103 protein-coding genes and 2 pseudogenes (1 of these 105 only partly in view) are annotated in these 112821 nt (G+C 71.7%); 52 read left to right on the forward strand and 53 right to left on the reverse strand.

All coding sequences use genetic code 11. The features are described 5' to 3' along the window. Nucleotides 1–94 precede the first annotated feature (94 nt). Together AC3EUV_RS23900 and AC3EUV_RS23905 are read right to left on the reverse strand one after the other, a co-directional pair. Nucleotides 95–595, reverse strand: a complete 501-nt coding sequence (locus AC3EUV_RS23900) for a hypothetical protein (RefSeq protein WP_042160224.1) — start codon at nt 593–595, stop codon at nt 95–97. Between the two features lie 98 nt (nt 596–693). Beyond that, on the reverse strand, nt 694–1089 hold the full coding sequence (locus AC3EUV_RS23905) for an ACT domain-containing protein (RefSeq protein WP_432143366.1): 396 nt from the start codon (nt 1087–1089) through the stop codon (nt 694–696). Nucleotides 1090–1237: 148 nt separating this feature from the next. On the opposite strand from AC3EUV_RS23905, the gene AC3EUV_RS23910 reads away from it, so the two are divergent. Beyond that, entirely contained in the window at nt 1238–1459 is a 222-nt protein-coding gene (locus AC3EUV_RS23910) for a DUF7489 domain-containing protein (protein ID WP_432143365.1), read from the forward strand. Nucleotides 1460–1683: 224 nt separating this feature from the next. On the opposite strand, the gene AC3EUV_RS23915 is transcribed toward AC3EUV_RS23910, so the two are convergent. After that, entirely contained in the window at nt 1684–2292 is a 609-nt protein-coding gene (locus AC3EUV_RS23915) for a CGNR zinc finger domain-containing protein (RefSeq protein ID WP_432143364.1), read from the reverse strand. Nucleotides 2293–2518: 226 nt separating this feature from the next. On the opposite strand from AC3EUV_RS23915, the gene AC3EUV_RS23920 reads away from it, so the two are divergent. Both AC3EUV_RS23920 and AC3EUV_RS23925 read left to right on the forward strand, forming a co-directional pair. Continuing rightward, on the forward strand, nt 2519–3247 hold the full coding sequence (locus tag AC3EUV_RS23920) for a maleylpyruvate isomerase family mycothiol-dependent enzyme (RefSeq protein ID WP_435603865.1): 729 nt from the start codon (nt 2519–2521) through the stop codon (nt 3245–3247). Nucleotides 3248–3272: 25 nt separating this feature from the next. Then, the gene (locus AC3EUV_RS23925; RefSeq protein WP_435603866.1) at nt 3273–4013 is read left to right on the forward strand and encodes a leucine-rich repeat domain-containing protein; all 741 of its coding nucleotides are present in this window, start codon (nt 3273–3275) and stop codon (nt 4011–4013) included. A gap of 58 nt (nt 4014–4071) precedes the next feature. On the opposite strand, the gene AC3EUV_RS23930 is transcribed toward AC3EUV_RS23925, so the two are convergent. From AC3EUV_RS23930 to AC3EUV_RS23950, 5 genes are all read right to left on the reverse strand, one after another. Next, on the reverse strand, nt 4072–4311 hold the full coding sequence (locus AC3EUV_RS23930; RefSeq protein WP_432143361.1) for a DUF397 domain-containing protein: 240 nt from the start codon (nt 4309–4311) through the stop codon (nt 4072–4074). 138 nt (nt 4312–4449) lie between these two features. After that, nucleotides 4450–5625 carry a thiolase domain-containing protein gene (locus tag AC3EUV_RS23935; RefSeq protein WP_435603867.1) on the reverse strand — a complete coding sequence of 392 codons (1176 nt, stop codon included), beginning with the start codon at nt 5623–5625 and terminating at the stop codon, nt 4450–4452. Then, nucleotides 5622–6710: a thiolase domain-containing protein gene (locus AC3EUV_RS23940; protein WP_432143359.1), complete on the reverse strand. Its 1089-nt coding sequence runs from the start codon at nt 6708–6710 to the stop codon at nt 5622–5624. The genes AC3EUV_RS23935 and AC3EUV_RS23940 overlap by 4 nt, the downstream gene beginning before the upstream one ends. Beyond that, nucleotides 6710–7657, reverse strand: coding sequence for a Zn-ribbon domain-containing OB-fold protein (locus tag AC3EUV_RS23945; RefSeq protein ID WP_435603868.1), 948 nt, complete (start codon nt 7655–7657; stop codon nt 6710–6712). Before AC3EUV_RS23945 ends, AC3EUV_RS23940 begins: the two co-directional genes overlap by 1 nt. A gap of 15 nt (nt 7658–7672) precedes the next feature. Then, nucleotides 7673–8473 carry a crotonase/enoyl-CoA hydratase family protein gene (locus AC3EUV_RS23950; RefSeq protein ID WP_435603869.1) on the reverse strand — a complete coding sequence of 267 codons (801 nt, stop codon included), beginning with the start codon at nt 8471–8473 and terminating at the stop codon, nt 7673–7675. Between the two features lie 207 nt (nt 8474–8680). Here AC3EUV_RS23950 and AC3EUV_RS23955 point away from each other — a divergent pair, with 207 nt between their 5' ends. Next, nucleotides 8681–10309 (forward strand): acyl-CoA synthetase, encoded by a 1629-nt coding sequence (locus AC3EUV_RS23955; RefSeq protein WP_432143356.1) that lies wholly within the window; start codon nt 8681–8683, stop codon nt 10307–10309. A gap of 49 nt (nt 10310–10358) precedes the next feature. Here the strand turns inward: AC3EUV_RS23955 and AC3EUV_RS23960 are convergent, their stop codons facing one another. The 3 genes from AC3EUV_RS23960 to AC3EUV_RS23970 all read right to left on the reverse strand — a co-directional run bounded on the left by AC3EUV_RS23960 (nt 10359) and on the right by AC3EUV_RS23970 (nt 13696). Then, nucleotides 10359–11039, reverse strand: a complete 681-nt coding sequence (locus AC3EUV_RS23960) for a chorismate mutase (RefSeq protein ID WP_435603870.1) — start codon at nt 11037–11039, stop codon at nt 10359–10361. 189 nt (nt 11040–11228) lie between these two features. Further along, nucleotides 11229–12272, reverse strand: a complete 1044-nt coding sequence (locus AC3EUV_RS23965; RefSeq protein ID WP_435603871.1) for a helix-turn-helix domain-containing protein — start codon at nt 12270–12272, stop codon at nt 11229–11231. Nucleotides 12273–12502: 230 nt separating this feature from the next. Next, a complete protein-coding gene (locus tag AC3EUV_RS23970) occupies nt 12503–13696 on the reverse strand; it encodes a metalloprotease (RefSeq protein WP_435603872.1) in 1194 nt (397 codons plus the stop codon). Nucleotides 13697–14332: 636 nt separating this feature from the next. Here AC3EUV_RS23970 and AC3EUV_RS23975 point away from each other — a divergent pair. Genes AC3EUV_RS23975 through AC3EUV_RS24000 form a run of 6 tightly spaced genes read left to right on the forward strand, consistent with a single transcriptional unit; the run spans nt 14333 to nt 22507 of the window. Next, nucleotides 14333–15700, forward strand: a complete 1368-nt coding sequence (locus tag AC3EUV_RS23975; RefSeq protein ID WP_432143352.1) for an ABC transporter substrate-binding protein — start codon at nt 14333–14335, stop codon at nt 15698–15700. Nucleotides 15701–15702: 2 nt separating this feature from the next. Beyond that, nucleotides 15703–16644 carry a carbohydrate ABC transporter permease gene (locus AC3EUV_RS23980; RefSeq protein WP_432143351.1) on the forward strand — a complete coding sequence of 314 codons (942 nt, stop codon included), beginning with the start codon at nt 15703–15705 and terminating at the stop codon, nt 16642–16644. Further along, entirely contained in the window at nt 16644–17486 is an 843-nt protein-coding gene (locus tag AC3EUV_RS23985) for a carbohydrate ABC transporter permease (protein ID WP_432143350.1), read from the forward strand. The genes AC3EUV_RS23980 and AC3EUV_RS23985 overlap by 1 nt, the downstream gene beginning before the upstream one ends. A gap of 29 nt (nt 17487–17515) precedes the next feature. Continuing rightward, a complete protein-coding gene (locus AC3EUV_RS23990) occupies nt 17516–19333 on the forward strand; it encodes a glycoside hydrolase family 36 protein (RefSeq protein ID WP_435603873.1) in 1818 nt (605 codons plus the stop codon). A gap of 48 nt (nt 19334–19381) precedes the next feature. After that, entirely contained in the window at nt 19382–20392 is a 1011-nt protein-coding gene (locus AC3EUV_RS23995) for a LacI family DNA-binding transcriptional regulator (protein ID WP_432143348.1), read from the forward strand. A 48-nt stretch (nt 20393–20440) separates the two neighbouring features. After that, nucleotides 20441–22507, forward strand: coding sequence for a carbohydrate-binding protein (locus AC3EUV_RS24000; protein WP_435603874.1), 2067 nt, complete (start codon nt 20441–20443; stop codon nt 22505–22507). 131 nt (nt 22508–22638) lie between these two features. On the opposite strand, the gene AC3EUV_RS24005 is transcribed toward AC3EUV_RS24000, so the two are convergent. Continuing rightward, nucleotides 22639–23337 carry an alpha/beta fold hydrolase gene (locus AC3EUV_RS24005; RefSeq protein WP_432143346.1) on the reverse strand — a complete coding sequence of 233 codons (699 nt, stop codon included), beginning with the start codon at nt 23335–23337 and terminating at the stop codon, nt 22639–22641. 122 nt (nt 23338–23459) lie between these two features. Here AC3EUV_RS24005 and paaK point away from each other — a divergent pair, with 122 nt between their 5' ends. Beyond that, nucleotides 23460–24776 carry a phenylacetate--CoA ligase PaaK gene (paaK, locus tag AC3EUV_RS24010; protein ID WP_435603925.1) on the forward strand — a complete coding sequence of 439 codons (1317 nt, stop codon included), beginning with the start codon at nt 23460–23462 and terminating at the stop codon, nt 24774–24776. Between the two features lie 39 nt (nt 24777–24815). Here paaK and AC3EUV_RS24015 read toward each other — a convergent pair whose 3' ends face one another. The 5 genes from AC3EUV_RS24015 to AC3EUV_RS24035 all read right to left on the reverse strand — a co-directional run bounded on the left by AC3EUV_RS24015 (nt 24816) and on the right by AC3EUV_RS24035 (nt 31754). Next, nucleotides 24816–25616 carry a VOC family protein gene (locus tag AC3EUV_RS24015; RefSeq protein ID WP_435603875.1) on the reverse strand — a complete coding sequence of 267 codons (801 nt, stop codon included), beginning with the start codon at nt 25614–25616 and terminating at the stop codon, nt 24816–24818. A gap of 112 nt (nt 25617–25728) precedes the next feature. Next, on the reverse strand, nt 25729–27282 hold the full coding sequence (locus tag AC3EUV_RS24020; RefSeq protein ID WP_435603876.1) for an acyl-CoA synthetase: 1554 nt from the start codon (nt 27280–27282) through the stop codon (nt 25729–25731). Between the two features lie 116 nt (nt 27283–27398). Next, nucleotides 27399–28958, reverse strand: a complete 1560-nt coding sequence (locus tag AC3EUV_RS24025) for an acyl-CoA synthetase (RefSeq protein WP_432143343.1) — start codon at nt 28956–28958, stop codon at nt 27399–27401. 19 nt (nt 28959–28977) lie between these two features. Next, nucleotides 28978–30081 carry an NAD(P)H-dependent flavin oxidoreductase gene (locus AC3EUV_RS24030; RefSeq protein WP_432143342.1) on the reverse strand — a complete coding sequence of 368 codons (1104 nt, stop codon included), beginning with the start codon at nt 30079–30081 and terminating at the stop codon, nt 28978–28980. A 98-nt stretch (nt 30082–30179) separates the two neighbouring features. Continuing rightward, entirely contained in the window at nt 30180–31754 is a 1575-nt protein-coding gene (locus tag AC3EUV_RS24035; protein ID WP_432143341.1) for a phytoene desaturase family protein, read from the reverse strand. A 180-nt stretch (nt 31755–31934) separates the two neighbouring features. Between AC3EUV_RS24035 and AC3EUV_RS24040 the strand changes: the two genes are divergently transcribed. Then, entirely contained in the window at nt 31935–33242 is a 1308-nt protein-coding gene (locus AC3EUV_RS24040; protein ID WP_435603877.1) for a glycoside hydrolase family 27 protein, read from the forward strand. On the opposite strand, the gene AC3EUV_RS24045 is transcribed toward AC3EUV_RS24040, so the two are convergent. The 6 genes from AC3EUV_RS24045 to AC3EUV_RS24070 all read right to left on the reverse strand — a co-directional run bounded on the left by AC3EUV_RS24045 (nt 33229) and on the right by AC3EUV_RS24070 (nt 40465). After that, nucleotides 33229–35394, reverse strand: a complete 2166-nt coding sequence (locus AC3EUV_RS24045) for a serine/threonine-protein kinase (protein WP_435603926.1) — start codon at nt 35392–35394, stop codon at nt 33229–33231. The genes AC3EUV_RS24040 and AC3EUV_RS24045 overlap by 14 nt on opposite strands. Nucleotides 35395–35428: 34 nt before the next feature. Next, complete coding sequence (locus tag AC3EUV_RS24050; protein ID WP_432143339.1) at nt 35429–36346, reverse strand: oxygenase MpaB family protein; 918 nt, start codon at nt 36344–36346, stop codon at nt 35429–35431. A 19-nt stretch (nt 36347–36365) separates the two neighbouring features. After that, nucleotides 36366–37580: an acyl-CoA dehydrogenase family protein gene (locus AC3EUV_RS24055; RefSeq protein ID WP_435603878.1), complete on the reverse strand. Its 1215-nt coding sequence runs from the start codon at nt 37578–37580 to the stop codon at nt 36366–36368. A gap of 217 nt (nt 37581–37797) precedes the next feature. Further along, nucleotides 37798–38217, reverse strand: coding sequence for an SH3 domain-containing protein (locus AC3EUV_RS24060; RefSeq protein WP_432143337.1), 420 nt, complete (start codon nt 38215–38217; stop codon nt 37798–37800). 176 nt (nt 38218–38393) lie between these two features. Then, nucleotides 38394–39158, reverse strand: coding sequence for a VOC family protein (locus tag AC3EUV_RS24065; protein ID WP_435603879.1), 765 nt, complete (start codon nt 39156–39158; stop codon nt 38394–38396). A 158-nt stretch (nt 39159–39316) separates the two neighbouring features. Next, the gene (locus AC3EUV_RS24070) at nt 39317–40465 is read right to left on the reverse strand and encodes an FAD-dependent oxidoreductase (RefSeq protein WP_432143335.1); all 1149 of its coding nucleotides are present in this window, start codon (nt 40463–40465) and stop codon (nt 39317–39319) included. Between the two features lie 329 nt (nt 40466–40794). Here AC3EUV_RS24070 and AC3EUV_RS24075 point away from each other — a divergent pair, with 329 nt between their 5' ends. From AC3EUV_RS24075 to AC3EUV_RS24135, 13 genes and pseudogenes are all read left to right on the forward strand, one after another. Continuing rightward, entirely contained in the window at nt 40795–41805 is a 1011-nt protein-coding gene (locus tag AC3EUV_RS24075; protein ID WP_432143334.1) for a FecCD family ABC transporter permease, read from the forward strand. Beyond that, on the forward strand, nt 41802–42872 hold the full coding sequence (locus AC3EUV_RS24080) for a FecCD family ABC transporter permease (RefSeq protein ID WP_432143333.1): 1071 nt from the start codon (nt 41802–41804) through the stop codon (nt 42870–42872). Before AC3EUV_RS24075 ends, AC3EUV_RS24080 begins: the two co-directional genes overlap by 4 nt. Further along, the gene (locus tag AC3EUV_RS24085; RefSeq protein WP_432143332.1) at nt 42869–43681 is read left to right on the forward strand and encodes an ABC transporter ATP-binding protein; all 813 of its coding nucleotides are present in this window, start codon (nt 42869–42871) and stop codon (nt 43679–43681) included. The genes AC3EUV_RS24080 and AC3EUV_RS24085 overlap by 4 nt, the downstream gene beginning before the upstream one ends. Nucleotides 43682–43751: 70 nt before the next feature. Continuing rightward, nucleotides 43752–44756 carry an ABC transporter substrate-binding protein gene (locus AC3EUV_RS24090; RefSeq protein WP_435603880.1) on the forward strand — a complete coding sequence of 335 codons (1005 nt, stop codon included), beginning with the start codon at nt 43752–43754 and terminating at the stop codon, nt 44754–44756. A gap of 91 nt (nt 44757–44847) precedes the next feature. Beyond that, nucleotides 44848–46038, forward strand: coding sequence for an ATP-grasp domain-containing protein (locus AC3EUV_RS24095; RefSeq protein ID WP_435603881.1), 1191 nt, complete (start codon nt 44848–44850; stop codon nt 46036–46038). Further along, the gene (locus AC3EUV_RS24100) at nt 46035–47837 is read left to right on the forward strand and encodes an IucA/IucC family protein (protein ID WP_435603882.1); all 1803 of its coding nucleotides are present in this window, start codon (nt 46035–46037) and stop codon (nt 47835–47837) included. Before AC3EUV_RS24095 ends, AC3EUV_RS24100 begins: the two co-directional genes overlap by 4 nt. Then, complete coding sequence (locus AC3EUV_RS24105; protein WP_435603883.1) at nt 47834–49144, forward strand: MFS transporter; 1311 nt, start codon at nt 47834–47836, stop codon at nt 49142–49144. Before AC3EUV_RS24100 ends, AC3EUV_RS24105 begins: the two co-directional genes overlap by 4 nt. Next, complete coding sequence (locus tag AC3EUV_RS24110; RefSeq protein WP_435603884.1) at nt 49132–50913, forward strand: IucA/IucC family protein; 1782 nt, start codon at nt 49132–49134, stop codon at nt 50911–50913. The genes AC3EUV_RS24105 and AC3EUV_RS24110 overlap by 13 nt, the downstream gene beginning before the upstream one ends. Then, complete coding sequence (locus AC3EUV_RS24115) at nt 50910–52157, forward strand: type III PLP-dependent enzyme (protein WP_435603885.1); 1248 nt, start codon at nt 50910–50912, stop codon at nt 52155–52157. Before AC3EUV_RS24110 ends, AC3EUV_RS24115 begins: the two co-directional genes overlap by 4 nt. A 163-nt stretch (nt 52158–52320) precedes the next feature. After that, on the forward strand, nt 52321–53553 hold the full coding sequence (locus AC3EUV_RS24120; protein WP_432143325.1) for an NAD(P)/FAD-dependent oxidoreductase: 1233 nt from the start codon (nt 52321–52323) through the stop codon (nt 53551–53553). Nucleotides 53554–53697: 144 nt separating this feature from the next. After that, complete coding sequence (locus AC3EUV_RS24125; protein ID WP_435603886.1) at nt 53698–57990, forward strand: bifunctional nitrate reductase/sulfite reductase flavoprotein subunit alpha; 4293 nt, start codon at nt 53698–53700, stop codon at nt 57988–57990. Between the two features lie 167 nt (nt 57991–58157). Beyond that, entirely contained in the window at nt 58158–58367 is a 210-nt protein-coding gene (locus tag AC3EUV_RS24130; RefSeq protein ID WP_432143323.1) for a hypothetical protein, read from the forward strand. 244 nt (nt 58368–58611) lie between these two features. Next, a pseudogene (locus AC3EUV_RS24135) lies at nt 58612–59372 on the forward strand (phosphoketolase family protein); the annotation flags it as partial. Between the two features lies 1 nt (nt 59373). Here the strand turns inward: AC3EUV_RS24135 and ligD are convergent. After that, a pseudogene (gene ligD / locus AC3EUV_RS24140) lies at nt 59374–59502 on the reverse strand (non-homologous end-joining DNA ligase LigD); the annotation flags it as partial. Between the two features lie 605 nt (nt 59503–60107). On the opposite strand from ligD, the gene AC3EUV_RS24145 reads away from it, so the two are divergent. The 5 genes from AC3EUV_RS24145 (at nt 60108) to AC3EUV_RS24165 (ending at nt 64315) form a co-directional block, all read left to right on the forward strand. Next, nucleotides 60108–60944 (forward strand): hypothetical protein, encoded by an 837-nt coding sequence (locus AC3EUV_RS24145; protein ID WP_432143322.1) that lies wholly within the window; start codon nt 60108–60110, stop codon nt 60942–60944. Nucleotides 60945–61041: 97 nt separating this feature from the next. After that, on the forward strand, nt 61042–61440 hold the full coding sequence (locus AC3EUV_RS24150; protein ID WP_435603887.1) for a DUF7144 family membrane protein: 399 nt from the start codon (nt 61042–61044) through the stop codon (nt 61438–61440). 22 nt (nt 61441–61462) lie between these two features. After that, the gene (locus tag AC3EUV_RS24155) at nt 61463–62854 is read left to right on the forward strand and encodes a DUF2252 domain-containing protein (RefSeq protein ID WP_435603888.1); all 1392 of its coding nucleotides are present in this window, start codon (nt 61463–61465) and stop codon (nt 62852–62854) included. A 138-nt stretch (nt 62855–62992) separates the two neighbouring features. Beyond that, the gene (gene ku, locus AC3EUV_RS24160) at nt 62993–63964 is read left to right on the forward strand and encodes a non-homologous end joining protein Ku (RefSeq protein ID WP_435603927.1); all 972 of its coding nucleotides are present in this window, start codon (nt 62993–62995) and stop codon (nt 63962–63964) included. A gap of 123 nt (nt 63965–64087) precedes the next feature. Beyond that, nucleotides 64088–64315 (forward strand): DUF6458 family protein, encoded by a 228-nt coding sequence (locus AC3EUV_RS24165; RefSeq protein ID WP_042160310.1) that lies wholly within the window; start codon nt 64088–64090, stop codon nt 64313–64315. Between the two features lie 42 nt (nt 64316–64357). Here the strand turns inward: AC3EUV_RS24165 and AC3EUV_RS24170 are convergent, their stop codons facing one another. Beyond that, complete coding sequence (locus AC3EUV_RS24170) at nt 64358–65854, reverse strand: alpha/beta hydrolase (protein ID WP_432143319.1); 1497 nt, start codon at nt 65852–65854, stop codon at nt 64358–64360. A gap of 385 nt (nt 65855–66239) precedes the next feature. Between AC3EUV_RS24170 and AC3EUV_RS24175 the strand changes: the two genes are divergently transcribed. The 4 genes from AC3EUV_RS24175 to AC3EUV_RS24190 all read left to right on the forward strand — a co-directional run bounded on the left by AC3EUV_RS24175 (nt 66240) and on the right by AC3EUV_RS24190 (nt 70048). Further along, a complete protein-coding gene (locus AC3EUV_RS24175; protein ID WP_432143318.1) occupies nt 66240–67079 on the forward strand; it encodes a histone protein in 840 nt (279 codons plus the stop codon). 6 nt (nt 67080–67085) lie between these two features. Next, nucleotides 67086–68072: an SRPBCC family protein gene (locus AC3EUV_RS24180; RefSeq protein WP_432143317.1), complete on the forward strand. Its 987-nt coding sequence runs from the start codon at nt 67086–67088 to the stop codon at nt 68070–68072. Further along, complete coding sequence (locus AC3EUV_RS24185; RefSeq protein WP_432143316.1) at nt 68069–68932, forward strand: Rieske (2Fe-2S) protein; 864 nt, start codon at nt 68069–68071, stop codon at nt 68930–68932. The genes AC3EUV_RS24180 and AC3EUV_RS24185 overlap by 4 nt, the downstream gene beginning before the upstream one ends. 147 nt (nt 68933–69079) lie before the next feature. Further along, entirely contained in the window at nt 69080–70048 is a 969-nt protein-coding gene (locus AC3EUV_RS24190; RefSeq protein ID WP_432143315.1) for an SDR family NAD(P)-dependent oxidoreductase, read from the forward strand. Between the two features lie 198 nt (nt 70049–70246). On the opposite strand, the gene AC3EUV_RS24195 is transcribed toward AC3EUV_RS24190, so the two are convergent. The 9 genes from AC3EUV_RS24195 to AC3EUV_RS24235 form a co-directional block, all read right to left on the reverse strand. Continuing rightward, on the reverse strand, nt 70247–70420 hold the full coding sequence (locus tag AC3EUV_RS24195; RefSeq protein WP_432143314.1) for a CsbD family protein: 174 nt from the start codon (nt 70418–70420) through the stop codon (nt 70247–70249). Between the two features lie 12 nt (nt 70421–70432). Further along, nucleotides 70433–70846 carry a gas vesicle protein K gene (locus tag AC3EUV_RS24200; RefSeq protein WP_432143313.1) on the reverse strand — a complete coding sequence of 138 codons (414 nt, stop codon included), beginning with the start codon at nt 70844–70846 and terminating at the stop codon, nt 70433–70435. Further along, a complete protein-coding gene (locus AC3EUV_RS24205; protein ID WP_432143312.1) occupies nt 70836–71084 on the reverse strand; it encodes a gas vesicle protein in 249 nt (82 codons plus the stop codon). Before AC3EUV_RS24205 ends, AC3EUV_RS24200 begins: the two co-directional genes overlap by 11 nt. Next, nucleotides 71081–71902 carry a GvpL/GvpF family gas vesicle protein gene (locus AC3EUV_RS24210; RefSeq protein WP_432143311.1) on the reverse strand — a complete coding sequence of 274 codons (822 nt, stop codon included), beginning with the start codon at nt 71900–71902 and terminating at the stop codon, nt 71081–71083. The genes AC3EUV_RS24205 and AC3EUV_RS24210 overlap by 4 nt, the downstream gene beginning before the upstream one ends. Beyond that, on the reverse strand, nt 71899–72414 hold the full coding sequence (locus AC3EUV_RS24215; RefSeq protein ID WP_432143370.1) for a gas vesicle protein: 516 nt from the start codon (nt 72412–72414) through the stop codon (nt 71899–71901). Before AC3EUV_RS24215 ends, AC3EUV_RS24210 begins: the two co-directional genes overlap by 4 nt. Before the next feature lie 99 nt (nt 72415–72513). After that, a complete protein-coding gene (locus AC3EUV_RS24220) occupies nt 72514–72765 on the reverse strand; it encodes a gas vesicle protein GvpG (protein ID WP_387249115.1) in 252 nt (83 codons plus the stop codon). A 9-nt stretch (nt 72766–72774) separates the two neighbouring features. Then, nucleotides 72775–73488 carry a GvpL/GvpF family gas vesicle protein gene (locus tag AC3EUV_RS24225; protein WP_432143310.1) on the reverse strand — a complete coding sequence of 238 codons (714 nt, stop codon included), beginning with the start codon at nt 73486–73488 and terminating at the stop codon, nt 72775–72777. Between the two features lie 3 nt (nt 73489–73491). Then, nucleotides 73492–73947: a gas vesicle structural protein GvpA gene (locus AC3EUV_RS24230; protein ID WP_432143309.1), complete on the reverse strand. Its 456-nt coding sequence runs from the start codon at nt 73945–73947 to the stop codon at nt 73492–73494. A gap of 86 nt (nt 73948–74033) precedes the next feature. After that, nucleotides 74034–74459, reverse strand: a complete 426-nt coding sequence (locus AC3EUV_RS24235) for a gas vesicle protein GvpO (RefSeq protein ID WP_432143308.1) — start codon at nt 74457–74459, stop codon at nt 74034–74036. Between the two features lie 268 nt (nt 74460–74727). Between AC3EUV_RS24235 and AC3EUV_RS24240 the strand changes: the two genes are divergently transcribed. After that, nucleotides 74728–76863, forward strand: coding sequence for a SpoIIE family protein phosphatase (locus tag AC3EUV_RS24240; RefSeq protein ID WP_435603889.1), 2136 nt, complete (start codon nt 74728–74730; stop codon nt 76861–76863). Nucleotides 76864–76968: 105 nt separating this feature from the next. Here the strand turns inward: AC3EUV_RS24240 and AC3EUV_RS24245 are convergent, their stop codons facing one another. The 4 genes from AC3EUV_RS24245 to AC3EUV_RS24260 form a co-directional block, all read right to left on the reverse strand. Then, nucleotides 76969–78597, reverse strand: coding sequence for a phytoene desaturase family protein (locus tag AC3EUV_RS24245; RefSeq protein WP_435603890.1), 1629 nt, complete (start codon nt 78595–78597; stop codon nt 76969–76971). A gap of 48 nt (nt 78598–78645) precedes the next feature. Then, entirely contained in the window at nt 78646–79101 is a 456-nt protein-coding gene (locus AC3EUV_RS24250; protein ID WP_432143305.1) for an SRPBCC family protein, read from the reverse strand. A gap of 113 nt (nt 79102–79214) precedes the next feature. Beyond that, nucleotides 79215–79364, reverse strand: a complete 150-nt coding sequence (locus tag AC3EUV_RS24255) for a hypothetical protein (RefSeq protein WP_435603891.1) — start codon at nt 79362–79364, stop codon at nt 79215–79217. A 32-nt stretch (nt 79365–79396) separates the two neighbouring features. Beyond that, nucleotides 79397–81682 carry a bifunctional glycosyltransferase/CDP-glycerol:glycerophosphate glycerophosphotransferase gene (locus AC3EUV_RS24260; protein ID WP_435603892.1) on the reverse strand — a complete coding sequence of 762 codons (2286 nt, stop codon included), beginning with the start codon at nt 81680–81682 and terminating at the stop codon, nt 79397–79399. A 514-nt stretch (nt 81683–82196) separates the two neighbouring features. Between AC3EUV_RS24260 and dhaK the strand changes: the two genes are divergently transcribed. The 3 genes from dhaK to dhaM all read left to right on the forward strand — a co-directional run bounded on the left by dhaK (nt 82197) and on the right by dhaM (nt 84302). Beyond that, complete coding sequence (dhaK, locus tag AC3EUV_RS24265) at nt 82197–83189, forward strand: dihydroxyacetone kinase subunit DhaK (RefSeq protein WP_432143302.1); 993 nt, start codon at nt 82197–82199, stop codon at nt 83187–83189. Between the two features lie 79 nt (nt 83190–83268). Then, nucleotides 83269–83865, forward strand: coding sequence for a dihydroxyacetone kinase subunit DhaL (gene dhaL, locus AC3EUV_RS24270; RefSeq protein ID WP_432143369.1), 597 nt, complete (start codon nt 83269–83271; stop codon nt 83863–83865). Next, entirely contained in the window at nt 83862–84302 is a 441-nt protein-coding gene (gene dhaM / locus AC3EUV_RS24275; protein WP_042160350.1) for a dihydroxyacetone kinase phosphoryl donor subunit DhaM, read from the forward strand. The genes dhaL and dhaM overlap by 4 nt, the downstream gene beginning before the upstream one ends. A gap of 32 nt (nt 84303–84334) precedes the next feature. On the opposite strand, the gene AC3EUV_RS24280 is transcribed toward dhaM, so the two are convergent. Continuing rightward, complete coding sequence (locus tag AC3EUV_RS24280) at nt 84335–85153, reverse strand: SAM-dependent methyltransferase (RefSeq protein ID WP_432143301.1); 819 nt, start codon at nt 85151–85153, stop codon at nt 84335–84337. Between the two features lie 380 nt (nt 85154–85533). Between AC3EUV_RS24280 and AC3EUV_RS24285 the strand changes: the two genes are divergently transcribed. Together AC3EUV_RS24285 and AC3EUV_RS24290 are read left to right on the forward strand one after the other, a co-directional pair. Next, nucleotides 85534–86178: an RNA polymerase sigma factor gene (locus tag AC3EUV_RS24285; RefSeq protein WP_432143300.1), complete on the forward strand. Its 645-nt coding sequence runs from the start codon at nt 85534–85536 to the stop codon at nt 86176–86178. Between the two features lie 2 nt (nt 86179–86180). Next, nucleotides 86181–86933 carry a hypothetical protein gene (locus tag AC3EUV_RS24290; RefSeq protein ID WP_432143299.1) on the forward strand — a complete coding sequence of 251 codons (753 nt, stop codon included), beginning with the start codon at nt 86181–86183 and terminating at the stop codon, nt 86931–86933. A 61-nt stretch (nt 86934–86994) separates the two neighbouring features. Here AC3EUV_RS24290 and AC3EUV_RS24295 read toward each other — a convergent pair whose 3' ends face one another. Continuing rightward, nucleotides 86995–87417 carry an STAS domain-containing protein gene (locus AC3EUV_RS24295; RefSeq protein ID WP_432143298.1) on the reverse strand — a complete coding sequence of 141 codons (423 nt, stop codon included), beginning with the start codon at nt 87415–87417 and terminating at the stop codon, nt 86995–86997. A gap of 308 nt (nt 87418–87725) precedes the next feature. Here AC3EUV_RS24295 and AC3EUV_RS24300 point away from each other — a divergent pair, with 308 nt between their 5' ends. The 6 genes from AC3EUV_RS24300 (at nt 87726) to AC3EUV_RS24325 (ending at nt 94506) form a co-directional block, all read left to right on the forward strand. After that, nucleotides 87726–88487 carry a DeoR/GlpR family DNA-binding transcription regulator gene (locus AC3EUV_RS24300; protein WP_432143297.1) on the forward strand — a complete coding sequence of 254 codons (762 nt, stop codon included), beginning with the start codon at nt 87726–87728 and terminating at the stop codon, nt 88485–88487. Nucleotides 88488–88689: 202 nt separating this feature from the next. Then, nucleotides 88690–90069, forward strand: coding sequence for an ABC transporter substrate-binding protein (locus tag AC3EUV_RS24305; RefSeq protein ID WP_432143296.1), 1380 nt, complete (start codon nt 88690–88692; stop codon nt 90067–90069). After that, nucleotides 90050–91033, forward strand: coding sequence for a carbohydrate ABC transporter permease (locus AC3EUV_RS24310; protein WP_432143295.1), 984 nt, complete (start codon nt 90050–90052; stop codon nt 91031–91033). Before AC3EUV_RS24305 ends, AC3EUV_RS24310 begins: the two co-directional genes overlap by 20 nt. Continuing rightward, nucleotides 91030–91905 (forward strand): carbohydrate ABC transporter permease, encoded by an 876-nt coding sequence (locus tag AC3EUV_RS24315; RefSeq protein WP_387248160.1) that lies wholly within the window; start codon nt 91030–91032, stop codon nt 91903–91905. The genes AC3EUV_RS24310 and AC3EUV_RS24315 overlap by 4 nt, the downstream gene beginning before the upstream one ends. Then, nucleotides 91902–92894: a zinc-dependent alcohol dehydrogenase family protein gene (locus AC3EUV_RS24320; protein WP_432143293.1), complete on the forward strand. Its 993-nt coding sequence runs from the start codon at nt 91902–91904 to the stop codon at nt 92892–92894. Before AC3EUV_RS24315 ends, AC3EUV_RS24320 begins: the two co-directional genes overlap by 4 nt. A gap of 136 nt (nt 92895–93030) precedes the next feature. Beyond that, nucleotides 93031–94506: a membrane-associated oxidoreductase gene (locus AC3EUV_RS24325; protein WP_435603893.1), complete on the forward strand. Its 1476-nt coding sequence runs from the start codon at nt 93031–93033 to the stop codon at nt 94504–94506. A 52-nt stretch (nt 94507–94558) separates the two neighbouring features. Here the strand turns inward: AC3EUV_RS24325 and AC3EUV_RS24330 are convergent, their stop codons facing one another. Continuing rightward, complete coding sequence (locus AC3EUV_RS24330; RefSeq protein ID WP_435603894.1) at nt 94559–96007, reverse strand: MFS transporter; 1449 nt, start codon at nt 96005–96007, stop codon at nt 94559–94561. Nucleotides 96008–96030: 23 nt separating this feature from the next. Here AC3EUV_RS24330 and AC3EUV_RS24335 point away from each other — a divergent pair, with 23 nt between their 5' ends. Beyond that, nucleotides 96031–96507, forward strand: coding sequence for a MerR family transcriptional regulator (locus AC3EUV_RS24335; protein ID WP_435603895.1), 477 nt, complete (start codon nt 96031–96033; stop codon nt 96505–96507). Between the two features lie 51 nt (nt 96508–96558). Here AC3EUV_RS24335 and AC3EUV_RS24340 read toward each other — a convergent pair whose 3' ends face one another. From AC3EUV_RS24340 to AC3EUV_RS24360, 5 genes are all read right to left on the reverse strand, one after another. Further along, entirely contained in the window at nt 96559–97572 is a 1014-nt protein-coding gene (locus AC3EUV_RS24340) for a winged helix-turn-helix domain-containing protein (RefSeq protein ID WP_432143289.1), read from the reverse strand. A gap of 167 nt (nt 97573–97739) precedes the next feature. Then, a complete protein-coding gene (locus tag AC3EUV_RS24345; protein ID WP_435603896.1) occupies nt 97740–98213 on the reverse strand; it encodes an NUDIX hydrolase in 474 nt (157 codons plus the stop codon). Nucleotides 98214–98217: 4 nt separating this feature from the next. After that, entirely contained in the window at nt 98218–99765 is a 1548-nt protein-coding gene (locus AC3EUV_RS24350) for an ATP-dependent DNA ligase (RefSeq protein WP_435603897.1), read from the reverse strand. A gap of 73 nt (nt 99766–99838) precedes the next feature. Beyond that, a complete protein-coding gene (locus tag AC3EUV_RS24355) occupies nt 99839–101236 on the reverse strand; it encodes an FAD-binding oxidoreductase (RefSeq protein WP_435603898.1) in 1398 nt (465 codons plus the stop codon). Between the two features lie 10 nt (nt 101237–101246). After that, nucleotides 101247–102233 (reverse strand): antibiotic biosynthesis monooxygenase, encoded by a 987-nt coding sequence (locus AC3EUV_RS24360; RefSeq protein WP_432143285.1) that lies wholly within the window; start codon nt 102231–102233, stop codon nt 101247–101249. Between the two features lie 104 nt (nt 102234–102337). Here AC3EUV_RS24360 and AC3EUV_RS24365 point away from each other — a divergent pair, with 104 nt between their 5' ends. Further along, nucleotides 102338–102904, forward strand: a complete 567-nt coding sequence (locus AC3EUV_RS24365) for a nucleoside deaminase (RefSeq protein WP_432143368.1) — start codon at nt 102338–102340, stop codon at nt 102902–102904. A gap of 102 nt (nt 102905–103006) precedes the next feature. On the opposite strand, the gene AC3EUV_RS24370 is transcribed toward AC3EUV_RS24365, so the two are convergent. Beyond that, nucleotides 103007–104086: a hypothetical protein gene (locus AC3EUV_RS24370; RefSeq protein ID WP_435603899.1), complete on the reverse strand. Its 1080-nt coding sequence runs from the start codon at nt 104084–104086 to the stop codon at nt 103007–103009. Between the two features lie 198 nt (nt 104087–104284). On the opposite strand from AC3EUV_RS24370, the gene AC3EUV_RS24375 reads away from it, so the two are divergent. Continuing rightward, entirely contained in the window at nt 104285–104998 is a 714-nt protein-coding gene (locus AC3EUV_RS24375; RefSeq protein WP_435603900.1) for a histone deacetylase, read from the forward strand. 121 nt (nt 104999–105119) lie between these two features. Next, the gene (locus AC3EUV_RS24380) at nt 105120–105704 is read left to right on the forward strand and encodes a dihydrofolate reductase family protein (RefSeq protein ID WP_432143282.1); all 585 of its coding nucleotides are present in this window, start codon (nt 105120–105122) and stop codon (nt 105702–105704) included. Between the two features lie 39 nt (nt 105705–105743). On the opposite strand, the gene AC3EUV_RS24385 is transcribed toward AC3EUV_RS24380, so the two are convergent. After that, entirely contained in the window at nt 105744–106568 is an 825-nt protein-coding gene (locus tag AC3EUV_RS24385; protein WP_432143281.1) for a TIGR01458 family HAD-type hydrolase, read from the reverse strand. Nucleotides 106569–106714: 146 nt separating this feature from the next. Between AC3EUV_RS24385 and AC3EUV_RS24390 the strand changes: the two genes are divergently transcribed. After that, nucleotides 106715–108046 carry a phosphoribosyltransferase family protein gene (locus AC3EUV_RS24390; protein ID WP_432143280.1) on the forward strand — a complete coding sequence of 444 codons (1332 nt, stop codon included), beginning with the start codon at nt 106715–106717 and terminating at the stop codon, nt 108044–108046. A 139-nt stretch (nt 108047–108185) separates the two neighbouring features. On the opposite strand, the gene AC3EUV_RS24395 is transcribed toward AC3EUV_RS24390, so the two are convergent. Both AC3EUV_RS24395 and AC3EUV_RS24400 read right to left on the reverse strand, forming a co-directional pair. Next, entirely contained in the window at nt 108186–108509 is a 324-nt protein-coding gene (locus tag AC3EUV_RS24395; protein ID WP_432143279.1) for a putative quinol monooxygenase, read from the reverse strand. A gap of 42 nt (nt 108510–108551) precedes the next feature. Further along, nucleotides 108552–109376: a hypothetical protein gene (locus AC3EUV_RS24400; protein WP_435603901.1), complete on the reverse strand. Its 825-nt coding sequence runs from the start codon at nt 109374–109376 to the stop codon at nt 108552–108554. A 300-nt stretch (nt 109377–109676) separates the two neighbouring features. Between AC3EUV_RS24400 and AC3EUV_RS24405 the strand changes: the two genes are divergently transcribed. After that, on the forward strand, nt 109677–110906 hold the full coding sequence (locus tag AC3EUV_RS24405) for a serine hydrolase domain-containing protein (RefSeq protein ID WP_435603902.1): 1230 nt from the start codon (nt 109677–109679) through the stop codon (nt 110904–110906). 100 nt (nt 110907–111006) lie between these two features. Here the strand turns inward: AC3EUV_RS24405 and AC3EUV_RS24410 are convergent, their stop codons facing one another. The 3 genes from AC3EUV_RS24410 to AC3EUV_RS24420 all read right to left on the reverse strand — a co-directional run. Next, a complete protein-coding gene (locus AC3EUV_RS24410; RefSeq protein WP_370454205.1) occupies nt 111007–111084 on the reverse strand; it encodes a 50S ribosomal protein bL37 in 78 nt (25 codons plus the stop codon). A 170-nt stretch (nt 111085–111254) separates the two neighbouring features. Next, nucleotides 111255–112463 (reverse strand): 4-hydroxybenzoate 3-monooxygenase, encoded by a 1209-nt coding sequence (locus tag AC3EUV_RS24415; protein WP_432143276.1) that lies wholly within the window; start codon nt 112461–112463, stop codon nt 111255–111257. Nucleotides 112464–112623: 160 nt separating this feature from the next. Continuing rightward, on the reverse strand, nt 112624–112821 hold the final stretch of the coding sequence (locus AC3EUV_RS24420) for a class F sortase (RefSeq protein ID WP_432143275.1). Its footprint extends 489 nt past the window's final position; 198 of the gene's 687 nt are visible here — the last part of the coding sequence; its start codon lies beyond the right edge, outside the window — the gene reads right to left on this strand; it ends in the stop codon at nt 112624–112626.

Genomic DNA, 112821 nt, shown 5'->3' on the forward strand with positions numbered 1-112821 from the left:
CCCCCCCCCCCCCCCCCCCCCCCCCCCCCCCCCCCCCCCCCCCCCCCCCCCCCCCCCCCCCCCCGACACTGTCCGCTCCGGGGCTGCGCCGGGCTCAGCCCTGCTGGAAGAGTTCCGCCGGCAGTGGCTTGAGCAGCGCGTAGAGGTCGTCGGTGATCGGCCGGTCCCAGCTGGCGATGGTGACCAGCACACCGTCGCTGCGGTCGAACTGGGCGCAGGAGATCCGGCTCTCGGAGCACTTGATGCGCTTGACGATCAGCAGGTTGTCGTCGTGCATCACGGGGGTGTCCTCGCTCTCGACGACCGTCACCGGTTCGTCGTTGCCCAGCGCGGCCAGCAGCTGAGCCACCTCGAAGGGCACCTGGTCGTCCTCCAGCTCGCGGGCCGGGGAGCCTTCCGGCAGATTGCCGATGATCATCGCGGGGCCGCGGCCGCCGAACAGGTCGTAGCGGAGGAAGACGCCCTGGCAGCTCCCGTCGGGCGCGGGCAGCAGCCCGGCTCCGAGATTGCCCGGCCAGTCCCCGGGGTCCATGGCGAGGACGTCGAAGTCAGGCCCGGCGGGCGTGGCTGCGCTGCGGCGGCGGAGGAAGGACATGCCGCCATCGTACGTGGCCCGGCCGGGCGCGCCGCGCGGACGTCGGGGTCGGCGACACCCCATGCGCGGCGCCGCCATCCGCTCCGTGGCCGGTGGTCTCAGGCCTGGTCGGCCAGGGCGCGCAGCCCGCGCAGCGCCTCGTCGGCCGCGGTATACGGCACGAAGAGGTGATCGTGGTGGAAGCCCGCGACGACATTGCAGCTGAGGCCGGCCTGGGCGAGTGCGGTGGCGACGGCGGCGGTCAGTCCGACGGCGTCCAGCGCGGAGTGCACCCGCAGGGTGATCCAGGCGGCGACATAGTCGTATGCCAGGCCCGCGCGGTCGGCCTCTTCCTGGTGGACGACGAGGGTGCGGCCTTCGGGTTCGGAGACGGTGACCACCGGGGTCAGCCCCTCGGGGACCGCGCCCGGGACGCTGACAAAGACGTAACGGCCCTCGTTCCGCTCGGGACGCATCCCGCTCAGCAGGGCCCGGAGGTCGCGTTCACCTGTCATGCGTCCACCCTAGGGCGGACACGCCCCAGGTGGCCGGTCTGCCCGCCGGGCACCGAAGCCGTTCCACGCCCCGGCAGGACATATGTCATCCCCAGGTGATGACTCACGGCTCTGCTGGGTTGGCTGCCGGATTCGTAGGCTCGACGTCATGTTCACCTCTCACAAAGCCGGACGAGACGACTCCTGGGAAGGCATCGTCATTGATAAGTCCCGGGGCATGCTCGATGGCTCGAACATGTACCACTTCGTTGAGGTCCGCCTCGCCGACGGCGCATCCGTGAAGGTCCGCATCAGCCGCCGGCTCTGGAAGTCGGTCGAGGCCGGCGATCGGATCGTCAAGCGACCGGGCGCCGACCCGGCCAGGGAGTAGCCCTTGGAGGTGGTGACCGCACCCGAGCAGGCAGCAAAAAGAGGCCCTTCCCCGTACAGGGAAGGGCCTCTTCACAGAGCGCCCGGCAGGCCTTGCACCTGCATCTCCCACCGGCTGGTGGACGTCTTTCCTTGGACCACAGACGCGCGACTCCGGCCCGCGGACCGAAGCTTCACCATGATCATACTGCATCGGCGCGCGGGCGGAAATTCGCCGGGCACGCCCTATGGGGCGCCGTCCCGGCCTTCCCGGCGCCGCTCGTGGTGGCGGGCGACCCGGGCGCGGTTGCCGCAGGAGGGGGCGCACCACTCCTGGCGGGCATGGTCCTTGACGAAGTAGCGCACACAGCGCGGGGCGGGGCAGGCCCGCAGCCGGTCGCGGTCCGGTCCGTCGAGGAAGGTGAGGGCGGCGCGGGCCAGCGCGGCGAGGATCCGGTCGGCGGCCGGCGGGGAGCCGGCCGGCCGCAGCCGCAGCGCGGGCCGGGCGTCCGGCTCCCAGCTGAGCCGGGGCACCGTGGGGACCAGGGCCGCGGCGGCGTTCAGCCGGCGGATCGCCTCGGCTTCCGGGAGGAGCCGGTGGGCGTCGGCGGAGCTGGGCGGTCCCGGCCGGACGGCGCGGGCGAACAGCGACCGCACCGCGGCCCGCAGCTCCAATACGGCGGTGTACAGCGTCTCGTCCACGGTGACCGGCTGCCCGTCGCAGTCCAGCAGTGCGGCCCGTTCGCGCACCCAGACCCCGAGCCCTTCGGGATCGGCCAGGTCATCGGCGACGCCACCGTGCCCGTCGTGGCGGATGGTGACGGCGAGGTCGAGGGCGAGTTGCGTTGCGGCCATGGGGCTAATGGTAACGTCACCCGCAACCATTAGCTGGCGGAGGGGGCGGTGTGGCCGACATACGTCAACTGCTGTGCGTTTTACGGAGCTTGGCTGGTGCGCTGCCCGTATGCGGTGCGCCGACGGCGCCCGGCGGACGGGCGGGGCTGTGCATCGCATGACTCCCCGGTGCCGGGCGGGCGCGGACCCCCGAGCCGTACGCCAGGACAAAGGAGCTGCTGTGGCCATGACGACGGAGCACACGATGCCGGCCGAGGCGATACGGGCCGCGATCGAGGCGGGTCAGGAGCGGCTGCGCGCCCTGCTGCCCGCCCTGACCGACGAAGAGGTGCGGGAGCCCAGCGAGTTGCCCGACTGGTCCCGTGCGCATGTCCTCTCCCACATCGAGGGCGTCGGGCTGGCGCTGGCCCGGCAGGCCCGTTATGCGCTGCGCGGGGAGCTGATCGAGCCGTATGACGGCGGCCGTCCGGCGCGCGCCGCCGCGATCGAGGCCGGCGCGCTGCGGGACGCGGCGGCGCTGCGGGAGGCCGTACGGGCCGCGCTGGCCGAGGCGTCGGCGGCCTGGGCGGCGGTCGGCCCGGCCGACTGGTCACGGCCGGTGCGGCACCGCGACGGCGATCTGCGCTCCGCGTTGCTGGCCTGGTGGCGGGAGTTGGAGATCCATACGGCGGACGCCCGGATCGGCTACGGCCCGCGGGACTGGCCGCGGGAACTGTGTCTGCATCTGCTGGACCATATGGCGCCCCGCGTACCCGGGGGCCTGCACCTCGTTCTGACGGCCACGGACGGCGCGCCGTCGCAGCGGTACGGTTCCGGGGACGCGCCGACGGTGACCGTGAGCGGCCCGCTCGGTGATCTCGCGGCCTGGATGACCGGCCGCAGGCCGCACCATCCGCTCGACTGCCGCCGGTCGGGGGACGTGGCCCCGCTGCCCGAACTGCTCGGCTGGCCGTAGCGGTCCGCCTCCCGGAAGGAGCCTTATGCCGCGGCCCGAGTCCGGCAGCCCGCCCGTGCTGAACCTCTGGAAGGCGGGCCTGCGCGCCGTACCGCCCGAGGTCTGGCGGCGCGCGGACTGGGAGGTACTGATCCTGGCGGACAACGGCCTGACCGAGATCCCGGCGGGGCTGGGCCGGCTGTGTGCGCTGCACACCCTCGATCTCGGTCACAACTCCCTGACCGCGGTCCCCGACGAGATCGGCGAGCTGGCCGGGCTGACCCGTTTCCTCTATCTGCACGACAACCGGCTCACCGCACTGCCGGACACCCTCGGCGGACTGGACCGGCTCGGCTATCTCAACGTCGGCGGGAATCCGCTCGGCCGGCTGCCGGCCACGCTCGGCGGGATGGCCGGGCTGGTCGAACTCCGCGCGCAGCAGGCGGAGTTGACCGACCTCCCGGAGTCGCTGGGACGGCTCGGCCGGCTCCGGGAGCTGTGGCTGGGCGGCAATGCGCTGACGGCACTGCCGGGGAGCCTGGCGGCGCTGCGCGAACTGCGGGTGCTGGAGCTACGGGACAACGCGCTCCGCCACGTCCCCGAGGCGCTGCGCACTCTGCCGCTGCTGCGCCGGATCGATCTGCGCGGCAACCGGATCGCGGAGTTGCCGCCCTGGATCGCCCGGCTGCCGTCGCTGGAGAAGCTCGATCTGCGCTGGAACACCGTGGCGGACGGGGCGGAGCCGGTCCGGGCGCTCCGGGAGCGCGGGTGCGTGGTGCTCACCTGACCGCTGCCGCTCCTCGTGTCCCGTGCCACGGCGTGTCCTGCGCTCCGGGCGACACGCCCTACGTGAGGTCGAATTCGCCCCCGCGCGCGTCGAGGACGAAGGCGCGCCACTCGGCGGGGGTGAAGATCACCGCCGGGATCTCGGGGCTGCGGCGGTTGCGCATCGCGATATAGCCCTCGACGAAGGCGATCTGGACGCCGCCCACGCCCTGGGTGCTCGACTGCCACTCGGCCTGCGTCAGGTCGAGATCGGGCCTGGGCCCGCCCACGAGCCGCTGCTCCGTGATGCTGTCGGTCACGTGTCCCGCACCTCCCGGTTCGTTGTCCGCGGTCAGCCTAACCACTGCGTCCGGGGACGGACAGGGGACGTGGCGAGGCGGTGGAGTGGTGATCCGCGGGCGGGCGCACCGGCCGGGCGCGCCCGCCCCCGAGGGCTGTCAGCCGCCCGGCGTGTCGGCACCCACCAGCCACATCGCGAAGAACTGGGAGCCACCGCCGTAGGCGTGTCCCAACGCCGTGCGGGCGCCGTCGACTTGGTGGTCGCCGGCCATGCCCCGTACCTGGAGGGCGGCCTCCGCGAAACGGATCATGCCGGAGGCGCCGATCGGGTTGGTGGACAGCACCCCGCCGGAGGGGTTGACGGGGAGTGCGCCGTCGAGTTCGGTGACGCCGGACTCGGTGAGTTTCCAGCCCTCGCCCTCCTCGGCGAAGCCCAGGTTCTCCAGCCACATCGGCTCGTACCAGCTGAAGGGGACGTACATCTCCACCGCGTCGATCTGCCGGCGGGGGTCGGTGATGCCGGCCTGCCGGTAGACATCGGCGGCGCAGTCCTTGCCGGCCTGCGGGGAGACGAAGTCCTTGCCGGCGAAGAGGGTGGGTTCGCTGCGCATCGCCCCGCCGTGCACCCAGGCCGCCGGGTGCGGGGCGCGGGCGGCCCCGGTGCGGTCGGTGAGGATCATGGCGCAGGCCCCGTCGGAGGACGGACAGGTCTCGGAGTAGCGGATCGGGTCCCAGAGCATCGGGGAGGCCTGGACCTTTTCGAGGGTGAGGTCCTTCTCGTGGAGATGGGCGTAGGGGTTCTTGAGCGCGTTGCGGCGGTCCTTGTAGGCGACGAGGGAGCCGATGGTGTCCGGGGCGCCGGTGCGCCGCATGTACGCGCGGACGTGCGGGGCGAAGAAGCCGCCGGCGCCGGCGAGCAGCGGCTGCTGGAAGGGGATCGGCAGGGACAGGCCCCACATGGCGTTGGACTCGGACTGTTTCTCGAAGGCGAGGGTGAGGACGGTGCGGTGGACCCGGGCGGCGACGAGGTTGGTGGCGACCAGGGCGGTGGAGCCGCCGACCGAGCCGGCGGTGTGCACCCGCAGCATCGGTTTGCCGACGGCGCCCAGGGCGTCGGCGAGGTACAGCTCGGGCATCATCACGCCCTCGAAGAAGTCGGGGGCCTTGCCGATCACCACGGCGTCGATGTCCGCCCAGGTCAACTCGGCGTCGTCCAGGGCGCGCCGGGCGGCCTCGCGGACGAGCCCGGCGAGCGAGACGTCCCGGCGGGCGGCGACGTGCCGGGTCTGGCCGATGCCGACGACAGCCACCGGCTCCTTGTTCGCCTCACTCATCGGGTCTCCCCTTCCAGGACGGCGACCAGGTTCTGCTGGAGGCACGGCCCCGAGGTCGCATGGGCGAGTGCGCGGTCGGACTCGTTCCGGTGGATGCGGGCGGCGGCCTCGCCCAGGCGGATCAGCCCGGCGGCCATGACCGGGTTGGCGGCGAGCGCGCCGCCGGACGGGTTGATCCGGACCGTGCTGTCCGGCGCGTCGAGCTTCAGGGCGCGGCGCAGCACGACTTCCTGGGAGGTGAAGGGGGCGTGCAACTCGGCGGTGTCCACGATGGGGGCACCTCCCATGCCCTTAAGGCCATGGGGGAGTTCGAAGGCTCCGGCGCGCTCGGCGGCGAGCCGGGTGGACGGTGAGTCGGTGAGGTCGCGGACGCCCAGGGAGTGCGCCTCGATGCGGTGGTCGAGGCCGCGTATCCAGGCGGGGCGGCCGGTCAGCCGGCGGGCGGTGTCACCGGCGGCGAGGACGACGGCGGCCGCGCCGTCGCCGATGGGCGGGCAGTCGCCGGTGCGCAGCGGGGCGACGAGGTGCTCGCCGGCGGGCACGGCGCCGCGCAGCTGGGTGTGCGGATGGGCCTCGGCGGCCGTGCGGCTGCGGGCCGCGATACCGGCCAGCGCCCGCTCGTCGGTCAGTCCCGCGTCGATCAGGGCCTGGGCCTGGAGGGCGGCGAGGGCGACCGAGTCGGGCCACAGCGGGGCCACGTAGTAGGGGTCGAGCTGGCGGGTGAGGACCTCGCGGACGTCACCGGGCGAGGACTTGCCGTACGCGTAGACCAGCGCGGTTTCCGCCTCGCCGGTGAGGAGCTTCACCCAGGCCTCGTACAGTGCCCAGGCGCCGTCCATCTCGACATGGGATTCGGAGATCGGCGGCCAGGCGCCGACGCCGTCCAGGGCCATGGTGAAGGAGAAGGCGCGGCCGGCGAGGTAGTCGGAGGAGCCGGAGCAGGTGAAGTCGATGTCCCGGGCCCTCAGGCCGGTCTGTGCCAGGACGTCGTGCAGCACCGGCATCAGCATCTCGACCTCGGAGGTCTCCGCGCTGTCGCGGACATGATCGCTCTGCCCGAAGGCGACGATGGCGACCTCGCGCATCAGATCAGCTCCTTGTAGCTGTCGTAGTCGGCATCGGGTTCGCCGGTGGGGCGGTAGTGGTCGGGGAAGCGGCCGTCCTCGGTCCATACGGGTTCCACCCGCAGCCCCATGCGGACCCGGTCGTACGGGATGCCGCCGATCCGGGCGTGCAGGGCCAGGTCGGCGCCGTCCAGGGCGATATGGGCGTAGACGTAGGGGACCTCGATGTCGAGGTTCTTGGCCTTGATGTTGACGATGCAGAAGGTGGTGACGGTGCCGCGGGGGCCGACCTCGACCTGGGTGTCGGTGGCGACGCCGCAGGTGGGACAGGCGCCACGGGGCGGGACATAGACCTTGCGGCAGGAGGGGCAGCGTTCGCCGATGGTCTTGTGGTCCGCGAGGGCCCGGAGGTAGCGGGACTGGGCGCGGCCGGGGGCGTAGGTGTAGTCGAGCCGGGCGGGGGCGGTGATGCCGGTGACGGGGTCGGCAAACTCCCCGGTGTGCGGGGCGGGTTCGGCGTCGCCTATGGGGCCGTCGTCCGGCTCGAAGCAGGCGATGTCGGTGATCGCGCCGGTGCGCTGCGCGGCCCAGCGGATCCGGACCCGCATTCCGGTGCGCACCGTGTCGGGGCCGGGTGCGTCCAGCGCGTGCAGCAGCGCGGTGTCGGCGCCGTCGAGCCGGACCAGGACCCAGGCGAAGGGGGTGGCGAGCGGCTGGCCGCGGCGGGGGGACCGGTTCCAGGCCCAGGTGGTGACGGTGCCGGCGCTCCCCACCTCGACCAGCTCGCGGAGCTCCTCGGCGGTGACCGGGTCGTACTCGGTGGGCGGTACGACCACCCGGCCGTCGCTCGCCGTGACACCGAGGACGGTGCGTTCGCGCAGCCCGGTGAGAAAGGCGCTCTGGACGGGGCCGAGCGAGCGGGTGAAGGGGAACTCCACGACGAGGGGCGCCGTGAGGACCTCGGGCATACGGGACTCCTTGGGTCAGGCCCGCCGGTAGACGGGCGGGCGCTTCTCCGCGAAGGCTCGGGAGCCCTCTTTGGCGTCGGCGGTGTCGAAGACCGGCCAGCCGCGGGCGAGTTCGGCCGCCAGCCCGTCGGTCTCGGTCATGTCTGCGGTCTCGTAGACGGAGGCTTTGACGGCCTCGACGGCCAGCGGGCCACAGGCGTTGATCAGGTCGGCGATCTCCAGGGCCTTGTCCCGGGCGGTCCCGTCCGGCACGACATGGCCGATCAGACCGATGCGTTCGGCCTCGCGCGCGGGGTAGGGCCGGCCGGTGAGCAGCATCTCCAGGGCGTGGGTGCGGGGGATCTGGCGGGCGAGGCGGACGGTGGAGCCGCCGATCGGGAACAGTCCGCGCCGGACCTCGAAGAGCCCGAAGGTGGCGCCCTCACCGGCGACCCGGATGTCGGTGCCCTGGAGGATCTCCGTGCCGCCCGCGACGCAGTACCCCTCGACGGCGGCGATCACCGGCTTGCGGGGGCGGTGGTGCCGCAGCATCGCCTTCCAGTGCAGGTCCGGGTCGGCGCGCAGCCGGTCGCGGTACTGCTCGCCGGCCATCCCGTCGCCCGCGAGGGCCTTGAGGTCCATTCCGGCACAGAAGGTGCCGCCGGCGCCGGTGAGGACGATGGAGCGGATCCCGTCGTCCTCGTCGGCGGCGAGCCAGCCGTCGTACAGGCCCACCAGCATCGGCAGCGAGAGCGCGTTCTTCGCCTCCGGCCGGTTGAGGGTGAGCACCAGTGTCGCGCCGACGCGCTCCACCGACAGATGTTCCGTACCACCCATGTTCCGTCCTCCCGTCTCACGACGAGAACAGGTTGCAGTAGCCGCACAGCGACTTCAAGGCTTTTCTGACAGGCAGTCAGATTTCTTGGCCGCGGCCCTTCCCAGCTCCTCGCGGCGGCGCTCTAATGACCGCCTACGGGGCGTCTCTTCGATCTCCGTGGATCGAAAGACACCCCCAAGCCGACGCCCGCCCGGTCTGGAGGAGACGTGGAGTACAACCTTGCCGACCTCTTCGAGTCGATCGTCGACACGGTCCCGGACCGCGAGGCGCTGGTGTACGTCGACCACCCCGGGACGGGTGCGGAGCGGCGGCTGACGTACGCGGAGCTGGACCGCGCGGCCAACCGCCTGGCCCACCACCTCGCCGATCAGGGCATAGGTCCGGGCCGGCACGTCGGGCTGCACCTCTACAACGGCATCGAATACCTCCAGGCCGCCTACGCCTGCCTGAAGATCCGCGCCGTCCCGGTGAACGTCAACTACCGGTACGTGGAAGAGGAGTTGGCCTACCTCTACCGGGACGCCGACCTGGCGGCGCTGGTCTTCGACGCGGAGTTCACCGCGCGGGTGGCCGCCGCCCTCCCCCAGGCCCCCGGGTTACGGCATCTCGTCCGGGTCGGGACCCCGCCGGCCGGCGCCCCCGAACCACGGATCGCGCCCGTCGCCCTCGCGGACGCCGAGGCCGCCGCCTCCCCCGCCCGCGGCTTCGGCCCGCGCTCCGCCGACGACCGGATCATCATCTACACCGGCGGGACCACCGGGCTGCCCAAGGGCGTGATGTGGCGCCACGAGGACATCTTCTTCTCCGGGATGGGCGGCGGGGCACCGACCGGTGAACCGGTCAAACGGCCGCAGGAGCTGGCCGAGCGGGTCGCGGCCGGGGGCGACGGCCTGACCTTCTTCCCCACTCCCCCGCTGATGCACGGCACCTCCACCCTCACCGCGTTCATCGCCTTCCACTTCGGCCAGAAGGTCGTCATCCACCGCAAGTACGTGCCCGAGGAGGTGCTGCGGACCATCGAGCGGGAGCGGGTCACCAGCGTTTCCCTGGTCGGCGATGCGATGCTGCGCCCGCTCGTCGATGCGCTCGGCGGGCCGCTCAAGGGCACCGACTGCTCCTCGCTGTTCAGCGTCAGCAGCTCCGGGGCGATCCTCTCGGAGACCGTCCGCGCCCAGTTCAGCGCGCTGGTCCCGGGCGCCCTGCTGCTCAACAACTTCGGCTCCTCGGAATCCGGCTTCAACGGCACCGCCACCGCCGACTCCGGCCCCGACAAGGGCTTCCGGCTCCAGGTCAACTCCCGTACGGCGGTGGTGGATCCGGAGACGTACGAGCCGGTCCCGGCCGGCGAGGTGGGCCGGCTCGCCCAGCGCGGACACGTACCACTCGGCTACTACAACGACCCGAAGAAGACCGCCGAGACCTTCTTCGAGGCGCAGGGGGAGCGCTGGGTGCTGCTCGGCGACATGGCCACCGTCGACGAGGCGGGCATCGTCACCGTGCTCGGCCGGGGCTCGCAGTGCATCAACTCCGGTGGGGAGAAGATCTATCCGGAGGAGGTCGAGCAGGCCCTGAAGGCCCACCCGGACGTCTATGACGCGCTGGTGGCGGGCGTGCCGGACGAGCGGTGGGGCAATCGGGTCGCGGCCGTGGTGCAACTGCGGCCAGGAGCGGGGCCGTTGGACCTCGCGGGCATACAGCGGCACTGCCGGGCACGGCTGGCAGGCTACAAGATTCCGCGCACCGTCGTCTTCACCGACCACATCCGGCGCTCCCCCAGCGGCAAGGCGGACTACCGCTGGGCGAAGGCGGTGGCGGCGGGCGAACGGACCGTCTGAGCCGAGCGGTCCGTCCGCCCGCCGCCGGACGCGAGGGCTGCCGCGGGGCTCAGGCTCCGGTGCAGACCGACCGCAGCGAACGGGCCAGCGCCACGGCGTGCAGCCCGTCCAGCTTCCGCTCCGCGCTCACCCGCGCGGCGGCGGTGGTCAGCAGCGGGGTGCAGGACGGCGCCGAGCGGGCGCGCGGGGAGGCGGCGATGGCCCGCACCAGCTCACCGTTGACGCGGTTGATCTCCTTGCGCACCTCCTGGAGGTCGGGCCGCTCGGTCGGCACCTGCGCCGGGTTCGCCTCCCACTGGCGGAACAGCCCGCGCTGTACGACCTTGTTGGCCTCGATCTGGTCCCGGAAGATCCGCGTGGTCGCCGCGGGATCGGCACCCAGCTGCCGGGCCTGATCCGCCACGGACTTCAGCACCTCCTGCTCGCGCGCCGGGTCGTCGATCGGACTGTCGGTACCCCATTTCGCCGCGGCCACCAGATCAGCGGTGGCCAGCCGCTCCGCCGAGAAGGTGGCGAGCGGCCGGAGCTGGGCGTACGGGGAGTGCGCGGCGGCGGGCGCGGTCGGCTGGGCCGGCGGGGCGGTTGCCGGGGCCGGCGGGGCAGTCGGCTGGGCCGACGGGGCGGCTGCCGGGCCAAACGGGGCCGCGGCGGCCGCGCCGGCTCCGGCGAACAGGACGGCCACGGCGGCGCCGGCTGCCAGGGCGCTCCGTATCGAGGGGGTCAGCTGCACGAGGGGGCCTTTCTCGCGATTCCCGGGACTCCGCGAATCCGGGTCTCCGGGACTCCAGGGGGAAGTCCCGGTCAGCGTACGACCACACTCCCGACAAGACCTGACAATTGTCGCGTGGAGGAGCATTTCCGTGCAGCACGGCCGGTATGAGTCGGAGCGCGCCCGCCGTCCAACCGGCGGGGCCTCGCGTCAGGCGCGGCCGGACGGCCGGCGGGCGTCCGGCCGCGGGCGGGCGGCCCGTTCCGCACCGGTCCCGTCGCGGTGCTCCCAGTCCCACCGCACACCCACATCGGAGGGCGAGAGGTCCAGACCGACGCTGTGCACATGACGGCCCTGCGCGAGCTTCAGCGAGCGCACCCGCATTCCGGTGTACGGACGCGGGGTGTGGAAGGCATAGCAGCGCGCGGGCGGCGCCGAGGGGTCGAACCACACCTCGATGACGCAGTCGCGCACCGGTCCCTGGAGGTGCAGGACGACCTTCTCGGCCGCAGGGCGTGCCGTGGTGTGCTCCAGCGTGTAATCGACGATCACCGTCTCCCCGCGGTACAGCGGCCGGTCGAACAGGAGCTCCGCCACCAGGGCGCCGTCCTCCGGGACGCCGTGGACCACGCCCAGGCGATGGAGGCCCACGGGCCGCACCACAGGCGGTGGGCCGGGATGGTCCGGGCGGTAGCCGACGATGTACCGGTCGGGCCCGTCCGTGTCCGCCCGCAGGACCATGCGGTGCGATATCAGGTGCACGCGGCGCTGGCCGTCGACGTCCAGGCGGTAGTGGAGGTTCAGGCAGGTGAGGTGGCTGTTCCAGCGGGCGTCGACCGCCGACAGTGCCCGATCCAGCTGACCGGACCAGGACTCGGCCATGCTCGGGCGGCCGGGCCCGCTGTTCAGCCAGCGCCCCCGGGGCTTCGGCGGGGTGAGAAGAGCGGCCAGCGCCCCGGGGGTCAGGCCGAGGATTCCCTCCAGCTCCGCCAGCGCCGCGAGGGCGTGCGGCCGTTCGGGCTGGTATTTGCCCGACTGCCAGGCACTGATCGTCGCGGCGGTGACCGCCGTCCCCCGCTGCCGCAGCCGGTCCTCCAGACGGCTGAGGCTCAGACCCCGCGCGACCACCGCCGCACGGAGCGCCTCGCAGAACGAATCGGAGCGCGGGAGAGGGGGCAGCTGCTGGGGCGCGAGCGTGAGACCGCCATCGGCGTCCGGGCGGGCGGGGTGGGAACGGAAGGGACGGGAGTCCACGGTGAAACGCCTCCCCGTGTCGGCGCCGGTGAAAGACCCCCGGACCGCTGAGTCCGGCAAGTCAGCGGAATAGTAAGCGGAACGGAACACTCCACTCAATGCTCAGGAACCCCCGAAATGACGGCACATGGTTCGTCGCCCCGGTGGCAACCGGGGCGACGAACCGGAGGCAGGCTCCACTGTTCCGTGATGGTCCCGGGCGGTCGGCCCGGGCTCATCCGGTGAGTGGATCAGTAGTTGATGGTGTGCTTGACGAGGAAGTCCTTGGCGGCTCCGGTGGTGCTGAGACCGCCATTGGGACGGTCGTTGACGAAGTAGTCATGGAAGTCATCGCTCTGGTAATCGGTCATCACCGAGATGGTCTTGTTCCAGTTGCCGCCGTCGCCAGCGGATGCCCAGAGATCAAGCAGAGAGCTTGAGACTCGCCCTTGGACCTGGTCACCCTGGTCCCAGCCCACCGTGTTCTGGTCGTTGGTGAAATCGAATGACGAGCCACCCTTGAACACGTAGCGGTAGTCGCCCAACGTGTAAGCGGCGACAGCGTCGGCGAATCCCTCGCTCCACGCGCAGGTGGCGGAGGAGATCTTGTTGAAGGTGTGACCGTCGCAGCCGGTCACGGGCACATCATGCTTGTCGAAGAGCTGCCACTGCAGCCAGTGGCCGGCCTCGTGGAGGATGAGGTGCTTGGAGTCCGGTTCGTTGGAGTTCAGCAGCACCTTCCTCGTCCTGATGTCGAAGATGCTGCCTTCCGCGTTGTTTGCGCCCCAGGCGACGGTGAGCGTGTCACAGTCGTTGTAGGTGGCCTGGTTCCCGGTCCAGCAGACAGAGCTGGTGCCACGCTTCCAGTACAGCAAGTTGAGAACGTCGACGATCTTGAAGGCATAGACCTTTTCAGAGGGGACGGTGACGTCGCCCAGACCGATGGTGCCAGAGGTGTTGTATTGGGTGTTGCTGTTGAACGTGTATTCGGTCGCCGTGTCGCTCTTGTCCGTCACCACCCGCCACATCTTGGTCGAGGAGGAGTTGAACTTGACGTATGCCGAGGGCAGCGCGGAGGCGCCGTTGTAGCAGGCGTTGAAGTTCCCGTTCGCGTCGGTGATCCCGGTGGCCAGCTGCGTCTCCGCGCCGCCGGCCGTGGTCTGGCCCCGCAGCTCCCAGTTCACGTTCCGCGCGACCGACGTGGGCCGGGTGCCGGTCTCGGCGTCCGTGGCGGTGTACTTCAGCGTTCCGGTGAGGCACGTCTGGACCGACGCGAAGGCGGATCCGGTCGTGAGGGGAACCGTTGATACGGCCAGCCCCAGCGCGACTGCCGCCAGTGTCAGTACGCGGCCACGCCGCAGGCGACGGCCGGCCGATCCCCGTACCGGGGCGGGCTCGGAGTGGGTGTTGAGGGTTGTGTGCCGTCTTCGGCTGAAGAGTCTCATGGTGTCTCCACGCGATGAGGGAGGCGCATCCCGCCACACGGGCCGGCCTGCGCGTTGACATGGTGGTCGAACCCGCAGCGCTGCCTGCGCCGGTTCGAAGCCTCCGCGAGCCCGGACCGGGTCAGGACGACCGACCGGTCAGGGCGAGTGCCTACCAGTTGCGCGCTTTCGACAGCCGATGCGGGCCTTGAGTGCGGGCACGCATCGGTTGCGTTCCGGAAGCGCAGGTTTGCCTCTCAGGAGTTACCTGGCGAGACGCGAGTCACTGTGGCAAAGGGACAACAGACTGGTGAAGAGCACCGCCCACATCATGCGTTAAGGGTTTACGGAAATCGCGCACGGCAGGCACGCGACAGCAGGGCGACGGCACGTCGTGCCGGTCTCGCGATCACGCCTTTCATCAGGCATTACTTCCTTTTCGAAGATCCACCACCGGACAGATTCGCCGAGCTGGCCCAGAAACCGCGCCAATAATTTTCCTCGTCAGTTACGAAAATCTTGCGTAAACGCTTGTTGCCTCCGCGCGTCGAAGTTACTTTTCTGCGCATTCGCAGCCAACGCTGCGGCGCCCTTTGGCGGGTGCGGTGGGCCGCCTGGGTTCGGCACTGCGCGGTCATGTGAAAGGTGGAGACGGGCATGGGTATGGGTGCGGAGGGTGAGCTGAGACGCCGGCGGTTCCTTCAGGGGCTGGGCGCTGCGGCGGTGGCGGTCGGTGGCGGGTCGGCGCTGACCGCGTGCGGTGGTTCGGGAGGCTCCAGCGGTGGTTCGGGTGGCTCGGGTGCGCCGTCCGGATCGATCACGGTGTGGAGCTGGGCGAATCCGGCGGCCGAGCTGCGGGCCCTGGTTCCTGCCTTCAATGCGGTATATCCGAAGGTGAAGGTGAAGGTGGAGGACATCGGCAATCCCGCTATCTGGGACAAGATCACGATTGCCATGGAGGCCGGCGGTTCGGGGCTGGCGGATGTGCTGCACATCGGCGTCGACTACCTGCCGGGTTACATCGAGAAGTTCCCGGGGGGTCTGGCCGACATATCGAAGCTCGGGGCGGACAAGTACAAGGGGGCGTTCGCTGCGGGGCTGTGGGAGACCGTCTCACGCGGTTCAAAGGTCTATGCGCTGCCCTGGGAGGCCAATGCCAGCGGCTTCTACTACCGGGAGGACCTGTTCAAGAAGGCCGGGGTGAAGGCGAGTTCCCTGGATTCCTGGGATGACGTCATCGCCGCCGGCAAGAAGATCAAGAAATCGACCGGCAAGGCCCTGTTCGCACTGGACCGGTCGGCCTCCCAGGCCGACTCCGCCAACCTCTTCCAGATGCTGTTGCAGTTGCAGGGCGCGTTCTACTTCGACCTCGCCGGAAAGATCACGATCAATTCTCCGATGGCCGTGCGTGCCCTCACCCTGATCAAGGAACTGAACGACGCCGGGCTCGTCTATGACGCACAGGGCTCGCCGGGCTCTCCCGGCTATGACGCCGCGGTCAAGAACGGCAAGGTCGCGGTGTGCCCCAACCCCGCCTGGTACGGCGGCTACATGGCTTCCTTCAACGCCGGTCAGAAGGGCGACTGGCGGCTGATGGCGCCGCCGCCGGTCACCCGCGGAGGCTCGCGTTCGGCCATCGTGAACTCGACACACCTGGCGGTCTCAGGGACCAGCGAGAACCAGCGAGCGGCGTTCGCCTTCGCCGAGTTCGCGCTGACCCGCCCGTCCTCCCAGGTGAAGATCTTCAAGGCCAAGGGCATCTTCCCCGCTCTGCTCAAGGCGTACGACGACCCGGTCTTCCACGCCCCCAACCCCTACTTCGGCGGACAGAAGTACGCCGAGGTGTTCATCGACCAGCTGTCGAAGCCATCGGTTGCCACGAACTACACCTCGGACTACGCCCGCGCCCTCAAGCTCATCGACGATGCGCAGACCAAGGTCCTGCTGCGCGGCGCGAACCCCGCCACGGTCCTGAAGTCGGCAGCAAGCCAACTGGCCAGCCAGACCAGACGCTCCCAGGGCTGACCATGGCGATGGAAACCCGTGTCCCCGGTCGGGCGGCCGCCCTGACCGCTCCCGCCCTTGCGCGTACGATGCGGCCGCCTCACCGGCGGCCGGCCGTTCGGATCGCGCCCTACCTGTTCGTGCTGCCGGCGCTGGCCTTGTTCGTCACGTTCCGGTTGTACCCGGTCGCCTGGTCGTTCGTGCTGAGCCTGTATCACACCGACGGAATGACCCAGACCTGGACGGGGCTGGGCAATTATCAGCGTCTGCTGCACGACCCGCTGTTCTGGACGGCGCTGCGCAACACCATGCTGCTGCTGGTGGTGCAGGTCCCCGTCATGCTGGTGCTGGCGCTGGGGCTGTCGGTGGCGCTGAACTCCGCGCTGCTGCGGTGGAAGCCCCTGTTCCGACTGGGCTTCTTCCTTCCGGTGGTGACCGGCCTGGTCACCTACGGCCTGCTGATGGGAGCCCTGCTCAACAAGAACTCCGGTGCGGTGAACTGGCTGTTGCAGCTCGTCGGCCTGCCCGCCGTGCACTGGCTCACCGACCCGTTCTGGGCCCGGGTGTCGATCATGCTGGCGCTGACGTGGCACTACACCGGCTACAACGCGGTGATCTACCTGGCCAGGTTGCAAAGCATTCCGGACGAGCACTATGAGGCGGCCGCCGTCGACGGTGCGGGGCCATGGCGCCGCTTCTGGCATGTCACGCTGCCCGGGCTGCGGCCGGCCCTGGTGCTGACGGTGGTGCTGTCGACGATCGGCACCTTGCAGCTGTTCGACGAGCCCTTCGTCATGACGGGCGGGGGGCCGGACAACGCGACCACCACCATCGGTGTGTACCTGTATCAAACCGGCTTCAGGTACTTCGACTTCGGCTATGCGTCGGCGATCGGTTACGCGCTGGTGCTGATCATCTCCGTCTTCGGGTTCATCCAGGTCAAGCTCTCGAAGGAGGAGGACTGATGCTCACCGGACCGGCCTTCCGGGTCTCCTCGCGCGGTCAGGTGCTCCTGACCGGATCACTGCTGGTGGCGGTGGCGTTCACCGTCGCACCGCTGTACTGGCTGGTGATAGCCGCAACCCACACCTCGCATGACATCTTCACGGGCGCGCCCAAGGTCGTGCCGGGAGGGGCGCTGGGCACCAATCTCAGCAATCTTGAGGCCTCGGTCGGCTTCAGCCGGGTCGTCCTGAACTCGGTGCTGCTGTCGCTGGCCTACACCCTCCTCGGCGGCATCGTGTGCACGCTGGCCGGCTACGGCTTCGCCAAGTACCGCTTCCGCGGCCGGGGCCTGCTCTTCGGCGTGCTGCTGCTGGCTCTGGTGGTTCCCACGCAGCTGACCATCGTGCCGCTGTTCAAGATGATGGTGGACCTGAACTGGCTCAACACCTATCAGGCGGTCCTGCTGCCCAATCTGGCCCTGCCGTTCGGGATCTTCCTGATGCGTCAGGCCATGCGCGGCCTGCCGGACGAACTGCTCCAGGCCGGACGGATCGACGGCTGCGGTGAACTGCGGCTGTTCCTGAGGATCGTGCTGCCCACGATGCGGCCGTCGCTCGCCGCGCTGGCCCTGTTCTTGTTCCTGTTCCAGTGGAACGACTTCCTGTGGCCACTGGTCGCCCTGCGCGACAAGACCTCCTTCACCATCCCGGTCGCGTTGACGTCCCTGAAGGGCACCTTCGACGTCGACTACGGACAGCTGCTGACCGGAACGGCAGTGGCCGCCGTTCCCATGGCCGTGTTGTTCCTGTTCCTGCAGAAGCAGTTCGTCTCCGGGATGCTCGCGGGGGCGGTCAAGCAATGACCCACTACACCGTCAGGGAAAGGCAACCCGTGGCAACCACCTCGATCACCATCGGCGCCCCCTCCACCTTCGCACCCGACCTGTGGAGCGACCACGGCCTGCAGACGGCGAGCACACACGGCACGGTCGTCACCGCCCTGGCACCACAGGGAACCGTGCGCCTTGTCCTTGCCGACGAAGCGCTCGGCACCTGCGCGGCCGTGACCGCCAGAATCGATACCGTGGTGACCGTCCGGCTGGATGTCCCACTCGGCGACGCCGTCGGCTACTGGCACCCCAACGCGGGCTCGGACCGCACGCTGCCGGCCGACTGGTCCCCCTGGCGCCACGTCTCCCTGGTGGAATCCGCACCGGCCGGCTGTCTGTACGACACCGCCGGGCGGGCTCTGCTGGCCTTCGCCACCGACCGGACCGTCGCGCTGACAGGGGTCAGATTCGGGGTGTCGGAGGAACACAAGCGCTTCGGCGTCTGGCTGCGGCTCCCGCTCACCGCCGGCGAGACCTACCGGATCCGGCTCCTGCCTCCGGGGGGCACCGTCGCCGGCACGCTGCGCGCGCTGCGCCGGTGGTTCGCGGCCCTCCCGGGAGGTGAGCCGATGCCGACCCCGGAATTCGGCCGCACTCCGGTCTACTCCACCTGGTACTCCTTCACCCAGGACGTCTGCGCCGCCGACGTCGAACGCGAGGCCGCCCTCGCCGCCGAACTGGGCTTCGGCCAGCTCTTCCTCGACGACGGCTGGCAGCGGTACGGCAGCGGGCGCGGCTACTCCGGCTGCGGTGACTGGCGCCCTGACCCGGACAAGTTCCCCGACCTCCGCACCCATGTCGAGACCGTCCACGCGCTCGGGCTGCGCCAGGTTCTGTGGATCGCCCCGCTGCTGCTCGGTGAACGCTCCGATGTGTTCCCCTGGCTGTCCCGCTTCGCCACCCACTGGTCTCCCACCCTGGAGTGCTGGATCCTGGATCCACGCCACGTCGAAGTGCGCGACCACGTGCTACGGACCTGCCTCCAACTGGTCGACGAGTTCGGTCTGGACGGACTCAAGGCCGACTTCCTCGACGAGGCCATGGTCTACGCCGGTACGAGGGGGACGCAGGACTCGGCGCGGGACGGTTATCTGCCGGACGTGGGAGCGGCGCTGGCCGCGATGCTCACCGATCTGCGCGAGGGATTGCGGGACCGGCGCGGCGACGAATTCGTGATCGAACTGCGCCAGCGCTACACCGGTCCCGCGATGACCGCCTTCGGCAACCTCCTGCGCGCCAATGACTGCCCGGCCGACGCCGTCGCCAACCGGGTCCGCACCCTCGACATCGCCCTGCTCGCCCCGGGCGGCACGGTCCACTCCGACATGCTGATGTGGGATCCGCAGGCCGACGCCGATGTCGTGGCACGCCAGTTCCACGGCGCGCTGCACGCCGTCCCGCAGATCTCCGCCCGCCTGGCAGAGCTCCCCGACGCTCACCGCGACGCCCTCGCGTTCTGGCTCAGCACCTGGCGCGCGCTGCGGCCCACGCTGCTCAGTGGCCACTACGAGCCCGGCCGGCCCGACCAGCTCTACCCACAGGTCATCGCGACCGGCGACGACAGATGCGTGATCACCTGCTTCGTCGACCGGATCGTGCCACTGTGCCCCGATCTCCGACAGGTTTCGCTGATCAACGCCACCAGCGCCCACCAGCTCTTCCTCGACCTGGACGCCCCCTGGACGGTGCACCTGTCACCGCACGACGCCCAGGGCAGGGCGCAAGCGCCGCTGATCCGCGAACTGACGCCCGGACTGAACACCGTGGACGTGCCGCCCGGCGGACTGTGCCACCTCCGGGAGGCCGCGGAGCTGACATAGTCCGGCCGGTATCCAGGACAACAGCTACTGATCGCAAAGGGGATTGTGGTGGAGCAGGACAAGGTCAAGATCACCGAAGTGGCCGGGATCGCCGGAGTCAGCATCGCCACGGTCAGCAGAGTGCTCAACCGCAAGGGCGGCGTCTCCCAGAAGACCCGGCAGCAGGTCGAGCGCGTCATGGCCGAACTCGGTTACGACCGGGGCAGCACCCAGGGCATCGTCGGCGTCATCACACCCGGCCTGACCATCCCGATCTTCGGCGTGATGGCCGAGAAGATCGGGCTGGCACTGGCCCCGCACGGCCTGCGCGCCGTCATCTGCCCGGCCATCCCGGGCGGCGTGCAGGAGCGCGACTTCCTCAAGTCCCTGATCGACCTCGGCGCCACCGCCGTGGTCTTCTGCTCCGCGAGCAACACCCTCGACACCTTCGACCCCGAAGTCCTGCACCTCCTCAAAACCCGCGGCATGCCGTACGTCTGCCTCAACGGCGCCTTCGACGGAGCATCCGCCTTCTCCAGCGACGACGCCTACGCGGCCGAACTGTCCGTCCATCACCTGCACCAGCTCGGCCACCGCAGGATCGGCATGGCCGCCGGACCCGTCGGAAACCGCCCCGCGGACCGGCGCGTCGAAGGCTTCTGCGCGGTCATGGGCAAACTCGGCATCCCCCGGGCCGAGGACCTGGTGGTCCGGCAGACCTACTCCGTCGAAGGCGGCCAGTTCGCCGCCGAGCGACTGCTCGCCGAAGGCGTCACCGCCATCATCGCGTGCAGTGACCAGATGGCCCTCGGCGGCATCCGCGCCATCCGCCGCCGTGGCCTTGACGTACCCGGCGACGTATCGGTGATCGGCTACGACGACGGCCCGCTCATGGAATTCACCGACCCGCCGCTGACCACCGTCCGCCAACCCGTCGACCGGCTGGCCACCGAAGTCGCCCGCCACCTCACCAGCCAGCTCTCCGGACGCCAGGTCCCCACCGGTGAACTCCTCTTCCAACCCGAGGTCGTCGTGCGCGGTACGACAGGCCCCCACCCCCGTCCGGCAGCCGCCCGCTGAGGCGGCCGCCGGCCGAACCCCCCTCACACCACGCCATGGGAGGATCCAATGCGAAGACACAGACCACTTGGCAGAACCCCCGCCCACCTGGGGGTGCTCTCCCTGCTCGTAGGCTCGCTGTCGCTCATACCCGTCAGCACCGCACAAGCGGACAGCCCGCTGGCGTTCGCCAACCCCAGCTTCGAAGATGGCGCCACTGACGACTGGACCTTCACCTCGGGCCATTCGGGAGTAGCCTCGAACAACCCGCACTCCGGCTCGAAGTTGGTCTATCTCGACCAAGGCTCGGACTACAGCGTCAGCCAAACGGTGACCGCACCCAAAGGCGGCACGTACGACTTCAGTGGCTGGTTCGCCGCCGGCGGCGACGGCGGTCGTCTCGTGATCAAGGTGAACGGGACCGCCAAGGGGTCAGCGGCGAAAATTCCCTCACAGGGGCTGTACAACAAGCAGACGGTCAGCCGGATCTCCGTGAAGAAGGGCGACGAGGTCACCTTCGAGGTCAACTCGTCACCCAACGGATGGGTCAACTTCGACGACGTCGAGATCTCCCCGTCGGCCCCCAACGACCCCCGGATCAGTGACAGCGACTGCGAGGGCAACGACTGCGCCACTCTCCAGGAGATGTTCGGCTGGGCCAAGGCAAAGGCCAACTCGTGGGTGCGGATGCCCGGTTCCACCGGACCGATCAACGCCGACGAGCAGAACACCGGGGGCACCTCGACCGGCACCTACAGCACCACTTACTGGGCCGGATACCCCTTCCGCTCCGACTTCTACCTCCGCGACGTCGCCCACCAGGTCGTCGGCGCCCACCTGCTGGGCCTCGACAAGGAGAACAAGACCATGCTCAAGGCGTTCGCCAAATCGGCGACGCCGTCCAACACCTACGACCCCTACTGGGCCATCAACTTCGACGCGAAGACTCCCGCGTCCATCGACTACCACAGCTCCAGCGAGTTCGTCCGCGAACTCCCGGCCCCCTTCGAGCTCGTCCAGAAGATCAACGACGCTTACACCTGGACCGGAAACAGCGCCTACGTGAACGACTCCACGCTGTCCGGCTACGTGTCCAACACCGTCGGCTCCGCCGGCGACACCACCGGCCCCTTCATCAAGACGCACACCCCTGCCGGCCCCGTGGTCGACAACGGGGGTGTCCCCATCCCCGAGGCCACCAGCGGCTGGATCTTTGCCGGCACCGCCACGTACAACGAAGGGTCCGGTGCGACCCTCGCCCAGGCAGGCGACGCCGTCGGATCCCAGTACCAGGCGTACCTGGCCGCCAAGAATCTCGCCAAGGCCGGGGGCGACAGCACCAACGCCGGCCAGTACAGCAAGAGCGCGACCAGCCTCTACAAGCGCTTCAACGACTCCTGGAGCGGAGACGCCGACGACACCACCGCCGGCAATGTGGTCCGGGCCTACGACACCAGCGGAAAGCCGGTCACCGGCTGGGGCAACGAAAACTCCTGGTTCATGCCGCTGAAGAGCATCATGAAGCCGGGGACGCGCGCGGACAACTACCTCAGCTACATCGACACCCAGGCTGCCTCGGACTCCGGCCCCAGCAATCTGGAGGCCGTCACCTACCTGCCCGACGTCTTCCAGCAACACCCCGACGTCACGGTCAACGGCTCGACGGGCCGCGATACCGCGTGGAAGTGGATGAAGCACATCTACAGCAAGATCGGCGACACCCACTCCACCGGACGGCTGCTCAACGGCGACTACCCCGAGGTCTCCTTCACCCTGGTCGGCCAGATCGTCCAGGGTCTCATGGGCATCCAGCCGGACGCCGGCAACAACGCCCTGTCCACCCTCTCCCAGCTGCCCGGCGACATCAGCTCTCTCCAGGTGTCCTCGATCCCCGTGGGTTCAGGGACCGTGACCCTGAAGCACGGCAGCGCGACCGACTCCACCCTCAGCAACACCTCGTCCTCCGGCAGCTACCGCTGGACCGCCAAGTTCCTCGGGAAGCACAAGAGCATCAGCGTGTGCGGCGACTCGCAAAAACCGAGCTACGGCAAGACCACCGACGGTTCCGCCTACACCTACGCCACCGTCACCGTCCGCGCCGGGAAGAGCTGCCACGTCTCCGTCGGGAACAAGTGAGGAGTACCAGGATCGGAGGGATCAACGGCACTTCGCTCCGGCACCGGAGGAAGTGCCGTTGATCCTCGTCTCGGGCACGGCGCGGACGCCGCGCGCGCCGTGCCCCCGCTCCGGCCTGCTGAGACGGCCTGTTAAGACTGCGACGCGAGGAAGGAGTTGACCGCGGCGAGGAATTCCCCGGGGCGCTCCTCGTGGACGAGCGGGCCGGCGCCCTCCACCGTCACCAGGCGGGCATCGGGGAGCCTCGCGACCAGTTCGTCGAGGTGTCCCTGCGGGATATCGCTGGTCGCACCGCCGCCGATGACCAAGGTCGGGGCGGTGACCTTCGCCGGCGCGTCCCACCACCCCGGGTCGGGCGCATTGCGCTCCGCCGCCACCGCGCGGGCGGCCTGCCAGTCGAACGGCTGCGGGCCGGCCGGCTGCTCCGGCACCTCCTGCGGCGGGTCGGCGGGCAGCGGCGGGGGCACCTCTTCCAGGATCAGCCGGTCCACCAGATCCGGGCGCTCCGCGGCCACCAGCAGGGCGGCCAGCGCGCCCAGCGAGTGCCCGATGAGGGCCACCCGCTCCAGACCGAGCGCCTGGAGGAAGCCGATGACATCGTCCCGCCACCGTGCGGCGCCGTACTCCCCCGGCCAGTCGCTGTGGCCGTGGCCGCGCTGGTCGAGGGCGAAGACACGGTGGGTGCCGGCGAGCCGGCCGACCACTCCGCGCCAGTCCTCGCCGTCCTCACCGAGGCAGTGCAGCAGCACGGCCGGGGGCGCATCCTCCTCTCCCCACACCCGGTATGCCAGCTGGACCTCACCGACCTGCACTTTCTGGACGTCACTCATGCGCGGGACGCTACCCGTGAGCCGGCTGCGGCACGCCCCTTGACGTGTTCGCCGCGCGCTGATTACTTGGATCAGCATGCAGCTACCGAATGATCGGTAGGGAAATCGAGGCGGTGAACTCCATGCCGGAAGCGGCTACGGGCAGTGAGACGTTCGACGAGGTGGAACGGCTCTCCGGGGACGCGTTGCGCGCACTGCAACTGACCCGGCTGCGCGCCTCGTTGCAGCATGCCTATGACCACGTCCCGTTCTACCGGGAGTCCTTCGACCGGGCCGGGGTGCATCCGCGGGACTGCCGCTCGCTCGGCGATCTCGCCCATTTCCCGTTCACCGTCAAGGACGATCTGCGCGCCCAGTACCCCTTCGGGATGTTCGCCGTCCCCAGGGCGGAGGTGCGCCGCATCCATGCCTCCAGCGGCACCACGGGCCGCCCGACGGTCGTCGGCTACACCGAGCGCGATCTGTCGCACTGGGCGGATGTGGTCGCCCGCTCGCTGCACGCGGCCGGCGCCCGACCCGGTCACACCGTCCATATCGCCTACGGATACGGGCTGTTCACCGGCGGACTGGGCGCGCACTACGGCGCGGAACGGCTCGGCTGCACGGTCGTCCCGGCGTCCGGCGGGATGACCGCCCGCCAGGTGCAGATCATCCAGGACTTCCGCCCCGAGATCATCATGGTCACCCCGTCGTACATGCTCACTCTGCTGGACGAGTTCGAACGGCAGGGCATCGATCCCCGTGCGACCTCGCTCAAGGTCGGCGTCTTCGGCGCCGAGCCCTGGACCCAGGCGATGCGCCGCGAGATCGAGGAACGGTTCGCGATCGACGCCGTGGACATATACGGCCTGTCGGAGGTCATGGGCCCGGGCGTCGCCCAGGAGTGTGTGGAGACCAAGGACGGGCTGCACATCTGGGAGGACCACTTCTACCCGGAGGTGGTCGACCCGATCACCGGCGAGGTGCTGCCGGACGGGGCGCACGGCGAGCTGGTGTTCACCTCGCTCACCAAGGAGGCGATGCCGGTCATCCGCTACCGCACCCGGGATCTGACCCGGCTGCTGCCCGGCACCGCCCGCCCCGCCTTCCGCCGGATGGAGAAGGTCACCGGACGCAGCGACGACATGATCATTCTGCGGGGGGTCAATCTCTTCCCCGCACAGATCGAGGAGATCGTGCTGCGCACCCCCGGCATCGCCCCGCACTTCCAGCTCAGGCTGACCCGGGAGGGCCGGATGGACCGGCTGACCGTGCGGGCCGAGGCCCGTCCGGACGCGAGCTCCGACGAGCGGACGGCGGCCGTCGGGCTGATCGCGCACAGCGTCAAGGAGGGCATCGGGGTCTCGGTCGCGGTCGAGATCGTCGACCCGGAGACCCTGGAACGCTCGGTCGGCAAGATCAAGCGCATCGTGGACGCCCGGCCGCGGGACACCGCCTGACGGCTGACGGCTGACGGCAACGAGTTCGCGGCGGCCCGCTCAGGTCATCGTCGGGTCCCCCTTGATCAGCGCGAACGGGGCACCGGCCGGGTCCTTGACCATGGCCAGCCGGCCGACGCCGGGGGCATCGGTGGGCGGGATCAGGACCGTGGCGCCCTGGCCGGTGGCCGCGGCGAAGGTGGCGTCACAGTCGGTCACGCCGAAATACGGGTGCCACTCCGGGGTCGAACCGGCCTTCAGGTTCTCCTCGGGCAGCTGCATGATGCCGCCCTGCCCGCTGTCGTCGCCCTGGCCGCCGCCCGGGGCGGACACGACGGAGTAGATGAGGTCGCCGCCCATCGGCATGTCCTGGTGGTCCCAGGAGAAGACGGTGCGGTAGAAGTCCTTCGCCGCGGCCGCGTCGGTGGTGTACAGCTCCGTCCAGCAGAGCGTGTTCGGCTCCATCACCCGTTCCAGGCCCTGCACATCGCCCGGCTGCCATACGGCGAAGTCGGCGCCCGCCGGGTCGGTGAAGGCGGCCAGCCGGCCGGCGGTGAAGACGTCCATCGGCGGGACGCGCACCGCGCCGCCGGCCTGCTCCACCGCCTTGACGGTGGCGTCCGCGTCGGGGGTCTGGAAATACACCGTCCAAGCGGAGCGGGCGCCCTCCTCCATCAGCGGGCCGATGGCAGCGACGGTCTTGCCGCCGAGCTGGAAGAAGCCGTACCCGCCGGCATCCGGGCCGGCCGACTGGAAGCTCCAGCCGAACACGGCGGAGTAGAAGGAGACGGCAGCGTCGATGTCGGGGGCTCCCAGGTCGAGCCAGTTCGGGGTGCCCGGGACGAAGTTGGTGGTCAGCATGGCGGGACCTCCGTTGCACGGATCGTGACGTGCACGGCGGTGTGCGCGTCGTTTCTCAGCATGGCAGGGGGCACTGACAGCCGCCCTTCACGCACACCGTGCCCGGCCCGGCTCAGGTCGCGCCGAACCGGGCCCGCAGCTCCCGCTTGAGGACCTTGCCGCTGGCGTTGCGCGGCAGCGCGTCCACGAACATCACCCGTTTGGGTGCCTTGAACGGTGCCAGCCGGGCGCGGGCCGCCTCGATCAGCTCCTGCTCCCCCACCGCGGCACCGCCGTCCGAGCGCCGTACGACCACCGCGGTCACCGCCTCGATCCAGCGCTCGTCCGGCAGCCCGATCACCGCGACCTCGGCCACCTGCGGATGCTCGTAGAGCACATCCTCCACCTGGCGCGAGGCGACCAGGACGCCACCGGAGTTGATGACGTCCTTGACCCGGTCGACCACCGTGAAATAGCCCTCCGCGTCGCGGACGGCGAGGTCCCCGGAGTGGAACCAGCCGCCCCGGAACGCCTCGGTGGTCTCCTCCGGCTTGTCCCAGTAGCCGGTGCACAGCTGGGGCGACCGGTAGACGATCTCGCCCCGGGTGCCGTCGGGCACCTCCCGGCCCTCCTCGTCCACCACCCGCGCCTCGACGAACAGCACCGGGCGCCCGCAGGAGTCCATCCGGCCCTCGTGCTCTTCGGGGCCGAGCACGGTGGCCAGTGGCCCGATCTCGCTCTGTCCGAAGCAGTTGTAGAAGGCGAGGCCGGGCAGCCGGGCGCGGAGCCGCTCCAGGACCGGCACCGGCATGATCGAGGCTCCGTAGTAGGCCTTGCGCAGCCCGCTCAGCTCCCGGACGGCGAAGTCAGGATGGTTCGCCAGCGCGATCCACACGGTCGGCGGCGCGAACAGGCTGTCCGCCAGGCCCGCTTCCACCAGCTCGAAGATCCGCCCGGGGTCGGGCCCGTCCAGGATGGTGTTCTCCGCGCCGACCGCCAGATACGGCAGCAGGAACACATGCAGCTGCGCGGAGTGGCAAAGCGGCAGTGAGTGCACCGGCCGGTCCGTCTCCTTCAGGTCGAGGGCGACGACGGCACTGGTGTACTCGTGCACCAGGGCGCGGTGCGTCATCATCGCGCCCTTGGGCAGCGCGGTGGTTCCCGAGGTGTAGAGGAGCTGGACGAGGGCGTCGTCGGGCACTTCGGCCACCGGGTCCGCGGCAGCATCACCCGTCGCCTCCGGCCCGGCGCCCGCGGGCGTCTCCGGGGCCGCGAGCCGCTCCAGCAGCCCGCCGGGCGCCCCGTGCAGGGGCAGGGTGCGGACGGAATCCGGCAGCCGGGGCGCGAGCGCGGCGTCGGTGAGCACCAGCACGCTGCCCGACTGCTCCAGGAGGTAGCGCAGATCCTCGCCGGTCAGGCTGTGGTTGACCGGTACGTGCACCAGTCCGGCGCGGGCGCAGGCCAGAAACCCGATCAGATAGGCGTCGGAGTTGTGCCCGTAGGAGGCGACCCGGTCGCCGGGCTCCAGGCCGTCCGCCAGCAGCATCCGGGCCGCGGCGGTCACCGCGTCGTCCAGTTCGCGATAGGTCCAGGACCGGTCCGCGTACCGCACCGCGGTCCGTCCGGGCACCCGGCGGGCGCTGCGTCGCAGGACTCCGTCGACCGTATTGCTCCGCGCTTGCGTCATGGCGCGATCCTGGGCCGCGCTCCCCGCCGGGTCAAGGCACCCGGCGGACGGCGACCGCGGACGGCCCGGAGGGTGGACCGGCCGCGGTTCGGCCGCGCGGCTCGCGGGGTGCCCGGTTACAGGGCGCGCTCCCGGCCCTCCCAGTACGGGTCACGCAGCCGGCGCTTGTAGAGCTTGCCGTTGGGGTCGCGGGGCAGGACGGCGATGAAGTCGAGCGACTTGGGCCGCTTGTAGCCGGCCAGGTGCCGGGCACAGTGGTCCAGGATCTCCGCGGCCAGTTCAGGCGACGGCGGGTGGCCCTCGGCGGGTTCCACGACGGCCTTGACCTCCTCGCCCCAGTCGTCGTGCGGGATGCCGAAGGCGGCCGCGTCGGCGACCGCGGGGTGGCTGAGCAACGCGGATTCGATCTCGGCGGGGTAGATGTTCACCCCGCCCGAGATGATCATGTCGATCTTGCGGTCGCGGAGGAAGAGATAGCCGTCCTCGTCGAGATAGCCGAGGTCGCCGACGGTGAAGAAGTCCCCGATCCGGTTCTTCCGGGTCTTGCCCTCGTCCTTGTGGTAGCGGAAGCCGCCGGTGTTCATCTTCAGGTAGACGGTGCCGAGTTCGCCCGCGGGCAGCCGGTTGCCGTCGTCGTCGAAGACGGCCAGTTCGCTGATCGGCCAGGCCCTGCCGACCGTCCCGGGCTTCTTCAGCCAGTCCTCGGCGGTCGCGAAGGCGCCGCCGCCCTCGCTCGCCGCGTAGTACTCCTCGACGCAGTCGCCCCACCACTCGATCATCGCGCGTTTGACGTGGTCGGGGCAGGGCGCGGCGCCATGGATCGCATGCCGCATCGAGCTCACGTCGTAGGCCGCACGGGTCTCCGGTGGCAGCGCGAGCAGCCGGTGGAACTGGGTGGGCACCATATGGGTGTGGGTGCAGCGGTGGGTGTCGATCAGGGCCAGCATGCGCTGCGGAGTCCACTTGTCCATCAGGACGAGGCGATGGCCGATGTGGAGCGAGGCACCGGCGAATTGCAGTACGGCCGTGTGGTAGAGCGGTGAGCAGACCAGATGGACGTTGTCGTCGAACGGCTTGATGCCGAAGATGCCCAGGAAGCCGCCGAGGTAGGAGTCCTCGGGCGGGGTGCCGGGCAGCGGGCGGCGGATCCCGCGCGGGCGTCCGGTGGTGCCCGAGGTGTAGTTCATGACCCAGCCCAGGGTGCGGTCGGCGGGCGCGGATTCCGGCTGTCCGCCGAGGAGTTGGCCGTACGGCCGGAAGCCGTCGACCACCCCCACGGCGTAGCGCCGGTCGGCGGGCAGCTCCGCCTCGTCCGCGGCGACCCGGGCCGGCCGCGCGAACCGCTCGTGCGCGATCAGCACCTTCGCCCCGGAGTCGGCCACGATCCAGGCGATCTCCGGGCCGACCAAGTGGTGGTTGACCGGGACGAGATAGAACCCGGCCTGGGACGCGGCGAGGTAGGCGGTGAGGAGTTCGACGCCGTTGGGGAGGACGACGGCGAAGGCATCGCCGCGCTCCAGGCCCGCCGCGCGCAGCCCGTGGACCAGCTGGTTGCTCGCGGTGTGCAGCCGGCCGGCGGTCCACTCCTCGCCGTCCGGGGCGATCAGGACCGTACGGTCCGGGTCGGCGGCGGCCTGCGCCCAGAAGCCGTTGGGCGGTGGGGAGTCCTTGCTCATTCCGCTGTCCTCCTCGGGTTCACGCGCGTCCGGCGATGCGGTTGATCCGGTCGATGGCCCGCTCGAAGCCGCGGGTCAGCTCGTCGAAGACGGCCTGTACGCTGCGCTCGCTGTTCATCCGGCCGACGATCTGGCCGACCGGGGTACCCAGCAGCGGCTCGACCTCGTGCCGCTGGATACGGGAGTTGGCCTCGGCGACCAGCAGGCCCTGGAGCGGCATGGGGAGCGGGCCGGGGCCGCTGGGGTCGTCCCAGGCGTCGGTCCATGCGGTGCGCAGCTGGCGGGCGGGCTTGCCGGTCAGGGCGCGGGAGCGGACGGTGTCCCCGGGGCCCGCGGCGAGCAGTTTCGCGGTCAGCCGCCGGGAGTGCAGCTCGGCCTCCTCGGTGGTCAGCCAGAGGGAGCCCAGCCAGACGCCCTGCGCGCCGAGGGCGAGCCCGGCGGCGATCTGCTCCCCGGTGCCGATGCCGCCCGCGGCGAGCACCGGCAGCGGGTCGACGGCGGCCACGACCTCCGGGGTGAGCACCATGGTGGCGATCTCGCCGGTGTGCCCGCCCGCCTCGTACCCCTGGGCGACGACGATGTCGATACCGGCGGCCTTGTGGTGCCGGGCGTGCCGGGGGCTGCCGGCCAGCGCGGCGACCAGGACGCCGTGCTCGTGGGCGCGCCGGACGACATCGGCCGGCGGCGAGCCGAGGGCGCTTGCCAGCAGCTTGATCGGATAGTCGAAGGCCACATCGAGCTGGGTGCGGGCGACCTGCTCCATCCACCCGGTGATCCGCCAGCCGGACGCCTCGCCCTCCGCGAGCCGCGGTACCTGGTGCTTCTCCAGCAGTTCGGCGACGAAGCTGCGGTGCTCCTCCGGGATCATCGCTTCGACCTCGGCCTCGCTGACGCCGGCCACCTTGTTGGCGGGCATCACCACATCGAGCCCGTACGGCAGCCCTTCGGTGTGCTGCTGCATCCAGTCGAGGTCACGCGCCAGTTCGTCCGGCGCGGTGTAGCGGACCGCCCCGAGCACCCCGAACCCGCCGGCCCGGGTGATCGCGGCGGCGACCGCGGGGAAGGGCGTGAACCCGAAGACGGCGTGCTCGGCTCCCAGCGTGTTGCTCAGCTCCGTCTGCATGGGCGAAGGATGCCGCAGCGGACCGTACGAGGGAAGAGATTTTCTGATGCAGCGTCAGAAACCTGCGATGCGAGGCGACTTGCTCCTCACCGGGCCGCTCACCCCTCCTCCAGCACCGCCATCGCCGCATTGTGGCCCGGGATGCCGCTCACTCCCCCGCCGCGGGGCGCGCCCGCACCGCACAGGAGAACGGTGGGACGGCTGGTCGCCACACCCCAGCGGGCCGCGGCGGTGTCCTGGGCGGGGTCGTCCGCCGGCTCCGCATACGGGAAGGCCAGGTCGCGGTGGAAGATGTTGCCGCCGGGCAGGCCCAGTTCGCGGTCCAGGTCGAGGGGGGATCTGGCCTCGATGCAGGGGCGGCCGTCGGCGTCGTGGGCCAGACAGCCGGCGAGGGGCTCGGCGAGGTGGGTGTCGAGTTCGGCGAGGGTGGCCGCCAGGAGGCGGTCGCGGGTGGCAGCGTTGTCGGCGGTATCGGCGGTGAACAGGCGCGCGGGGGCGTGCAGACCGAACAGGGTGAGCGTCTGGTAGCCCTGGCGGACCAGGTCGGCGCCGAGGATGGAGGGGTCGGTGAGGGAGTGGCAGTAGATCTCGGAGGGCGGGGCGGCGGGCAGACCGCCGGACGCGGCCTGCTGGTAGGCGTCCTCCAGCTGGCCGTACCCCTCGGCGATATGGAAGGTGCCGGAGAAGGCCTCCCGTGGGTCCACGCCGGTGTCCCGCAGCCGGGGCAGCCGGGTGAGCAGCATATTGACCTTGAGCTGGGCGCCCTCGGCGGGTGGCGGCGGCGCCTCGCCCAGGAGGCGGGCCAGCTCCCGTGGGGCGGCGTTGACGAGGACCCGGCGGGCGCCGACGGTGCCCTGGTCGCAGGTCACCTCCGCGGTCCGGCCGTCCGTCGCGATACCGGTCACCTCGCAATCGGTGACGATCTCCGCCCCGGCCCCGCGGGCGGCGTCGGCCAGCGCGTCGGTGAGGGCACCCATCCCGCCGATGGGCACGTCCCAGTCGCCGGTGCCGCCGCCGATGACGTGGTAGAGGAAGCAGCGGTTCTGGCGCAGCGACGGGTCATGCGCGGTGGCGAAGGTGCCGATCAGTGCGTCGGTGAGCACCACCCCGCGGACCAGGTCGTCGGTGAAGGTCTCCTCGACCAGCTCGCCCAGGGGGCGTTCGAACAGCGCATGCCAGAGGGCGTCGTCGTCGATACGGGTGCGCAGCGCCTCGCGGGAGGGCAGCGGTTCGGTCAGGGTGGGGAAGACCCGTTCGGCCAGTCGCCGGGTGCGGCCGTAGAAGTCCTGCCAGGCGGTGAACTCGCGGTCGGAGCCGGTGAGTTCGGTGAACGCGGCACGGGTCCGGGCATCCCCGCCGCCGACCAGGAGCCCGGTCGGGCGGCCGCCGCGCACGGTGGGGGTGTAGGAGGAGACGGTGCGCTTACGGACCGCGAACCGCAGCCCGAGGTCCTGCACGATCTTCGCCGGCAGCAGGCTGACGAGGTAGGAGTAGCGGGACAGCCGGGCGTCGGTCCCGGAGAACGCCCGGGTCGACACGGCCGCACCACCCGTGTGGTCCAGCCGCTCCAGCACCAGCACGCTGCGCCCGGCGCGTGCGAGATAGGCGGCGGCCACCAGTCCGTTGTGCCCGCCACCGACGATGACCGCGTCATACGAAGTCCGTTCCGGCATGCCCCTTGGTAGCACGCGGTGATCCCCGTCGCCAGGTGCAGGCGGCTGAAACCTGCACCCGGGCCGGTGCGGCTTCTTGACCGGGCGGGGGGCTGCTCCTAGCGTCCCGGCCGTGCTGCGCCCCGGCACCGCTCCCGCCGTCCAATCCGCGGGCCGTACCGCCCCTCCGTGAGGTGACCCGTGTCCCGTCCGCCGGTACCCCGCATCGGCCGTTCCTTGGCGGGACTGACCGCCGTCGCCGCCTGCTCGGCCGGGCTGCTGGCGGCCCCCGCACCGGCCTCCGCCGCCCCGGACCCGGCTCGCGCCCCGGGCGCCCCGCGCTCCTCGGGGGCGTACCCGAATCTGGCCCCGCGCCCCCCGATGGGCTGGAACAACTGGTCGTACTACATGTGCGACCTCGACGAGAAGGTCGTCCTTGACAATGCGCGGGCGCTGGTCCGTACGGGACTGGCCCGGAAGGGCTACCGCACCGTCACCCTCGACGACTGCTGGATGAGCAGACAGCGCGACGTCAGGGGCCGGCTGGTGGCGGACCGGGCGAAGTTCCCGCACGGTATGGCCCACCTCGGCAAGCAGCTGCACGAGCTGGGGCTGAAGTTCGGGATCTATACCGATGTCGGCACGCTGACCTGTGAGAAGTTCCCGGGCAGCCTGGGGCATTTCCAACAGGACGCGGAGCAGTTCGCCCGCTGGAAGGTGGACTACGTCAAGGCGGACGGCTGCAATGTGCCGGTCACGCCGGGACACAGCAAGGAGGCGGCCTTCCGGGATCTGTACGGGCAGCTGAGCCGTGCGCTCCGCGACACCGGCCGCCCGATGACGTTCTCGGTGTCGGCACCGGCCTATTTCCAGTTCGACGGGGACAGCGTCTGGCACCGGGTCATCCGCTGGTCGTCCGAGGTCGGCAATCTGTGGCGGGGCGGCCGGGACATCGCACTGCAGAAGAGCACCCCGTCCGCGAAGTGGGCCTCCATCGTCCGCAACTTCCGCTACAACTCCCGTCTCGCGGCCTTCCAGCGGCCCGGACGCTGGAACGATCCGGACTTTCTGCTGGCCGGGGCGGCGGGCCTGAGCCGCCAGGAGATGCAGAGCCAGATGTCGCTGTGGGCGATGATGGCCGCACCGCTGATCTCCAGTACGGATCTGGCCGAGCTGCCCGCGGCGGCGCGGAGGGTGCTCGGGAACGAGCGGGTCATCGCGGTCGACCAGGACGCGCTCGGCGTCCAGGGGCGGGTGGTCGCGCGGGGCGACGAATCCGCGGTGCTGTCCAAGCCGCTGAAGAACGGCGACCGGGCGATCGCCCTGTTCAACTCCGGCAGCACGCCGCGCACGCTGTCCGTCACGGCCCGCGCGGCCGGGCTGGCCGAGGCCGGCTCCTATCGGCTGCACGACCTGGTCACCGGCCGCCGTACACACAGCGGGAAGGACATCGTGGCACGCGAGGTGCCGCCGCACGGCACCGTGCTCTACCGGGTCACTCCGGACTGATCCGGGGGCCGGCGGACCAGGTGCCGTCCCGCTTCCGGCCGGGGCGTGCGACGCGCTCCTGGTGCAGCGCCGCGACCCGGCGCTGGAGCGCGGCCGCCTCGTCCCGGCGGCCCAGTTGCTCCAGGCACTGGGCCAGGTCGCCCTGGCTGGCCAGCGCGTCGAGATGGGCGGCTCCCAGGACCCGTTCGCGGGCGTCGGCGACCTGGCGGTAGACGTCCAGCGCCTCGCTCCAGCGGCCGAGCCAGCCGAGCGCCACCGCGGTCTCCCGGCGGCTGACCAAGGTGTCGGGGTGCTCGGGACCGAGCACCCGCGCGCGGGCCGCGGCCACCTCACGGGCCTCCACCAGTGCCTCCTGCCAGCGGTTCTGCCGCCCGAGGCTGACGCCGAGACCGTGCCGGGCGCGCAGCGTCTCCGGGTCGTCGGCGCCCTGGGCGCGGGTACGGTCCACGACCAGGTCGCGGTAGAGCACCAGGGCCTCCGCGCTGCGGCCGAGCCGGCCGAGGCCGATGCCGACCTCGTAACGGGCGGCGAGGGTGTCGTCGTGGTCGGGTCCGAGCGTGGCGGTGCGGGCCGCCGCGATCTCCTGGTAGGTGTGCAGCGCGTCGGCGTAGAGACCCAACTTGCCGAGGACATGGGCGAGTTCGCCATACGTGGCAAGGGTGTCGGGGTGCTGGACGCCGAGCACCCGGGCGCGGGCCGCGGCCACCTCCTGGGCCATGGCCCGGCAGTCGTCCAGCCGGCCCAGCCGGCCGAGGTTGCGGGCGACATGGTGGCGGCAGCTCAGGGCGTCCGGATGGTCCGGGCCCAGCGCGCGTTCGCGGCCCGCCAGCACCTCGGCGTAGATCTGGTGCGCCTCGAAGTGCCGGCCGAGACGGCCCAGCGCATGGCCGGTTTCCAGGCGGCTGGTGAGGGTGTCGGGGTGGTCGGTGCCGAGGAGCCGCTCACGTGCCGCGGCGAGCGCGCGGTGCGCCTCACCGGCCTCCTCCCAGCGGCCCAGCCGGCCGAGGTTCAGCGCGGCGGTGTGCCGTCCGGCGAGCTCGGCGAGGGCGGCGCGGCGGTCGTCCGGCGGTGCCGGGCCGGCGATGCCGGCGGCCGGGGACGTGCCATCGTCCTGTGGGTCGGTGCCGCCGGTCCAGGTGCCGGTGAGGAACGTGGCGGTGCCGTCGACGGGGTACCGCTGCGGCCGCCGGGTGGCGTCCGCCGGGGAGCCGAGCGTCATCCCCCGGGTCCAGGAGGGCAGCGGCCGGGCGGGGACCGTCACCTCCTCGAAACCGGCGGCGACGGTGGCCCGGCCGAGGTGTGGATGTCGGGCGTCGGCGAGGCGTTTGCCCAGCTCGTCGGCGTCCCGGGGCCGGTCGTCGGGGTCCTTGGCGAGGAGTTCGAGCATGATCCGCTCGTAGCCCTCGGGCAGGTCGGGGCGGAGCGTACGGGGCGGCTTCGGCGCCAGGTCACGGTGCCCGACCAGCACCGCCCAGGCGTCCCCCAGGTCGAACGGCGGCACACCGGTGGCGATCTCGTAGAGCACACAGCCCAGCGAGTAGAGATCACTGCGGTGGTCGACGCCGTGCGCACCGATCTGTTCGGGCGACATGTAATGCGGGCTGCCCATGGCGATACCGGTGCCGGTGAGGCGGGCGGTGAAGCCGATGTCATGGCCGAGCCGGGCGATCCCGAAGTCGCAGATCTTGACCGTGCCGTCGGCGGTCCGGACGATGTTCGCCGGTTTCAGATCGCGGTGCACGATGGCCTGTTCATGGGTGTAGGCCAGCGCGGCGGTGACCTGCTCGGCGATCTCGATGACGTCCGGCACGGGCAGCGGCTGGCGGCGGTTGTCGTCCAGCAGCTGGCTGAGGTTACGGCCGCTGAGCAGCTCCATCACGATGAAGAGGGTGCCGTCGTCCTCGCCGAAGTCATGCACGACGGTGACCCCGCGGTGCTGGAGCGCGGCCGCGACCCGGGCCTCACGGCGGAAACGTTCGCGCAGGACCTGAAGGAACGAGGGTTCGTGCCGCGGCCCCAGCGGCTTGAGGCATTTGACCGCGACCTGCCGGCCCAGCGACTCGTCGCGGGCCCGCCACACCTCCCCCATCCCGCCGCGCCCGATGGTGTCGAGCAGCCGGTACCGCCGTTGAATCAGTCTGTTCTCCGCCACCATGAATCGCCGCCCCCGTCCCCGTTTCCCCCGGTCAGCCGCGCAGCTCCCCCTGCGCGCCGTCCTGCCCGTCCAGTATGGCGGCGGATCGGCGGAGCTTGTAGGGCGCTGGACGGGTGTCGGGGCCGAGCCGCGCCACGGCGCGCAGGATGTGCCGGGGCGGAAGCTGCCAGCGGACCGTGGGCGGAATGGCGCGAAGGAGGCGGCCGGTGGCGCGCAGCCGGCGGCTGACGGCGGCCGGGCGCACGGGACGCCCGTAGAGCCGGTGTGCGTACGCCGGGAGTGCGCCGTAGGCGAGCTGTGCCACCTGCCGCCAGAGCAGCGCACGGGCCGGGACGAGCACGGCCGGGGTCGGTGGCCGGCGCAGGAAGGCGTCCACCTCGCGGGCTTCGGGGGTCAGCGCCAACTCGGGCCGTACGCGGGCGAAGTAGGCGGCGAGCGCGGCCCGGCTGCCGGGCACCCCGGCCGGGTCGAGGCCGACGAGCCGGGCGCTCTCGCGCTGCTCGTGGAGGTAGGCGTCGGCCTGGGCGTCGCCGACGGGGTAGCCGGAGCGGCGCAGGACGTGCAGGTAGGAGTCCACCTCGGCGCAGTGCACCCACAGCAGCAGCTCCGGTTCGTCGACGCCGTAGCGCTCGCCGGTGTCCGGATCGGTGGCGGACAGCCGGCGGTGGATCCCGCGGACCGCGGCGCCGGCCTGCTCGGCGGCCCCGGTGGTGCCGTAGGTGAGGGTGCCGACGAAGTCCGCGGTGCGCATCAGCCGCCCCCAGGCGTCCCGTCTCCCCTGCCCGCTCATCCGGAACGCGGCGGAGTTCTGGAACACCCCGCGCACCGCCCGGGGGTGCAGCGCCTGGAGGTACAGCGCCCGGACGCCCGCGATCCACATCATCGGATCCGCATGCAGCTGCCAGGTCACGGAACGGGGGCCGAAGAGCCCCGGGTCGTCTGTGTGCACCACGCCTCCTGCTGCCGGTTCAGCGCCGTACCCGCGGCATCCCCAGTCCTATCCACGAGATGATTTCGCGCTGGATCTCATTGTTGCCGCCGCCGAAGGTGAAGATGACGGCGGAGCGGTAGCCGCGTTCGAGTTCGCCGTGCAGGACGGCGCCGGCCGAGCCTTCCTTGAGCGGGCCCGCGGCGGCGACGATCTCCATCAGCCAGGCGTAGGCGTCGCGTCTGGCCTCGGAGCCGTAGACCTTGACGGCGGAGGCGTCCTGCGGGGTGAGGGTGTCGTGCTGGAGGGCGTCGACCATCTGCCAGTTCAGCAGCTTCATGGCGTCCAGTCTGGTGTGGGTGCGGGCCAGCCGGCCGCGTACCCAGCCCAGGTCGATGACCCGGCGGCCGTCGGTGAGCTTGGTGTCGGCGGCCCAGCGCTGGACGTTGTGCAGGGCGCGGATGGCCATGGTGCCGTGGGCGGCGAGGGTGACCCGTTCGTGGTTGAGCTGGTTGGTGATGATCCGCCAGCCCTTGTTCTCCTCGCCGACGCGGCGGGAGGCCGGGACGGTGATGTTCTCGTAGTAGCTGGCGGTGGTGTCGTGCGAGGCGAGGGTGTTGATCAGGGTGCAGGAGTAGCCGGGGTCGCTGGTGGGGACGAGGAGCATGGTGATGCCCTTGTGGGGCGGGGCGGAGGGATCGGTGCGTACCGCGAGCCACACCCACTCCGCGGTGTCCCCGTTGGTCGTCCAGATCTTCTGCCCGTTGACGACGTAGTGGCCGGTCTTCTCGTCGCCCTCCCGTACGGCGCGGGTCTTGAGGGCGGCCAGGTCGGTGCCGGCGTCCGGTTCGCTGTAGCCGATGGCGAAGTCGATCTCGCCGGAGAGGATTCTGGGCAGGAAGTAGGACTTCTGCTCGTCGGTGCCGAACTGCATGATCGTCGGGCCGACGGTGTTCAGCGCCATCAGCGGCAGCGGCACCCCCGCCTGGGCGGCCTCGTCGAAGAAGATGAACTGTTCCATCGGGGACAGGCCGCGGCCGCCGAACTCCTTGGGCCAGCCGACGCCGAGCCAGCCGTCGGCGCCCAGCCTGCGCACCGTCTCGCGGTAGAAGCGCTTCTGGGCGGCGGGGTCGGCGAGCTCACCTCTGGTGCCCCCGGGGTCCCGGCCGTAGGTGTTGTCCGGCACCAGCGCGGCGAAGTACGTACGCAGCTCGGCGCGCAACTGTTGCTGCTCGGGGGTGTATTCGAGGTGCACGGCCCCTCCAGTTCGTCCGGTCCGGTCGTCCGGTCCGAGGGGCCCGCGAAGCTGACGGGCCGTCGGCTGCCGGATCGGGGGCACAGTAGAACTTGTTCCAGAAATAGGGAAGGGCGCGGAGGGGGTGGGCGGCGGGCCTATGGTGCCGCCGGCGTACACACACGAAGGCACGGTCCGGTACCGCTGCGGCACCGGACCGGGCCTCCCCGGGGCTCCATCAGCCCACGACGTGCTTCGCCGTGTGCTTCGGCTGCACCCGGGTGCGGTGGACGTCCTTGCAGTACTTGACGCGGCCGCTGTTGGTCACGTACTTCGCCGAGACCCAGGTGGCCCGCTCCTCGCGGGTCAGGTACCAGACGGAGTTGCCGCCCACGTTCTGGGTGCGCACCTTGCAGACCAGGCCGACGTGCGCGCGGTGGCGGAGGTAGCCGCGTACCGACGAGTCCGTGCTGGGGTACTGACGCTCGCTCAGGCCCGCCTTGGCGGTGACCACGCCGTAGGGCTTCGGGGGGCCGGGCGTCGCCTGCGCCGGGGCCGCGGCGAGCAGCGTCGCGCCGAGGGCGGCGGCGATGGCCAGTGCGCCCGTGCCGGCGGCGAGCTGTTTGCCTCGGGCCACGAGGAAGTCGGTCGTGGACATAGGGGTCTCCTGTTCTTGACGCGCGATGCCACCCACTGGTGGGAGGTGGACATTACGCGCAAACCACCTGGGGAATGTGGTGCAACGACGAACAGGCCGCCGATCGTGTGACAGGGCGCGTGCGCCCGGCTCACGGGCCGTCGCCGCCCGGCGCGCGCACCGGGGACGACCGGGCGTCAGCCCTCGGTGCCGACGCGGTGAATGCCGAACGAGGCCCCCTGCGGATCCCGGATCACCGCGACCTTCGGCCCGTGCGGGACCTCCGTCGGGGGCACCAGCAGCATCCCGCCGGACTCGGCGGCCCGGGCGGCCGTCGCGTCGACGTCGGCCACCGCGAAGTACGGGAGCCAGTGCGCCCTGATGTCCTCCGGGTAGAACTCGTCCAGCGCGCTCAGTCCCCCGAAGTCGGCGCCGTCGACGCCCCACTGCGGGTAGTCCTCGTGGGTGCCCACGGTCCAGCCGAAGACCGTCGTGTAGAACGCCTTGGCGGCCTCGGCGTCCCGGGTGGCCAGCTCCACCCAGCCGAGCGAGCCCGGCGCGTTGAACACCGCGGCGCCGGCGAACGAGCGGGCCTGCCACACCGAGAAGACGGCGCCCTCCGGGTCGGCCAGTACGGCGAAGCGGCCCAGGTCGAAGACGTCCATCGGCCCGGTCAGCAGCCGGCCGCCGGCCCCGGTGACCGCCGAGGACATCGCATCGGTATCCCGGACCGCGAACGACACGGTCCAGGCGGTCGGCCGGCCGGGGGCGTAGAGCGGGGTCAGTGCGGCGACCGGGTCCTCCCCCAGGTACAGCGTGGTGTAGCCGCCCGCCTCCTGGCGCGGATCGGTCTCGGCGACCCAGCCGAAGACCTGGCGGTAGTACACCTTGGCGGCAGCCACGTCCGAGGTGCCCAGCTCCACCCAGCAGGGCGCGCCGGGCGTGGGCTCAGTCATCTTCACGGTGTGTTCCGTCCCTCCGCGCCGGGCGATGGCCGGGCAGTGCCGCACTCGTGTCCGTTCGCCGCGGATCCGGTCTCCGTACGCTGCCGATCGTCCGATGGGCGCGGCGGGGCCGCAACCGGAGGGCGGCCGGGTGCGGGGCGGGAGTCCGGCTGCCGTCACGGTGCACGGCCGGTGCGCAGAAAGCGCAGCGCGCTGTCCGGGGCGTCGGGGGCGAAGGACTGGGCCAGGGCGCGGGCGGCGTGGCCGGCGGCCTGCGCGGCGCGGGGCAGCATGACGGATTCGTAGGCGCGTACCGCCGCGTCCGGGTCGCGCTCCTCGGCCAGCGCGCGGGCGAGTTCGCAGCCGTCGAACATGGCGAGGCCGGCGCCCCCGCCGGCGAACGGCGTCATCAGATGCGCGGCGTCGCCGAGCAGGGTCAGGCCCGGGGTGTGGGTCCAGGTGTGCGGCACCGGCAGCGCGAACAGCGGCCGGTTGACGAACCCGGCGTCGCTGTCCCGCAGCAGCGCCAGCAGCCGGTCGTCCCACCCGGCGAACCCGGCGAGCAGTACGGCGCGCACGGCCTCGGTGTCCGTCATCCGCACCCCGGCCGCCGACGCCCAGTCCTGGGAGCCGCGGAATCCGGCGTACACCAGGAGGTGACCCCGACCGTGCCGCCGGGCGAGCAGTCCCTTGCCGGCGGACAGCGCCAGCAGGCCGCCGTCGCCGACGAGACGGGCGAGGTCGGGGTGGCGGCCGTCGGCGTCCGCGATCCCGGTCTCGACGAAGGTGACACCGGAGTAGTGGGGAGTGTCGTCGGAGAGCATCGGCCGCACCCGGGACCAGGCTCCGTCGGCGCCGATGACCAGGTCGAAGGTCTCCGTGTGGCCGTCGTCGAACTCGGCCCGGTGGCGGCCGTCGCCGAGCGGGTGCAGGGTGCGCAGATAGCTGCCCCAGTGCACGGTCCCGGCGGAGAGGGAGGCCAGCAGCAGACGGCGCAGTGCGGCCCGGTCGACCTCGGCGCGGTCGGGCCCGCCGGGGGCGGGGGCGTCCTGGAGGAGCACGGCCCCGGTGTGGTCGAGCAGCCGCGTCTCCCGTCCGGCGGGGCGGGCGAGGGCGGTGAACTCCTCGTGGAGACCGGCCGCCCGCAGCGCGGCCCGACCGGTCGTCATCTGCAGCTCCAGGGCGCCGCCTTGCGGATCAGCGGCGGCCGGCGCCTCATGGGCGAAGACGGTGACCGGTACGCCGCTCCGCTGGAGCACCCGGGCGCAGGTCAGACCGCCGGGTCCGGCACCGATGATGGCGATGCGCGGAGTGGTGGGGTGCATGGCGCTCCTCGGCCGGGCGGAACCACGAGGTCCCCCCACCAGAGAAACACGGTGACTCCGCACCTGCAATGGAGACACCGTCGGGGAGTCAACCCGGAGGCATCCTCGGCTCTTGACGTGCCCTCATCGAGGAGCGGTCGGCGGAGTGGGCGGAGCGAGGGAGGGGTAGGTCACCCCAGGTCGGAGCCCTGAGTGTGGCAGCGGGACGCCGGCCGCCCGACAAAAGGGATAGTTGATCATTTACCGAACACCCGCTTGCAATATTAGGTATGCCTAACCTAATGTAACGACGCGTGTCGACGACCAAACCTCCTGCCACCGCACCCCCCGTGCCCGATGCGCCTCCCGCCGCGAACGCCCTGCGGCGCGTCCCGCTGTTCGTGGCCGGGCTCGGTGCGCTGGCGGTCTGTGCCGCCCTGAGCCTCGCCCTCGGCGCCCGCTCCGTACCGCTGGCCACCGTATGGGACGCGCTGACCGGCGCCGTCCACGGGCCGGACGCACTGGTGGTGACGGGGCTTCGGGTGCCGCGGACCGTGGTGGCGCTCGCGGTCGGCGCCGCGCTCGGGGTCGCCGGAGCGGTCGTCCAGGGCATCACCCGCAACCCGCTCGCCTCCCCGACGACGCTCGGCATCAACGCGGGCGCGGGCTTCGCGGTGGTCACCGCGATCTACGCACTCCATCTGACCCGTCCCGTGCAGTACCTCTGGTTCGCGTTCGCGGGCGCCGCGGCCGCCGCGCTGTTCGCCCAGGCACTGGCCCGGCGCGCCGGTGACCTCGACCCGGTACGCCTCGCGCTGGGCGGCACCGTGCTGCAACTCGTCCTGCTGTCCTGGACGTCGACGGTCATGCTGGCCAGCAAGCGGTCGCTGGACGAGGCCCGGTTCTGGCTGGCCGGTTCGCTGGCCGAGCGCCCGCTGGAGGTGCTCTACCCGGTGCTGCCGACCCTGGTGATCGGCCTGGTCATCGCGCTGGCCCTCGCCCCCGCCCTCAACGCCCTTGCGCTGGGCGATGATTCGGCGCAGGCGCTGGGCGTGCCGGTGTCGCGGATCCGCACCGTCGGCGGCCTGGCCGTCGTGCTGCTCGCCGCGTCCGCGGTGGCCGTGGCCGGTCCGCTGGCCTTCATCGGACTGGCCGCACCGCATCTGGTCCGCCAGGTGCTGCGCACCGCCGACCACCGGGTGCTGGTGCCCGGCTGTCTGATCGCCGGTCCGCTGCTGCTGCTCACCGCCGACATCCTCGGACGGCTCGTCATCCGGCCCTCCGAGCTTCAGGTCGGCATCATCAGCGCGTTCCTCGGCGCGCCGCTGCTGGCGCTGCTGGCCCGGAAGGTGGCCCGATGAACGACGTCGTACGGAGCGCGAAGCCGCTCGGCTCCCCGTCGCCGGCCCCGGCCACCGGACGCGGGCCCGGACGCGGCCGGACCCCGCTGCTCACGGTCGCCGGTCTGGTGGTGCTCTGCGCGCTGGTGACGGTGTCCGTGGCCAACGGTGAGATGCCGCTGCCGCCCGTCGAGGCGGTCAAGGGGCTGTTCGGTGCCGGTGAGGCCGGCACGGTGCTGGTGGTCCAGGAGTTCCGGGCCCCGCGGATGGTCGCGGCGATCGTCGCGGGGGCGGGGCTGGCCGTGGGCGGTGCGCTGTTGCAGCGGCTGTTCCGCAATCCGCTCGCCTCCCCCGATGTGATGGGAGTGACCGGCGGGGCCTCGTTCGGCGCGGTCGCGATGCTGGCCGCCGGGGCCTCGCAGGCAGTGATGCCGCTGGCCGCGCTCGGCGGCGGGCTGCTGGCCGCGGTGCTGCTGGGAGTCTTCGGCTGGCGCTCCGGCACCAGCGTGACGCGCCTGGTGCTGGTCGGGCTCGCCGTACAGGCCGGTCTGTCCGCGGCGGTGACCTTCATGGTCGTCAGCTTCCCCACCGAGCTGGCCGGTTCGGCCCTTCAGTGGACCACGGGCTCGGTCTACGGGCGGACCTGGACCGAGGTGTGGTCCGCAGGCGGGGCGGTGACCGTGGGACTCGCCGTCGCCTTCCTCCTGAACCGCCGTCTCGCCGTCCTCGACCTGGGCGACGACTCGGCCGGCACGCTCGGCCTCAACACCCACACCGCCCGGCTTCAGATCCTGGTCATCGCCATCGTGCTGGCCTCGCTGGCCGCCGCGCTGACCGGACCGGTCGCCTTCGTGGCGCTGGCCGTGCCGCACATGGTGCGGTTCCTCGCCGGGCCGCCGACCGCCGGGACGCTGGCCCTGTCCGCCCTCGCCGGTGCCGTACTGCTGCTCGCCTCCGATCTGGTGGCGCAGTATCTGCTGCCCGTCAGCGGTCTGCCGGTCGGGGTGGTCACCGCCACTCTGGGCGCGCCCTGGCTGCTGGTGCTGATGATCCGTCAGAGCAGTTCCGTGAACAGGAGTGTCCGATGACCGCCAACCAGCTCTCCACCCACGGACTCGACCTGCGCTACGGCGACCGGCTGATCGTCGGCGGCCTCGACCTGGTGCTGCCCGGCGGCGCCGTCACCGCCGTCGTCGGCCCCAACGCCTGTGGAAAGTCCACCCTGTTGCGCGGGCTGACCCGGTTGCTGGCACCGGCCGCCGGCACCGTCGCGCTGGACGGCGCCGACATCCACCGGATGCCGGCCCGGGCGCTGGCCCTGCGGATGGGGCTGCTGCCGCAGCAGCCGGTCACCCCCGACGCGATCACCGTCGAGGCGCTGGTACGGCTCGGCCGCTACCCGCACCAGCGGCTGCTGAGCCCCTGGTCGACGGCGGACCAGAACGCGGTGGAGGAGGCGCTGCGGCGCACCGGCACCGAGGAGCTGCGCCACCAGCCCGTCGACCAGCTCTCCGGCGGCCAGCGGCAGCGCGCCTGGATCGCGCTCGCACTGGCCCAGGACACCGATCTGCTGCTGCTCGACGAGCCCACCACCTTCCTGGACCTGCGGCACCAGCTCGATGTCCTCGACCTGGTCGCCGCGCTGCACTCCGAGGCGGGCCGCACCGTGGTGATGGTGCTGCACGACCTCGGACAGGCCGCCCGCTACGCGGATCATCTCGTGGTCCTCAAGGACGGGCAGCTGGCGGCGGCCGGCGCCCCGGCGGACGTACTCGACGCGGAGCTGGTCAAGTCCGTGTTCGACGTGGACTGCCGGGTGATCCCCGACCCCGAGACCGGCACCCCGCTGGTCGTCCCGAAGGGCAGCGCGAAACGGCACACCGCCGTCACCGCCTGACCCGAACCCGCTCTCCCCCACGAGCACTTCCCTTTCCGCTCCCCCTGAAGGAAGTCGAACCCTCATGCTCATGAGCTCTGCTGTTTCCGGCCGCCGGCTGCCGGCCGCCCTGCTCGCCGCCACCGTCGGCGCCGCGACCCTGACCGCGTGCGGCGGCGGGGCGTCCAAGGACGGCGACGACGCGGCGAAGGGCGGCGCCGGCTTCCCGCGCACCGTCAAGAGTGTCCAGGGCGGCGACGTGAAGATCCCGGCCAAGCCCAAGCGCGTGGTGGTCCTGGACACCGGTGAGCTGGACGACGTCACCACGCTCGGCGTCAAGCCCGTCGGCGCGGTCTCCCCGCACATGAAGACCGAGGGCGGCTTCCCCACGTACCTCAAGGACGAGATCGGCGGCGTCAAGGACGTCGGTCCACTGCTGGAGCCGAACCTTGAGAAGATCGCGATGCTGAAGCCCGATCTGATCCTGTCCTCCAAGGTCCGGCACGAGAAGATCTACGACAAGCTCCAGGCCATCGCGCCGACCGTCTTCACCGAGACCACCGGCGGCCCCTGGAAGGCCAATCTGAAGGTCCACGCCAAGGCCCTGGGTCTGGAGAAGCAGGCAGACCAGAAGCTGAAGGCGTACGAGACCCGGGCCAAGGCGCTGGGCGAGGCCATCAAGAAGAAGAACCACGGCAAGATGCCGTCGGCCTCCGTGGTCCGCTTCGTCGCCGGCCCGACCCGCCTCTACCAGAAGTCCTCCTACAGCGGCGTGGTCCTCAACGACATCGGCCTGGCCCGGCCGAAGTCCCAGAGCTCCACCGACCCGGTCAAGACGATGCTCGACGTCAGCCCGGAGCAGATCGACAAGGCCGACGCCGACCTGGTGTTCGTGACCGTCGCGGACGAGCCGGACAAGACCCAGCAGAAGGACGTCACGTCCAACCCGGTCTGGAAGGACCTGAAGGCCGTCAAGGACGACAAGGTCTTCAACGTGCCGGACGAGACCTGGATGTCCGGCATCGGCATCCAGGCGGCCGAGCACATGCTCGCCGACGTGGCGAAGGCCGCCGGCGTGCCGCTGCCGAAGGGCTGATCCGCCCGCCCACCAGGGGGTGGGCCGCCGTCCCCCGGCCCGCCCCCGCCCCGATCCCCCGCACCACCTCGACCCCGAAGGGGCCCCGCTCATGCGGATGTATCTGCTCGCCCTCAACCCCACCGACTCGGTCACCGATGGGTTCCTGCCCGCCGCCGCCCGCCTCGGCCTCGATCTCACGATCCTGACGGATCAGCCCGAAGCGCACCGGCGGGTCTCCCCGCAGACCGAGGTCCTGGAGTGCGACGTCCATGACTTCCGTGCCGTCATCACCCGCATAGCGAACCACCACCCGGCCGCCGCGGTCTTCACCAACAGCGACCATCTCCAGACCCAGGCGGCGCTGGCCGCCGACTACTTCGGGCTGCCCGGCAAGGACTGGCGGGCCGCGCTGCGCGCCAAGAACAAGGCCGAGATGCGCCGCCACCTCGCCGTGGCGGGCGCCGACACCGTACGGTCCGCGGAGCTCGCCGCCGGCGAGGATCCCACCGCGCTCACCGCCGCCGGCCTGCCCTACCCGTGCGTCATCAAGCCCCGCGAGGGCGTGGCCAGCGAGGATGTGGTGCTGGCCGAGGGGCCGGACGAGCTGGTGACGCTCGCCAAGGAGATCCAGGCGCGGCGCCCGCAGGCGGCGCTGGTCGCCGAGGAGTTCCTGGAGGGTGAGCTCTACACCCTGGAGACCCTGGGCGACGGCCGCGTACGGCATGTCCTGGGCGGTTTTCACACCACGGTCTCCGCCCCGCCGGCCTTCATCGAGGAGCGGCTCGACCTCGTCGCCGCCCACCCCGAGCCCGTGGTGGCGCAGGTGCTGGCCCAACTGGACGCGCTGGGCGTCGGGTTCGGTGCCTGCCACACGGAATTCGTGGTCCACGAGGGCCGCGCGCGGCTCATCGAGGTGAACTACCGCGTCATCGGGGACCAGTGCGACCTGATGCTCGCCGAGGTCCTGGACATCCCCCTGTTCGAGCACATTCTGCGGACCCATCTGGGCGAGCCGCTGCCCGCCGACCTCGGCGCGCGGCGCGACGGAGCGGGCCGGGTGGACTACGCCTGCGCCGACCGGGCCGGGACGCTCACCGCGGCGCCCGCCGCCGTGGACCGGACGGTGGACGGCGTACGGCTGACCTACCGGCCGCTGCGCGAGGTCGGCACCGAGCACCCGCACTACCGCACCAACCGCGACTACCTCGGCGTCCTGCGGGCCACCGGCACCGACCGGAGCGCCGTGGACCGGGTGTCGGAGGCGTTCCTCGCGGCCGAGCGCTGGGAGATATCGTCGTGACCGCCGCGCTCGACACCGCCACCGGCCGGGCCCCGGCCGCGGCGGACGCCGAGGAATCCGGACTGCTGCTGCGGGTCCTGGGCGCGCTGCTGCGCGAGGACGTGGTCGGTCTGCGCACCCGTGGCACGCTGCTGGAGCGGCCGGACGGCCGCTGGCTGCGGCTGCCCGCCGACGAGACCGCCGGGGCGCTGCTGCTGCCGCTCGGCGAGGACGGCTACCAGAGCACGTACACGGCGCGGCTGCCGCTCCTCGTGCGGGAGTCCGACGGCGCCCGGCTGACCACGGTCGACGAGGTCCTCACGGCGCTCCACGCGCTGGCCGATCCGGCCGACCGCGAGGGCTTCGACGCCTTCGCCGAGGAGTGCCGCCAGACCCTGGAGACGATGCGGCTGCACACCCGGACCCGGGACGAGGCCGAGGACGAGCTGATGGTGCGTCATGGCGCGGACCCGGCCGGCTGGCTGGGGCTGAACGGCGGCCTGGCGTACGACACGCTGGCCGCGCGGCTCGACCACCCCGTCTATCCGACCGCCCGCGGCCGGTCCGGTCTGACCGAAGCCCAACTGCGCGCCTACGCACCGGAGTTCCGCCCGGACTTCGCGCTGCGCTGGCTCGCCCTGCCGCGCGCCGCGGTCACCCTTCCGGGCGGCGAGGCCACGCTGCCCGCCTGCTGGCCGACGCCTGCCGAGCTGGGCCTGGCCCACCTCGACGCCAGCCATCTTGCCCTCCCCGTCCACCCGTTGACGCACGGCGACCCGCTGGACGGTGCGCTGCGCGAATCGGGTCTGGCGGGCGAGGCGGTGCTGTCCGAGCGCGCCGTGGTCGACGTCGTCCCCACCCTGTCGATGCGCACCGTGGCGCTGGACGCCGATCCCCGGCTCCATCTGAAGCTGCCGCTGGCCACCGCCACGCTGGGCCTGCGGAACCGGCGCACCATCAAGCCCGGAACGCTGATCGACGGCGCGGCGGGGCAGCGGCTGCTGGAGACCGTGCTCGCCCGCGAGCCGCGCTTCCGGGAGTCGGTCCTCCAGGCCGACGAGACCGTCTACGCGCACGCCGGTCACGAGCTGCTGACCGTGCTGTGCCGCCGCTACCCCGCGGGGCTGGACGGCAGTGCCGTGGTGCCGATGGCCGCGCTGCTGAGCCGGGCGCCCGGCGGGCGGCTGGTGATCGACCACCTCGCGGACCGCTTCTACGGCGGCGATCCGCTCGCCCTGCTGGACGCCTGCCTCACCCTGCTCTTCGACTGGCAGACCACGCTCTTCGGCTACGGCATCGCGCTGGAGTCCCACCAGCAGAACATCTCGCTGGTGTGGGACCGCACGGCGGACGGCACCCGGCTGCGGCTGCTGTTCAAGGACAACGACGGGCCACGGATCAACACCGCCCGGCTGCGGGACACGCTGGGAGCCGACGCCCCGGAACCGTCGGACTTCGCCGACCCCCGGATCTTCGCCGACAGCGACCGGCCGGTGCTGGACCTGTTCACCACCATCACCGTCCACCTGTGCGCCGGTTCGTACGCCTTCGGGCTCGCCCGGCACGGACGGGCGCCGCTCGCACGGCTGCTGGGTCTGGTCCGCGACCGGCTCGCCGAGGCCGTCGAACGGCTGGGCACCGCCCCGGGCGAGCCGGGCGCCGCGCTGCGCGCCTCCGTCCTGGACGCCCCGCACCTCCCCATCAAGGCGATGGTGAGCGCCGGGACGCTGCTCTCCAAGGAGCGTTCGGGCGCGGCCGACATCAACAAGCACTACACCACCGGCCCCAACTACCTGCTTCCGACGGGGACTTCCCGATGAGGACCACCACTTCTCGCCCGGTCGAACCGGCTGTCGTCGAAACCAAGGACCGTCCGGGCCTCGGCCGCCGCCAGGTGCACGCCGTGGCCGGCTGCTACTTCGTGGCGTCGTTCGCCGCCCTCGGCCTGCCGCCGTATCTCACCGAGATCCTGCCCGAGTTCGGCGCCGACGCCGCCCGGTGGGCCGGACTGCTCTACATCATCCCCACCATCTTCGGCGCCATCGGCGCACCGCTGTGGGGGCGGCTCGCGGACCGCTTCGGACGCAAACGCCTGTTGTTGCGCGCGCAGTTGGGGCTGGCGGCGGCGTTCCTGCTGGCCGGCTGGGCCGACTCGATGAGCACCTTCATCGCGGCGCTGGTCCTCCAGGGCATCCTCGGCGGCACCTTCGCCGCGTCGAACGGCTATCTCGGAGCGGCGCTCGAAGGCAATGCGCTGTCCCGGGCGCTCACCCTGATGCAGGGCAGCGCCCGTGCGGCCCTGGTCTTCGCCCCGATCGTGGTCGGCTCGCTGACGCCGTGGCTGTCGCCGCACCGGCAGTACGCCCTGCTGGCCGTGCTGCCGCTGACCGCGGCCGTGATGCTGGCGGCGCTCCCGGAGCCGCCGCGGGTCCGCACCGGCGCACCGCAGGCCGCCACCGCGGAGGTCGACGCGGACGGCACATCGGCGGTGGAGACGGCCGCGGCCGAGGCCGCCGCGGCCGAGCACTCCGGGCCCGCCCCGCGGTCCTCGCTGCGCGCCCTCTACGCCCTGGAGTTCGCCTTCGTCTTCTCCACCGTCATCTCCTTCCCCTACCTGATCTCCCTCATCAAGGAGCGGATTCCGGGCACCGACCCCATGGTGTCCGGCGTGCTGTTCGCCCTGCCCCACATGTGCTACCTGGTCGCGGCGATGGCGGTGCACGCCGTCTTCCGCACCCGCCCCCGGCTCGGTATCGGTATCGGCTTCGGCTGTATCGCGCTCGGTCTGGCCGGACACGGCCTGGTGGACTCGCTGACCGGCTTCGTCGCGGTCCGTCTGGTGCTCGGTACCGGGCTCACCCTCGGTCTGGTCTGTCTGTCCGTACTGGCCGCGGACTGTGCCAAGGGCCGGTCCCCCGGTGGGCTGTTCGGCTCGATCGAATTCTTCTCCAAGGCCGGTGCGGTCGCCGCCGGTGTGGCCGCCGCGGCCGGCAACGACTGGTTCGGCCCGACCGCGCCCGTCCTGACCGGCACCGCGATCGCCCTGGTCACCGTCCTCGCGACCGCCGCCCCTGTTCTGCTCTCCCGCCTCCCCCGCACCCGCAGGAGCCCGCGATGCCTCCGCTGACCAATTCCCCCGGCCCCGCCGTGGCACCCGCCGCGCCCGCCGGTCTGCCCACCGCCGATCAGGCCGTGGCGCACACCCTGCTCAACTGCCTGCTGCGCGAGGTGTCCGGACCCGAGCACCAGACCGCTGTCGACAACGGGCAGTTGCTGATCCGGTTGCCGCGCCGCGGTGTGCTGCTGCGGGTCGCGCTGCGCCGTACCTCGCTGCTCGGCGCGCACCGGTTCACCGGCCCGGTGGCCGAACAGACCGCCGACGGCTGGGCCGAGGTGGGCTGGCGCCGGCTGGCCGAGTACGTGCACGCCGAGCTGTCGTTGCGGACCGGCGTGGACAACGAGGAGTTCCTGGCCCAGATCGCCTCCAGCCACCAGGCCGTCTCCGCGGCGCTGGCGGCCCGTACGGAGCCACACCCGGCCGCCGGGGAACGGGACGCGGAGGACTGGCAGACCGCCTATGTCTCCTCCGAACAGTCGCTGATCCTCGGCCACCGCTTCCACCCGACGCCCAAGGCCCGCACCGGCGATCCCGCCGCCTGGCAGTCGTACGCGCCGGAGACCGGGGCCGCCTTCCCGCTGCTGCTGCTCGCCGTGCGCGCGGAACTGATCGCCGAGGAAGCGGCCGACGAGGACGCCACCGCCCCGCTGGACGCGCTGCACACCGAGGTCCCGGACGGCTACCGGCTGCTGCCCGTCCACCCCTGGCAGTACGAGCTGCTGCGCGAGCACGCCGGTCTGCGGGCGGCGCTGGAGCGCGACGACATCCGTGTCCTGGGCACCGGCGGGGCGCCGTTCGCCGCCACCGCGTCCGTGCGCACGCTCTACGACGGCGCGGCGTTCCTCAAGTTCAGCCTGAACGTCCGGATCACCAACTGCCTCCGGAAGAACGCCAGTTACGAGCTGTCCGGGGCGATCGCCCTCACCCGGCTGCTGGCGCCGGCGCTCGCCGACCTCGCCACCCGGTTCCCCGGCAGCGCGGTGCTGCGCGAGCCCGCCTACCGCAGCCTGGCGCTGCCCGGCGCAGACGGCCGCCCGGACACCGAACTGCTCGAAGGGTTCGGCGTCATCGTCCGCGAGGGCCTCTCCCAGCGGCTGCTGCCCGGCACCACCCCGCTGCTGGCGGCCGCCGTCGCCGATGAGTACCCCACCAGCGAGGCCCATGTCTCCCGGCTCCTGGACGGCGCCGGACCGCAGGCCGCACTGGACTGGTGGGCCGCCTACCTCAATCTGCTGCTCCCGCCGGTGCTCGCCGCCTACTTCGACCACGGCCTGGTGCTGGAGCCGCACCTTCAGAACGTGCTGGTCTGCGTCGACGGCGACGGGATGCCCGCCCAGGTCCTCTTCCGTGACCTGGAGGGCACCAAGCTGGTCCCCGAGCACCACGCCGAACTGCTGGCGTCGCTGCCCGAGCCGGTCGCCGCCCCGATGACCTACGACGCCCAGCGCGGCTGGGACCGGGTCGTGTACTGCCTGCTGGTCAACCATGTCGCCGAGATGCTCGCCGCGCTCGCCGATCTGCACCCGGGCACCGAGGCGGAACTGTGGGCGCAGGTGCGCCGCACCCTTCAGACCCACGCGGACCGGTACGGCTGCCCGCCGCGGCTGGCCGCCCTGCTGGCCGGTGTCCCGCTGCCCGCCAAGGCCAATCTGCTCACCCGCTGGGAGCGCAAGGCCGACCGTGAGGCCGGCTATGTCCTGCTGCCCTCGCCGCTGGCCGAGGCCGTTCTGTCCGGTGCCGTGCGCGCCGACGACACCACCCCCTGGAGCACCCGATGACCACCCCCGGCCTCGCCCCCACCGCCGCGGTCCGCGACCGCGTCCAGGGCCTCGCGTCCGAGGAACTGCCCGCCTACGTCTACGACCTGACGGCGCTGCGCACGCATCTGGCCCAGGTCCGGGCCGCGCTGCCCGAGCGCGTGGAGTTGTACTACGCGGCGAAGGCCAACCCGGAGCCGGAGATCCTGGGCGCGCTGCGCCCGTACGTCGACGGCTACGAGGTCTCTTCGGGCGGCGAACTGGCGCACACCGGCAAGGCCGTGCCCGGCGCGCCGCTCGCCTTCGGCGGACCGGGCAAGACCCCCGCGGAGGTCGCCCAGGCGCTGGAGTGCGGGGTACAGCGCTTCCATGTGGAGAGCGTGTACGAGATCCATATGCTCGCGAACCTGGCCGCCCGGCTCGCCCCGGAGCGCCGGATCGCGGTGCTGGCGCGCTTCAACCTGCCGGTCGACGACGGTTCCCTGGACGGCAGTTCGCTCGCCATGGGCGGCCGCCCGACCCCCTTCGGACTGGACCCGGACCAGGCCGGTGAGGTCGTCGCGCTGCTCACCGACGGCACCTATCCGCACCTCGAACTCCGCGGAATCCACGCCCACTTGGCCAGCGGCCTGGAGGCGCCCGAGCAGTTGGGCGTGGCGGAGGCGATCGTGACCTGGGCCACCACGCTGGCCGCGGAGCACCGGATTCCGCTCTCCGAGGTGACCATCGGCGGCGGTATGGCGGTCGACTACGCCGCGCCGGAGCGCCGTTTCGACTGGACCGCGTACGGCGCGGGACTGGCCCGGCTCGCCGCGGCCCACCCCGGCCTCACCCTGCGGATCGAGCCGGGGCGGGCGCTGACCGCGTACTGCGGCTGGTACGCCACCGAGGTGCTGGATGTGAAGCACAGCCACGGCGAGGAGTTCGCCGTGGTGCGCGGCGGCACCCATCATCTGCGGACCCCCGCGACCAAGGGCCACGACCAGCCCTGCACGGTGCTGCCGTCCGACGCGCCCTGGCCGCACCCCTGGCCCCGGTCGGTGGCCCAGGGGAACCAGGTCACCGTCACCGGGCAGCTGTGCACCCCGAAGGACGTACTGGCCCGCGCGGTCCCGGCGCCGGGGCTGCGGGCCGGTGACCGGGTGGTGTTCGGGGTGGCCGGGGCGTACGCCTGGAACATCTCGCACCATGACTTCCTGATGCATCCGCGCCCCGGCTTCCACTTCCTCGGCGGTGCCGCAGGGGAAGCGGCAGGGGAGGACTGAGGCATCCCCGGCCCGGCGGTCTCGCGCAGTCGTACGGGTGCCCCGGCAGGTCCGCCACCCCCGCGGGACGGGGGTGACGGCCACACCATCGGCGGTGCCTGCCGGGGCCCCGGGCGGGAACGGATGACGGGATGACCGATCGTCCGAAGGAGCTGAGCAGGACATGGGCCGGAACACGGCATTCTTGATCGCGGGGGCGGGGCTGGCCGGCGCCAAGGCCGCGGAGACGCTGCGCAAGGAGGGCTTCGACGGCCCGCTCGTGCTGCTGGGCGACGAGCGCGAGCGGCCGTATGAGCGGCCGCCGCTGTCCAAGGGCTATCTGCTGGGCACCGCCGAGCGGGAGTCGGCGTTCGTCCATCCGCCCGAGTGGTACGCGGAGCACGAGGTCGAGCTGCGCCTGGGCCAGGCCGTCACCGCCCTCGACCCGGCCGGCCACGAGGTGACCCTCGCGGACGGCAGCCGGCTCGGCTACGCCAAGCTGCTGCTGGCCACCGGCTCCACCCCGCGCCCGCTGCGGGTGCCCGGTGCGGACCTCGACGGGGTCCACTACCTGCGGCGGCTGCCGGACAGCGACCGCCTCAAGGAAGTCTTCGGTTCCGTGTCCCGGGTCGTGGTGATCGGCGCGGGCTGGATCGGCCTGGAGACCGCGGCCGCCGCGCGCGCCGCCGGGGTCGAGGTGACCGTGCTGGAGGCCGCGGCGCTGCCGCTGCTGCGGGTCCTGGGGCCCGAGGCGGCCCGGATCTTCGCCACCCTGCACACCGATCACGGGGTCGAGCTGCGCTGCGGCACCCAGGTCTCGGAGATCACCGGCACGGGCGGTGCGGTGGACGGTGTCCGGCTGGCGGACGGCAGCCTGATCGGCGCCGATGCGGTCATCGTCGGCGTCGGGATCACCCCGAACAGTGAGCCGGCCGCCGCGGCGGGGCTCAAGGTCGACAACGGTGTCGTGGTGAACGAGCGGCTGTGCTCCTCCCACCCGGACATCTTCGCGGCCGGCGATGTCGCCAACGCCTACCACCCGGTCCTGGGCCGGCAGCTGCGCGTCGAGCACTGGGCCAACGCCCTGCACCAGCCGCAGACTGCCGCCCGGGCGATGCTGGGCCAGGACGTCCGCTACGACCGGCTGCCGTACTTCTTCACCGACCAGTACGACCTGGGCATGGAGTACACCGGATACGCCGAGCCGGAGGGCTATGACCAGGTCGTCTTCCGCGGGGACACCGATGCCCGGGAGTTCATCGCCTTCTGGCTCTCCGGGGGACGGGTGCTGGCCGGGATGAATGTGAACGTCTGGGACGTCACCGGGCCGATCAAGGCTCTGGTGCTGAGCGGGCAGGCGGTCGATCCCGAGAAGCTGGCCGATCCGGCCGTGCCACTGGACTCCCTGGTGCCCTGAGAACCGGGCCCCCGCCCGGTTCTCACGGAGCGCCTCCGGTGACTGTGTGGCCGCCGTAACGACTGGTGATCGCTTGATGTGACACCCGGTTAACGGGCCGTTCGTAGGGTCGGAACAAGCTTCCGACCACGAAGGGAACCGTCCGTGACCGCACCGGAACCGCTGGCAGAGCGCCTCACGCAGGTGCGGACGGCGTGCTCGTACTGCGGGGTCGGGTGCGGGATCGTGCTGGATGTCGCGACGGACCCGGAGGGGCGGCGGACGGTCCGCAAGGCGGCCGGGGACAAGGCCCACCCGGCGAACGGTGGACGACTGTGCACCAAGGGCGCGACCAGCGCCGAGCTGCTCGCCGCGCCGGGGCGGCTGTCGGCCGCCCTGGTGCGCGCGGACCGCGGTGACGAGCCGGTGGCCGAGGCGATGACGGCGGCGATCAAGCAGACCGCCGGGCGGCTGCGCGAGATCGTCGACGCGCACGGCCCGGACGCGCTGGCGCTGTACGTGTCCGGCCAGATGACGCTGGAGGCCCAGTACTTGGCGAACAAGCTCGCCAAGGGCTTTGTGCGCACCCGGCACATCGAGTCCAACTCCCGGCTGTGCATGGCGAGCGCGGGCAGCGGCTACAAGCTGTCGCTGGGCGCGGACGGCCCGCCCGGCTCGTACCAGGACTTCGAGCATGCCGAGGTCTTCTTCGTCATCGGCTCCAACATGGCCGACTGCCACCCGATCCTCTTCCTTCGGATGATGGAGCGGGTGAAGGCGGGCGCCAAACTGATCGTGGTCGATCCCCGCCGTACCGCCACCGCGGCCAAGGCCGATCTGTTCCTCCAGATCGCGCCGGGTACGGATCTGGCGCTGCTGAACGGTCTGCTGCATCTGCTGGTCGAGAACGGCCGGGTGGACACCGAGTTCATCGCCGAGCACACCGAGGGCTGGGAGCCCATGCCGGCCTTTCTCCAGGACTATCCGCCGGCCCGGGTCGCCGAGCTCACCGGGATTCCGGAGGCGGACCTGCGCCGGGCCGCCGAGTGGATCGGCGCGGCGGATGACTGGATGAGCTGCTGGACCATGGGGCTGAACCAGAGCACCCATGGCACCTGGAACACCAATGCCCTGGTCAACCTGCATCTGGCGACCGGTGCGATCTGCCGGCCCGGCAGCGGCCCGTTCTCGCTCACCGGCCAGCCCAATGCGATGGGCGGCCGCGAGATGGGCTATATGGGGCCGGGGCTGCCGGGACAGCGGTCGACGCTGGTGGCGGAGGACCGTGCCTTCGCCGAGGAGCTGTGGGGCCTGGAGCCGGGGACGGTGCGGGCGGACGGGCCCGGGCAGGGCACCGTCGAGATGTTCCGGCGGATGGCGGACGGCGACATCAAGGCGTGCTGGATCATCTGCACCAACCCCGTCGCCTCGGTCGCCAACCGCCGGACGGTCATCGAGGGGCTGGAGGCCGCGGAGTTCGTGGTCGCCCAGGACGTCTTCGCGGAGACCGAGACCAACGCCTACGCCGATGTCGTCCTGCCCGCGGCCATGTGGGCCGAGTCCGAGGGCGTGATGGTCAACTCGGAGCGCAATCTGACGCTGGTGCAACCGGCCGCGGACCCGCCGGGCGCGGCCTGGCCGGACTGGCGGATCATCGCGGAGATCGCCTGTGCGATGGGCTACGAGGACGCCTTCACCTATCACAGCGCGGAGGAGATATTCGCGGAGATCAAACGCGCCTGGAACCCGCGGACCGGCTATGATCTGCGCGGAGTGACGTATGAGCGGCTGCGGGACACCCCGGTGCAGTGGCCCAGCGCGGCCGTCGACGGGCCCGACCGCAATCCGGTGCGCTACCTCAACGACGGCGTCAGCCAGACCCTGGACGAGCGGCCCGACGGCACCCGCCCCCGGCTGTCCTTCCCCACCGCGAGCGGCCGGGCAATGTTCTTCGCCCGGCCGCACCTCCCGGCGGCCGAGATGCCCGACGACGACTTCCCGTATGTGCTGAACACCGGGCGGCTGCCCCACCAGTGGCACACCCTGACCAAGACCGGCAAGGTCGGCAAGCTGAACAAGCTCAACCCGGGCCCGTTCGTGGAGCTGCATCCGCAGGACGCCGCGGCGCTGGGCCTCGCGGACGGTGACACGGTGGAGGTCGCCTCGCGGCGCGGCCGGGCGGTGCTGCCCGCCGTGGTGACCGACCGGGTACGGCCCGGCAACTGCTTCGCGCCGTTCCACTGGAACGACCTGTTCGGCGAGTACCTCAGCGTCAACGCGGTGACCCATGACGCGGTCGATCCGATCTCCTTCCAGCCCGAGTTCAAGGTCTGCGCGGTGTCGCTGGCCAGGGTCGCGGCCGCCCCGGGGCAGCCGCAGGGCGGGGCGGGCGCCGGGCGGGCCGGCGACGGGTCCGGGGCCGGGGCGGACCAGGACCTCGACGCGGCGAGGGCGGTGCTGGCGGGGGTGTTCCGGCTCGGCGAGCCGGCCCCGCCGGTGCTGGCCGACCACGAACGGCGCTATCTCGCAGGCTTTCTCGCCGGGCTGGGCTCCGGGCCCGCCACCGCCGTCGGCACTCCCGTGCTGCCGTCCCACGCCCCGTTCAGCCCGGAGAGCGCGCTGTGGGTCAACGGTGTCCTGGCCGGGATGTTCTCCCGCACGCCGGACACCCGTCCGGCGACGGCGGCGGACCCGGCAAAGGCTCCCGCCGGAGCGGCCGGTGCCCAGGCCACCCGTACGGTCGTCGTCCTGTGGGCCTCCCAGACGGGCAACGCGGAGGAGGTCGCGGCCGACACGGCCCGCCGGCTGACCGGCAGCGGACGGGCGGCGACGCTGCTGAGCATGGACGACAGCGCACCGGCCACCCTGCCCCGCGGCGCCGATCTGCTCATCGTCACCAGCACCTTCGGCGACGGCGACGCCCCCGACAACGGGTCCGGCTTCTGGGAGACCCTGAACGCGCCGGACACGCCCCGGCTGGACGGGATGCGCTACTCCGTCCTCGCCCTGGGCGATTCCTCCTACGACGACTTCTGCGGCCACGGCCGCCGGCTCGACGAACGCCTCGCCGAGCTGGGCGCGAAGCGGCTGGTGCCCCGTACGGACTGCGAACCGGACTATGAGCAGCCGGCGGGGCAGTGGCTCGACCAGGTCCTCACGGCCCTGGAGGACGGCGCCGAGGCGGAGGGCGGTGCGGAGCCGGACGGCGGCGGGGAGGCTCAGGCCGGCGGGGCGGCGGACGGCGGTGCCGGGGCGGGCGCCGCGGCCGGGACGCCGGGGACGGTCCCGGCGCCCGCCGCCCCGGCCCGGGCGCCGGGCGGCCCCGCCCGGCCCTCCAAGGCCGCGCCCGCCACCGCCCGCCTCGTCGGCAACGACCTGCTGAGCCGGGCCGGGGCCACCAAGGAGGTGCGGCAGTTCACCTTCGACACCCGGGACGGCGACGGCACCCCGCTGGACTACGAGGTGGGGGACGCGCTCGGCGTGCTCCCGCGGAACTGCCCGGACCTCGTCGCGGAGTGGCTGGCCGTCACCGGTCTCGATCCCGCCGCCCCCGTCGAGCTCCCGGGCCCGGGCACGGTGCCGCTGGGCGAGGCCCTGCACCGTCATCTGGACATCGCCAGGATCACCCCCGCACTCCTCCGGCTGGTCACCGAGCGCACCGGTGACCGGGTCCTCAAGAAGCTGCTGCGGCCCGACAACAAGGGTGAGCTGGCCCAGTGGACCTGGAGCCGGCAGGCCGTCGATGTGCTCGCGGAGTTCCCGGTCCGGGCCGGTGCGGCGGAGTGGGCCGCGCTGCTCCCCCGTCTCCAGCCCCGGCTGTACTCCATCTCGTCCAGCCCGCTGACCGATCCCGGGCTGCTCCGGCTGACGGTCTCCGTGGTCCGCTACGAGAACCGCGCGGGCCGCCCCCGCAAGGGCGTGGCCTCCACCTTTCTGGCCGATGCCGAGCCGGGCAGCCCGGTACCGGTCTTCGTCCAGCGCGCCGCCCACTTCCGTCCGCCGGCCGACCCGGCCACCCCGATGGTGATGGTGGGCCCCGGCACCGGCGTCGCGCCCTTCGTCGGCTTCCTGGACGAGCGGCGGGCCCGTGGCCACCGCGCCCCCAACTGGCTCTTCTTCGGGGAGCAGCGGCGCGCCACGGACTTCTACTACGAGGACGCGCTCGACCGGCTGCGCCGCGACGGCCTGCTCACCCGGCTGGACACCGCCTTCTCCCGCGATCAGCGGGCCAAGGTCTATGTCCAGGACCGGATGCGCGAACACGGCGCCCAGCTGTGGTCCTGGCTCCAGGACGGCGCGCACTTCTATGTGTGCGGTGACGCGTCCCGGATGGCCAAGGACGTCGACCGCGCACTTCGGGACATCGCCGTCGCGCACGGCGGCCTGGCGGAGGAGGCGGCCGCCGGTTACGTCAAACAGCTCGCCGCCGACAAGCGCTACGTCCGCGACGTGTACTGAGGCGTCCACGGGGCCCGCACCCTCGTAACGCACCCTTCCGGCCGGGCCGTTCGCCCGCCCGGCGTCTCCCCCGTACCGGCGCGCGGCTCCTGAGCGCGCCCCGCGTTGATGTCCTGAACGGGCCGACCCCGGGCACTGGACGGACGATGGAGAGGAAGGAGAGCGCTATGACCCTGATGACCGCTGACACCATGACCACCGAACCGGAGCCCAAGGGGCCGGGGCCGGTGCCGAGCAAGCCCGAACCGGTGCCGCACGACCCGGGCCCCGGCGAGCCGGTCCCCGCCGCGCCGGAACCGGACGAGCCGGCACCGGCACCCGAGGAGCCGCCCGGCGCGGAGCCGGGCGAGCACCCGGCGCCCGAGCCACCCGACTGACCCCGGGTACCGCCGCCCGGCGCACGGCAGAGCCCTGCCCGGGTCGGCGCCCGCACCGTGCCCGCGATGACACGCCCGATGCACGCCCCCCTGAGGAGGAGCTGAGCATGCACGACGCGGAATCCCCGGCCGGAACGACAGGAGCTGTTCGACGAGGGCGGCCGGCCGCGTCCCGAGGTGCTGGCGGGTGTGCCCGAGGGGTCGCGCCGGCTCGGTGCCTCTCCGCACGCCAACGGCGGTCTGCATGGTCAACCAGCACATCAAATGGCTGCGGACCGCGCGCCGGCTGCCCTGGCGGCGGCCCCTCGCCTCGCTGAACTACCTGCTCACCTCACACGTCTGGCGGCAGGACCACAACGGTTCTCGCACCAGGACCCCGGCTTCGTCGAGCACATCCTCAACAAGAGTCCGGAGGTGGTCCGGGTCTATCTGCCGCCGGACGCCAACACCCTGCTCGCGGTGGCCGACCATGCGCTGCGCAGCCGTGACTACGTCAATGTGATCGTGGCCGGCAAACAGCCGGGCTTCGACTGGCTCACGCTCGACGAGGCCCGCGCCCATTGCGCACGCGGCGCCGGTGCCTGGCAGTGGGCGGGCACCGAGGACGGCAGCAGCGACCCCCAAGTGGTGCTGGCCTGCGCCGGGGACGTCCCCACCCAGGAGACGCTGGCCGCCGCCGGGCTGCTGCGCCGGCATCTGCCGGAGCTGGCGGTGCGGGTGGTCAATGTCGTCGACATGGCGCGGCTGCTGCCGTCGGGGGCGCATCCGCACGGTATGCCGGACCCCGAGTACGACGCGCTGTTCACCCGCGACAAGCCGGTCATCTTCGCCTACCACGGCTACCCGTGGCTGATCCACCGGCTCTGCTACCGCCGCGCCGGACACGCGAATCTGCATGTCCGCGGCTACCAGGAGGAGGGCACCACGACCACGCCCTTCGACATGGTCGTCCGCAACGATCTCGACCGGTACCGGCTGGTGATGGACGTGGTGGACCGGGTGCCCCGCTCTTGCCGTCCAGCGGCACGAGGACGTGCAGGCCCTTCGATCCCGTGGTCATCAGGGCTGCGGGCAGCCCGAGTTCGCCGAGCAGTCCGCAGAGTTGCCGGGCGGCCTCCCGTACGGCTTCGAAGTCCGGGCGCGGTGCGGCCGTTCGCCGTCCGTGTCGCCGGGCGGTCCGGGGCGTCGCACAGTGAGGAGGTACCTCGCGGAGTCCGTACGCCGTGTGCCGCATGGCCGGCGCGGGATCGGCAAGGAGAACCAGCATGCCGCGCGGAGCGGGCGCCGGGCGCCCGGCCGCGGAGGAGCGACGTGTGAGGAGCTCATGACGGTGCGACAGCCAGCACGACCGCCGGGCATCACCCATCCGGACCCGGTCCCGCCCACGCCGGGCCCGGGCCCCGGGCCACCAGGACCCATGCCGGGCCCGGGACCCGGCCCGGTCCCCGCACCCGGCCCCGATCCGGTGCCCCCGCAGCCACCACGTCCCGAGCCGGACCCGGTCCCGCCCCATCCGACGCCGGGACCGGAGCCCGGCCCCGCACCCGATCCGCTCCCGGCCCCTGGCACCGCGGGACGGACCGCGCCACCCGGCACCTCCGTCCCGCCCGCCCCGGAGTTGCGGGGTACGTCCGCACCACGCTGACGAGGCAGGCCCCGGCGGTCCCCCGACGGACCGCCGGGGCCTGCCCGTGGGTCAGTGCCCGCGCCGACCCACCGGACAGGTTCTACGCTCGGCGGGTGCGGAATTCCGAGGAGCGTGCCGAGGGTGCGGGACCGTTCGTCTCCCGGCTGACCTGGCGCCTCGAAGAGGGCGGCACCGCCGTCTGGGAGTCGCGGGCGGCCCGTAAGCGCGGGACGCTCGCCGTACGGCCCGAGGGCGCCACCGAGACCCGTGCGCGGCGCGCCGGCCCCGCGGCGCTCGACCGGCTGCGCAGGCTCAACGGCGTGGCCGCGGTCTCCTTCACGGTCGGCGGGGCCCTCTTCGCCCTCGGCGCGGCGCTCGCCCAGCTGAGCGCCAGCCCGACCACCAGCGCCACGATCTACTTCGTCGGCGGGGTGTTCTTCACCCTGGGCGGCTATGCCTCACTCGTTCAGGCCATCAACGCCCCGCGCCGGGAGAGCACGGCCGGTGCGCTGACCACGCACCACTTCCGGTGGTGGAGCTACGAGCCGGGCCGGATCGACTGGCTCAGTACGTTCGTGCTGTTCGCGGGGACGCTGGTGTTCGGCGTCAATCTGCTGGACTCCTTTCTCCAGGGGCTCACGTCCCAGCAGCTGAACCGGCTGGTCTGGGCGCCCGACATGATCGGCTGTCTGCTGTTCCTGATCTCGGGTCATCTGGCGATCGCCGAGATCTGCCACGGCCGGCCGTGCGTCCACCGGCGCAGCCTCGGGTGGTGGATCGTCGCGGTCAATCAGCTGGGGTCGGTGCTCTTCATGGTCTCCGCGGTGGCCGCGTTCACCCGTCCGGAGACCGGCAGTGAGATCAGCGTCGGTGTCGCCAACTGGGGCACTCTCACGGGAGCCCTGTGCTTCGCGGTGGCCGGGGTGCTCCAGGGCTTCGAGCGTCCCTGACATGCGGCCGACCGGACCCTGTGTAAACGTGGAAAACACTGCTGGTCACCGGCGGGTCCGGTAAGGACGGCCAGGTTTCTCAAGTGAGGAGTGACCCATGGCCACTCAGAAGCGATATGTGGGCGGCTGGACGGCGTTCGCCGCGGTCCTGATGATTTTCGGTGGCGCGATGGCCTTCCTGGAAGGCATCTCCGCCATCGCCAAGGACAATGTCTTCGTCACCACGCAGAACTACGTCTTCTCCTTCAACCTCACGGGCTGGGGATGGATCCATCTCATCCTGGGCATCGTCATCCTGCTCGCGGGCGTCGCACTGCTCGCGACCGGGGCGATGTGGGCACGGATCATCGGTGTGATCCTGGCCGGCCTGGGGGCGCTCGCGAACTTCCTGTGGATTCCGCACTACCCGTTCTGGGCCATCGTGCTGATCGCCATCGACATCTTCATCATCTGGGCGCTGTGTACGGATAACCACCGCCACGCCGCCACCAGGTGAGCTGAACCCTCCGGCACCGGCCATGGCTACCGGACCCACCGCACAGGAACGCGCAGAACAGGGCAGGGCACTTCGCTCCGAAGTGCCCCGCTCCCATCATGCGGAATTCCGGCCCACCGCCGACCGCGCCGACCCGGTGGACATCATCGAGCGGCAATCCGCGGTCCGGGTACCGGAGTTGGTACCCATCCGCTACGGGCGGATGCTGGAGTCGCCGTTCCGCTTCTACCGCGGTGCCGCCGCCATCATGGCGGCGGATCTGGCGACGACCCCGTCAACGGGGCTGCGGACCCAGCTGTGCGGGGACGCCCATCTGCTGAACTTCCGGCTGCTGGCCTCCCCCGAGCGGCATCTGATGTTCGACATCAACGACTTCGACGAGACCCTGCCCGGGCCGTGGGAGTGGGACGTCAAACGGCTGGCGGCCAGCTTCGCCATCGCGGGCCGCGGCAACGGTTTCAGCGAGACGGTCCGGGCCGGCATCGTCCGGGCCGCCTGTGCGTCCTACCGCGACCGGATGCGCCAGTACGCCGGCCTGCGGACCCTGGAGGTCTGGTACGCCCATGCCGACATGGCCGACGTGCAGGCCGAGGAGGCGCAGGAGCTGGGCAGCAGGGGCCGGGCGGGGCTGGCCCGGGTCATCGCGGAGGCCCGTACGCACGACACCGTGGAGGCGTTCCGCAAGCTGACCAAGAAGAGCGGCGGGCGGGCCCGGATCGCCGCCGATCCCCCGCTGATCGTGCCGCTGGACGATCTGCTGCCGGAGGTGGAGCGCGAGGAGCTGGAGGACCGGATCCGCGGGCTGATCCAGGGCTACGCCGGCAGTCTGCGCTCGGACCACCGGCGGCTGCTGGAGCAGTACCGGGTGGTCGATGTGGCCCGCAAGGTCGTGGGCGTCGGCAGTGTGGGCACCCGCTGCTGGATCGTGCTGCTGCTCGGCAAGGACGCGGACGACCCGCTGCTGCTCCAGGCCAAGGAGGCCGACGAGTCGGTGCTCGCCCCGTACGCCGGCGCGTCCGTCCACCCCAACCAGGGCGAACGCGTCGTGACCGGCCAGCGGCTGATGCAGGCCGCCAGTGACATCTTCCTCGGCTGGGAGAGGGTCTCCGGGATCGACGGCCGCCAACGCGACTTCTACGTACGCCAGCTGCGCGACTGGAAGGGCATCATGCCGGTGGACATGATGGTGCCGACGGGCATGCGGCGGTTCGCGGTGCGCTGCGGTGCCACGCTGGCCCGCGCGCACGCCCGGTCCGGCGACCGGATCGCGATCGCCGGCTACCTCGGGCAGGGAACGGTCTTCGACGAGGCGCTCGTGCGCTTCGCGGAGCGTTACGCGGACCAGAACGAGCGCGATCACCAGGCGCTCGCGGACGCGGTCCGGGAGGGCCGGGTCACCGCCCGGCCCAGCTGAACCGGCGGAAGGCGCCGCAGCGGCGAGGGGCATCCGCGGCCGCCGCCACCCGTTCGGCGCACCCGGTACCGCCCGGGATGTACGGTCCGTCCGCCCCGCCTAGCATGGTGCCGAATGGCTCCGATGAAGGCGGCCCCCATGCGCCCCACGGCGAAGTTCTCCATCAGCTTCGGCCTGGTCACGATCCCGGTCGCCGCGTACAACGCCACGGACACCTCCGCGTCGGTGAGCTTTGTGCGGATCCATACGGCGGACGGCGGACGGGTGCGCAACCAGCCGGTGTGCTCGCTGGAGGGCGTGGAGATCACCCAGGACGAGATCGGCCGGGGGTACAAGCCCGGGGACGGCGACACGGTCGTCCCGCTCAGCGACGAGGATCTGGACGCGCTGCCGCTGCCCACCGCGAAGACCCTGACGATCCTGGCCTTCGTCGCCGGCGGCGACATCGACCCGCTACAGATGGGCAAGGGCTACTACCTGGGCATCGACAGCCCCGCCGCGGCCAAGCCCTATGTGCTGTTGCGGGAGGCAATGGAGCGGCATCAGCGCGTCGGGCTCGGCAAGATCGCGCTGCACGGGCGGGAGACCCTCGCGATGATCCGCCCGATGGAGGGCGCGCTGGTCATGCAGGTGCTGCTGTGGCCGCACCAGATCCGTTCGATGGACGGGGTGCTGCCCGAGCGGCAGGCGGAGGTCGCCCGCAACGAGGTGTCGGCCGCCGAGGCCCTGATGGACTCCTTCGGCGAGCTGTCCGAGGACGATCTGCACGATCACTACCGGGAGTCACTCGAAGAGATCGTGGCGGCCAAGCTGGCGCACCGCGAGCCGGAATTCCCGGCCGGCGAGGAGCAGCCCGCTGGAGAGGTCATGGACCTGATGTCGGCGCTTCAGGACAGCGTCCGGGCGGCCAAGCGGTCCCGCGGCGAGGACGAGGAGGCCGGCCCGGCGTCCGGCCGTACCGCGAAGAAGAGCGCGGCGAAGAAGAGCACCGCGAAGAAGTCCACCGCCACCGAGACCGCCGCCACCAAAACCGCCGCCAAGAAGTCCGCCGCCAAGAAGCAGACCGCGGCCAAGAAGACCGCGAGCAGGGGTGGGCGGAAGGCCGGCTGAGCCTCCCCCGGGGCCCCGGGCCGCCGGTGGCCGCCCGCCCCGGCTGTGCACATAAGGCGTCCGCCGCGGGGTACGCGAGCGTCATCAGGCCTTACTGCCCATACAGTTATGGAGGCTGACGCCATGGGTATCGGCGGATGCATCGGTCTGCTCGCGGTGGGGGCGATTCTCACCTTCGCGGTGGACTGGCACATGGCCGGCATCAACGTTGACCTGGTCGGCATCATCATGATGATCGTCGGCATCATCGGGCTCGCGACCTATGTGAGCATTCTGAAGCGGCGGCGCACCCAGCCGCCGTCCCCGGGCGCCCCGGTCGTCGATGTCGAGGACACCCGCTACTACAAGTAACTCCCGGTCATGCGGCCTTCGTTCCGCCGTCGGGCCGGCTCTTCAGCCGCAGGACGTACCGGGCTTCGGCAGGACCCCGTTCAGCAGGAAGTCGTCGACATGGCGCTGCACACAGAGGTCTCCGGTGGTGTAGGCGGCATGTCCCTCCCCGTGGAAGGTCAGCACGACACTGGAATTGCCCAGCTCACGGGCCATGTTGAAGGCACCCTCGTAGGGCGTCGCCGGGTCGTTGCTGGTCGCGACGAGCAGCAGGGGCGGCGCACCGGGCGCGGCGACCTCGCGGGAGGAGTCGTCGCCCGCCACCGGCCAGTCGTAGCAGTCCAGCAGGAGCGGGGCGATGTCCGGGCCGAAGAGCGGGGATGCCTTGGTGAGTTCGCGCTCCGCCCGGGGGTAGTCGTCGGCGCCATAGCGTTCCGAGGTGTCCCGGCACGAGATCGCCCGGAGGGCCAGCTGGTCCTGCGGCGGTAGCTCGTCCCGCCCGACCTGCGGTGCCGGGACCGTACGGGCGGCGCTGCCGCCGCCGCTCTCGCTCAGACGGAGGATCCCGGCGGCGTCGCCCCGCCGCAGCTGCGCCAGCGCCTGGCGCAGCGCCGGCCAGTCGCTTCTGCTGTACAGGGCCTCCCGCAAGGCATACACATAGGTGGTCTCATCCACCGTCTCCCCCTTCACCTTCATCGGCCGTTCGCTCAACTCCTGGTACCACGTGCGCAGTTGCTCCTGTGCCCCGCGCTTGTCGGTGCCCAGCGGGCAGTCCGCGCTCTGGAGGCAGTCGGCGGCGAAGTCGTCCAGCGCCCGCTGGAAGCCCCGGGCCTGGGCCAGTGCGGTCTGCCAGGTGTTCTTGGTCGGGTCCTCGACGCTGTCCAGGACCATCCGGCCGACCTTGTCGGGGAACTCATGGGCGTATACCGCGCCCAGCTTGCTGCCGTAGGAGAATCCCAGGTAGTTGAGCTTGTCGTTGCCGACGGCGGCGCGCAGTACGTCCATGTCCCGGGCGACATCGGGGGTGCCGACCCAGCGCAGCAGCCCGCCGGAGTACCGGCCGCAGGCCTCGTTGATGCGCTTCTCCTTCGTCGCGAGGGTGTCGTTGCCGCCGGTGGCGAGTTTGCTGCCGCAGGAGATGGGTTCGGTGTGGCCGGTGCCGCGCGGGTCGAAGCTGACGATGTCGTAGCGCTGGTTCAGCCGGGCGAAGGCGCTGCCGCTGTCGATCAGATAGTTGACGCCGGAAGCACCCGGCCCGCCGGGGTTGATCACCAGTGAGCCGAGGTGCGCGCCGGGCCCGGTCGCCTTCAGCCGGATCAGCTGGACCTGCATCGTGCTCCGCCCGGGGTTGGCGTAGTCCCGCGGCACCTCCATCCGGGCGCACTCCAGGCGTTCCCGGAAGCCGGGCGGCTGGGAGGCGCCGTCGCTCTGCGCGCCGTTCCGGAGGACCTGACCACAGGGCTCCCAGGACAGTGTCTGCTGGTAGAACGGCGTCAGCCGCGGGTCATCGACGGCCCCCGCGGCCGGAGTTCCCGCGAAGACACAGAGCAGCGCCACCACCGCTGCCAGGGCCGACAGCCGCAGCGATGTCAGGCACCGGCGAACACACCGCGCTCCCCCTACTCCCACACGAGACGGTGCACGGCGTGTTCCCGGCATATTCCGAGCCTAGGGCCGTTGCGGAGGTCCCGCACACCTGCCGTGCGCCCGCCGCCGTGGCCCCTCTCCCGGGTCGGCGACGACCGACGGTCACGGCGCCATGACCCGGCCACCCAGCGGGACCGGGCCCTCTCACAGCGTGGTCCCGGGGGGCCTTTCAGCCCGCTCAAGATGCGGAGGTCACGACTCCGATCACTCTGGAGAGTAGGGCAGAACGATGCCATCGCGTGGCGGGGCCCTGCACAGACGTCCATCGATTGCACGGCCGGGAAAAGGTGACGTACCCATGAACGACGGAACCAAGGTCCTGCTGGCCGCCGCCCTGGCCGGTGGCTATGTGCTGGGCCGGACGAAGAAGGGCCGGTTCGCGCTCACCGCGGCGTCCTACATCGCCGGGCGTCAATTCGGGCTCGAACCACGCCAGCTCGTGGCCCAGGGGATGCGCAAGCTCAGTGAGATCCCCCAGGTCGCAGAGCTGGGGGACCAGCTGCGCGGAGAGGTGCTGGACGTCGGACGGAAGGCCCTGACGACCGCGGCCAACCGCCGTCTGGAGACGCTCGCCGACACCCTCCACGACCGTACCCGCGCGCTGGAATTCGGCCCGGAGGAGGAAGAGGAAGGGGAGGAGGAAGAGGGGGAATTCGAGTATGACGAGGAGGAAGAGCCGGAGGAGGAAGAGGAGGAGCCCGAGGAGGAAGAGGAGCCGGAAGAGGAGTACGACGAGGGCGAGGGTGCGGAGGAGGAGCCCGAGGAGGAGGAAGAGGAACCCGAGGAGCGGCCGCGCCGGCGAACGCCACGAGCCGCCGCACGGAAGCAGGGTGGTCCGCCCGCCAAGAAGGCCGCCGGGAAGCAGGCGGCCGCCGGCCGGAAGACCGCGGCAAAGAAGACGGCCGCGAAGAAGACAGCCGCGAAGAAGACAGCCAAGAAGGCGGCCCCGGCAAAGAAGACCGCCGCGAAGAAGACGGCAGCGAAGAAGACCGCGGGCAAGACGACCGCGGCAAAGAAGACGGCAGGCAAGGCCGCCGCCAAGAAGGCTCCCGCGAAGAAGACTGCCGCGCAGAAAAAGGCAGCTCCTGCGAAGAAGAGTGCCAAGAAGACAGCATCGCGCGTCGAGCGCCGGAGGTAACCGGTCATGGCCAAGACGGGACAGGACAACGTGGGCTCGGGCCTCGATCGGCTGCGAGAGGAACTGGGGAACTACGCGACGCAATGGGTGGGGAACCTGGCCGAAAAGGCCGGCGACAAACTGACGGATGTGACCGGACAGCTCGCCGATGTCGCCGAGAACGGCGGATCGATGTCCAAGATCGCGGGCAATCTCCTGGGCGGTGACTCGCCCATCAAGGCCGCCGTCAAGGGGACGGCGGAGAACGTCAAGGACACCGTTGCCGGAAAGGCCAAGGAGCTCTTCGGCGGCGGAAAGGGAAAGCGCAAATCGGGGGACCAGAAGGTCACCAACATCATCGAAGTCCTCGACGTCGGGGTGCCGCTGCGCACCGCCTACGACCACTGGACGCAGTACGAGAAGTTCAGCGGCTTCACCAAGGGCGTCCGCAATGTGTCGATGCACGATGAGACGACCAGTGACTGGAAGGCCAAGGTCGGTCCGTCGACACGGGGCTGGAAGGCCACCGTCCAGGAGCAGGTGCCGGACGAACGCATCATCTGGACGTCCGAGGGCGCCAAGGGAACGACCCGCGGTGCCGTCAGCTTCCACGAACTGGCGCCCAATCTGACCCGCATCGTGCTGGTCGTCGAGTATTACGCCTCGGGATTCTTCGAGAAGACCGCCAATATCTGGCGCGCCCAGGGCCGGCGACTGCGGCTGGACTTCAAGCACTTCCAGCGCTACGTCACGCTCACCGACGAAGAGCCGGAGGGCTGGCGCGGCGAAATCCGCGAGGGCGAGGTCGTACGGACCCACGAAGAGGCCATCGAGGACGAAGAGGCCGAGGAACGCGAGGGCGAAGAGCGCGAAGGCGAGGACGAGGAGTACGACGAGGACGGCGAGTACGAGGACGAAGCCGCGGACGAGGACGAGGAAGGCGAGGAGGAAGAGGAGGACGAGGACGGCGAATGGGATGAGGAAGAGGAAGACGAGGAGGCGGAGGAGGAATGAGCTCCGCACTCGTGAAATCACTTGACTCGCTGGGCCGTTGGGAGCAGCTGGACGCCGTGATCGGCCCGGTGCAGCGGGTGGTGCGCGGCCTGCCCCTGGGGCGTTTCCGCGATGTGCTGCACGGCCTGCCGATCGGTCATCCGCTGCACCCGGCGCTGGTGCAGCTGCCGATGGGCGCCTGGATGTCCGCCGCGGTGCTGGACACCGTCCCGGGCACCCGGCGCGGCGCCCGCCTCCTGGTGGGGGTGGGCGTCCTGTCGGCCGTACCGGCCGCATGGGCCGGCTGGGTGGACTGGGCCGAGCAGCACGAGGACCAGATGCGTACCGGGCTGGTGCATGCGGGGTCGATGGCCCTGGCCATCGGCCTGTACGCGAGGTCCTGGGTGCAGCGCGGCCGCGGCAGCACCGTGCGCGGCAAGCTGCTCGGGTTCGCCGGGCTGTCCGTGGCCGGCGCCGGCGGCCTGCTCGGCGGGCATCTCGCCTTCCGGCAGGCGGCGGGCCCCAACAAGGCGGAGCCGGTACCCCATCTGCTGGAGGAGGGCTGGCACCCCGTGGGCCGGGTGGAGGACTTCCCGGTCGGTGAGGCCGTGCGCCGGGAGCTGGGTGAAGTGCCGTTGCTGGTGGTGCGTCAGACGGGCGGTGAGATCCATGTGCTCGCCGGGCGGTGCAGCCATCTGTCCGGACCGCTGACGGACGGCACCCTCGCCGACGGCTGTGTGACCTGCCCCTGGCACGGCAGCGTCTTCCGGCTGGCGGACGGCGCGAACCTCGCCGGCCCCGCGACCGCTCCCCAGCCCTCCTTCCGGGTGAGAGTGGAGGGTGACGGCACCGTGTACGTGCAGTTGCCCGGCGCGGGCTGAGCCGTTCGGGCGAACGCCCTGTTCAGCGGCCGTACGCCAGGCCCGCGGCGGCGTCGCCCGCTACCGTCGAAGAGTGTGCGCGGCCGGCCCCGCCCCGTGGGGCCGCGCCCCGTCCGTGCCGATCCGCGTCCAGTGGAAGGGCTCATCATGCGTGTGCTTCCGGCCGCTCCCCCGATCGGAGGGCTCACCGCTGTCGTCACCGGCGGCTCGCGGGGGCTCGGGCTGCTCCTGGCCCGGCAGCTGTTGCGGCGCGGCTGCGATGTCGTGCTGCTGGCCAGGGACGAGGCCGAGCTCGGCAGGGCCGTCGGCAAGCTGAGGCAGTGGGGCGGCGGGACGGTGCGTGCCGTGGTGTGCGATGTGCGGGACCGTACGGCGGTGCAGGACCGTCTCACGGAGATCGCCGGGGAGCACGGCGGGCTGGACATCGTCATCGCCAACGCCGGCATCATCCAGGTCGGCCCCGCCGACGCGCTGGGCTCCGACGGTTTCGACGAGACGATGGACTCCGTCTTCAACGGGGCGCTGAACACCGCGCTCGCCGCCCTCCCTCATCTGCGGCGCAGCCCGGCCGGCGGCCGGCTGGCGCTCGTCGGTTCGGTCGGCGGCCTGCTGGCGGTGCCGCATCTGCTGCCGTACTCCTGCGCCAAGTCCGCGGTGGCCGCGCTGGCCGAAGGGCTGCATGCGGAAGAGGCCCCGCACGGTGTCACGGTGACCGCGGTGCACCCCGGTCTGATGCGCACGGGCTCCCATCTGCACGCCCTCTTCGGCGGGGACCGCCGCCGGGAGTACGCCTGGTTCTCGGCGCTGGCCGGGGCCCCGGTGCTGTCCATGAACGCCGAGCGGGCGGCGGAGCGCATCGTGACCGCGCTCCAGCGGCGGCGGCCCCGGATCGTGCTGACACCGGCGGCCAGGCTCGGCGCCACGGCGCACGGGCTGGCGCCGGTGACCACCACCCGGCTGGTGTCCGCGGTCGCCCGGGTGCTGCCCCGCAACGGTGCGCGTGGCACCGTCGACGGTTCGACGGTCGCCGCCGGGGAACGGCCACCGGCCCATCGGCTCCGCGGTGTCCTCGGCGCCCTCAACGAACGGGCGGCCGACCGCTTCAACCAGCGGTGAGGCCCGTACCGGCGGCGGGTGGCCGGGCCTGCGACGAAGGCCGGCTTCCCGGGCACCGGCTCCGCCAACGGGCTGTCCGAGGCGGGCCGGGCGGCCGCCGAGCAGGCGCGCCGGCAGCCCTGACCGGGGCGCCGCGGGTGGCACGCCCCAGGGCCCCGGCCCCGTCGTCGCGAAAGGGCGACGGCGGGGCCGCGGTGGTCAGTGCTTCAGAGTGTCCCGGCCCTTTTCCACCGCCTGCTTCATTTTCCCCAGAGCCTGTTCCGCTTTGCCTCGCCTGCGGAGACCTTTGTTTCCGAGGGCTCTCCCGGTCGTTTCCTTGGCCTTTCCCTCGACGATATGGCCGAGGTTCCTGGTCTTCTTCGCGATGCCCATGGCGTACTCCCTTCAGGGTTCTTCGGCGGGTGGCAGCAGGGTCCCGAGCGGCCCGAGATCCAAATTGAGGTCTTGCATCGTCAGCTCATAGCGGGCGCAGAGTTCCACCATCCGGTCGTGCAGAATCATCAGCGTCGCTCCCAGGCGTTCCTCCTGTTCCTCGGTGAGGTCCCCGGCGTCGACGCGTTGCAGGGCCTGGCGTTCCATCAGCTGCCGCAGCAGCTCGACCAGGGTGAGCACGAGCTTGATCAGATCCCGCTCCACCGTGTCGGGGTCGGCGCTGATCCGGTGCGCCGGATGCCGGGCCGCCGGGCCGCCGGGCGGCGGAATGTCCTGCGGTGCCGCGGGCAGCAGACGGAAGGCCCGGTCGGCCGCGTCGGCGACATCGTCGAACCGGTTGCCGGGCCGGCGGTTCTCAGCCGTCATGGTCGTCCCGTACCGAGGTGGTGAGGGCGGACCACGGGGAGGGGTTCTGTTCGCTGATGGAGACGATCAGGGCGCGCAGCGAGATACGGACGAGGTCGATATCGGCGATCGAGAGCACGACATCGCCGGTGAGGACCACGCCGCCGCTGAGCAGCCGGTCCAGCAGATCGATCAGCGCGATCTGCCGGTCCGGCAGCGGTTCGTCCGTCGTTGCCGGCGGCCCGCCCGCCGGCCTCATGGAGCGGCTCCCCGCACCGGTTCGGTCTCGGGCGGCGTGGCGAAGGAGTACGGGGCCCAGGGCCCGGTGACCTCCACCCGCACCCCGGACAGTCCCTCGGCGGCCCGGCTGACGTCCGCGCGGAAGCTCTCGGCCTGCCCGAGCGGCACGAGGTAGGCGTCGTTGACGACGTTCTCGCCCGGCCCGCGGGCGAGTTCGCCCTGCTGTACCCGGTGCTGGACCCGGTCGACCGCGTATCCGCGGGCGGCGGTCTCGACGCGCCGGGCGGCCTCTTCGGCGTCGCGGTAGGCGTCCTCCCGGGCGTGCCGCTGTGCCTTGCGGTGGCTGAGGTAGGCCCGTCCGGGGCTCAGGCCCGGGTCCGCGTCCGCGGGCGGCGGGGCCGGCCGGTCGGTGGGCGCGGGCGCCTCGGCATAGATCTTGACGCCCCACTCCGTGTGCGCGGCCAGCTCGGCCAGCCGCCCGGCGAACGCCTGCTGACGGGTCTCCAGCATGCGCCGCACCCGCTCGTCGTCGAGATACACCGTCGCCAGCCGGAGCGGCAGAACGGTGGTACGGGCGGCCAGCGCCTCGATCACCCGGTGATGGGCGCGGGCCACCGACTCCAGCCACTCCAGATCCTCCAAGTTGGCGCGCAGCGCGGCCTCTTGGAAGTCCTGTTCGGGCACCGGGCTCACGGCGACCACCACGTCACCGCGCTCCCCGGCCCGCACCAGATGCACCGGTGAGTCCGCGACCCCCGGCAGCCCGGCCAGCGCCTCCGCCAGCGATCCGCCGGCATCCCGCGCGACCGCGTACGCATAGCTGATGACCTCGGTCATGAGGTGTCCCGCCGCTTCTTGCTACGGGGGCGGGGCTCGGGCCGTTTGGCGCGGGTGCCACGGGTGGTGGTGGCGCGGCGGGCGGGACGGGGCTTGTCCTCCTCGTCCTCGGCTGCTGCCTCGCCCTCGTGCTCCCCTTCGTCCTCGTCCTCGTACGCGTACTCCTCCTCGTCCTCCTCCTCGGCCGCGGGCAGTTCGTCGCCCTCGCGCAGGGACCGGATCTCGGCGCGCAGCCGTTTGTTCTCGTCGGCGAGCGAGCGGTAGCCGTCGGACGCGCGGGAGGAGAGTGAGGGGTCGTGCTCCCACCAGTCGATGCCCATTTCCTTCGCCTTGTCCACCGAGGCGACCAGCAGGCGCAGTTTGATGGTGAGCAGTTCGATGTCCAGCAGGTTGATCTGGATGTCGCCGGCGATGACGATGCCCTTGTCCAGGACCCGCTCCAAGATGTCGGCAAGGTTGGCCGACGAGCCCTGCCCGCCGTACGGGCCGGCCCGGGACGGATAGTCGCCCATCCTCCTGGCGACGGGTTCGTTCACGGCCGCTGCACCTCGTTTCCCGGCGTTGCGACGGGAGCGCGGGGCGGCGCTCCCGTTCCGCGGCGGCCACCGCGGTCAGCTGTTGGTGCCCTGGGCATGGGCCCTGATCTCGTCCAGCCGGTCCAGCAGCTCGTCCTCGCGCCGGTCGAAGGTCTCCTCGGAGATCTCTCCGGCCAGCAGCGCGCGTTCGAGCTCGGCGAGCTCCCGCTCGATGGGTTCGGGGTCGTAGTACTCCTGCTCCGCGGCGTCCAGGGCGCGTTCCATGACCCAGGCCACGCCGCGCACCGGCGCCAGCGGAAGGGTGGCAAGGTGACTCAACAGGCCCATGGGGACCCCCTAAACGAAACTGTAGGCGGGCAGCGGGCCGAGCAGCCGGAGGTCGAAGTCCTCCCCCAGCTCCTCGGCGAGATCCCGCTGCGCACTGAGGAAGCTCTTCTCGTCGTCCTGCTCCACCAGGAAGGACACGCTCAGGAAGTCGTTCCCGGTCGGTGGTGAGAGCCGCTCCTCCCGGGCGAAGCCGCGCAGCGCGTCGAGGACTCCGGCGGCGAGCTGCTCCTGCCGTGCCTGCACTTCCTGGGAGACCATCTCACCGAGGGCGAGCGGGAGTTCGGGCGCGGCATTGCCGCTTCTGATCTGGTCGTTGAGCTGTCGTGCCTGATCCGACTCCGTGAGGATCTGCCGCAGCAGCGCATCCTCGTCCTGGGCGGCCTTCAGGTGGTATTCGACGCAGCCGTCCAACGCCTCCAGCCGCTCGGCGAATTCGTCCGCCCGCTCCTTCAGGACGGCCCGTACGGCCTCGTCGTCCGTGGTCGTGAAGCCGAACTGCAAGGGCAGGACCGTGCCGTCGTTCATCAGCCGTTCCTGGACGGCCTGGTGCGCGCCGAGGTCCCGGCGTTTGGGCCGCAGCTCCTCCGGGGCGTCGCTGACGACGGCGGACAGCTGCTTGCTCTGCACCGTGCGGAGGTCGGACGGGGGGTCTCCCACCCCGTGGAGGCCCTCCAGGTTCTGCGGATGGGTGGTCGCGAGGATGGAGTAGACGTAGACCGACATCCCTCACTCCTTTCGGCGCCGGGCCGGCCGGCGAGCGGACCGCTCGCGCCGCTCGGCGGGCTCCTTGCGCCTCGACTCGTGCTCCTCGTCGTCATCGCCGCCGCCCTTGAGGGCTTCGGTCACCGCTTCCGCGGCGCCGGACAGCGCGCCCTTCGCCTTGCCGTGCGAGCCACCCTCGGTCACCTCACCGACGAGGTCGGTCAGCTGGGAGGGTGCCTTGCGTCCCGCCTCCAGGTCGAGGCGGTTGCAGGCCTCGGCGAAGCGCAGGTAGGTGTCGACGCTGGCGACGACGATGCGGGCGTCGATCTTGAGGATCTCGATGCCCACCAACGACACACGCACAAAGGCGTCGATCACCAGACCGCGGTCCAGGATCAGATCGAGGATGTCGTAGAGGTTTCCGGAGCCCGCGCCGCCACCTGCGGCAACGGTCCCTCCGCTTTGCGGCACCACAGTCACGGTGCCTCCCTTCACCGGCTCGCTCCGGCCTGGGGAGCGGCCGTCTCGTTCCCCCGGCGAACGTTCCTGGGTGGCTTCCCGGGGCCCTATCGGCGGTCGATCTGGCCGCGGGTGTAGCGGCGGGTGCGCTCGTACGCCACCAGTTCGCCTTCCTTGTCCAGCATCACCCGGTAGGTCGCCATCACGCTGGTCGTCCCGGGGACGCGTTCCAGCTCCAGGACCTCCACGTCCGCCTGCCAGCCGTCCTCTGTCGGCTGCACCGCGGAGACGGACTCGGGAGCCCGCCCCAGCAGTTCCTTGAGCTGGTCCGCCGCGTACCGCATGGCACGTGGCGCCGAAACACGACGGCCCGTGCGCGGTTCGCTGTCGCTTTCGCTCTCGCGGTGGCCGGCCCGGACACTGCTCGCGCTTTTGGCGGTCTTTTTGACGGTCTTCTTGGCGGTCTTCTTGGCGGTCTTTTTGTGGGACGGACGCCGGACTCGTTCGGTCTCGTCCTCTTCGCCTGTGGCCATGTTCCTCTCCGAAATCGGAGGCGACATGCTGCCCGCGCCACTACAAAGAGGCGCCACTTCATGATACGCGGCTTGAGCTGAGCGCATCTTGGAGCCGAAGTGCCTGGTCCCGAGGCTGCGGGTACCGGCCCGGCAGCGAGTGCCGGGGCCCGGTGAGCGGCGTAACGTCAGCACTGCCCCGGAGAGACGTCATGACGGTCTCGGCACGGGGAGCAACCGGCGGGCCGGAGTGGGTCTCGATGGCACGACGACAGTGCGCAGGTGCGCGATGACCGGCGAGGCCGGTCCCGGCCCGGCGGGCGACCCGGTGGGCCGGGCGCTGCTGCGTGCGATGGAGGAGGCCGGGGCGTCCGTCGGCGGGGTCTATGTGCTGGCGGCCGACGCGCCGGTCCTCCAGCTGACCGTCATGAGCGGGGTACCGGCGCCGTTCCTGGCGCCGTGGGACCGGGTCGCGCTGGCAGCCCCCATCCCGGTCGCCGTCGCCACCCACGAGCAGCGCCTGGTGTGGGCGGGCGGCCAGCAGCAGATGGCCCGCGACTTCCCGCGGACGGCGGTGGCGGTGCCCTACGACTTCTCGCTGGCGGCGGCCCCGGTCAGCAGCCCGGCCGGCAGCCTGGGCGCCTTGCTGCTGCTGTGGCCCGCCGGCCATCCGTCCGAGCTGTCGACGGCGGAACGCGACGCGGTGACGGCCGCGTGCCGGCGACTGGCGGCGCTGCTGGCCCGGCACCCCCGGCCCGACGGCTCCGGTCCGTCCGAGGCGCCGCGGGTCCTCACGCCGCCGCCGGCGCGGTCCGTGGGCCCGGCCGAGGCGCTGGCGGCGGCCGACTACCTGGAGCGGCTGCCCGGCGGCTGCTGCGCCCTCGACCTGGAAGGACGGATCACCCTGGTCACGCGGGGCGCGGTGGAGCTGCTCGGCGAGGCGGGCACCCGGCTGATCGGCGCGCGCCCCTGGGAGGCGCTGCCGTGGCTGCGCGACCCGGCCTTCGAGGACCGCTACCGCGCCGCGGTGATCAGCCGCCGTCCGACGTCGTTCACCGCCAGCCGGCCGCCGCACCACTGGCTCACCTTCCGGCTCTTCCCGGACAGCAGAGGTCTGAGCGTGTGGATCAGCCCGTCGGACAAGGACTACGGCCCGGTGGCGCCCGCACCCGCGCCAGGGGAGGCCGTGCCGGTGCGGGCCGGGCAGATCTACCACGTGCTGCATCTCGCAGCGGCCCTCACCGAGGCCGTGGGCACGCAGGATGTGGTCGATCTCGTCGCCGACCAGATCGTGCCGGCGTTCGGCGCCCAAGGCATGCTCATGTACGTGGCGGAGGCGGGCCGGCTGCGGACCATCGGGCATCGCGGCTACCCCGCCGAGGCGGTCGCCGCCTTCGAAGGGGTCGCCCTCGGCGCCGCCAACAGCCCCGCCGTCCACGCCCTCGCCACCGGGGAGCCCCGCTTCTTCTCGTCCCCCGAGGAGATCGAGCACGACTACCCGGGACTGCCGCGGCTGACCGGCAAGGCGGCGCGGGCCGTGCTGCCGCTGATCGTGTCCGGCCGCCCGGTCGGCTGCTGCATCCTCGCGTACACCCGGGCCCGCACCTTCAGCCTGGAGGAACGCCAGGTCCTGACCTCACTGGCGGGGCTGATCGCCCAGGCGCTGGACCGCGCCCGCCTGTACGACACCAAGCAGCAGCTGGCGCACGATCTCCAGGCCGGCCTGCTGCCGCACGGGCTGCCCCCGGTGCCGGGGTTCGCCGTCGCCGCCCGTTACCTGCCGTCGACCCGCGGTATGGACATCGGTGGCGACTTCTACGATCTGATCCGCCTCAACGAGCACAGCGTCGCCGCCGTCATCGGTGACGTCCAGGGCCACAACGCGGCGGCGGCCGCCCTCATGGGGCAGGTCCGCACCGCCGTCCGCGCCTACGCCACCGCCGGGGCCGCGCCGGACGAGGTGCTGGCCCGTACGAACCGGCTGCTGACCGACCTGGATCCGGGGCTGTTCACCAGCTGTCTGTACGTCCACATCGACCTGCCCACCCGCCGGGCGCGGCTGGCCGGCGCCGGCCATCCCCCGCCGCTGCTGCGCCACCCCGACCGGCACACCACGGTGCTGCATGTCCCCCCGGGGCTGCTGCTGGGCATCGAGCCCGGGGCCCGGTACTCCGCCACGGAGGTCACCCTGCCGCCGCGGTCCGTCCTGGCGCTCTACACCGACGGCCTGATCGAAACGCCGGGGACCGATCCGGACCTCTCCGTCGCCGACCTGGCCGCACGCCTCAACGACGCACCGCCCCTGAGCCCGGACCGGCTCGCCGACTCCCTCCTGGAGAACCGGCACGGCGACGTGGACCGGCAGGACGATGTGGCCCTGATGCTGCTGGCGGCGCTGCCGGCCGGACCGGTCACTCCGGATTGAGCCCTGACCGGTCACTCCGGCTTGCGCCCTGGGGTCCGAGTGGGGGCCGGCAGCGGACGGGCTCCGAAGTGCCCGGCATGGGAGGGAGTTTGGCGTCCCGTCACTTCAACCCTCCGGCGCGCCCAGTGCTGCACCGCCGCGCTGGAGTGCGCGCTGTGCCCGGCTGAGGACGCGGGCCGGTACGCGGGTGCGCAGCGCCGCGCGGGCCGCGTTGGCGCCGGGGGCGCCGTGCACCCCGCCGCCCGGATGGGCCCCGGCGGAGGCCAGGTAGAGGCCCGCCACGGGGGTTTCCGGACGGGCGAGACCCGGCAGCGGACGGAACACCAGCTGCTGGTGGAGGGCGGCCGTACCGCCGTTGAGGGCGCCCCCGTGCAGATTGGCGTCCAGCGCCTCCAGCGTGGGCGGGGCGAGGATCCGGCGCGCCTTGATCCGGGACCGGAAGCCCGGTGCGAAGCGCTCGACCTGCTCCTCCAGCCGGTCCGCCATCGCTTCCTGGTCCCCCTGGCCCCAGGCGCCGCCGATCCCCTGCTCCCCCGCGTCGCCCCGGATCCGGTGGGGTACGTGGGTGTAGGCCCAGGCCGCCTCGGTGCCGGGCGGGGAGCGGGTGGCGTCGGCGGTGGTCATCTGGCCGAACAGCGCGAACGGGCGGTCGGGCACCTGGCCCGCGGCGATCTGGGCGGTGAAGCGGGTGAGTTCGTCCATGCCGTCGGCCAGATGCACGGTGCCCGCGGTGGCGGCGGCCGCGGCGGTCCACGGCACCGGGCCGCCGAGCGCCCAGTCCACCTTGAAGGTGGCGAAGTCCCATTGGAAGCGCCGCAGTTCCGCCGTCAGCCCTCCGGGGAGGTGCCGGGAGTCGACCAGCCGGCCGTACAGGGCGGGCACGGACACATCCGCCAGTACGGCGCGGCGGCCCGGCACCATCTCACCGATCGCGGTCCGCACTGCCACCGCGCGCCCGGAGCGTACGACGATCTCATCGACCCGCTCCCCGCAGCGCAGCACCCCGCCGCGGCGGTACAGCCGCCGCACCAGGGCGGAGGTGAGCGACTGGGCACCACCGGCCGGTACCGGAAAGCCGTAGTGCTGGCCGAGCATCGACATCAGCCATCCGAAGCCGCCACTGCCGGTGGCCTCGGGGGCGAGGTCGGCGTGCAGGGCGTTGCCCGCCAGCAGCAGCCGGCCCGCCTCGCCCTGGAACTCCTCCTCGCCCAGGCGCCGTACGGGCAGCAGCATCATCCGCGCCAGCCGCAGCCCGCCGGCACCGCGGAGCCGGGCGGCGAGCCGGGCCAGGACACGCAGCGGCGGGAAGGGGGTGAACAGTGCGTCGAGGAGGTCGCCGCCGACCCGGTCCCAGAGGTCGCACAGTTCCTGCCAGGCCGCGCCGTCGCCGGTGCCGAAGGTCTCCAGTCCCGCCGCCGTGCCGGCCGTGGCGCGGCCCAGCAGCGCGCAGCGGCCGTCGGTCAGCGGATGGGCCAGCACCTGGGGCGCGTGACTCCAGACCAGCCCCTCTTCGTAGAGGTTCAGGGCGGCGAGGACCGGGGAGGCGACGGCCAGCGGATAGAACGAACTGCACAGGTCGTTGACGAAGTCGGGGTGCACCGCACGGTCGCTGCGGACCGCGCCGCCCGGCTCCTCCTGCTCCTCCAGCACCTCCACGCTCCACCCGGCGTCGGCCAGCAGGTTCGCCGCGACAAGTCCATTGGGCCCGGCACCGATCACCACTGCGTCCGGCATCGCTGCCTCCTGTTCGCCTGGCCGTGGTGCACCCGGCGGGGCGGCGGTTCAGGCTCCGCCGGGTGTACGGACCGGGGCCTCTTCGGCCACCTCGGCGAGCCTGCTGAGCATGCTGCGGTGGCGCAGCTGAAGCAGCAGGTCGAGCGCGGCGTTGTGCAGCCGTCCGCCCGGTCCGGCCAGGGGGTGTTCGTCGACGATGACCAGGGAATCGGCGCCCCAGGGACGCACCTCGACGGAGATCCGGGCGGTGCCCAGCCGGCCGCTGTCCACCTCCAGTTCGAGGGTGCGCGGCGGATCGCTGTGGCGGACGACGGTGTGCCCGGCGGCCTCCCAGGGCCCCAGGCGCACGGTGTATTCGAGCGAGGCACCGACCTCCGGCCAGTCGCCGTCCTTCGGCCGCGAACGCGCGGTGCCGACCACCCAGTCCTGGTAGCGGGAGCGGTCGGCGAGCACCGCCCACAGCTCCTCGGGCGACCGCCTGATCAGCTGGTGTCGTACGGCCACGAGCCTTCCACCGCCTCACCGCATCCGGTCGCCGGCTTCCTCACCCAGCGTAGAGCGCGCTCCCTGGGCCGGCCTCCCGAGCGGGACGCGCGCCCTCCGCCCTGCCGGGGCGGTCACCGGCGGACCCGGTCGGGGCCGCGGCCGGGGCCGGGCCGGGGCGCGGGCTCGGGATCCGGGGCGGGGACCGGCGGCGGCTGGGGCTTGGGGTGGACGGGGTCCAGCGGGCCCGGCGGTGGCGGGTCGGGCACCTCGTGACGCTGCATGTGCCGGCTCCTTCCGGTCGCCTCATGGTGGTTCACCGCTGCGGGTGCCCGGTCCGCGTCCGCTCACACCTGGCCTCGGCCGGGGACGGCGGGACGGTGCGCTCGGACAGCGGAAGCGGCGCCGGGAGCAGTTCCGGGTTGCCGAGGAAGGCCCGGTTGACCACCCGCTCGGCGGCGTGGCCGTCGTCCCACATGCAGAAGCGGGCGCGGAAGGCGGCCCGCAGCCCGGCGGCCTCGGTGCCGTTCCAGCGGCCGCTGCGGAACGCCTCGATCAGCTCGTCCTCGCTGGTGGCGACGATCCCCGGGGTGTCTCCCGGCTTTCCTGACAGCAGGTCGAAGGTGACCCCGCGGGAGCGGACATACGTCTCCCAGTCGTCGGCGTAGTTGATGACCGGCCGGTCGAGGTTGGCGTAATCGAACATGATCGACGAGTAGTCCGTGATCAGCGCGTCCGCGGCGAGGCACAGTTCCTCGACCGACGGGTGCCGGGAGACATCGATCAGCGCACCCTCCTCCTGGAGCTTCTGAAGGTGCGGGTTCTGACCGTAGAAGTAGTGCGTACGGACCAGCAGGACGATGTCCGGGCCGAGTTCGCGGGTGAGCTTCGCCAGGTCCAGCTGCGGCACATAGCCGACTTGGTAGTCGCGCACCGTCGGGGCGTAGAGGACGGCGGTGCTGCCGGGGGCGATCCCCAGCCGCTCCCGGATCTCCAGGATTTCCCGGGCCCCGGTCCGGAAGAACACATCATTGCGCGGATAACCGGCGTCGATGGACTCGAAGCTACAGGGATAGACCCGCTCCCACTGCTCACTCGTGTGCCGGTTGGAAGAGACCGACAGGTCCCAGCGGTCGGCCCGTTCAAGCAGCTTGCGCATGCTCATTCCCTTGGCGGCGGCCGGATACTTCTGCTGGTCGATGCCCATGCGCTTGAGCGGGGTGCCGTGATGGGTCTGTATATGGACCTGGCCCTTGCGCTTGACCACGTCGTCGGCGAAGTTGACGTTGTTGACGAAGTACTTCGCGCGCGCCATCAATTCCCAGTAGCGCCGGCTGTTGACGACGACGTGGTCCATACCGTCCGGCACGGTGTCCACGACGTCCTCGCGCACGACCCACACCCCGTGCAGCTGCGGGGCCAGTTCCCTGGCCTTTTCGTAGATCGCCAGCGGATTGCAGGACGGGGTGCGATTCCAATAGGCGCTGAAGACGGCGAGGTTCTGGTCGATGGGGCGCTTCAGCTGCATCCGGTAGAAGCTCGTCGCGGCCCGCTTGCTCATGGCGCGCTGGGCCTTGTGCAGGCGCTGCTGACCGCTCTTCCGGGTACGGCTGGCCAGATTCAGCGCCTGGAAGACACGGTAAGAACCGCGTTCCAGCGCCTGGAACTGGAGGGCGTCGACCTCCGGGGGCGGGGTGAATCCCGCGGGCTTGTGCCGCCGGTACATCGCCACGGAACGGCGGAAGAATTCCGGCCGGTCCTGCACGTGCACCCGGCTCTCCCGCGCACCGGTGAACAGGAAGTGGCTGACCATACGCTCGAAGAACAGCGGCCGCAGATGATCGAGGTCCGGCCGGCCGTCGAGGAAGTCGAAGAGCCGCTGGTACTGGTCGAATATCGTGAAGTGCTTGCGGCCCGGCGTCTTCATGGAATTGCCGTGCCGGCGCTGGCGGTATTCCACACAGGCGTGGTCCATGCACACGGCACGCTCGGCGGTGAGCATCGTCGTATAGACCATGAGGGCGTCCTCGTAGAGCCCGTCGGTGTACCGGAATCCGTTGTCCACGAAGAAGTCACGCCGGAAGGCACGGTTCCACACCACCGCGAACATATGCAGGAACTCGGTGCGTTCGGCGGGCTTGAAGACCTCCTTTCCGGCCTCGGCGAGGAGCTCCCGGACGGCACTCGGCTTGACCGCGTGCCACCAGTAGGTCCGTACGTGGTCGAAGAGCAGCAGGTCCGGGTCCGCCGCTTCTCCCAGCCGCTCGGCCATGGCCCGCAGCGCGCCCGCGGTGAAGGTGTCGTCACTGTCGAGGAACAGCAGATAGTCGCCGCGCGCCCGCTGTACGCCGGTGTTCCGGGCCGCGCCGATGCCACCGTTCTCCTCGTGGCGCACGTGGATCACCCGCGGGTCGCGGGCGGCGAACTCCGCCAGGATCTCGCCACTGCGGTCCGGCGAGCAGTCGTCGACCGCGATGACCTCGAAGTCGGAGAAGTCCTGCGCCAGCAGCGAGTTCAGGCACGCGCGAAGGTAGCCCTGCACGTTGTAGACCGGAACGATGATGCTGAAGCGCGGGGCGGATCCGCGGCCCGTCTCGGGCATGTCGGGGTTGCTCCTCGAAGCTGTCGGCCTCAAGACGAAGGCCGGGAGTTTTCTTGACGGGGAGTGGGATCCCCGACGACCCCAAATGGTTGTGCCCGAACTACGCAAAATTCCTGTTGTGTCCCTCACAGGCCATCGCCGGCGGGGGTCGCGCGAGCGGATCGCTTCGGCCGGCGCGTCCCTGGATCATCCAGATGGCAGAGCAGCCCGCCCGCTCCGCCCCGTCGCGCCCCTCGGGTGAACACCACGCCCAGCGAAACGACACCCGTACGTAACAACACCGCCGGAACGCTCGCGGTCGGATACTGGAGCCACCGGGTACAGGCACAGTCGAAGCCGCACGGAACGCTCCTGGCAATCCCTCAGAAGGGTCAGCACGAAGTCGGCATCCGTAGTGCCGGACCCCTTCCCCCGCCGTCCAGAGACCGCCAAGATCGATAGCCATGCATCACCAATGCCTGACCTGGGCAAACGCCGGTCAGCGACCCGATTGCCAGCTCACCAGGAGGTACCCATGAAGATGCTGATCAACGTCGCCGAAACCGTGGTCGCGGATGCGCTGCGCGGGATGGCGGCGGCGCACCCCGAGCTGGTGGTGGATGCCGAGAACCGGGTGATCGTGCGGCGCGACGCGCCGGTGGCGGAGAAGGTGGCGCTGGTGTCCGGGGGCGGCAGTGGGCACGAGCCGCTGCACGGGGGATTCGTGGGGCCCGGCATGCTGGACGCCGCCTGTCCGGGTGAGGTCTTCACCTCGCCGGTGCCCGATCAGATGGTGCGGGCCGCGGCGGCCGTGGACAGTGGCCAGGGCGTGCTGTTCCTCGTGAAGAACTACACGGGGGACGTCCTCAATTTCCAGATGGCGGCGGAGCTGGCGGAGGACGAGGGGGTGCAGGTGGCCAGTGTGCTCATCGATGACGATGTCGCGGTGACCGACTCGACGTTCACGGCGGGGCGGCGCGGCACCGGGGCGACCCTCTTCGTGGAGAAGATCGCCGGTGCCGCGGCCGAGGAGGGCATGCCGCTGGAGCGGGTGGAGGCGCTGGCCCGGCAGGTCGTGGCGTCCTCGCGCAGCTTCGGGGTGGCGCTGAGTGCCTGTACGACGCCGGCGAAGGGCAGCCCGACGTTCGATCTTCCGGCCGGGGAGCTGGAGTTGGGGGTCGGGATCCACGGTGAGCCGGGGCGCGAGCGCCGCGCGATGATGACCTCGCGGGAGATCGCGGACTTCGCGGTGGACGCGATCCTGGAGGATCTGGATCCGCGGCTGCCGGTGCTGGTGCTGGTCAACGGCATGGGGGCGACCCCGCTGCTGGAGCTGTACGGATTCAACGCGGAGGTCCGCCGGGTGCTGGACGAGCGGGGCGTGGCGGTGGCTCGCACGCTCGTCGGGAACTATGTGACGTCGCTGGACATGGCGGGCTGCTCGGTGACGCTGTGCCAGGTCGACGGGGAGCTGCTGCGGCTGTGGGACGCGCCGGTGCAGACGGCGGGGCTTCGCTGGGGACGGTGAGCGGGCTCCGGACCCGTTCCCCCATCGCTTTCTTACTCAGTGCCTGAACAACCAAGGAGAGTAGTCCGTGTCCGAAACGGTGCTGGATGCCGCGTTCTTCGTACGCTGGATGACGGCGGCCGCCGCCGTCATCGACCGGGAGGCCGACCGGCTCACCGAGCTGGACTCACCCATCGGTGACGCCGACCACGGCAGGAACATGCAGCGCGGCTTCACGGCCGTGGTCAAGGTACTGGAGACAGAGCCGCCGGTGACGCCCGGCGCCGTCCTGACCGCCGCCGGACGACAGTTGATCTCCAGTGTGGGCGGGGCGTCCGGGCCGCTCTACGGGACGCTGCTGCGGCGCGCCGGCAAGACGCTGGGCGAGGCGCCGCAGGTCTCGGCACAGGAGCTGCGGTCGGCGCTGGCCGCCGGGGTGACCGCGGTGGGGCAGCTCGGCGGTTCGGCGCCGGGCGACAAGACGATGCTCGATGCGCTGACGCCCGGGGTCACGGCGCTGGCGGACTCCTTCGACGCGGCGGCCGCGGCCGCCCAGGAGGGTGCGCTGGCCACCGTGCCGATGCAGGCCAGAAAGGGCCGGGCGAGCTATCTGGGAGAACGCAGCATCGGACATCAGGATCCGGGGGCGACGTCCTCGGCGCTGCTGTTCGCGGCGCTCGCGGAGGTGGCCAAGTGAGCACGGGGACGGCGAACGGGACGGCCGGCGGCGAGGGCGCGCGGGTCGGGGTGGTGCTGGTGTCCCACAGCGGGCCGGTCGCGGAGTCGGTGGCGACGCTGGCGGTCGGGCTGGCCGGGGGCGGGGACACGGTGCCGGTGGCCGCCGCGGGCGGTACCCCGGACGGCGGTCTCGGCACGAGTGCGGAGCTGATCACCGAGGCGGCGCGGTCGGTGGACCGTGGTGCGGGGGTGGCGGTCCTGGTCGACCTGGGCAGCGCCGTGCTGACCGTGAAGGCACTGATCGCCGAGGGGGACGAACTCCCCGAGGGCGCACGGCTGGTGGACGCGCCGTTCGTGGAGGGTGCGGTGGCCGCCGTGGTCACCGCGTCCGCCGGGGCGGATCTGGACGCGGTCGCGGCGGCGGCCGGGGAGGCGTACGGCTACCGCAAGGAGTGAAATCCGCGTGGGAGGCCGCCGGCCGCGCCCGCTCAGGGTTTGCGGGCGACGCCCGCGTAGCAGGCGGCCTCCGCGTCGGTGACATGGGTGGCGTCCTCGGGGCGGTCGGGGCGCCACTGGTGGGAGAGGGTGAGGCCCGGTTCCAGCAGCTCCCAGCCGTCGAAGAAGCGCAGGACCTCGGCGCGGGAGCGGAACTGGAGCCGGGTGCCCATATCGCCGTAGATCTGGACGATCTTCCGCATCGCCTCGGGGCTGAAGTCCGGTGTGGCATGGCTCAGCGCCAGGGTGCTGCCGCTGGGCAGTGCGGCCTTGAGGGTCTCGACGATGGTGTGGGCGCGGTCCTCGCCGTCGTCGGGGACGAAGTGCATCAGGGCGTTCAGGCTGAGCGCGACCGGGCGGGTCAGGTCCAGGGTGTCCACGAGCCGGGGCGCGGTGAGGATGCCCTCGGGGTCGTTGACATCGGCCTGGACGTACGCCGTGCGGCCCTCGGGGGTGCTCAGCAGCAGGGCCGCGGCGTGCGCGAGGACGATCGGGTCGTTGTCGGTGTAGACGACCCGGGCGTCGGGGGCGATGCCCTGGGCGAGGTCGTGGAGGTTCGGCGGGGTGGGGATGCCGGTGCCGATGTCGAGGAACTGCCGCAGACCGGCGGCGGCGAGGAACCGGGTGGCACGGTGCATGAACTCGCGGTTGATACGGGCGGCGACCAGCGCGGCGGGGAAGACGCCCAGCACGCTCCCGGCGGCCATCCGGTCGGCCAGGAAGTTGGTCTTGCCGCCCAGGAAGTAGTCATAGATCCGGGACGAGTGGGCCCGGTCCAGCTGTAGGTCCACCACGGAATCGTGCTCGCTCATCGTGCGCTGCCTCCCCAATCCGGCATCCCGCCCGGCGCCTCCCCCGCGCACCATGATGCCCGCTCCGTACGCCGCGCGCCGCCGACAGCGCGCCAAACGCCTTCGTACGCCCGGCTGTTGACGTGTGGAGCCCCGTATGCCCGGATCATTCCGGAGCTCGCCGACGGGTCCCATGACGGGCGGCCATGCCGCGGTCATGCGCGGTCACATGCCTCTGTCATGCGTAGTCATATGAATACGCAGCGGCAGATTTTTGCCCTGCCGATGCCACAAACGGGCTCACTTTCCGGTTCATTGGAAGGTGAGAGCAACCGCTCTCCCGCTGCCGGCGGCGCCTCGGCGCCCGGCTCGGTGCATGTCCAACGGAACGAGGACCGTTCGTGAGCGCAGACCGGGACCGACCGCCGCCGGCGTGCGCTCCGGCGCATGTCCGTACCGCGGAGTTATCGCCACTCCCCCGCTGTTCGCTCCCGGCCTCCGCATCGGACCCGCTCGACCACCGGCTGTCGATCACCTTCGAGGCGTTTCTGGCCACCCATGCACGGAAGTGGCTGACCTACGCCTATCTGCACACGGGCAGCCAGGCCGCGGCCCGTGAGGTCACCCGGGCCGCGTACGGGCAGCTCGGCCGGCTGTGGCCGCACGCGCTGCGGCAGGCGTCGGTGGAGGCGTACGCCTGGTCGGTCCTGAAGGAACGGGTCGTGGAGTGGCTGTACGACCACCAGCAGCCCACCGCGCTCACCGAGACCGCCGCCTTCGCCGTCGTCACCCATGCCCTGCTGCGCGAGTGCCAGCAGCAATTCGCGATGCTGGAAAGCCAGTTGGGGCTGTACGCGGCGATCGCCCGGCTGCCGGAGCGGCAGTGCGATGTGATCGTGCTGCGCCATGTCATCGGGTACAGCGACGCCCAGATCGGCTCGCTGCTCGGCGTCGACGAAGTCACCGTCCGCTCCTATGCGAGCCGCGGCAAGCGCAAGCTCGCCGCCGCGCTCGGTATCGATCAGGGAAACGCAAGGGGGAACTGACCATGTGGCACACCCGCCCCGCCGACCGCCGGGAGACCGTGGAGACACTGCTCAGCGCGGCCGCGGCGGTATCCGGAATCGATGATCTGGCCGGGTTCCGCGACCTCGATGACGCGGGCGCGCTCCGTTGCCTCGGCGCGTCCCCGCGCACGGAGACGGCGGCCGCGGACGGCCGTCCGACGGCGGTCCGGACGGTCCGGGCCGACCAGGGCGCACCCAGCACCTATCCCAGCGCCCGGGACGAGGCCACCCATGAGCTCCAGCTGGCCTGTGCGCTGGTCGTCAATGCCGCGGCGGCCGCGGCGAGTCTGGAACGGCTGGTCGACGACCATCACATCGACCCCGAGGGCGCGCTGGTCTTCGCCTGTCTGCTGCACATCACCGGGCGGACCGACGCGGCGCACTTCTGGTGGCACTTCGGCGCCGGCGCCGGCAGCCGGACGGCCGCCTACTGCCTGTATCTCTCGCACCGCCGCAACGGCGAGTACCGCGACGCCGCCTACTGGCGCGAGCAGGCCGCCCACGCGCCGGACGAGGAGCGCCGCTCGGTGGCCGCGTTCGACGAGAAGCAGCTGCTGCCGGACGCGGCCCGGCACAACCTCCTCGTCCAGTGGCACAGCGGGCTCGCCCCGACGCTGCCGACCGCGCTGGAGAATGTGATCAACCGTCTCGTCGTGGACAGCGACGACGAGGACTTCGGCGAGATTCCCCGCCCCTCCCCCACCCTCGTCCGGGACCTCGGCCGGGCCGAGTAGCCGGGCGCCCGCGCCCGTCGGAGGCCGGTGAGCGGCCCGGGACGACGGCGGGCCGCCCGGCTCAGATGTCGTCGGCCTCCGTGACCGGCTCCTCCACCGCGGGCGGCCACGCCGGGCGGCTGGCGTCGGGGACCGCGGTCAGCGCATGGCCGACGGTGGGGTAGCAGGAGAAGACGCTGAGGGACTGGGTGCCGACCAGCAGCCGCAGCATCCGTACGCCGAGCGAGGCCAGCAGCAGCCTGCCCTCCAGGCGCCGGCAGAGCCATTCCAGGGCCAGCAGGCAGCTCAGCCCGCGGGAGTCACAGAAGCGCAGCGCGGTCAGATCGAGCACCAGGAAGCGGTGTCCGGCCGAGACCACCTCCCGGGCCTCGGCCAGAAAGGCCTGTTCGGTACGGAGGTCCAGCTCTCCGCTCACCCGCAACACCGCACACTCTTCCGCCTGCACGATCGCAGTGACCGCCAACGACCGCATCTCCGAGCTCATGCCGTCCAGACTAAGCGCCGCCGCCGGCTGCACCACCGCGGTGGGCCGCGGGCGCACCACGGACCGCCGCGGACTCCGCCCCGGCCCGCCGCGCCCGGACGGACCCTCCCCGCGTGCCGTACGGGCACCCGTTCGTGCGTACGGCCAGGCTGACAGCGTTCGGAAGCGGGCGGAAACGGTCAGGTTTTTTGCCGCGACGGGCAGCCTGCGGCGCCGCTCCGGTTGCTATAAACCTGATGCGGGCGGAAACGGGCAACCTCGTGACCGAACGCAGACCGGAAGCACACAGAAAGCGGCAGGAGTGAGCCATGAGGGCCGAGGAACGACAGCATCGCCTCCTCGCGCTCGCCCGGCAGTCCGGCCGGATCGAGGTCGCCGAGGCCGCGGCGGAATTCGGGGTCGCCCGGGAAACCGTCCGGCGCGATCTGAGCGAGCTGGAGCGCCGGGGCCTGGTCCGGCGTACGCACGGCGCGGCGTACCCGGTCGAGAGCGCCGGGTTCGAGACCACGCTGGCCCGGCGGGAGACCCAGCAGGTGGACGAGAAGCGCCGGATCGCGGCCGCCGCCGCGGCGCTGGTCGGCGAGGCCGAGACGGTGTTCGTCGACGAGGGCTACACCCCGGAGCTGGTCGCCACGCTGCTGCCCACCGACCGCCCGCTGACTGTGATCACCGCCTCGCTGCGGACCGCCTCGCTGGTCGCGGCCTCCGAATCCACCACCGTTCTGCTGGCCGGCGGCCGGGTCCGCTCCGGGACGCAGGCGACGGTGGGGTCCTGGGCCCGGGACATGCTCGCCCGGTTCGTGATCGACCTGGCGTTCCTGGGGGCGAACGGCGTCTCCCGGGAGCACGGTCTGACCACCCCGGATCCGGCGGTCGCCGAGGTGAAGGAGCAGGCCGTCCGCTCCTCGCGGCGGCGGGTGCTGGTCGGGGTGCACAGCAAATTCGGCGCCAGCAGTTTCTGCCGGTTCGCCGAGGTACGTGACTTCGACACGATCGTCACCGACGCGGGGCTGTCCGCGCCGGAGGCGCATCGCTACTCGCTCCTGGGGCCGCAGGTGCTCCGGGTCTGACCGCGGCCGGAGCCGCCGGACGACCGGCCCCGCACCGCAACGCCACATCCCCCACAGCTGACCGCCGAAGGCCGGGCCCGCACCGCCGGCCGTCGGACGGCTCCCGGGCGTGCCCGCGAAACGGCGCGGTACGCCCCGGAACCGCCGCTTGTGCGGCATTCGCCGGACACGCACCCCTCTTGTCCCCAGAAAGGTACGAGCCGTGAGAGCACGATCCCCCGGACCAGGCCGCGGCGGCCGCTCCCCAGTGCTGACCGCCCTCGCCGTCGCCCTGGCACTGTCCACGACCGGCTGCTACCGCGGCGCCGGCGACGCGGGCAACGAGAGCCGCCGCAGCATCAACGTCCTGATGGTCAACAACCCGCAGATGGTGGATCTTCAGCGGCTCACCGCCGAGCACTTCACCAAGGAGACCGGCATCAAGGTCAACTTCACCGTGCTGCCGGAGGACGATCTGCGCGACAAGATGAGCCAGGACTTCTCCAGCCAGGCCGGGCAGTACGACGTGGCGAGCGTCAGCAACTACGAGACACCCATCTACGCCCGCAACGGCTGGCTGACCGAGCTGGGCACCCGTGCCGCCAAGGACCGCGCCTTCGACCAGGGCGACATCCTGCCCCCGGTCCGCTCCTCCCTCACGGCCGCCGACGGCAAGATCTACGCACAGCCCTTCTACGGCGAGTCCTCGTTCCTGATGTACCGCAAGGACCTCCTCAAGGAGGCCGGGCTGACCATGCCCGCCCGGCCCACCTGGCACCAGGTGGCCGCCCTGGCGGCGAAGCTGGACGGCTTCCGCAAGGGCATGAAGGGGATCTGTCTGCGCGGCCAGCCGGGCTGGGGTCAGCTGGCCGCCCCGCTGAGCACCGTCGTCAACACCTTCGGCGGAACGTGGTTCACCAAGGACTGGCAGCCGCAGGTCGACAGCCCGGAGTTCACCCGGGCCACCCGGTTCTACGTGGACCTGGTCCGCAAGCACGGGGAGGCGGGCGCCCCGCAGGCGGGCTACACCGAGTGCCTCAACGACATGCAGCAGGGCAAGGTCGCCATGTGGTACGACGCGACGGCCGGCGCCGGTTCGCTGGAGGGCAGCGACTCCAAGGTCGCGGGCAAGGTCGGCTACGCGCCGGCGCCGGTGGAGCGGACCCGGGACGCGGGCTGGCTCTACACCTGGGCGTGGGGCATACAGAAGGCCAGTACGCACCAGGACGCGGCCTGGAAGTTCATCCGCTGGGCCTCGGGCAAGGACTACGAACGGCTGGTGGGCCGCGAGCTGGGCTGGGCGAACGTGCCCGGCGGCAAGCGGGCCTCCCTGTACCGCGATCCGGCCTACGTCAAGGCGTCCGGGGCGTTCGCCGGCCCGACCGAGCGGGCGATCCGCTCGGCCCGGCCCGGCGACCCCGGCGTACAGCGGCGCCCGGCCCCCGGCATCCAGTTCGTCGGCATCCCCGAGTTCGCCGACCTGGGCACCAAGGTGTCCCACGAGATCAGCTCGGCCATCGCCGGGAAGCAGAGCGTTTCCGAGGCCCTGAAGAACAGCCGGCGACCGGCGCAGGAGGTGTCCGATGCCTATACGGACCACTGAGCCGGCCCCCGCGGGCGAGGTGGCCGCCGTGCACCGCGGCGGTGACCCGGCGGCCCGTGCCCGCCGCACCGAGCGGGCGAAGAACTGGGCCCGCCGCGCCCCGCTGCTGCCCGCGCTGGTCTTCCTCATCATCGTCACCCAACTGCCGTTCGTGGCCACCGTGGTGATCTCCTTCACCCGCTGGAACGCGCTGGCCCCCGAGAACCGCGGCTTCGCCGCCTTCGACAACTACCGGGCGGTCTTCACCGATCCCGCGCTGCGGGCCTCGGTGGGCACGACGGTGCTGCTGACCGTGACCGTGGTGCTGGTCAGCCTGCTGCTCGGGCTGGTTCTCGCGCTGCTGCTCGACCGTGGCTTCCGCGGGCGCGGCATCGTCCGCACCCTGCTCATCACGCCGTTCCTGGTGGTACCCGTCGCCTCCGCCCTGCTGTGGAAGCACGCGCTGTACAACGCCTCGTACGGGCTGCTCAACGGCTCGCTGACCTGGATCTGGCGGCTGTTCGGCAGCGACGACCCGCCGCAGCCGGACTGGATGACCGACTCCCCGCTGGCCGCGGTGGAGGTGTCGCTGATCTGGCAGTGGACGCCGTTCATGATGCTGATCCTGCTGGCCGGACTACAGAGCCGGGCCACCGACGCCATCGAGGCGGCCCGGATGGACGGCGCCTCCGCCTTCGACATCTTCCGCTATCTCACCCTTCCGCATCTGCGCCGCTACCTCGAACTGGCCGCGCTGCTGGGCACGGTGTACGTCGTGCAGAACTTCGACGCGGTGTTCACCATCACGTCCGGCGGCCTGGGCACGGCCAACCTTCCGTACACCATCTACCAGACCTTCTACCAGGCCCATGACTACGGACGGGCGTCCGCACAGGGCGTCGTCGTGGTGCTGTGTTCGCTGCTGGTGGCGACCTTCGCGCTGCGCACCGTCTCGTCCCTGCTGCGCGAGGAGGTCACCCGATGAACCGCCCGCTCCTGGCCCCGCGCCGCCCCGGCTCCCCCGCCACCCGGCGCCGGCGCCACACCGGCACCCTGCTGGGCCTGGTGGCCTGGCTGTGCGGGATCGGCTTCTTCCTGCCGGTCGCCTGGATGGTGCTGACGTCCTTCCACAGCGAGACGGACGCGGCGACCAACCCGCCGAGCGTCGGCGCCGGGCTGAGTCTGCACGGCTACCGCGAGTTCTTCGGCGCGGGCAGCGGTGTCAGCCCCTGGCCGCCGCTGATCAACTCGCTGACCGCCTCCGTCGTCGCCACCGTGCTGGTGCTGCTGCTGGCGGTGCCCGCCGCCTACGCCCTGGCCATCAAGCCGGTGCGCAAGTGGAGCGATGTCCTCTTCTTCTTCCTGTCCACGAAGATGCTGCCGCTGGTGGCCGGGCTGCTGCCGGTCTACCTCGTGGCGCAGAACACCGGGATGCTCGACAGCATCTGGCTGCTGGTCCTCCTCTACACCTCGATGAATCTGCCGATCGCGGTGTGGATGATGCGTTCGTTCCTCGCCGAGGTCCCGGTGGAGATGCTGGAGGCCGCCTCGATCGACGGTGCGGGGCTGACCACCACCCTGACCCGGATCGTGGCGCCGGTCGCCATGCCGGGCATCGCGGCCACCGCCCTGATCTCCTTCATCTTCAGCTGGAACGAGCTGCTGTTCGCCCGGGTTCTGACCGGGATCGTGGCCGGCACCTCGCCGGTGTTCCTGACCGGGCTCGTGACCAGCCAGGGCCTGTTCCTGGCCAAGGTGTGCGCCGCCGCCACCGTCATCTCCCTCCCGGTGATCGTCGCCGGGTTCGCCGCCCAGGACAAACTCGTCCAGGGCCTGTCGCTTGGAGCCGTGAAATGAAAGCCGCAGTGATCAGCGCCCCCGGGACCGTCGAGGTCACCACCGTCGACGACCCGGCGCCCGGCCCCCGCGAGGTCGTGGTCTCGGTCGCCGCCTGCGGGCTGTGCGGCACCGATCTGCACATCCTCCAGGGCGAGTTCGCGCCCACCCTGCCGGTCGTGCCGGGCCATGAGTTCGCCGGTACGGTCGTGGCGACCGGCAGCGCGGTCACCGAACTCGCCGAGGGCGACCGGGTGGCCGTCGACCCGTCGCTCTACTGCTTCGAGTGCCATTACTGCCGCATCGGCCGCAACAACCTCTGTGAGCGCTGGGCCGCCATCGGGGTGACCACGGCGGGCGGCGCCGCCGAGTTCGCCGTGGCCCCGGTCGGCAACTGCGTCAAGCTGCCCGAGCACATCCGTACCGAGGACGCGGCGCTGATCGAGCCGCTCTCCTGCGCCGTACGCGGCTACGACATCCTGCGCTCCCAGCAGCTGGGCACCCGGGTCCTCATCTACGGCTCGGGCACGATGGGCCTGATGATGCTCGAACTCGCCAAGCGCACCGGTGCCGCCGGGGTCGATGTCGTCGACATCAACCCGCAGCGGCTGGCCACCGCCCGCACCCTGGGGTGCAGCGCCGCCGCCGGTTCCGCCGACGAGCTGGACCGCCCGCGCGGCTGGGACGTGGTGATCGACGCCACCGGCAACGAGCACGCCATCCAGGACGCTCTGGGCCGGGTCGGCAAGGGCGGCACCTACCTCCAGTTCGGCGTCGCCGACTACGCCGCCCGCGCCACCATCGAGCCCTACCGCATCTACAACCAGGAGATCACCATCACCGGCTCGATGGCCGTCCTGCACAGCTATGAACGCGCCGCGGAACTCTTCGCGGCGGGTGCCTTGGACCCGGAGGTCTTCATCAGCGACCGGCTCCCGCTGGACCGCTACGCGGAGGCGCTGGGCCGCTTCCGGGCGGGCGAGGGGCGGAAGATCCTCGTACGGCCGTGAGCGGAGCCCGGGGCGGTCCTTGGGGGCCGCCCCGGGACGGGTGCCCCCTCCTGGGAGAGACGCGGGCACCGGCAGCAAGCTCGGCCGCACAGCTCGTGGTTGACAGTTCGTACACCCGCGCGACAGCATCCGGCCGGTGGAGATCACCGAGCTGACCCCAGCGGAGCGCCGTGTCTGGCAGGCGTTCCCCCTCGGCGAGGGCGTCGACTTCCGGGCGAGCGCCGGCGACGACCCCGCCGCCGGCGCAGCCTGGGGCCCCGAGCGGACCGTGCGCGCCGCGGTGCTCCGGCGGTTGCTGCTCAACGGGCCGTCGCGGGCGGGTGAGATAGCCGGGCTGAAGCTGTGGGGCGCCCGTATCACCGGGGAGCTGAACCTCAAGTACGGCAGAGTGGAGCACCCGGTACGGCTGCGGTCCTGCTTCTTCGAGGAGACCCCGGATCTGTACGGCGCGACGCTGCGCATCCTGGCGCTGAACGACTCGGTCCTGCCGGGTCTCACGGCCGGACACCTCCACGTCGACGGAGTGCTGCGCCTGACCTGTTGCCGCATCAAGGGGCCGGTGCGGCTGGCCGGGGCGCGAACATCCGGTGCGGTCTTCGCCAACGGAGCCCACGTCGGCGATCCGGCCGCCACGGAGCCGCCGGCGGAACCCGTTCTCCAGCTGAACCACGCCGACATCGGCACCGACCTCTGGGCTCCCGGCCTGGTCACCCACGGCCGGATCCGGCTGAACGGCGCGACCGTCGGCGGACAGGTCACGCTCGACGACGCACAGCTCAACGCCCCCGGCGGTCACGCGCTGGAGGCCGAAACGCTCAGCGTCGGCACCGATGTGCACGCCATGCGGCTGCGGGCCCACGGCCGGGTCGACCTGCGCGGTGCCCGGATCGCCGGCCAGCTCAACCTCGCCTATGCCGCCCTCGCCAACCCGGGTGGGGTGGCGTTACGCGTCAGTAGCTGCGTCGCGGGCGAGATGTGGCTGCGCGAGGCGAAGCCCGTGGTGGGCACGGTCAATCTCCGCCGCGCCCAGTTCGACGTCCTGTACGTCCCGCCGGAGGTCTGGCCGGACGAGGTCAAGCTCGACCGGCTCACGTACGGCTCGCTGCTCCCGCACCTGCCCGCCGGGGAACGGCTCCCGGTGCTGGAGCGCGAGCGCGCGGGGTATGTGTCGTACTCGTACGAGCAGCTCGCCGGCGCCTACCGTGCGGCCGGGGACGAAGCCGCCGCCCGCACCGTCCAGTTGGCCAAACTCCGCCGCCACCGCCGCACCCTGCCCTGGTACGCCAAGGTCTGGGGGCACCTTCAGGACGCCACGGTCGGCTACGGCTTCCGGCCGATGCGCGCCGCCGGCTGGTTGCTGGCCCTGTTGCTCATCGGCGCGCTCGCCTTCGCCCTGCACCCGCCGCGCCCGCTGAAGGCCGACGAGGCCCCCGACTTCAACCCCTTCTTCTACACCCTCGATCTGCTGATGCCGATCATCGGCTTCGGACAGGAGGGGGCCTTCGCACCGCGGGGTGGGTACCAGTGGCTCTCGTATCTGCTGGTCGTCACGGGCTGGACGCTGGCCACGACGATCGCGACGGGCATCACCCGCTCCCTGGCCCGCCAGTAGCGGGGCCTCCCGACCCACGCCGTCGTCTGCGACGCCACCCTCAACTCCCGCCTCACGGGCGGGAGTCGGCCCTCGTGCCCGCGCGTTCGGCCGTGGCGCGTGCCCACCGGCTGGAGCTGATCACAGCGAGGACGAGGATGCCCGCGCCGAGTGCGACGAGCATCCACCACACACGGTGCGCCGCACCCGTGAACGCCACTCCGCCGTGGGCGAGCTGCGGGCCGATGAGCGTCCCGGAGATCGCGACACCCAGTGTGGTGCCGGTCTGGCGGCCGGTGGAGGCCAGCGAGCCGGCCAGCCCGGCCATCGAGCGGGGCATCCCGGAGAGCGCCGCGTTGGTGATCGGCGGGTTGACCGCGCCGAGGAAGACGCCGAACAACAGGTGGACCGCCAGCACGGCCGGCAGCGGAGTCTCCGGGCCGAGCCATAGCGACATACCGCCGCCGAGGGCCAGCGCCGCCCCTGCCACCACCAGCGGAAACAGGGGACCCCGGGTGCCGACCACGCGCCCGGTGAGCGGCGCCACCACCAGGACCGGCAGCCCGACCGGGAGCAGGCACAGCCCGGCCGCCACCGGTGACAGGCCGCGCACGTCCTGAAGGTACTGGGTGGCCACGAACAGGAACGCGCCGAAGCCGCACAGGGCGAACAGCGCCATCACGATCGCGGAGCTGAACGGCACACTGCAAAAGAGGCGCAGTTCCAGGAGCGGGTCGGCGCGGCGAGGTTCATATGCGAGGAGGCCCGCCACGCCGAGCGCGGCGGCGGCGAGCAGCCCGACGATGAGCGGCGAGGTCCAGCCGAGCGCGCCGGACTCGATGATCGCGTAGACGACGCAGCCCAGGACCAGGACCATCAGTGCCTGCCCGACAGGGTCGAACCGGCGGGTGCGTTCGGCCCGGGACTCGGGTACGAACCGCGCGGCGCACACGATCGCCACGGCCACGACCGGGACGTTGATCCAGAAGACCGACCGCCAGCCGAGGGCGTCGACCAGCCCGCCGCCGAGGACCGGTCCCAGCGCCAGCGCCAGTCCGGACATCGAGGCGAAGACCCCGATGGCCCGGGCCCGTTCGGCGGCGCCGGTGAACGTGTTCGCGACGATCGCCATGGCCACCGGGTTGAGCATGGTCCCGCCGACCGCTTGCAGCGCACGCGCCGCGATCAGCCAGCCGATGTCCGGGGCCAGTCCGCACAGCACCGACCCGAGGCCGAAGGCCGCGAGACCGGCCTGGAAGACCCGTCGTCGGCCGACCCGGTCCGCGGTGGCTCCGGCCAGGACGAGGAACCCGGCCAGCACCAGAGTGTAGGCGTCGACCGTCCACTGGCGGCCGGATTCGGAGGCGTGCAGGTCGCGGCCCATGCTGGGCAGCGCGACATTGACGATGGAAATGTCCATCACCACGACGACGATGCTCACGCAGCAGATCGCGAGCACCAGGGATTTGCGGCGCGGGCTCAGTTCGGCAGCCGCGGCGGGGGTAAGCACGGTTGAACTCATGGTCCGACGCTAGGATTTAGAGCGTGCTCGAAATCAAGCAGCACTCAGCATCCGGTGCCACCGCACCGAAGGCGCGCACCGGCGCGGTGCCCACGGAAGGCGTGACCATCGCCGAGGCGGCCCGCCGCACCGGCGTGAGCGCACACACGCTCCGGTACTACGAGCGGGCCGGCCTGGTCATCAGCCCTGTCGACCGCACGAGCGGCGGCCGCCGCCGGTACCGCGAGCCCGACCTCAAATGGATCGTCATCTGCACCAAGCTGCGCGCCACCGGCATGCCCATCAGGGGCATCCGCCGGTACGCCGAGCTGGTCGCCGCCGGACCGGGCAACGAGGCGGAACGGCTCGCCCTCATGGAAGCCCACCGCGCCGACGTCCTGGCCAAGCTGGCGGAGACCCAGGAGAACCTGAAGATGATCGACCACAAGATCGAGAAGTACCGGGGCAGCATGGCCGCGGGCGACGCCGGGGAGCTCTGGGCACCCGTCAGCCCCCCTTGAGCAGCGTGCCTTGAACAGCGTGCATTGAGCGGCGTGCTGCCCCGGCACCTCTCAGTTCGGCAGCCGTACGGGGGCGAGTTCACCGTGCAGCAGCGCCGTGCCGAGCGGGGTGAGGGCATGGACGACCGAACCGCCGTCGCGCCGGCTGCGGGCCAGGTTGGCCTCGCGCAGGGCGCTCACGTGCTCGCTGGCCGAGGGGGCGGAGACCCGTAAGCGGCGGGCCAGTTCACCCGTGGTGGCCGGTGCGTCGAGCGCGGCGAGGATACGGGCCCGGGTGCGGCCGAGGAGGGTGGACAACGCCTGCGGATGACAGCTGCGGGTGGTGGCCGGTGCCCACGCCGTGGAGTGTTCCACGGGGTAGACCAGCACCGGCGGCAGGCCCGGGTCGGCCAGCGCGATGGGTCTGCGCCAGCAGAAGTGGGACGGGATCAGCCGCAGCCCGCGCCCGCCCAGCCGCAGCTCGCGGTCCTGGGGATAGTCGACGTACAGCACCGGCGGCTCCCAACGGAGCGCCGGGCGGAGGCTGTTGAGCATGCCGTCGACACCGCCCCGGCAGAGGGCGCGGGACCGGGCAGCGCGGTCGGAGTCGACGGTGGCGGCCGCCTCCGTCCAGTCGGGGGCGATCACCGCGCGGTGCACCTCCCGGAAGGCGCGGGCCAGTTCGTCGAGCGGCTCCCGGCTCCCGGCGGCCAGGGCGGCGGTCCAGCGCGGGAGCCGGTCCGGCAGCGCGGCCCGTGCGGATTCCGCCGTCAGCCGGACCGGGGAGGTCTCCCGCAGCGCCGCCAGCCCGGCGGCCAGTCCGTCGCGGGCCGCGTCGGGGGTGAGGAAGTCCGGGAAGTAGCGGGCATCGGCCGGGGCCAGTGCGCTGATCAGCCGGGCGGCGGGGGTCAGTCCCCGGGCGTCCAGTTCGCGGCGGGCGCGGGCGCGCCAGGCGCCGTACACCGGCACTCCGCGCCCCGGTGGGACGACATGGTGCAGCGCGAGCACCGTTTCCCACAGTGGATCGGGTTCGGCGGCTATCTGTACCCGCGCGACATCCCGGTCTTCGAAGTGAATACGCAACATGCGGCCCCCGCGGCATGCTCATGACCCTGTGGCCAGGGCCCCCCGTTCGGGACCTGGTGGCACGGCCCCGCCGCCAGACTGCCGGGTGGCGAACGGAAGTGTCCAGGGCGAGTGGTGGCATCTCGCCTGCGCGGGTAGTGCGGCCGGGGAGTGCGCGGCGCCCGCGGTCAGGCCCCGCTCGCGAGCCGTTCCGCCAGCCGCTCCAGGAACACCCGCTGGCCCGCCACCAGCCGCTCTCGCGCCGCGTCCGGGCCGAACCAGGCCACCCGGTCGATCTCAGGGAAGGTGCCGATCACCCCGGACCCGCGCGGCCACTCCATCTCGAAGGTGCCGGGCACCACGTGCTCCGGATCGAGATCGCTCTCGACGGCCCAGGCCGTCACCACCTTGCCGCCCGACTGGCGGATCTCGCCCAGCGGGAGACCGGGCCCGTCGGGCGGCGGCACGCCCAGCTCCTCCTCGAACTCCCGCCGGGCCGCGTCCCACGCCTCCTCCGGCGGTACGTACTCGCCCTTGGGCACAGTCCACGCCCCCGCGTCCCGCCGCTCCCACAACGGCCCGCCCATGTGCGCCAGCAGCACCTCGACCCCGGTCGCCGTGCCCCGGTACAGCAGCAGTCCGGCGCTGCGCTTACCGGCCATGGCGCTACCCGGCCCCGCCGTCGTGCGCGGTGAGCACCGTCTCGATGGTGTCCGCCTCGGCCGCGGTCTTGTCCTCCCGGTAGCGCACCACGCGCGCGAAGCGCAGGGTCACGCCCGCCGGGTAGCGCGAGGAGGTCTGGAGCCCGTCGTAGGCGATCTCGACGACGAGCTCCGGACGCACCGTCACGACATGGCCGTTGTCCGCCACCGCGAGCTCCCGCAGCCGCTCGGTCTGCCAGCCGAGGGTGGCGTCGGTGAGCCCCTTGAACGTCTTGCCCAGCATGACGAAACCGCCGTCCGGGTCCCGTGCCCCGAGGTGGAGGTTGGACAGCTTCCCGGTGCGCCGGCCGTGGCCCCACTCCGCGGCCAGCACCACCAGGTCCAGGGTGTGCACGGGCTTGACCTTCAGCCAGGCGGCGCCGCGGCGGCCCGCGCTGTAGGGGGCGTCCAGCGCCTTGACCACGACGCCCTCATGGCCCCGGCGCAGGGTCTCGGCCCAGAACTCCTCCGCGGCGGCGCGGGCGGCCGCGTCGGCGGGGTCGCCGACCACCGCGCGGCGCACCCGCAGCGGCTCGGGAACCAGCCGGACCAGCTCCGCATGCCGCTGCTCGCCCGGGAGTTCCAGCAGGTCCCGGCCGTCGACCGAGAGCACGTCGAAGAAGACCGGGGACAGCGGCAGCGCGGCCCGCGCGGCGGAGACGTCCACCCGCGAGCCGAACCGTCCGGCGACCCGCTGGAAAGGCACCGGCCGGCCCGCGCCGTCCAGGGCGATCACTTCGCCGTCGAGGATGAAACGGCCGGCCGGCAGCTCCCGGGCGACCGCGGTGACCTCGGGGAGCCGGTCGGTGACCTCGTCCAGGGTGCGGGTGTGGATCCGGACGTCCGGCCCGTCGCGGTGCACCTGGACGCGGATGCCGTCGAGCTTCTCCTCCACGGCGCAGGCGCCGAGCCGGTCGACCGCCTCGGCCACCGACTTGGCGCTGTGCGCCAGCATCGGCCCGACGGGCCGGCCGACGGTGAGCCGGAAGTCCCGGAGCGCGGCCGGTCCCTCGGCGAGCAGCGCCCGCGCCACGTCCGGCAGCGAGCCCGCCAGCATCACGGCGCGCCGTACGTCCGCCGCGGGCACCTCGGCCGCGGCGGCGAGCCCTTCGGCCGCGAGGGCGTCCAGCGCGCCCTGCCGTACCTCGCCGGTGAGCAGACCGGTCAGGAACCGCTGTTCGTCCGCGGTCGCCGCGGCCAGCAGCTCCCGGACGAGTACGCGCCGCTCGCCCTGCGCCCCGGCCCCGGAGACCCGCGCCAGGGCGGTCAGCGCGGTATCCACATCGCGTACGGTCAGCGTGGCGCGGTCCGCGGCCGGCACCGCTTCGCGCAGCACGCTCCAGCCGACCCCGATCCGCCCCTGCGGCAGCCGGCCGGCGAGATACGGGATGACCACCGGGACGTCCTCCGGCGCCGCGGCCCGGAACAGCCCGGCCAGCAGCGCGATCTTCTGCGAACGCGCCGGCGTCGCGGCGACCTCCCCCGATACCTGTGCGAGATGCGCCAGCAGCATAGGGCCATGGTGCGCCCACGGCGCCGTCCGCGCTTCCCCTGGCGGCGGATCCGTGCCTAGCCCCTAAGGGGTGTCAGGGTGCGAGGTAGGAGTGGAAGAGGTTTTCCGGGTCCCACTGCGCCTTGATCTCCTGGAGCCGGTCCCAGGTGGCGGGGGTGTAGGAGCGCCGGGCCCGGGCGGGGTCGGCCTCCAGGTCCGTCTCGGCGATGTAGTGGGAGCCCTGGTCCCGCGGGTCCGCGGCGGCCATGGCGTCCCGCAGCCAGCGCGCGTTGTCCTGGTCGCCGCCCGGGTCGTCCCAGACCGCGTAGCAGACGAGATAGGACGCGCCGAGCGGGGCGAAGGCCATGTTCCGCAGCAGCGCGGGTTCCTGGGCGACCGGCTGTACGGGCGAGAGCACCAGGGACTTCCCGGAGGGGGCGTGGGCGACCGCGTCGGCGATCCGCGTCAGCTGGGTGGTGTAACTCTCCGGCGACCACAGGGTGTCCGCGGCATACCGGTGTGCGGGCGGCCAGACGGCTGCCGCGCCCTCGTGCAGCGCGGCGAAGGACACCGGCGTGGGCAGTTGCCGGGTGACGGCGCATTCGCCGAAGGGACAGTCGGCGTACGGCTCCAGCGCCTGCCGGGCCTCGGACTCCGCGGCGGCGAACGCGGTGGCGGCGACCGTGATCCGGGGTCCCCGGGGAGCACTGGCGGTCGGCGGACCGGAGGCCGCGAGGACGAAGGCGGTCTCGACGTACGGCGGGAGGCGGCGCGCGAGCGGCTCCGCCCACTCCGTCACCCGGCTGACATCGGCCAGCGGGAAGGTGAGGGTTGTCGTCAGCATCGCGGCCGGGTGGGGGTGCAGGGCCAGGCGGAAGCCGGTGACGGCCGCGCAGAAGCCCGGCCCGGCGCCCCGGGCGGCCCAGAAAAGGTCGGGGTGCTCGGTGTCGCTACAGGTGACCGTCCGCCCGTCGGCGGTGACGGCCCGGATCTCCCGCACATCGGCGCAGGACGGCCCCCAGGCGCGGGAGTTCCAGCCGAGTCCGCCGCTGAGCAGAAATCCGCCGACCGCCACCGTGGGGCAGTGCCCGACAGGGAAGGCCAGATCGTGCGGGGTGAGGGCGGCGACCAAGTCCTGGCCGGTGGCGGCGGGGCCCACGGTGGCGGTGGCCGGGCCGGCGCCCCGGGCGGGCGTGATGCCGCACTGCCGGAGCCCGGAGAGGTCGAGCAGCAGGCCCCCGTCGCGGAGGGGTGAGCCGGACCAGTTGTGCCCGCCGGATCGGAGCGAGACCCGCAGGTCCTGTTCACGGGCCCAGGTGACGGCGTGCACCACGTCCGCTTCCGTGGCGGCCCGCACGATGAGCTCGGGGAACCGCCGGGGCGTGACCTCGTTCCACACCGCGCCGGTACGGGCGTCCTCGTAGCCGCGGTCGGCCCGCCGGATCAGCGTGCCCTCGATGTCCGCCCCAACTGCCGGTGCCCGTGGGCGCATGGCTGCCTCCTCACCAGATCTGGCCGGTGATCAGGCCGAAGACGCCGATGCTCACCACGTAGCAGAGCAGCATCACCGCGACACCGGTCACCTGTACCCGGCGGGTGCGGGCCCGGGCCGGCACCAGCCAGAAGGCGAGGGCCCGGTTCACCGTCGGCATCAACAGCCAGGTCAGTGCGCTGACGCTCAGCACGTTGGAGAGGAACAGCCCGATGTACTCGCGGATTCCGAGCTTCTCCAGTCCGTATCCCACGGTCAGGTTGAGCACCATCACCGTCGGATAGAGCGCCAGCAGAACGGACATGGCCTGTTTCCAGTTGGGCGGTGCGCTTTGGTCCTCGCCGTGGTCGAACGTGAACCAGCCGCTGAACGACGAACCCACCTTGCGTACGTCGTAGGAGGTGAAGTATTTGCTCCCCTCCTCCAGCAGCTTGCTGCGTACGTCGGAGGTGAGCCAGTCGTCGAGGTAGGCACGCGACTCGAACCGGAAGACGACAACCCAGTTGTCCTGTACGCCCGCCACCGGCTCGAAGAGCTCGGACCCCATGAAGCCCGGCGCCTTCTCCTGCTCTTTGAGCGTCTTCTGCTGCCAGTTCACAAATCCCTCTTCGCAGCCCGGCTTCACCTCGTGGGAGATCACGGCCGTGACCGCCTCCGGAGCCGGCTGAGCGGGGGTGCCGCCCTGGAGCACCTCCTGCGTCGGGGGGCTCTCGAAGAGTCCGCGCGCTTCGTCCAGCAACTCCTGCCGTCGGTCCGAATCCAGCCAGGCGGTCAAATAGTCCATGGCGGAAAAGCGGAAAACGGCCACCCATTCATTGGTTTCACCGGCGGCCGGCGGATATACCTCGGCGCCCACAAATCCCTCGAATTCGCCGGCCGCCTGATTCACCCGGTCCTGCCAGCGCTGATACTCATCGGCCCGGCCCTCGCGCACCTTCTGCGAGGTCACAACGGTGGCGTTGAGCGCCGTGGAGTCACGGCTTGCACGGGAACTCACATCGAGTAGCCTAGTACATAGGGGAATTACCGGGCAAATTGGGCATTAGTGCAGTCCGTTCCGCAGAGGACGCTGAGGAATCGATGCCGATCGGAGAGTCCGTGATGGAAGACAAAGAACTCCTCGCAGAGGCCGTACGGCTGGCCACGGAATCCGTGGAGAACGGCTGGGGCGGCCCGTTCGGCGCGGTGATCACACGCAACGGCGAGATTCTCGCCCGCGGGCAGAACCGCGTTCTGCTGACCGGCGACCCCACCGCTCACGCCGAGATGCAGACGATCAGCAAAGCCATCCAGGTCCTCAACCCTGAGGCCCCGTCAATCGCCGTGGAGCACCAGAACGAGAGCACACTGGAGTACGTCGCCCGGCCCGAGGGTTCACCGGACCCGCTGCCGGAGCGCGCCCGGATGCTCCAGGGCTGCTCGATCTACATCAGCGGCGCCCCCTGCCCGATGTGTATGAGCGCCATCTACTGGTCCCGGATGGACGCCGTGTACTACAGCTGCGACCTGGAGGACACCGCGCGGATCGGCTTCGACGACTCGTTCCAGTACGAGGACTTCAAGCGGCCCCTCAGCGAGCGGCGGATCAAGATCGAACAGATCCACCCCGAGCTGGGCGCCCATGCGTATGCGGCATGGACCAACCGGGCCGACCGGCACGCGTACTGACAACGGATCACGGCCCACGCGGCAGCACGGTGCCCGCCGCGCGGCGGGCCGCTCCGCGCGACCCGGCCCCCGAGCCGTCCGGACCAAAGCGTTCCGGGCGGCTCACTCGTACATCACGTACTCCGGCTGCGGCCGGAGGGCCAGCACCTCCTTCGGCGTCATGAGGCGGCTGCCCTCCGCGTCCTCCTCGTAGAAGAGCTTGAAGCCGGTGTGCAGACCATCGGGCAGATCCCGGACCAGCTTGTGCCAGGTACCGCGCTTCAGGCCGGGCGAGCCGATCCCGTCGGCGCTCTTGATCAGCGCCACCCCGGGCTGCGGGCGCAGCGCCGACTGGTCGCCCACGACAGACGTGGCGACCTGGTGGAAGACCAGCGGCTTCTGCGGCAGATCGTGCTCCTCGACCAGGCCGGACAGATAGCGGGCGACCTTCGTCAGCTCATGGCCGTCGGTATGCCCGTAGGTGTCGCCCGGCACCTCGCCGGAGCCCATCTCCCACTCCGGGTCCAGGGCGATCCCCACATCCGGGTGGACGAGCCAGTCGCGCAGCGCCTTGACCTCGTCGAGCACCGCGGCACGGCCCGGCTGGATGTTCAACAGCAGCAGCCCGCGGCGCTCGCGCGCCACCCGGTGAAAACGGCGGATGGTGGCGGCGGGGGTGCGTGAGCGGTACATCCCGTCCGGGCCGGCCGCGGAGTTGGCGACCGTCGCCAGGAGTTCGAGCACGGGCAGCGGCTCCCGCCCCGCGGCGAAGGAGTGCGCCACCTTCTCCGCCTCGGCGGCCCGCCGCCCGGGGTCCCCGGTCCCGAGCCGGCCGAGCGCCGCGGCGCCGGGCAGGCCACAGAACCCGACCAGCCGGTAGCGCGGGAACAATTCCCGTCCGCCACGCGGGAGTTCCGGGCGGCGCCGCTTCTTCGGGCGGCCCGGGGACGCGGCGCCGGACGGGCCCGGGGAACCGGACCCGGCCGACGGGGAGGATCCCGGCCGCCCCGGCGGTGAGGCCCTGGACGCGGAATCGGCACGGGAGGACGTGCCCCCACAGGCCGTGAGCAGTCCGAGCCCGGCCGCTGTCGTGACCGCGAGCATCCGGCGCCGGCTCGCGTCCGGCGCGGGTACCGGGTCGCGCCCCGCCGTCCTGCCGCCGCGTATCTCTGTGTCGGTGCGCCCTGACACCTTGTCCGCCATGTTGCCTCCGTCCCCGGCAGCCGGCCGTCGACCGGCCACCGGTTGCCCTGCGGACCGGTCCGTTCCGGTCCGTGCAGTGCGCATCTCCAGACCCTCCGCACCAAAACCCGGGGTGGTAACGATCAAGCCAGGTTCACCGCGGCCGCCCGCCCGCACGCCCTCGCCCCGCCCGCGGGCCGGTCCGCGTAGCGTGAGAGCGTGACCAGGCCCCGACGCCTCGAAGCCCTGGACGACTCCCCCGAAGCCGTCCGGCGCCGCACCCCCGTCCACCGCCTGTGGTACGCCGCGTACGGCTCCAACATGCATCTCGACCGGCTGACCGCCTACCTGGCCGGCGGCCGGCCGCCCGGCGGGCTGCGCAGCTACCCGGGCTGCCGGGACCCCCGCGGCCCCGCGCGCACGGCACCGGTCATGCTGCCGGGGCTGCTCTACTTCGCCACCACCTCGGAGGTGTGGACCGGCGGCCGGGCCTTCTACGACCCCGATGCTGCCCCGGCCCGGGGCAGCCGGCCGGAAGGCGCCGAACTCCCCTCCCGCGCCTATCTGCTGACGCTCTCCCAGTTCTCCGACATCGCCGCGCAGGAGATGTACCGGGAGCCCGGCGAGGACCTCGATCTCACGGAGGCCGTGGCCCAAGGACGGGCCCGGATCGGCCCCGGCCGGTACGAGACGCTGGTGTGCGCCGGCGTCCTGGACGGGTACCCGGTGCTGACCTTCACCGCCCCGTGGAGCAGCCAGGACATCACCATGAACGCACCGTCGGCGGCGTATCTGCGGCATATCGGGGCCGGCATCGTCGCCTCCCACGGATGGAGCGCCCGCCGGGCCGCCGCCTATCTGGCCGGCTGCCCGGGGGCCGACGGTCACTGGACGGCGGCGGAGATCGCGGCACTGCTCACCGCCCCGCCCTGACCGGCATCCTCGCCCCGGCACGCCGTGCGCACCCGTACGGCCGCCACCGCGCCCGCGCCGGGCACACTGGAGCCGTCCGGCCGGTATCGGCCCGGCCCCGACGACCTCGGCGAGGACGGCGATGAGAAAGATCATTGTGTGGCTGTCGGTGTCCCTCGACGGCTTCATCGAGGGCCCGAACCGCGATATCGGCTGGCACCTGGTCGACGACGAGCTGCACCGGTACGTCAACGAGCAGCTGCGGACGATGGGCGCCTTCCTGTGCGGGCGGGTCACCCATGAGCTGATGGCCGGATTCTGGCCCACGGCCGATGCCGATCCCGCGATCACCGGCCCGATGGCTGAATTCGCCGGGATCTGGCGGGACATGCCCAAGATCGTGTTCTCCCGGACCCTGGAGGAGGCCGGCGGGTACCACACCACCCTGATGCGGGAGGTCGTCCCCGAGGAGATCATGGCGCTCAAGGCACAGCCGGGCGGCGATATGACGCTCGGTGGCGCCGACCTCGCCGCGTCCTTCCGGGAGCACGATCTGATCGACGAGTACCGCCTCTACGTCCATCCGGTCATCCTCGGGCGGGGCACGCCCCTGTTCCGGCCGGCGGACGCCAGGACCGGCCTGGAACTCGCCGGGACCCGGACCTTCGGCAATGGCGTCGTCCTGCTCCACTACCGGCGCGCCGGGGCGGCGGCCGCCGCCGGGTGAGGCCCGGGGCGCGGTCGGGGCGCGGTCCCGCACCCCGGCTCACGGGGCAGGCCGCTCCGGCAGGCCGGGCAGACCCAGCAGCGCGGGCAGCTCGGCGAAGGAGTCGAGTACCCGGTCCGGGGTGCCGGTGGCCGTGCGATGGGTTTCCGGCAGATATTTACCGGTCTTGACGAGTACCCCGGTGAGCCCGCAGCGCTGGGCCGCCAGCACATCGGACTCGATGTCGTCGCCCACCATCAGCGTTTCCGACGCAGCGGCGCCGAGCTGCGCCAGGGCGGTGGCGAAGAACGCTTCGGCCGGTTTGCCGGTGACCACCGCCTCGACCCCGGCGGCCCGTTCCAGGCCCGGCAGAAAGGCCCCGGTATCGAGGACGAGCCCGTCCGCGGTACGCCAGTACAGATTGCGGTGCATGGCGACCAGCCGGGCGCCGCCCTGGAGATGGCGGAACGCGGTGTTGAGGGCCGCATAGCCGAATTCCTCGCCCGCACCGCCGAACACCACCACATCCGGCGCCGCCCCGCCCGCTCCGCCGGCCCCCTCCTCAACGATCTCCACTCCCTCCAGATCGGCCCGGACCTCGCCGCTGTTGATCAGCAGACAGCGCGCGTCCGGATGGTGCGTGCGCAGGTAGGCGGCGGTGGCGGCGGGTGCGGTCAGAATGTCGTCGGCGCCTACGGGGAAGCCCTCCCGGGCCAGCCGTCCGGCGACCACGGCGCGGGTCCGTGAGGTGGTGTTGGTGACCAGCAGCAGCGGGAGCCCGGCCGCGCGCAGCCGCTCCATGGCCGCGACGGCGCCGGGCAGCGCCTTCCAGGACACGGTGAGCACACCGTCGATATCGATCAGAACCGCTCCGATTCCTTCCATATGCCGACGGTAACCACGGTCGGCCGGGGCCGGGCGGAGGGCGGGGCCCCGTCCACCGTCCGACTTGCGAAGGAGCCATGAATGGGGTTATTTCGAAGTGAGGTGTGAACGCAGCTTCCGTCTCCCCTGGCTAGGGGGTGCACACTGTGCTGTTCACTGACCGCGCGGATGCGGGGCACCGCCTCGCCGAAGCGCTACAGCACCTGGAGGGGGAAGAGCCCGTCGTGCTGGGCCTGCCCCGTGGCGGGGTCCCGGTGGCCTTCCAAGTGGCGCGGGCGCTCAAGGCGCCGCTCGATGTGATCGTGGTCCGCAAACTGGGCGTCCCCTACCAGCGCGAGCTGGGATTCGGTGCCATCGGCGAGGGCGGCGTGCGGGTGATCAGCGACGACATCGTCCGCCGGGGCCGGCTCGGACAGGCCGATCTGGCCTCCGTGGAGCATGCCGAGGCGGCGGAACTCGCCCGTCAGGCGGAGCGTTTCCGTGCCGGACGGCCGCGGCTCTCCCTCGAAGGGCGGACGGCGATCGTGGTGGACGACGGGATCGCCACCGGCGCCACCGCGGCGGCAGCCTGCCAGGTGGTCCGCGCACAGGGCGCGGCCCGTGTGGTGCTCGCCGTCCCCGTGGCGCCTCCGGACGCGGCCGAGCGGCTGCGCACCGCGACCGATGAATTCGTCTGTCTCTCCACCCCGTTCGCCTTCTCCGCCGTCGGCGAGTGGTACCAGGACTTCTCCCAGACCCCCGACGACGAGGTCGTGGCGCTGCTGGCGCAGGCAGCGGACGGCCCCGGGCCGGAGCGGTCCGCGCCGGACGCGGAGACCGCGGACGCGCAGACCGCGGCGGACAAGGACGTCGAGGAGGAGGTGGCGATCGACGCCGCCGGGGTCCGGCTGACCGGGGACCTCCACCTGCCGGCCGGCGCCCGCGCGGTGGTGATGTTCGCGCACGGCTCGGGCAGCAGCCGGCACAGCCCGCGCAACCGGCTGGTCGCCGCGGCCCTGAACGAGGCGGGCCTGGGCACCCTGCTCTTCGACCTGCTCACCCCGGCGGAGGAAGCCCACCGGTCGAACGTCTTCGACATCGGCACCCTCGCCGACCGGCTGACGGCCGCCACCGGCTGGCTGCGTGACCGCACCGCCCTGCCGATCGGCTACTTCGGCGCGAGCACCGGCGCCGCGGCGGCGCTGTGGGCCGCCGCCACGCCTGGTGCGGACGTCGGTGCCGTGGTGTCCCGCGGTGGCCGCCCCGACCTCGCCGAACCACTGCTGGTCGCGGTACGGGCGCCGACGCTGCTCATCGTGGGCGGCAACGACAACGTGGTCATCGACCTCAACCGGGAGGCCGAGGCGGCGCTGCGCTGCGAGACCCGCGTCGAGATCATTCCCGGCGCCACCCATCTCTTCGAGGAGCACGGCGCCCTCCAGCAGGTCGCCGACCTCGCCCGGGACTGGTTCCTCAGCCACTTGATGCAGGAGGCGTAGCGGGCCCCTCGGCGGAGGCGCTCCGGCCCGTCCGCCCTTGGCGGTTCCGCCGATTGGCTTTCAGCCGGGGGCCGTTCACCGATTGCCTTCCGGTCGGTGGCCGTTTCCGCCGGTGGCCGTTCTGCCGGTCGCCGGTCCTTCAGTCGATGGTGATCTCGCCCATGGCGCTCCAGCCGTCCGCGCCCTCGATGGTGGTGCTCACAATGTCGGGGGTGCGGCGCAGCAGCGGGCGCATCTGCTCGATCGCGGCGCGGAAGTGGTCGGAATTGACATGCGCTTCGGCGGCATCGTCCTTGAATGCCTCGACCAGGACATAGGTGTTCGGGTCCTCGATGCTGCGGGACCATTCGAACCAGAGGTTGCCGGCTTCGGCGCGGGTTGCCTCGGTGAAGGCGGCGACGTGCTGCGGCCACTCCTCGGCGTACTCGGGCTTCACGGGGAACTTGACGACGATGAAGATCATTCAGCGATTCTAGATCACGTGGCACCCGGTGCCGTCAACCCTTCACCGCGATACCTCGGGCTCCGCCTCTTTCTCGCGGCTCAGGGATTTGACGAGCACTATGCCCAGCACGATCAGCCCCACGCCCAGCCACACCGGCCCGGCACCGAAGGCGAGGACCAGGATGCCCACCGGGGTCAGATAGCCCGCCAGCGGGATGAGCAGGCTGCTCAGCGGGGGTTCGGCCGGGCCGGGCAGATTGCGTTCGCGCAGTGAACGCGCCCGTGCGACGTCCGGGTACCACTGGGTGAACTGCAAGGCCGCGATGATGGCCGCGATTTGGATGATCCAGCCCGTCCACAGGTTATTGGAATTGTGCAGCACGAGGTCGCCATAGGCCCCCGCTATCGCCGCCACGGCGAATGCGGCGCCCCAGGCACCCGTGATGTAGTAATTGGTCCGCAGAAATCTGGGCTCGCCCCAGAACTCGCGGGGCACCTGTTCCCGGGCGTACTGGAGGGTGAACGGCACCCGGCACGCCATGGAGCCAAGGGCGATCGTCATCAGGGCGAGGTTCGCGACCTCGCCCGAATAGTTCTCCAGCCAGCGGTGGGTGCCCGGGGAGGCGAAAATGCCGATGATCGCCATCACCGCGAAGAACACCACATCGGAAATCTCCAGAATTTTGAAGGAGGACCCGGGACGGCGTATACGGCCGGCGATGACGATCACCACGGCCAGGGCCAGCGCGATGGCGACCGCCAGCTCGAAGCGGCCCGGCCCGACCAGGACCGACATCGCGATCCATGGCGACATTCCGATCACGGGGCTGTCGAGGAGATGCGACAGCCGGCCACCGTCGGCGGTGTCCGTCGGGCCCTGAGACATGGCAACAGCCCCTCCTGGGAGGCGAAACTCCCTTCCACGCTAGACCGCCGCCTGGGCTCCCTCTACTCGGGCGCGGCAGCGGTGCGGGCGGCGGGACGGGCGCGGCAGCGGTGCGGGCGGGACGGGCGGTGCGGCGCCGCCACGGGGTCGGCGCCACGGCGGGGAGCGGGACCACGGCGGGGAGCGGCGCGGTGACCGGCCGGAGTCCGGTGGGCTCGGGGCGCGCCTCCGGGGTGGGTCAGGGGTGGGTCAGGGAGACCCCTGACGACGGCGCGGTGCGCAGCCGCGAAGCTGTTCGACATGAGCCTTTCTCCCTTGTCCCGCAGGGCAGTTGTGGGGGCCGCACTGTCCGGCGCGGTGGTCGCCGCGACGGCGGGCCCGGCCGGTGCCGCGTCCCGTCCGGCCCCGGCCCCTGCCCCGTCCCCTTCGCCGGGCGGCGGCCCGGCCCGTCGGAGTCCGTCCGCCGGAGCCGTCCCCGTCCCTCCGCTGAACGTTCCCGCGCTGCGGGCCGCCCTCGCCGATCTGGAGCATCCGCAGCTGACCGCGGCCCAGCTTCGGGTGAGCGGTTCGGCCGGGCGGTGGTGCGGCACCGAGGGCGTCGCCGACCGGGCCACCGGCCGCGCGGTCCATGAGCGGGACACCTTCCGGATCGGCAGCATCACCAAGGCGTTCGTGGCGACGGTGGTGCTTCAGCTCGCCGCCGAGCGCCGGCTGTCGCCGGAGCAGCCGGTCCAGCGGCTGCTGCCCGGCGTGCTGCCGTCGAGGTTCCCGCCGATCACGGTGTCACAGCTGCTGAACCACACCAGCGGACTCCCCGACGAGCCGGACCCGCCCTACGACCCGTCCTCCCCGGAGGACATCGCCCGTCACCGCTACGACCGGTGGACGCCCGAGCAGCTCGTGGCCCAGGTGTCGCACGGCCCCATGAAGTTCACCCCCGGCACCAAGCAGGAGTACCGGGGCATCAATTACGTCCTTCTGGCCCTGCTGATCGAGCGGCTGACGGGCTGCCGCTACGGCGAAGCGATCACGCACCGCATCCTGCGCCCGCTGGATCTGCGGCACACCACCGTGCCCGGCAACGACCCGCGGATTCACTGGCCGCATGTGCACGGCTATCTGAGGATGACGGACGGCTCCCTGCTGGACATCACCCGGTTCGACCAGTCGGCCGCCTGGGGAGAGGGCGAGATGATCTCCCGTACCGGCGATCTGGACCGCTTCCTGACCGCCCTGTTCTCGGGCGAACTCCTGCCACCCCCTGAGCTGGAGCGGATGTTCACACTGCCGCCGGACGAGGTGCGCATGGTGGACGGCACCCCGGCCCGCTATGCCGCGGGCCTCCAGACCTTCACGTTGAACGGCATCACCCTGTGGGGCAAGACCGGCGAACGGTACGGCTACAGCTCGGCCATGTTCGCCACCCGGGACCAACAGCGCCGCGTGGCCTTCTCGTTCAACCCGACCCGGCGTGACGCCACCCAGGCACAGGTCTCCCAGCGGATAGCCGAGGCCCTGACGAAGGCATGAGCCGGGGCCGCACAGCACTGTGGGCTCCACGCGTCCGCTGAAGCGCGGAGACGCGGAGCCCACCAGGACCCCATCGGCGAGGTCCGGTCACAGCCTTCGTTCAGGACTGGGGCCGCTTGCCGTGGTTGGCACCGTTCTTGCGACGAGCCTTCTTCTTACGACGGCGCTTGGATGACATACGTCTCCCTCCTCAATCACTCAGCGATGCTTTTCGCCGAATTTCTACCACTTCTCAACGGTATCCCGCCCGGCGATCACGAGGCCGCGTACCCAGGACCGCGGGATCCCACCCCACCCCGGTTTGTGAGTCACCCCACGGAGGCACCGCCCGCCCGGTCCGCCGGGGCGTCACAGATCGGCTTCCTCGCCCATGTACAGCCCGGCGAAGGCCCTCGCCGCGGACTCCGACCCCAGCAGCCGCCGCAGCCGCGCCCGCGCGGTGCCCGCCAGGAAGCGGTCGCCGGAGGAGGCACCGTGCAAGACGTAGGACAACCACTGCGAGAACTCCAGGTACTGCCAGACCCGCCGCAGACAGGCATCCGAATACCCGGCGAGCCCGCTGTCGTCGCCCTCGTAGTGCGCGATCAGTGCGTCGCCGAGCAGCAGCGCGTCGTTGATGGCGAGGTTCATGCCCTTCGCGGCGATCGGCGCGACCAGATGTGCCGCGTCACCCGCCAGGTGGAGGCGGCCGAACACCATCGGCTCCACCACATAGTTGTGCATGTCCAGGACCACCTTCTCGATCAGCGGTCCTTCGGCGAGCGGCGGGGCGCCGTCGGCGGCGAGCCGGACGCGCAGCTCGTCCCACACCCGGTCATGCGACCAGTTCCCGGCGTCCTCACCCGGCGCGACCTGGAGGTAATAGCGGGTGACCTGGGAGCTGCGGGCCATATGGGCGCCGAAGCCGCGCTCGTGGATGCCGAAGATCACGCCGTCCGCGGACGGCGGTGCCTCGGCGAGGAGGGCGAGCCAGGCGACGCCGTAGTCATGGCGGGTGAGGACCGCCCGGCCATCGGGGACGGCCGCCCGGGACACCCCGCGGGCGCCGTCGCAGCCGGCGACGAAGTCGCACTCGATCCGGTGCCGGGCACCGGTCACCGGGTCGGTGTACGACACCGCCGGCCGGTCGCCGTCGATGTCGTGCAGTGCCACCTCACGTACCCCGAAGCGGGCCTCGCCGCCCGCCCGGTCCACGTACGACGCCACGAGGTCGGTGACCAGGAGCGGCTGCGGATAGACGAAGTGACGGCGGCCCGACAGCTCCCCGGTCCGCATCGTGTGCCGCTCCCCGTCGAAGCGGAACTCGAACTCGCCCTGGGTGGCGGCCCGTTCGAGCAGCCGGTCGGCGAGCCCGCGCCGGGCCAGTGCGCGCACCGCCCACTCCTCCATGAACCCGGCACGCGGCCGCTGCTCGATGAACTCCCGGCTCTCCGCCTCCAGCACCACACAGTCAACTCCGGCGGTGCGCAGCAGATTCGCCACGGTGAGCCCGGCGGGACCGGCGCCGATGATGACGACACGGGTGCGTGTGACGGGGAGAGGGGCGGTGGAGGACACGTCGCGAGGTTCCCTTCGGGGGCGAGGAAAGATCGCAGGCAGTATGGCGGTTGCCCCGGGCGGACGGTCCGGCACCCCGGCGCCTGGCCGGGGCACCGGCGAGCGGCCCGGTCGCCCGTGCGGGGCGCCGGACAGCCGGCCGGTGCTGCGCGTGTCCGGTCTACGCGCTGCCCGTGAGGCTGGCGAACACCACCACGTTGTCGGGGTAGTAGTGCTGGCCCTGGTCGTAGTCACCGCCGCAGGTGATCAGGCGGAGCCCGGCGTGATCGAGGTTCTTGTAGACCTCCAGCGTGGGGAACTTGTTCTTCGGGTACTGGGCGATGCGGTCAACGGTGAACTTCGCCGTCTTCCCGTCCTG

The organism is Streptomyces sp. bgisy130 (genome assembly GCF_057708345.1).

Bases quoted from the DNA above. Each gene is read 5' to 3' on its own strand.
- AC3EUV_RS24300 (WP_432143297.1), top strand. From the start codon at position 87,726: ATGAGGGCCGAGGAACGACAGCATCGCCTCCTCGCGCTCGCCCGGCAG.
- AC3EUV_RS23985 (WP_432143350.1), top strand. From the start codon at position 16,644: ATGCTCACCGGACCGGCCTTCCGGGTCTCCTCGCGCGGTCAGGTGCTC.
- AC3EUV_RS24180 (WP_432143317.1), top strand. From the start codon at position 67,086: ATGGCCAAGACGGGACAGGACAACGTGGGCTCGGGCCTCGATCGGCTG.
- dhaK (WP_432143302.1), top strand. From the start codon at position 82,197: ATGAAGATGCTGATCAACGTCGCCGAAACCGTGGTCGCGGATGCGCTG.
- AC3EUV_RS24330 (WP_435603894.1), bottom strand. From the start codon at position 96,007: ATGAGTTCAACCGTGCTTACCCCCGCCGCGGCTGCCGAACTGAGCCCG.
- AC3EUV_RS24385 (WP_432143281.1), bottom strand. From the start codon at position 106,568: ATGGAAGGAATCGGAGCGGTTCTGATCGATATCGACGGTGTGCTCACC.
- AC3EUV_RS24035 (WP_432143341.1), bottom strand. From the start codon at position 31,754: ATGCCGGAACGGACTTCGTATGACGCGGTCATCGTCGGTGGCGGGCAC.
- AC3EUV_RS24260 (WP_435603892.1), bottom strand. From the start codon at position 81,682: ATGCCCGAGACGGGCCGCGGATCCGCCCCGCGCTTCAGCATCATCGTT.
- AC3EUV_RS24220 (WP_387249115.1), bottom strand. From the start codon at position 72,765: ATGGGCCTGTTGAGTCACCTTGCCACCCTTCCGCTGGCGCCGGTGCGC.
- AC3EUV_RS24085 (WP_432143332.1), top strand. From the start codon at position 42,869: ATGACCGCCAACCAGCTCTCCACCCACGGACTCGACCTGCGCTACGGC.
- AC3EUV_RS24315 (WP_387248160.1), top strand. From the start codon at position 91,030: ATGAACCGCCCGCTCCTGGCCCCGCGCCGCCCCGGCTCCCCCGCCACC.
- AC3EUV_RS23945 (WP_435603868.1), bottom strand. From the start codon at position 7,657: ATGCCCGAGGTCCTCACGGCGCCCCTCGTCGTGGAGTTCCCCTTCACC.
- AC3EUV_RS24120 (WP_432143325.1), top strand. From the start codon at position 52,321: ATGGGCCGGAACACGGCATTCTTGATCGCGGGGGCGGGGCTGGCCGGC.
- AC3EUV_RS24245 (WP_435603890.1), bottom strand. From the start codon at position 78,597: ATGCCGGACGCAGTGGTGATCGGTGCCGGGCCCAATGGACTTGTCGCG.
- AC3EUV_RS24175 (WP_432143318.1), top strand. From the start codon at position 66,240: ATGAACGACGGAACCAAGGTCCTGCTGGCCGCCGCCCTGGCCGGTGGC.
- AC3EUV_RS24095 (WP_435603881.1), top strand. From the start codon at position 44,848: ATGCGGATGTATCTGCTCGCCCTCAACCCCACCGACTCGGTCACCGAT.
- AC3EUV_RS24290 (WP_432143299.1), top strand. From the start codon at position 86,181: ATGTGGCACACCCGCCCCGCCGACCGCCGGGAGACCGTGGAGACACTG.
- AC3EUV_RS24255 (WP_435603891.1), bottom strand. From the start codon at position 79,364: ATGCAGCGTCACGAGGTGCCCGACCCGCCACCGCCGGGCCCGCTGGAC.
- AC3EUV_RS24115 (WP_435603885.1), top strand. From the start codon at position 50,910: ATGACCACCCCCGGCCTCGCCCCCACCGCCGCGGTCCGCGACCGCGTC.
- AC3EUV_RS23975 (WP_432143352.1), top strand. From the start codon at position 14,333: ATGGGTATGGGTGCGGAGGGTGAGCTGAGACGCCGGCGGTTCCTTCAG.
- ku (WP_435603927.1), top strand. From the start codon at position 62,993: ATGCGCCCCACGGCGAAGTTCTCCATCAGCTTCGGCCTGGTCACGATC.
- AC3EUV_RS23905 (WP_432143366.1), bottom strand. From the start codon at position 1,089: ATGACAGGTGAACGCGACCTCCGGGCCCTGCTGAGCGGGATGCGTCCC.
- AC3EUV_RS23925 (WP_435603866.1), top strand. From the start codon at position 3,273: ATGCCGCGGCCCGAGTCCGGCAGCCCGCCCGTGCTGAACCTCTGGAAG.
- AC3EUV_RS24070 (WP_432143335.1), bottom strand. From the start codon at position 40,465: ATGCACCCCACCACTCCGCGCATCGCCATCATCGGTGCCGGACCCGGC.
- AC3EUV_RS24410 (WP_370454205.1), bottom strand. From the start codon at position 111,084: ATGTCATCCAAGCGCCGTCGTAAGAAGAAGGCTCGTCGCAAGAACGGT.
- AC3EUV_RS24200 (WP_432143313.1), bottom strand. From the start codon at position 70,846: ATGACGGCTGAGAACCGCCGGCCCGGCAACCGGTTCGACGATGTCGCC.
- AC3EUV_RS24105 (WP_435603883.1), top strand. From the start codon at position 47,834: ATGAGGACCACCACTTCTCGCCCGGTCGAACCGGCTGTCGTCGAAACC.
- AC3EUV_RS24340 (WP_432143289.1), bottom strand. From the start codon at position 97,572: ATGTTGCGTATTCACTTCGAAGACCGGGATGTCGCGCGGGTACAGATA.
- AC3EUV_RS24195 (WP_432143314.1), bottom strand. From the start codon at position 70,420: ATGGGCATCGCGAAGAAGACCAGGAACCTCGGCCATATCGTCGAGGGA.
- AC3EUV_RS24350 (WP_435603897.1), bottom strand. From the start codon at position 99,765: ATGCTGCTGGCGCATCTCGCACAGGTATCGGGGGAGGTCGCCGCGACG.
- AC3EUV_RS23915 (WP_432143364.1), bottom strand. From the start codon at position 2,292: ATGGCCGCAACGCAACTCGCCCTCGACCTCGCCGTCACCATCCGCCAC.
- AC3EUV_RS24190 (WP_432143315.1), top strand. From the start codon at position 69,080: ATGCGTGTGCTTCCGGCCGCTCCCCCGATCGGAGGGCTCACCGCTGTC.
- AC3EUV_RS24000 (WP_435603874.1), top strand. From the start codon at position 20,441: ATGCGAAGACACAGACCACTTGGCAGAACCCCCGCCCACCTGGGGGTG.
- AC3EUV_RS24030 (WP_432143342.1), bottom strand. From the start codon at position 30,081: ATGCAGACGGAGCTGAGCAACACGCTGGGAGCCGAGCACGCCGTCTTC.
- AC3EUV_RS24150 (WP_435603887.1), top strand. From the start codon at position 61,042: ATGGCCACTCAGAAGCGATATGTGGGCGGCTGGACGGCGTTCGCCGCG.
- AC3EUV_RS24185 (WP_432143316.1), top strand. From the start codon at position 68,069: ATGAGCTCCGCACTCGTGAAATCACTTGACTCGCTGGGCCGTTGGGAG.
- AC3EUV_RS24395 (WP_432143279.1), bottom strand. From the start codon at position 108,509: ATGATCTTCATCGTCGTCAAGTTCCCCGTGAAGCCCGAGTACGCCGAG.
- AC3EUV_RS23935 (WP_435603867.1), bottom strand. From the start codon at position 5,625: ATGAGTGAGGCGAACAAGGAGCCGGTGGCTGTCGTCGGCATCGGCCAG.
- AC3EUV_RS23910 (WP_432143365.1), top strand. From the start codon at position 1,238: ATGTTCACCTCTCACAAAGCCGGACGAGACGACTCCTGGGAAGGCATC.
- AC3EUV_RS23950 (WP_435603869.1), bottom strand. From the start codon at position 8,473: ATGGGTGGTACGGAACATCTGTCGGTGGAGCGCGTCGGCGCGACACTG.
- AC3EUV_RS24320 (WP_432143293.1), top strand. From the start codon at position 91,902: ATGAAAGCCGCAGTGATCAGCGCCCCCGGGACCGTCGAGGTCACCACC.
- paaK (WP_435603925.1), top strand. From the start codon at position 23,460: ATGCCGGAAGCGGCTACGGGCAGTGAGACGTTCGACGAGGTGGAACGG.
- AC3EUV_RS24005 (WP_432143346.1), bottom strand. From the start codon at position 23,337: ATGAGTGACGTCCAGAAAGTGCAGGTCGGTGAGGTCCAGCTGGCATAC.
- AC3EUV_RS24365 (WP_432143368.1), top strand. From the start codon at position 102,338: ATGGAAGACAAAGAACTCCTCGCAGAGGCCGTACGGCTGGCCACGGAA.
- AC3EUV_RS24025 (WP_432143343.1), bottom strand. From the start codon at position 28,958: ATGAGCAAGGACTCCCCACCGCCCAACGGCTTCTGGGCGCAGGCCGCC.
- AC3EUV_RS23920 (WP_435603865.1), top strand. From the start codon at position 2,519: ATGACGACGGAGCACACGATGCCGGCCGAGGCGATACGGGCCGCGATC.
- AC3EUV_RS24225 (WP_432143310.1), bottom strand. From the start codon at position 73,488: ATGTCGGTCTACGTCTACTCCATCCTCGCGACCACCCATCCGCAGAAC.
- AC3EUV_RS24370 (WP_435603899.1), bottom strand. From the start codon at position 104,086: ATGGCGGACAAGGTGTCAGGGCGCACCGACACAGAGATACGCGGCGGC.
- AC3EUV_RS24380 (WP_432143282.1), top strand. From the start codon at position 105,120: ATGAGAAAGATCATTGTGTGGCTGTCGGTGTCCCTCGACGGCTTCATC.
- AC3EUV_RS24020 (WP_435603876.1), bottom strand. From the start codon at position 27,282: ATGACGCAAGCGCGGAGCAATACGGTCGACGGAGTCCTGCGACGCAGC.
- AC3EUV_RS24090 (WP_435603880.1), top strand. From the start codon at position 43,752: ATGAGCTCTGCTGTTTCCGGCCGCCGGCTGCCGGCCGCCCTGCTCGCC.
- AC3EUV_RS24015 (WP_435603875.1), bottom strand. From the start codon at position 25,616: ATGCTGACCACCAACTTCGTCCCGGGCACCCCGAACTGGCTCGACCTG.
- AC3EUV_RS23900 (WP_042160224.1), bottom strand. From the start codon at position 595: ATGTCCTTCCTCCGCCGCCGCAGCGCAGCCACGCCCGCCGGGCCTGAC.
- AC3EUV_RS24355 (WP_435603898.1), bottom strand. From the start codon at position 101,236: ATGCGCCCACGGGCACCGGCAGTTGGGGCGGACATCGAGGGCACGCTG.
- AC3EUV_RS24080 (WP_432143333.1), top strand. From the start codon at position 41,802: ATGAACGACGTCGTACGGAGCGCGAAGCCGCTCGGCTCCCCGTCGCCG.
- AC3EUV_RS24210 (WP_432143311.1), bottom strand. From the start codon at position 71,902: ATGACCGAGGTCATCAGCTATGCGTACGCGGTCGCGCGGGATGCCGGC.
- AC3EUV_RS24130 (WP_432143323.1), top strand. From the start codon at position 58,158: ATGACCCTGATGACCGCTGACACCATGACCACCGAACCGGAGCCCAAG.
- AC3EUV_RS24165 (WP_042160310.1), top strand. From the start codon at position 64,088: ATGGGTATCGGCGGATGCATCGGTCTGCTCGCGGTGGGGGCGATTCTC.
- AC3EUV_RS23970 (WP_435603872.1), bottom strand. From the start codon at position 13,696: ATGAGACTCTTCAGCCGAAGACGGCACACAACCCTCAACACCCACTCC.
- AC3EUV_RS24235 (WP_432143308.1), bottom strand. From the start codon at position 74,459: ATGGCCACAGGCGAAGAGGACGAGACCGAACGAGTCCGGCGTCCGTCC.
- AC3EUV_RS23940 (WP_432143359.1), bottom strand. From the start codon at position 6,710: ATGCGCGAGGTCGCCATCGTCGCCTTCGGGCAGAGCGATCATGTCCGC.
- AC3EUV_RS24310 (WP_432143295.1), top strand. From the start codon at position 90,050: ATGCCTATACGGACCACTGAGCCGGCCCCCGCGGGCGAGGTGGCCGCC.
- AC3EUV_RS24405 (WP_435603902.1), top strand. From the start codon at position 109,677: ATGAGCCTTTCTCCCTTGTCCCGCAGGGCAGTTGTGGGGGCCGCACTG.
- AC3EUV_RS24215 (WP_432143370.1), bottom strand. From the start codon at position 72,414: ATGGGCGACTATCCGTCCCGGGCCGGCCCGTACGGCGGGCAGGGCTCG.
- AC3EUV_RS23980 (WP_432143351.1), top strand. From the start codon at position 15,703: ATGGCGATGGAAACCCGTGTCCCCGGTCGGGCGGCCGCCCTGACCGCT.
- AC3EUV_RS24060 (WP_432143337.1), bottom strand. From the start codon at position 38,217: ATGTCCACGACCGACTTCCTCGTGGCCCGAGGCAAACAGCTCGCCGCC.
- AC3EUV_RS24295 (WP_432143298.1), bottom strand. From the start codon at position 87,417: ATGAGCTCGGAGATGCGGTCGTTGGCGGTCACTGCGATCGTGCAGGCG.
- AC3EUV_RS24400 (WP_435603901.1), bottom strand. From the start codon at position 109,376: ATGTCTCAGGGCCCGACGGACACCGCCGACGGTGGCCGGCTGTCGCAT.
- AC3EUV_RS24240 (WP_435603889.1), top strand. From the start codon at position 74,728: ATGACCGGCGAGGCCGGTCCCGGCCCGGCGGGCGACCCGGTGGGCCGG.
- AC3EUV_RS24345 (WP_435603896.1), bottom strand. From the start codon at position 98,213: ATGGCCGGTAAGCGCAGCGCCGGACTGCTGCTGTACCGGGGCACGGCG.
- AC3EUV_RS24155 (WP_435603888.1), top strand. From the start codon at position 61,463: ATGGCTACCGGACCCACCGCACAGGAACGCGCAGAACAGGGCAGGGCA.
- AC3EUV_RS24110 (WP_435603884.1), top strand. From the start codon at position 49,132: ATGCCTCCGCTGACCAATTCCCCCGGCCCCGCCGTGGCACCCGCCGCG.
- AC3EUV_RS24280 (WP_432143301.1), bottom strand. From the start codon at position 85,153: ATGAGCGAGCACGATTCCGTGGTGGACCTACAGCTGGACCGGGCCCAC.
- AC3EUV_RS24205 (WP_432143312.1), bottom strand. From the start codon at position 71,084: ATGAGGCCGGCGGGCGGGCCGCCGGCAACGACGGACGAACCGCTGCCG.